118 protein-coding genes and 1 tRNA gene (1 of these 119 cut by a window edge) are annotated in these 109,189 nt (G+C 62.9%); 56 read left to right on the forward strand and 63 right to left on the reverse strand.

The window, feature by feature from the left end:
* Window positions 1–118: 118 nt before the first annotated feature.
* Window positions 119–718 carry a PEP-CTERM sorting domain-containing protein gene (locus DBR47_RS14075; protein ID WP_124451102.1) on the reverse strand — a complete coding sequence of 200 codons (600 nt, stop codon included), beginning with the start codon at window positions 716–718 and terminating at the stop codon, window positions 119–121.
* Between the two features lie 275 nt (window positions 719–993).
* Between DBR47_RS14075 and DBR47_RS14080 the strand changes: the two genes are divergently transcribed.
* The 6 genes from DBR47_RS14080 (at window position 994) to DBR47_RS14105 (ending at window position 8,238) form a co-directional block, all read left to right on the forward strand.
* Window positions 994–1,992: a CoA ester lyase gene (locus DBR47_RS14080; RefSeq protein ID WP_124451106.1), complete on the forward strand. Its 999-nt coding sequence runs from the start codon at window positions 994–996 to the stop codon at window positions 1,990–1,992.
* A 278-nt stretch (window positions 1,993–2,270) separates the two neighbouring features.
* A complete protein-coding gene (locus tag DBR47_RS14085; RefSeq protein ID WP_124451108.1) occupies window positions 2,271–2,927 on the forward strand; it encodes a hypothetical protein in 657 nt (218 codons plus the stop codon).
* 219 nt (window positions 2,928–3,146) lie between these two features.
* Window positions 3,147–3,392: an AbrB/MazE/SpoVT family DNA-binding domain-containing protein gene (locus DBR47_RS14090; protein WP_124451111.1), complete on the forward strand. Its 246-nt coding sequence runs from the start codon at window positions 3,147–3,149 to the stop codon at window positions 3,390–3,392.
* 19 nt (window positions 3,393–3,411) lie between these two features.
* Entirely contained in the window at window positions 3,412–3,816 is a 405-nt protein-coding gene (locus DBR47_RS14095; protein ID WP_124451113.1) for a type II toxin-antitoxin system VapC family toxin, read from the forward strand.
* 43 nt (window positions 3,817–3,859) lie between these two features.
* Window positions 3,860–6,451, forward strand: a complete 2,592-nt coding sequence (acnB, locus tag DBR47_RS14100) for a bifunctional aconitate hydratase 2/2-methylisocitrate dehydratase (RefSeq protein ID WP_124451115.1) — start codon at window positions 3,860–3,862, stop codon at window positions 6,449–6,451.
* Between the two features lie 212 nt (window positions 6,452–6,663).
* Window positions 6,664–8,238: an AbgT family transporter gene (locus DBR47_RS14105; RefSeq protein ID WP_124451117.1), complete on the forward strand. Its 1,575-nt coding sequence runs from the start codon at window positions 6,664–6,666 to the stop codon at window positions 8,236–8,238.
* A 68-nt stretch (window positions 8,239–8,306) separates the two neighbouring features.
* On the opposite strand, the gene DBR47_RS14110 is transcribed toward DBR47_RS14105, so the two are convergent.
* The gene (locus DBR47_RS14110) at window positions 8,307–8,906 is read right to left on the reverse strand and encodes a short chain dehydrogenase (protein WP_124451119.1); all 600 of its coding nucleotides are present in this window, start codon (window positions 8,904–8,906) and stop codon (window positions 8,307–8,309) included.
* A 122-nt stretch (window positions 8,907–9,028) separates the two neighbouring features.
* Here DBR47_RS14110 and DBR47_RS14115 point away from each other — a divergent pair, with 122 nt between their 5' ends.
* The 7 genes from DBR47_RS14115 (at window position 9,029) to DBR47_RS14145 (ending at window position 14,942) form a co-directional block, all read left to right on the forward strand.
* Window positions 9,029–9,916, forward strand: a complete 888-nt coding sequence (locus DBR47_RS14115; protein ID WP_124451121.1) for a LysR family transcriptional regulator — start codon at window positions 9,029–9,031, stop codon at window positions 9,914–9,916.
* Window positions 9,917–10,078: 162 nt separating this feature from the next.
* A complete protein-coding gene (locus tag DBR47_RS14120) occupies window positions 10,079–11,929 on the forward strand; it encodes a beta-galactosidase family protein (RefSeq protein ID WP_124451123.1) in 1,851 nt (616 codons plus the stop codon).
* Window positions 11,930–12,026: 97 nt separating this feature from the next.
* Window positions 12,027–12,563, forward strand: a complete 537-nt coding sequence (locus DBR47_RS14125) for a GbsR/MarR family transcriptional regulator (protein ID WP_124451125.1) — start codon at window positions 12,027–12,029, stop codon at window positions 12,561–12,563.
* Window positions 12,564–12,655: 92 nt separating this feature from the next.
* A complete protein-coding gene (locus tag DBR47_RS14130) occupies window positions 12,656–13,126 on the forward strand; it encodes a thiol-disulfide oxidoreductase DCC family protein (RefSeq protein ID WP_124451127.1) in 471 nt (156 codons plus the stop codon).
* Between the two features lie 27 nt (window positions 13,127–13,153).
* Window positions 13,154–14,047 carry an NAD-dependent epimerase/dehydratase family protein gene (locus tag DBR47_RS14135; RefSeq protein WP_124451129.1) on the forward strand — a complete coding sequence of 298 codons (894 nt, stop codon included), beginning with the start codon at window positions 13,154–13,156 and terminating at the stop codon, window positions 14,045–14,047.
* A gap of 17 nt (window positions 14,048–14,064) precedes the next feature.
* A complete protein-coding gene (locus tag DBR47_RS14140; protein WP_197047077.1) occupies window positions 14,065–14,442 on the forward strand; it encodes a DoxX-like family protein in 378 nt (125 codons plus the stop codon).
* The gene (locus DBR47_RS14145) at window positions 14,439–14,942 is read left to right on the forward strand and encodes a DUF2269 domain-containing protein (RefSeq protein WP_124451132.1); all 504 of its coding nucleotides are present in this window, start codon (window positions 14,439–14,441) and stop codon (window positions 14,940–14,942) included. The genes DBR47_RS14140 and DBR47_RS14145 overlap by 4 nt, the downstream gene beginning before the upstream one ends.
* Here the strand turns inward: DBR47_RS14145 and DBR47_RS14150 are convergent.
* Genes DBR47_RS14150 through DBR47_RS14160 form a run of 3 tightly spaced genes read right to left on the reverse strand, consistent with a single transcriptional unit; the run spans window position 14,932 to window position 18,557 of the window.
* A complete protein-coding gene (locus DBR47_RS14150) occupies window positions 14,932–16,206 on the reverse strand; it encodes a dihydrolipoamide acetyltransferase family protein (RefSeq protein WP_124451134.1) in 1,275 nt (424 codons plus the stop codon). The genes DBR47_RS14145 and DBR47_RS14150 overlap by 11 nt on opposite strands.
* A gap of 9 nt (window positions 16,207–16,215) precedes the next feature.
* Window positions 16,216–17,262: an alpha-ketoacid dehydrogenase subunit beta gene (locus DBR47_RS14155; RefSeq protein ID WP_124451380.1), complete on the reverse strand. Its 1,047-nt coding sequence runs from the start codon at window positions 17,260–17,262 to the stop codon at window positions 16,216–16,218.
* Window positions 17,263–17,276: 14 nt separating this feature from the next.
* Window positions 17,277–18,557, reverse strand: a complete 1,281-nt coding sequence (locus tag DBR47_RS14160) for a 3-methyl-2-oxobutanoate dehydrogenase (2-methylpropanoyl-transferring) subunit alpha (protein WP_124451135.1) — start codon at window positions 18,555–18,557, stop codon at window positions 17,277–17,279.
* A gap of 262 nt (window positions 18,558–18,819) precedes the next feature.
* Between DBR47_RS14160 and DBR47_RS14165 the strand changes: the two genes are divergently transcribed.
* The gene (locus DBR47_RS14165; protein ID WP_124451138.1) at window positions 18,820–20,844 is read left to right on the forward strand and encodes a bifunctional 2',3'-cyclic-nucleotide 2'-phosphodiesterase/3'-nucleotidase; all 2,025 of its coding nucleotides are present in this window, start codon (window positions 18,820–18,822) and stop codon (window positions 20,842–20,844) included.
* Window positions 20,845–20,856: 12 nt separating this feature from the next.
* On the opposite strand, the gene DBR47_RS14170 is transcribed toward DBR47_RS14165, so the two are convergent.
* From DBR47_RS14170 to sbcB, 5 genes are all read right to left on the reverse strand, one after another.
* A complete protein-coding gene (locus tag DBR47_RS14170; RefSeq protein ID WP_124451140.1) occupies window positions 20,857–21,177 on the reverse strand; it encodes a hypothetical protein in 321 nt (106 codons plus the stop codon).
* Between the two features lie 135 nt (window positions 21,178–21,312).
* Window positions 21,313–22,254 carry a sensor domain-containing diguanylate cyclase gene (locus DBR47_RS14175; protein WP_124451142.1) on the reverse strand — a complete coding sequence of 314 codons (942 nt, stop codon included), beginning with the start codon at window positions 22,252–22,254 and terminating at the stop codon, window positions 21,313–21,315.
* Between the two features lie 149 nt (window positions 22,255–22,403).
* A complete protein-coding gene (locus DBR47_RS14180) occupies window positions 22,404–23,180 on the reverse strand; it encodes a DNA ligase (RefSeq protein WP_231512312.1) in 777 nt (258 codons plus the stop codon).
* A 169-nt stretch (window positions 23,181–23,349) separates the two neighbouring features.
* Entirely contained in the window at window positions 23,350–24,402 is a 1,053-nt protein-coding gene (locus DBR47_RS14185) for a hypothetical protein (RefSeq protein ID WP_231512313.1), read from the reverse strand.
* 139 nt (window positions 24,403–24,541) lie between these two features.
* Window positions 24,542–25,996, reverse strand: coding sequence for an exodeoxyribonuclease I (gene sbcB / locus DBR47_RS14190; protein ID WP_124451146.1), 1,455 nt, complete (start codon window positions 25,994–25,996; stop codon window positions 24,542–24,544).
* A 97-nt stretch (window positions 25,997–26,093) separates the two neighbouring features.
* Between sbcB and DBR47_RS14195 the strand changes: the two genes are divergently transcribed.
* Window positions 26,094–28,484, forward strand: a complete 2,391-nt coding sequence (locus DBR47_RS14195) for a penicillin-binding protein 1A (RefSeq protein WP_231512314.1) — start codon at window positions 26,094–26,096, stop codon at window positions 28,482–28,484.
* A 1-nt stretch (window position 28,485) separates the two neighbouring features.
* Here the strand turns inward: DBR47_RS14195 and DBR47_RS14200 are convergent, their stop codons facing one another.
* A complete protein-coding gene (locus tag DBR47_RS14200) occupies window positions 28,486–29,505 on the reverse strand; it encodes an NAD-dependent epimerase/dehydratase family protein (RefSeq protein ID WP_124451147.1) in 1,020 nt (339 codons plus the stop codon).
* Between the two features lie 10 nt (window positions 29,506–29,515).
* The gene (locus tag DBR47_RS14205) at window positions 29,516–30,637 is read right to left on the reverse strand and encodes a beta-ketoacyl-ACP synthase III (RefSeq protein WP_124451149.1); all 1,122 of its coding nucleotides are present in this window, start codon (window positions 30,635–30,637) and stop codon (window positions 29,516–29,518) included.
* A 330-nt stretch (window positions 30,638–30,967) separates the two neighbouring features.
* Here DBR47_RS14205 and DBR47_RS14210 point away from each other — a divergent pair, with 330 nt between their 5' ends.
* The gene (locus tag DBR47_RS14210; protein WP_124451151.1) at window positions 30,968–31,945 is read left to right on the forward strand and encodes a GMP reductase; all 978 of its coding nucleotides are present in this window, start codon (window positions 30,968–30,970) and stop codon (window positions 31,943–31,945) included.
* Between the two features lie 85 nt (window positions 31,946–32,030).
* On the opposite strand, the gene DBR47_RS14215 is transcribed toward DBR47_RS14210, so the two are convergent.
* The 3 genes from DBR47_RS14215 to DBR47_RS14225 form a co-directional block, all read right to left on the reverse strand.
* Window positions 32,031–34,829 (reverse strand): serine/threonine-protein kinase, encoded by a 2,799-nt coding sequence (locus tag DBR47_RS14215; protein WP_197047079.1) that lies wholly within the window; start codon window positions 34,827–34,829, stop codon window positions 32,031–32,033.
* A gap of 178 nt (window positions 34,830–35,007) precedes the next feature.
* Complete coding sequence (locus DBR47_RS14220) at window positions 35,008–35,715, reverse strand: PEP-CTERM sorting domain-containing protein (protein ID WP_124451155.1); 708 nt, start codon at window positions 35,713–35,715, stop codon at window positions 35,008–35,010.
* Between the two features lie 21 nt (window positions 35,716–35,736).
* Window positions 35,737–38,097 (reverse strand): HAF repeat-containing PEP-CTERM protein, encoded by a 2,361-nt coding sequence (locus DBR47_RS14225; protein ID WP_124451157.1) that lies wholly within the window; start codon window positions 38,095–38,097, stop codon window positions 35,737–35,739.
* A 178-nt stretch (window positions 38,098–38,275) separates the two neighbouring features.
* On the opposite strand from DBR47_RS14225, the gene DBR47_RS14230 reads away from it, so the two are divergent.
* The 3 genes from DBR47_RS14230 (at window position 38,276) to DBR47_RS14240 (ending at window position 40,535) form a co-directional block, all read left to right on the forward strand.
* Entirely contained in the window at window positions 38,276–38,848 is a 573-nt protein-coding gene (locus tag DBR47_RS14230; RefSeq protein ID WP_124451160.1) for an ECF-type sigma factor, read from the forward strand.
* Window positions 38,849–38,937: 89 nt separating this feature from the next.
* Complete coding sequence (locus tag DBR47_RS14235) at window positions 38,938–39,663, forward strand: GNAT family N-acetyltransferase (protein WP_124451162.1); 726 nt, start codon at window positions 38,938–38,940, stop codon at window positions 39,661–39,663.
* Window positions 39,660–40,535 (forward strand): patatin-like phospholipase family protein, encoded by an 876-nt coding sequence (locus tag DBR47_RS14240; protein ID WP_197047080.1) that lies wholly within the window; start codon window positions 39,660–39,662, stop codon window positions 40,533–40,535. The genes DBR47_RS14235 and DBR47_RS14240 overlap by 4 nt, the downstream gene beginning before the upstream one ends.
* Here DBR47_RS14240 and DBR47_RS14245 read toward each other — a convergent pair.
* From DBR47_RS14245 to DBR47_RS14260, 4 genes are all read right to left on the reverse strand, one after another.
* Window positions 40,520–41,575, reverse strand: coding sequence for an alkene reductase (locus DBR47_RS14245; protein WP_124451166.1), 1,056 nt, complete (start codon window positions 41,573–41,575; stop codon window positions 40,520–40,522). The two genes, DBR47_RS14240 and DBR47_RS14245, sit on opposite strands and share 16 nt — an antisense overlap.
* Before the next feature lie 113 nt (window positions 41,576–41,688).
* Window positions 41,689–43,005, reverse strand: coding sequence for an ATP-binding protein (locus tag DBR47_RS14250; protein ID WP_124451167.1), 1,317 nt, complete (start codon window positions 43,003–43,005; stop codon window positions 41,689–41,691).
* Entirely contained in the window at window positions 43,002–43,712 is a 711-nt protein-coding gene (locus tag DBR47_RS14255; RefSeq protein ID WP_124451169.1) for a response regulator transcription factor, read from the reverse strand. The genes DBR47_RS14250 and DBR47_RS14255 overlap by 4 nt, the downstream gene beginning before the upstream one ends.
* A gap of 46 nt (window positions 43,713–43,758) precedes the next feature.
* Window positions 43,759–44,223, reverse strand: coding sequence for a Spy/CpxP family protein refolding chaperone (locus DBR47_RS14260; protein WP_124451171.1), 465 nt, complete (start codon window positions 44,221–44,223; stop codon window positions 43,759–43,761).
* Window positions 44,224–44,437: 214 nt separating this feature from the next.
* Here DBR47_RS14260 and DBR47_RS14265 point away from each other — a divergent pair, with 214 nt between their 5' ends.
* Window positions 44,438–47,290 carry a valine--tRNA ligase gene (locus tag DBR47_RS14265; protein ID WP_124451173.1) on the forward strand — a complete coding sequence of 951 codons (2,853 nt, stop codon included), beginning with the start codon at window positions 44,438–44,440 and terminating at the stop codon, window positions 47,288–47,290.
* Here DBR47_RS14265 and DBR47_RS14270 read toward each other — a convergent pair.
* Window positions 47,238–48,224 (reverse strand): D-isomer specific 2-hydroxyacid dehydrogenase family protein, encoded by a 987-nt coding sequence (locus DBR47_RS14270; RefSeq protein WP_124451175.1) that lies wholly within the window; start codon window positions 48,222–48,224, stop codon window positions 47,238–47,240. The genes DBR47_RS14265 and DBR47_RS14270 overlap by 53 nt on opposite strands.
* Window positions 48,225–48,315: 91 nt before the next feature.
* Between DBR47_RS14270 and galU the strand changes: the two genes are divergently transcribed.
* Window positions 48,316–49,206: a UTP--glucose-1-phosphate uridylyltransferase GalU gene (gene galU, locus DBR47_RS14275; RefSeq protein WP_124451177.1), complete on the forward strand. Its 891-nt coding sequence runs from the start codon at window positions 48,316–48,318 to the stop codon at window positions 49,204–49,206.
* A 60-nt stretch (window positions 49,207–49,266) separates the two neighbouring features.
* Here galU and DBR47_RS14280 read toward each other — a convergent pair whose 3' ends face one another.
* The 3 genes from DBR47_RS14280 to cysM are packed head-to-tail and all read right to left on the reverse strand — an operon-like array spanning window position 49,267 to window position 51,005.
* Window positions 49,267–49,494 carry a sulfurtransferase TusA family protein gene (locus DBR47_RS14280; protein WP_124451179.1) on the reverse strand — a complete coding sequence of 76 codons (228 nt, stop codon included), beginning with the start codon at window positions 49,492–49,494 and terminating at the stop codon, window positions 49,267–49,269.
* Between the two features lie 44 nt (window positions 49,495–49,538).
* Window positions 49,539–50,078, reverse strand: coding sequence for an NUDIX domain-containing protein (locus DBR47_RS14285; RefSeq protein WP_124451181.1), 540 nt, complete (start codon window positions 50,076–50,078; stop codon window positions 49,539–49,541).
* Between the two features lie 3 nt (window positions 50,079–50,081).
* Window positions 50,082–51,005, reverse strand: a complete 924-nt coding sequence (gene cysM, locus DBR47_RS14290) for a cysteine synthase CysM (RefSeq protein WP_124451183.1) — start codon at window positions 51,003–51,005, stop codon at window positions 50,082–50,084.
* A 98-nt stretch (window positions 51,006–51,103) separates the two neighbouring features.
* Here cysM and DBR47_RS14295 point away from each other — a divergent pair.
* Window positions 51,104–51,188 (forward strand) — tRNA-Leu (locus tag DBR47_RS14295).
* 110 nt (window positions 51,189–51,298) lie between these two features.
* On the opposite strand, the gene DBR47_RS14300 is transcribed toward DBR47_RS14295, so the two are convergent.
* The 33 genes from DBR47_RS14300 to DBR47_RS14455 all read right to left on the reverse strand — a co-directional run bounded on the left by DBR47_RS14300 (window position 51,299) and on the right by DBR47_RS14455 (window position 79,637).
* Window positions 51,299–51,487, reverse strand: coding sequence for a hypothetical protein (locus DBR47_RS14300; protein WP_124451185.1), 189 nt, complete (start codon window positions 51,485–51,487; stop codon window positions 51,299–51,301).
* A complete protein-coding gene (locus tag DBR47_RS14305) occupies window positions 51,484–51,999 on the reverse strand; it encodes a DUF2514 family protein (RefSeq protein WP_197047081.1) in 516 nt (171 codons plus the stop codon). Before DBR47_RS14305 ends, DBR47_RS14300 begins: the two co-directional genes overlap by 4 nt.
* The gene (locus tag DBR47_RS14310; RefSeq protein WP_124451189.1) at window positions 51,996–52,787 is read right to left on the reverse strand and encodes a lysozyme; all 792 of its coding nucleotides are present in this window, start codon (window positions 52,785–52,787) and stop codon (window positions 51,996–51,998) included. The genes DBR47_RS14305 and DBR47_RS14310 overlap by 4 nt, the downstream gene beginning before the upstream one ends.
* 12 nt (window positions 52,788–52,799) lie before the next feature.
* Window positions 52,800–53,006, reverse strand: a complete 207-nt coding sequence (locus DBR47_RS14315; RefSeq protein ID WP_124451190.1) for a hypothetical protein — start codon at window positions 53,004–53,006, stop codon at window positions 52,800–52,802.
* A gap of 72 nt (window positions 53,007–53,078) precedes the next feature.
* A complete protein-coding gene (locus tag DBR47_RS14320; protein WP_124451192.1) occupies window positions 53,079–53,573 on the reverse strand; it encodes a hypothetical protein in 495 nt (164 codons plus the stop codon).
* Window positions 53,570–58,171, reverse strand: coding sequence for a phage tail protein (locus DBR47_RS14325; RefSeq protein WP_124451194.1), 4,602 nt, complete (start codon window positions 58,169–58,171; stop codon window positions 53,570–53,572). The genes DBR47_RS14320 and DBR47_RS14325 overlap by 4 nt, the downstream gene beginning before the upstream one ends.
* Window positions 58,168–58,596, reverse strand: coding sequence for a C40 family peptidase (locus DBR47_RS14330; protein ID WP_124451196.1), 429 nt, complete (start codon window positions 58,594–58,596; stop codon window positions 58,168–58,170). The genes DBR47_RS14325 and DBR47_RS14330 overlap by 4 nt, the downstream gene beginning before the upstream one ends.
* Entirely contained in the window at window positions 58,593–59,477 is an 885-nt protein-coding gene (locus DBR47_RS14335; protein WP_124451198.1) for a DUF2163 domain-containing protein, read from the reverse strand. The genes DBR47_RS14330 and DBR47_RS14335 overlap by 4 nt, the downstream gene beginning before the upstream one ends.
* Window positions 59,474–60,073 (reverse strand): DUF2460 domain-containing protein, encoded by a 600-nt coding sequence (locus DBR47_RS14340; RefSeq protein ID WP_124451200.1) that lies wholly within the window; start codon window positions 60,071–60,073, stop codon window positions 59,474–59,476. The genes DBR47_RS14335 and DBR47_RS14340 overlap by 4 nt, the downstream gene beginning before the upstream one ends.
* On the reverse strand, window positions 60,070–62,499 hold the full coding sequence (locus DBR47_RS14345) for a hypothetical protein (RefSeq protein ID WP_124451202.1): 2,430 nt from the start codon (window positions 62,497–62,499) through the stop codon (window positions 60,070–60,072). Before DBR47_RS14345 ends, DBR47_RS14340 begins: the two co-directional genes overlap by 4 nt.
* On the reverse strand, window positions 62,496–62,780 hold the full coding sequence (locus DBR47_RS14350; protein WP_124451204.1) for a hypothetical protein: 285 nt from the start codon (window positions 62,778–62,780) through the stop codon (window positions 62,496–62,498). The genes DBR47_RS14345 and DBR47_RS14350 overlap by 4 nt, the downstream gene beginning before the upstream one ends.
* Before the next feature lie 23 nt (window positions 62,781–62,803).
* Complete coding sequence (locus DBR47_RS14355) at window positions 62,804–63,148, reverse strand: hypothetical protein (protein WP_124451206.1); 345 nt, start codon at window positions 63,146–63,148, stop codon at window positions 62,804–62,806.
* A gap of 5 nt (window positions 63,149–63,153) precedes the next feature.
* Window positions 63,154–63,921, reverse strand: a complete 768-nt coding sequence (locus DBR47_RS14360; protein WP_124451208.1) for a hypothetical protein — start codon at window positions 63,919–63,921, stop codon at window positions 63,154–63,156.
* A gap of 45 nt (window positions 63,922–63,966) precedes the next feature.
* Complete coding sequence (locus tag DBR47_RS14365) at window positions 63,967–64,389, reverse strand: hypothetical protein (protein ID WP_124451210.1); 423 nt, start codon at window positions 64,387–64,389, stop codon at window positions 63,967–63,969.
* Window positions 64,386–64,922: a hypothetical protein gene (locus DBR47_RS14370; RefSeq protein ID WP_197047082.1), complete on the reverse strand. Its 537-nt coding sequence runs from the start codon at window positions 64,920–64,922 to the stop codon at window positions 64,386–64,388. The genes DBR47_RS14365 and DBR47_RS14370 overlap by 4 nt, the downstream gene beginning before the upstream one ends.
* The gene (locus DBR47_RS14375; RefSeq protein ID WP_124451212.1) at window positions 64,919–65,467 is read right to left on the reverse strand and encodes a phage gp6-like head-tail connector protein; all 549 of its coding nucleotides are present in this window, start codon (window positions 65,465–65,467) and stop codon (window positions 64,919–64,921) included. Before DBR47_RS14375 ends, DBR47_RS14370 begins: the two co-directional genes overlap by 4 nt.
* A gap of 5 nt (window positions 65,468–65,472) precedes the next feature.
* On the reverse strand, window positions 65,473–65,724 hold the full coding sequence (locus DBR47_RS14380) for a hypothetical protein (protein ID WP_124451214.1): 252 nt from the start codon (window positions 65,722–65,724) through the stop codon (window positions 65,473–65,475).
* 80 nt (window positions 65,725–65,804) lie between these two features.
* Window positions 65,805–67,319: a hypothetical protein gene (locus DBR47_RS14385; RefSeq protein ID WP_124451216.1), complete on the reverse strand. Its 1,515-nt coding sequence runs from the start codon at window positions 67,317–67,319 to the stop codon at window positions 65,805–65,807.
* Window positions 67,320–67,385: 66 nt separating this feature from the next.
* Window positions 67,386–69,596 (reverse strand): phage minor head protein, encoded by a 2,211-nt coding sequence (locus DBR47_RS14390; protein ID WP_124451218.1) that lies wholly within the window; start codon window positions 69,594–69,596, stop codon window positions 67,386–67,388.
* A 3-nt stretch (window positions 69,597–69,599) separates the two neighbouring features.
* Window positions 69,600–71,045 carry a phage portal protein gene (locus tag DBR47_RS14395; protein WP_124451220.1) on the reverse strand — a complete coding sequence of 482 codons (1,446 nt, stop codon included), beginning with the start codon at window positions 71,043–71,045 and terminating at the stop codon, window positions 69,600–69,602.
* A gap of 296 nt (window positions 71,046–71,341) precedes the next feature.
* Window positions 71,342–72,970: a GDSL-type esterase/lipase family protein gene (locus tag DBR47_RS14400; protein ID WP_124451222.1), complete on the reverse strand. Its 1,629-nt coding sequence runs from the start codon at window positions 72,968–72,970 to the stop codon at window positions 71,342–71,344.
* Window positions 72,970–74,427: a phage terminase large subunit gene (terL, locus tag DBR47_RS14405; protein ID WP_231512315.1), complete on the reverse strand. Its 1,458-nt coding sequence runs from the start codon at window positions 74,425–74,427 to the stop codon at window positions 72,970–72,972. The genes DBR47_RS14400 and terL overlap by 1 nt, the downstream gene beginning before the upstream one ends.
* Window positions 74,408–74,950 carry a terminase small subunit gene (locus DBR47_RS14410; RefSeq protein ID WP_124451223.1) on the reverse strand — a complete coding sequence of 181 codons (543 nt, stop codon included), beginning with the start codon at window positions 74,948–74,950 and terminating at the stop codon, window positions 74,408–74,410. Before DBR47_RS14410 ends, terL begins: the two co-directional genes overlap by 20 nt.
* A 127-nt stretch (window positions 74,951–75,077) precedes the next feature.
* Complete coding sequence (locus DBR47_RS14415) at window positions 75,078–75,602, reverse strand: zinc finger-like domain-containing protein (protein WP_124451225.1); 525 nt, start codon at window positions 75,600–75,602, stop codon at window positions 75,078–75,080.
* On the reverse strand, window positions 75,599–75,808 hold the full coding sequence (locus DBR47_RS14420; protein ID WP_124451227.1) for a hypothetical protein: 210 nt from the start codon (window positions 75,806–75,808) through the stop codon (window positions 75,599–75,601). Before DBR47_RS14420 ends, DBR47_RS14415 begins: the two co-directional genes overlap by 4 nt.
* Window positions 75,796–76,014 (reverse strand): hypothetical protein, encoded by a 219-nt coding sequence (locus tag DBR47_RS14425; RefSeq protein ID WP_124451229.1) that lies wholly within the window; start codon window positions 76,012–76,014, stop codon window positions 75,796–75,798. The genes DBR47_RS14420 and DBR47_RS14425 overlap by 13 nt, the downstream gene beginning before the upstream one ends.
* Entirely contained in the window at window positions 76,011–76,175 is a 165-nt protein-coding gene (locus DBR47_RS24595; RefSeq protein WP_156089049.1) for a hypothetical protein, read from the reverse strand. Before DBR47_RS24595 ends, DBR47_RS14425 begins: the two co-directional genes overlap by 4 nt.
* Window positions 76,172–76,630 carry a RusA family crossover junction endodeoxyribonuclease gene (locus DBR47_RS14430; protein ID WP_124451231.1) on the reverse strand — a complete coding sequence of 153 codons (459 nt, stop codon included), beginning with the start codon at window positions 76,628–76,630 and terminating at the stop codon, window positions 76,172–76,174. Before DBR47_RS14430 ends, DBR47_RS24595 begins: the two co-directional genes overlap by 4 nt.
* A 117-nt stretch (window positions 76,631–76,747) precedes the next feature.
* Complete coding sequence (locus tag DBR47_RS14435; protein WP_124451233.1) at window positions 76,748–77,281, reverse strand: hypothetical protein; 534 nt, start codon at window positions 77,279–77,281, stop codon at window positions 76,748–76,750.
* 8 nt (window positions 77,282–77,289) lie between these two features.
* Entirely contained in the window at window positions 77,290–78,150 is an 861-nt protein-coding gene (locus DBR47_RS14440; protein ID WP_124451235.1) for a hypothetical protein, read from the reverse strand.
* Window positions 78,137–79,066: a hypothetical protein gene (locus DBR47_RS14445; protein WP_124451237.1), complete on the reverse strand. Its 930-nt coding sequence runs from the start codon at window positions 79,064–79,066 to the stop codon at window positions 78,137–78,139. Before DBR47_RS14445 ends, DBR47_RS14440 begins: the two co-directional genes overlap by 14 nt.
* Window positions 79,063–79,263 (reverse strand): hypothetical protein, encoded by a 201-nt coding sequence (locus DBR47_RS14450; protein ID WP_124451239.1) that lies wholly within the window; start codon window positions 79,261–79,263, stop codon window positions 79,063–79,065. The genes DBR47_RS14445 and DBR47_RS14450 overlap by 4 nt, the downstream gene beginning before the upstream one ends.
* On the reverse strand, window positions 79,260–79,637 hold the full coding sequence (locus DBR47_RS14455; protein ID WP_124451241.1) for a hypothetical protein: 378 nt from the start codon (window positions 79,635–79,637) through the stop codon (window positions 79,260–79,262). Before DBR47_RS14455 ends, DBR47_RS14450 begins: the two co-directional genes overlap by 4 nt.
* Window positions 79,638–79,708: 71 nt before the next feature.
* On the opposite strand from DBR47_RS14455, the gene DBR47_RS24600 reads away from it, so the two are divergent.
* Window positions 79,709–79,855: a hypothetical protein gene (locus DBR47_RS24600; protein ID WP_156089050.1), complete on the forward strand. Its 147-nt coding sequence runs from the start codon at window positions 79,709–79,711 to the stop codon at window positions 79,853–79,855.
* A gap of 11 nt (window positions 79,856–79,866) precedes the next feature.
* Here the strand turns inward: DBR47_RS24600 and DBR47_RS14460 are convergent, their stop codons facing one another.
* Together DBR47_RS14460 and DBR47_RS14465 are read right to left on the reverse strand one after the other, a co-directional pair.
* Window positions 79,867–80,718, reverse strand: coding sequence for a DNA adenine methylase (locus tag DBR47_RS14460; protein ID WP_124451243.1), 852 nt, complete (start codon window positions 80,716–80,718; stop codon window positions 79,867–79,869).
* A 3-nt stretch (window positions 80,719–80,721) separates the two neighbouring features.
* Window positions 80,722–80,982, reverse strand: a complete 261-nt coding sequence (locus DBR47_RS14465; RefSeq protein ID WP_124451246.1) for a YdaS family helix-turn-helix protein — start codon at window positions 80,980–80,982, stop codon at window positions 80,722–80,724.
* Between the two features lie 81 nt (window positions 80,983–81,063).
* Here DBR47_RS14465 and DBR47_RS14470 point away from each other — a divergent pair, with 81 nt between their 5' ends.
* The 24 genes from DBR47_RS14470 to DBR47_RS14580 all read left to right on the forward strand — a co-directional run bounded on the left by DBR47_RS14470 (window position 81,064) and on the right by DBR47_RS14580 (window position 97,244).
* Entirely contained in the window at window positions 81,064–81,642 is a 579-nt protein-coding gene (locus DBR47_RS14470) for a hypothetical protein (RefSeq protein WP_124451248.1), read from the forward strand.
* Window positions 81,602–82,450 carry a hypothetical protein gene (locus tag DBR47_RS14475; protein WP_124451250.1) on the forward strand — a complete coding sequence of 283 codons (849 nt, stop codon included), beginning with the start codon at window positions 81,602–81,604 and terminating at the stop codon, window positions 82,448–82,450. Before DBR47_RS14470 ends, DBR47_RS14475 begins: the two co-directional genes overlap by 41 nt.
* Before the next feature lie 37 nt (window positions 82,451–82,487).
* On the forward strand, window positions 82,488–83,297 hold the full coding sequence (locus DBR47_RS14480; protein ID WP_124451252.1) for a hypothetical protein: 810 nt from the start codon (window positions 82,488–82,490) through the stop codon (window positions 83,295–83,297).
* On the forward strand, window positions 83,294–83,938 hold the full coding sequence (locus DBR47_RS14485; protein ID WP_124451254.1) for a hypothetical protein: 645 nt from the start codon (window positions 83,294–83,296) through the stop codon (window positions 83,936–83,938). The genes DBR47_RS14480 and DBR47_RS14485 overlap by 4 nt, the downstream gene beginning before the upstream one ends.
* 25 nt (window positions 83,939–83,963) lie before the next feature.
* Window positions 83,964–84,437, forward strand: coding sequence for a hypothetical protein (locus tag DBR47_RS14490; RefSeq protein WP_124451256.1), 474 nt, complete (start codon window positions 83,964–83,966; stop codon window positions 84,435–84,437).
* A 133-nt stretch (window positions 84,438–84,570) separates the two neighbouring features.
* Window positions 84,571–84,765, forward strand: coding sequence for a hypothetical protein (locus DBR47_RS14495; protein WP_124451258.1), 195 nt, complete (start codon window positions 84,571–84,573; stop codon window positions 84,763–84,765).
* A 7-nt stretch (window positions 84,766–84,772) separates the two neighbouring features.
* The gene (locus tag DBR47_RS14500) at window positions 84,773–85,066 is read left to right on the forward strand and encodes a hypothetical protein (protein WP_124451260.1); all 294 of its coding nucleotides are present in this window, start codon (window positions 84,773–84,775) and stop codon (window positions 85,064–85,066) included.
* Between the two features lie 34 nt (window positions 85,067–85,100).
* Window positions 85,101–85,928 carry a PD-(D/E)XK nuclease family protein gene (locus tag DBR47_RS14505; protein ID WP_124451262.1) on the forward strand — a complete coding sequence of 276 codons (828 nt, stop codon included), beginning with the start codon at window positions 85,101–85,103 and terminating at the stop codon, window positions 85,926–85,928.
* Window positions 85,929–85,972: 44 nt separating this feature from the next.
* Window positions 85,973–87,049: a recombinase RecT gene (locus tag DBR47_RS14510; RefSeq protein ID WP_124451264.1), complete on the forward strand. Its 1,077-nt coding sequence runs from the start codon at window positions 85,973–85,975 to the stop codon at window positions 87,047–87,049.
* A 112-nt stretch (window positions 87,050–87,161) separates the two neighbouring features.
* Entirely contained in the window at window positions 87,162–88,934 is a 1,773-nt protein-coding gene (locus DBR47_RS14515) for an AAA family ATPase (RefSeq protein WP_124451267.1), read from the forward strand.
* On the forward strand, window positions 88,931–89,119 hold the full coding sequence (locus DBR47_RS14520; protein WP_124451268.1) for a hypothetical protein: 189 nt from the start codon (window positions 88,931–88,933) through the stop codon (window positions 89,117–89,119). The genes DBR47_RS14515 and DBR47_RS14520 overlap by 4 nt, the downstream gene beginning before the upstream one ends.
* The gene (locus tag DBR47_RS14525) at window positions 89,116–89,724 is read left to right on the forward strand and encodes a 3'-5' exonuclease (protein WP_124451270.1); all 609 of its coding nucleotides are present in this window, start codon (window positions 89,116–89,118) and stop codon (window positions 89,722–89,724) included. Before DBR47_RS14520 ends, DBR47_RS14525 begins: the two co-directional genes overlap by 4 nt.
* Window positions 89,725–89,846: 122 nt before the next feature.
* A complete protein-coding gene (locus DBR47_RS14530; RefSeq protein ID WP_124451272.1) occupies window positions 89,847–90,584 on the forward strand; it encodes a hypothetical protein in 738 nt (245 codons plus the stop codon).
* Window positions 90,581–90,775 (forward strand): hypothetical protein, encoded by a 195-nt coding sequence (locus DBR47_RS14535; protein ID WP_124451274.1) that lies wholly within the window; start codon window positions 90,581–90,583, stop codon window positions 90,773–90,775. The genes DBR47_RS14530 and DBR47_RS14535 overlap by 4 nt, the downstream gene beginning before the upstream one ends.
* Entirely contained in the window at window positions 90,772–90,927 is a 156-nt protein-coding gene (locus DBR47_RS24605; protein ID WP_156089051.1) for a hypothetical protein, read from the forward strand. The genes DBR47_RS14535 and DBR47_RS24605 overlap by 4 nt, the downstream gene beginning before the upstream one ends.
* Complete coding sequence (locus tag DBR47_RS14540; RefSeq protein ID WP_124451276.1) at window positions 90,924–91,514, forward strand: hypothetical protein; 591 nt, start codon at window positions 90,924–90,926, stop codon at window positions 91,512–91,514. The genes DBR47_RS24605 and DBR47_RS14540 overlap by 4 nt, the downstream gene beginning before the upstream one ends.
* Entirely contained in the window at window positions 91,511–92,425 is a 915-nt protein-coding gene (locus tag DBR47_RS14545) for a DNA cytosine methyltransferase (protein WP_124451278.1), read from the forward strand. Before DBR47_RS14540 ends, DBR47_RS14545 begins: the two co-directional genes overlap by 4 nt.
* Window positions 92,422–92,766, forward strand: a complete 345-nt coding sequence (locus tag DBR47_RS14550) for a hypothetical protein (protein ID WP_231512316.1) — start codon at window positions 92,422–92,424, stop codon at window positions 92,764–92,766. Before DBR47_RS14545 ends, DBR47_RS14550 begins: the two co-directional genes overlap by 4 nt.
* Window positions 92,763–93,491 (forward strand): hypothetical protein, encoded by a 729-nt coding sequence (locus tag DBR47_RS14555; RefSeq protein WP_124451280.1) that lies wholly within the window; start codon window positions 92,763–92,765, stop codon window positions 93,489–93,491. Before DBR47_RS14550 ends, DBR47_RS14555 begins: the two co-directional genes overlap by 4 nt.
* Complete coding sequence (locus DBR47_RS14560; RefSeq protein WP_124451282.1) at window positions 93,488–93,709, forward strand: hypothetical protein; 222 nt, start codon at window positions 93,488–93,490, stop codon at window positions 93,707–93,709. Before DBR47_RS14555 ends, DBR47_RS14560 begins: the two co-directional genes overlap by 4 nt.
* Window positions 93,706–93,921: a DUF4224 domain-containing protein gene (locus DBR47_RS14565; protein ID WP_124451284.1), complete on the forward strand. Its 216-nt coding sequence runs from the start codon at window positions 93,706–93,708 to the stop codon at window positions 93,919–93,921. Before DBR47_RS14560 ends, DBR47_RS14565 begins: the two co-directional genes overlap by 4 nt.
* Window positions 93,922–93,974: 53 nt before the next feature.
* Window positions 93,975–94,976 (forward strand): integrase, encoded by a 1,002-nt coding sequence (locus DBR47_RS14570; RefSeq protein ID WP_231512317.1) that lies wholly within the window; start codon window positions 93,975–93,977, stop codon window positions 94,974–94,976.
* Window positions 94,977–95,672: 696 nt separating this feature from the next.
* Complete coding sequence (locus DBR47_RS14575) at window positions 95,673–96,833, forward strand: tyrosine-type recombinase/integrase (RefSeq protein WP_197047083.1); 1,161 nt, start codon at window positions 95,673–95,675, stop codon at window positions 96,831–96,833.
* A 246-nt stretch (window positions 96,834–97,079) separates the two neighbouring features.
* Window positions 97,080–97,244 carry an AlpA family transcriptional regulator gene (locus tag DBR47_RS14580; protein ID WP_255420783.1) on the forward strand — a complete coding sequence of 55 codons (165 nt, stop codon included), beginning with the start codon at window positions 97,080–97,082 and terminating at the stop codon, window positions 97,242–97,244.
* 483 nt (window positions 97,245–97,727) lie between these two features.
* On the opposite strand, the gene DBR47_RS14585 is transcribed toward DBR47_RS14580, so the two are convergent.
* From DBR47_RS14585 to DBR47_RS14600, 4 genes are all read right to left on the reverse strand, one after another.
* Window positions 97,728–97,928: a hypothetical protein gene (locus DBR47_RS14585; protein ID WP_124451290.1), complete on the reverse strand. Its 201-nt coding sequence runs from the start codon at window positions 97,926–97,928 to the stop codon at window positions 97,728–97,730.
* A 90-nt stretch (window positions 97,929–98,018) separates the two neighbouring features.
* Window positions 98,019–98,348: a hypothetical protein gene (locus tag DBR47_RS14590; protein ID WP_124451292.1), complete on the reverse strand. Its 330-nt coding sequence runs from the start codon at window positions 98,346–98,348 to the stop codon at window positions 98,019–98,021.
* 124 nt (window positions 98,349–98,472) lie between these two features.
* The gene (locus tag DBR47_RS14595; protein WP_124451294.1) at window positions 98,473–99,111 is read right to left on the reverse strand and encodes a response regulator transcription factor; all 639 of its coding nucleotides are present in this window, start codon (window positions 99,109–99,111) and stop codon (window positions 98,473–98,475) included.
* Window positions 99,108–100,631: a PAS domain S-box protein gene (locus DBR47_RS14600; protein ID WP_124451296.1), complete on the reverse strand. Its 1,524-nt coding sequence runs from the start codon at window positions 100,629–100,631 to the stop codon at window positions 99,108–99,110. Before DBR47_RS14600 ends, DBR47_RS14595 begins: the two co-directional genes overlap by 4 nt.
* Before the next feature lie 669 nt (window positions 100,632–101,300).
* Here DBR47_RS14600 and DBR47_RS14605 point away from each other — a divergent pair.
* The 9 genes from DBR47_RS14605 (at window position 101,301) to DBR47_RS14645 (ending at window position 108,850) form a co-directional block, all read left to right on the forward strand.
* On the forward strand, window positions 101,301–101,975 hold the full coding sequence (locus tag DBR47_RS14605) for a cistern family PEP-CTERM protein (RefSeq protein ID WP_124451298.1): 675 nt from the start codon (window positions 101,301–101,303) through the stop codon (window positions 101,973–101,975).
* Between the two features lie 109 nt (window positions 101,976–102,084).
* Window positions 102,085–102,540: a bacteriohemerythrin gene (locus DBR47_RS14610; RefSeq protein WP_231512318.1), complete on the forward strand. Its 456-nt coding sequence runs from the start codon at window positions 102,085–102,087 to the stop codon at window positions 102,538–102,540.
* Window positions 102,541–102,593: 53 nt separating this feature from the next.
* Window positions 102,594–102,938, forward strand: a complete 345-nt coding sequence (locus DBR47_RS14615; RefSeq protein WP_231512319.1) for a DUF2249 domain-containing protein — start codon at window positions 102,594–102,596, stop codon at window positions 102,936–102,938.
* A gap of 24 nt (window positions 102,939–102,962) precedes the next feature.
* Window positions 102,963–104,183, forward strand: coding sequence for an NnrS family protein (locus DBR47_RS14620; RefSeq protein ID WP_124451300.1), 1,221 nt, complete (start codon window positions 102,963–102,965; stop codon window positions 104,181–104,183).
* 103 nt (window positions 104,184–104,286) lie between these two features.
* Window positions 104,287–104,784: an Rrf2 family transcriptional regulator gene (locus DBR47_RS14625; protein ID WP_124451302.1), complete on the forward strand. Its 498-nt coding sequence runs from the start codon at window positions 104,287–104,289 to the stop codon at window positions 104,782–104,784.
* Entirely contained in the window at window positions 104,771–106,195 is a 1,425-nt protein-coding gene (gene ccoG / locus DBR47_RS14630) for a cytochrome c oxidase accessory protein CcoG (protein WP_124451304.1), read from the forward strand. The genes DBR47_RS14625 and ccoG overlap by 14 nt, the downstream gene beginning before the upstream one ends.
* 14 nt (window positions 106,196–106,209) lie before the next feature.
* The gene (locus DBR47_RS14635; RefSeq protein WP_197047084.1) at window positions 106,210–107,403 is read left to right on the forward strand and encodes an NnrS family protein; all 1,194 of its coding nucleotides are present in this window, start codon (window positions 106,210–106,212) and stop codon (window positions 107,401–107,403) included.
* Window positions 107,400–107,732 carry a metal-sulfur cluster assembly factor gene (locus DBR47_RS14640; protein ID WP_124451308.1) on the forward strand — a complete coding sequence of 111 codons (333 nt, stop codon included), beginning with the start codon at window positions 107,400–107,402 and terminating at the stop codon, window positions 107,730–107,732. The genes DBR47_RS14635 and DBR47_RS14640 overlap by 4 nt, the downstream gene beginning before the upstream one ends.
* On the forward strand, window positions 107,729–108,850 hold the full coding sequence (locus DBR47_RS14645; RefSeq protein WP_197047085.1) for a hypothetical protein: 1,122 nt from the start codon (window positions 107,729–107,731) through the stop codon (window positions 108,848–108,850). Before DBR47_RS14640 ends, DBR47_RS14645 begins: the two co-directional genes overlap by 4 nt.
* On the opposite strand, the gene DBR47_RS14650 is transcribed toward DBR47_RS14645, so the two are convergent.
* Window positions 108,808–109,189 carry the 3' portion of a Crp/Fnr family transcriptional regulator gene (locus DBR47_RS14650; protein WP_124451310.1) on the reverse strand. Its footprint extends 377 nt past the window's final position, so the window shows 382 of its 759 coding nt (coding positions 378–759); the start codon falls outside the window, past its right edge; it ends in the stop codon at window positions 108,808–108,810. The two genes, DBR47_RS14645 and DBR47_RS14650, sit on opposite strands and share 43 nt — an antisense overlap.

A 109,189-nucleotide genomic window follows, 5' to 3' on the forward strand; every position in this document is an offset into this window, starting at 1 on the left:
GGATTTGCAGCCCCATAGCCCGGCTATAGGGCGAAAAGCCGGTGCGAAATGGGCTGCTGCGGCCACTTCGCAGCCGACGCCTCTTCTGCCGCGCAGACTCCTAGGGCAAGACCTGTGTTCAGCCCTGCTTGCGGCGAGCGCCCAAAAAGCCCAGAACGCCCAGGCCCGCCAGGAACAGCGCTGTGCTGGCTGGCTCCGGCACGCTGGCCGCGATCACATTGACATTGGCAGACCAGCCGTTGCCACCGTTGTCCAACCACACGGTGCCGCTGCCACCCACGGCATTGTCCACCGCCTGGAAGCGCACATTGACCGTGTGCAGACCGGCCGACAGGCTCTGACCGATGTTTGCCGAGCTGCTGCTGGCCAGCTGCTCCCACTGGTCATCCGAAGCATTCACATTGCGAGCAAATGGCAGATTCAGGCTTTGTGCCGCGCCACCGTCGATGGAATACACCAAGCTCACCGCGTCAAAGCCGTTCCACACCCCCTGGCCGGGCCAACTGGTGACCTGAGCGCCCAGCAAGAAGCTGCCGCCTTGGTTGATCGTCGCGACCAAACCCGTCCAGTCAGGGTTGGCCGTGCTGCTGGAGGCGTCATACCAGGTATTGCCCGAGCCCGTGCTGGTAAGCACAAAGCCATCAAACAAGCCACCGGCCATGGAAGCCGTGGACAAGGCGCTCGCCAGAACCAATGCTGCGATTTTCTTGATTTTCATGATCTGTCATTCCTGTTGAAGTTCGAGGCATTCGGAGCTGCCCCATCTCTCACCCACACTCCGGCATCAACCGGTCAACAGAATGTAGTTTCACTACTTTTATATCGCAAGAACCCAAACACGGTACAAATTGGCTCGGGCTTACTTCAAGTAGTTGTGCTACTCAACTACTTGAAAAATCGAGCCCCAAGCCGAAGCAGCACCACCGAGCTGGCCAGCAACTGATCCGGTCCGTGGCAATATCGCGTTCCAAACCAAGACGCAAGCAAATCACTGTGACCTCCCTCCTCCACCCCAAAAAAGCCTTGTTCGACGACAGCGAGCTGAGCCCTGCCCTGCCCATCGTGGACCATTACTGCGGCGTCGAAGTCCGCATGGATAAAAGCCTGGAGTTGCAGGCCCAGATGGGCCCAGTGTTCGACATCACCCTGGATCTGGAGGACGGCGCCCCGGTCGGCGGCGAGCAAGAGCATCGCGAGATGGTGGCAGAGAAGCTGCTGAGCCCCGCCAACCGCTTTGGCCGCGTCGGCGCCCGTGTGCACCCCTTCGATCACCCCGATTTCGAAGCCGATATCGACACGCTGATCGGCAGCGCTGGCGAATCCCTCGCCTTTTTGATGCTGCCCAAGCCCAATAGCTTGGCCGATGTGCAGGCGGCCTGCAGCCAGATCGATGCCTGCCTGCTGCGCAAGGGCATCAAGAAGCCTCTGCCCATTCACGCACTGATCGAAACCCATGGCGCACTGCGCGATGTGCAGGCCATCGCCGCCCATCCGCGCATCGAGTCTCTGTCCTTTGGCTTGATGGATTTCGTCTCGGCTCACCGCGGCGCCATCCCGCGCTACGCCCTCAGCGCCGAAGGCCAGTTCACCCACCCACTGATTGCCCGCGCCAAGTTGGAGATCTCCGCCGCGGCCCACAGCTACGCCAAAACGCCCTCGCATTGCGTCGTCACCGAGTTCAAGAACAGCTCGGCCCTGCACGCTGCCGCCACCCGCGCCGCGCGCGAGTTCGCCTACACCCGTATGTGGAGCATTCACCCTGGGCAGATCCAGGTGATCCTGGACGCCTTTGCCCCCAGCGTGGCCGAGTTGGATGAGGCCATCGAAATCATTCAGGCGGCGCAGGCCGCGCAATGGGCCCCCATCCAGTACCGCGACACCCTGCATGACCGCGCCAGCTATCGATTCTTCTGGCAGCTGTTGGAGCGCGCGCATCGCACAGGCCATCACCTGCCGATCGAGATTCGGCAAGCCTATTTCTCGGCCGACTGAGCCCACGCGGCTCGGATGTCGGCAGACTGTGCGTGTTTCAAGCGACAGCCACAACGACTTGACACAGTCTGCCGCTCATTCAAGCTCGCGGAGCGAGCGAGAATGCGGCACCCGACAAGGGCTACGCAGTGCAGCCATGAAAGCCAGCTTTCTTTAGGCATGCCGCCCTGCCCCAGCCCTCGTCAGCAAGCAAGGACCCAAAGCCGGCGCCGCCACTCCCTCGGAGCAGGCCCAGCGCCTCATCTTCATCCTCTGAACTTTTTATCTTTCATTTCGCCATGAGCACTTTGAAACCTTTCTTGCTGCGCCTCTCCCTCATCGGCCTGTGCAGCTCCGGCCTGCTAAGCCTGTCTGCGCCCGCACTGGCCGCTCCTGAGGCGGCTGCTGCGGCCAAGCCCGCCGCCAAGGCTGCCGCCCCCGCCAAGGTCGCCCCCAAAACAGCCAAACCCGTCAAGGCCGCCAAGGGCAAGGCGGCGGCCAAGCCCGCTCCGGTGGAAGTGGTGCTGCCCGAAGCCAATGAAGAACAGCTCTACGCCGCTTCGCGCGCCTATATGGGCCAGTACGACTGCGAGTTCAAGCAGACCATCAACATCACCAAGCACCCCAAGACCGAGGGCTATCTGGATGTGGCCTGGCAAAAACAGGTCTTCACCATGAAACCTGTCTTGTCCAGCACCGGCGCCCTGCGCCTGGAAGACGTGACCGGCCGCACCCTGATGATCCAGATCGCCAACAAGTCCATGCTGATGGACACCCATGTAGGCCAACGCCTGGTGGATGAGTGCATCAACCCCGAGCAGCGCACCTTGATCGACCTGGCCCGCGCCGCTGCGGCCGAAGCCGCCGCCTCGGGCATCGAAGCCAGCGGCGGCCTGGGCATCGCACCGGCACCCGCGGTCACCACCGCCCCGACAAGCACCCCCGCCAAGAAGTAAACGCAAGAGCGCACGCCGGGAGGCGTGACGCCAAGGGGGCAAAGCGGCTTCGCCAACCCCTGCGAGGTGCGAAAAGCACACGCAAGGCAGCGGTCGGCGGCCGCCAAGGACTGGCTTGAGCGCGGAAAGTATGTAAAATCAATGCATACTTTCCGCGTCATACCGCGTAGTCCTGAAGCTGCATCAGCCCTCAGCTGCGCGCCTTTTTTGGAGGCCAGCATGGAAGCAACCGTTGCCGAACGAGGTCAGATCACTCTGCCCAAGGCCGTGCGTGATGCTTTGGGTCTGAGCAAAGGCACCATCCTCAAGGTGGAACTCGACGGCGGACGCATCATCCTGCGCAAAAACGTCGACGACGCCATCTCCCGCGCCCGCGGCAAGTTCAAGCTCGACGGCTTTGGCTCGGTGGACGATGCGATGCGCGCTGTTCGTGGTCGCGCCCCCGGCGATCCGGTGGAACAATGAGCGGCGCTAGGCCCTGCCCATGATCGCCATCGACTCCTCCGTTCTCATCGACCTGCTCAGCGGCAGCGAACGCGCCGACCTGGCCGAAGCCGCCCTGCGCGAGGCCCTGAGCCACGGCCCGGTGGTCGTCTGCGATGTGGTGGTGGCCGAGGTTTGCTCCGCCCTGCAAGGGGGTGACCAAGCCATGCAAGCCCTGGAGGATATGGGCCTAGCCTTCAGCGCCGTCGAACAAAAAGCCGCCATCCGTGCCGGCGAGATGCAACGCCGCTACCGCAGCCGCGGTGGCGCGCGCCAAAGAACCGTGCCCGACTTCATCGTCGGTGCCCATGCTTTGCTGCAATGCAATGGCCTGATCACCAGCGACGAGACATTTTTCCGTGATTACTTCAAAGGGCTGAAGCTCATCAAGCCGCAAGAGGCCTGAACAAGCCCCCCAGCCCCTCCCTACAGCAACCCAGGAGAACGCAATGCTGCAAGCCTATCGCCAACATGTCGCAGAACGCGCCGCCCTCGGCATCCCGCCGCTGGCACTCGACGCCAAGCAGACCGCCGAGGTCATCGAACTGATCAAGAACCCGCCGGCTGGCGAAGATGCCTTCCTGCTCGACCTGCTGACCCACCGCGTTCCCCCGGGCGTGGACGATGCCGCCAAGGTCAAGGCCAGCTTCCTGGCCGCCGTGGCTCACGGTGATCTGAGCGTCGCCCTGATCTCCAAGACCAAGGCGACCGAGTTGCTGGGCACCATGGTCGGTGGCTATAACGTCAAGCCCCTGATCGACCTGCTGGACGACGCCGAAGTCGCCGGCACCGCCGCCGCCGCGCTGAAGAAGACGCTCTTGATGTTCGACTTCTTCCACGACGTGGCAGAAAAGGCCAAGGCCGGCAATGCCCAGGCCAAGGACGTGATCCAGAGCTGGGCCGAGGCCGAGTGGTTCACCAGCCGCCCCGAAGTCGAGAAGAAGATCACCGTCACCGTCTTCAAGGTGCCCGGCGAAACCAATACCGACGACCTGTCGCCCGCGCCCGACGCCTGGAGCCGCCCCGACATCCCCCTGCACTACCTGGCCATGCTGAAGAACACGCGCGAAGGCGCGGCCTTCAAGCCCGAAGAAGACGGCAAGCGCGGCCCGATGCAGTTCATCGAAGACCTGAAGAAAAAGGGCCATCTGGTCGCCTACGTGGGCGATGTGGTCGGCACCGGTTCTTCGCGCAAGTCTGCCACCAATAGCGTGATTTGGGCCACCGGGCAAGACATCCCCTTCGTGCCGAACAAGCGCTTCGGCGGCGTGACCCTGGGCGGCAAGATCGCCCCCATCTTCTTCAACACACAAGAAGACTCGGGCTCCCTGCCCATCGAAGTGGACGTGTCCAAGCTGGAGATGGGCGATGTGATCGACATCCTCCCGTATGAAGGCAAGATCGTGAAGGACGGCGCCACCGTCACCGAGTTCAAGCTCAAGAGCGATGTGCTGTTCGACGAAGTGCGCGCCGGCGGCCGTATCAACCTGATCATCGGCCGCTCGCTGACCGCCAAGGCGCGTGAGTTCCTGGGCCTGGCTGCCTCCACCCTGTTCCGTCTGCCCGCTGCGCCGGCCGCCACCAAGGCCGGTTTCACCCTGGCACAGAAGATGGTCGGCCGCGCCGTCGGTCTGCCGGAAGGCCAGGGCGTGCGCCCCGGCACTTACTGCGAGCCCAAGATGACGACCGTCGGCTCGCAAGACACCACCGGCCCCATGACCCGCGACGAGCTGAAGGACCTGGCCTGCCTGGGCTTCAGCGCCGACCTGGTGATGCAATCCTTCTGCCACACCGCGGCCTACCCCAAGCCGGTGGACGTGAAGACCCATCGCGAGCTGCCCGCCTTCATCTCCAACCGCGGCGGCGTAGCCCTGCGTCCGGGCGATGGCGTGATCCACAGCTGGCTGAACCGTCTGCTGCTGCCCGACACCGTGGGCACCGGCGGCGACTCGCACACCCGCTTCCCGATCGGTATTTCCTTCCCGGCCGGCTCGGGCCTGGTGGCCTTCGGCGCCGCCACCGGCGTGATGCCGCTGGACATGCCCGAGTCGGTGCTGGTGCGCTTCAAGGGCCAGATGCAGCCCGGCATCACCCTGCGTGACCTGGTCCACGCCATCCCGCTGTACGCCATCAAGGCCGGCCTGCTGACGGTGGCCAAGGCCGGCAAGATCAACGCCTTCTCGGGCCGCATCCTGGAAATCGAAGGTCTGCCTGACCTCAAGGTTGAGCAGGCTTTTGAGCTGAGCGACGCCTCGGCGGAGCGCAGCGCCGCCGGTTGCACCGTCAAGCTCAACCCCGAGCCGATCAAGGAATACCTCACCAGCAATATCGTGCTGATGAAGAACATGATCGCCGATGGCTATGCCGACGCTCGCACCCTGCAGCGCCGCATCGAGAAGGTCGAAGCCTGGTTGGCCAACCCCAACCTGCTGGAAGCCGACAAGGACGCCGAGTACGCCCACGTCATCGAGATCGATCTGGCCGACATCAAGGAACCCATCCTCTGCTGCCCCAACGATCCGGACGATGCCAAGACCCTGTCCGAAGTGGCCGGCACCAAGATCGATGAAGCCTTCATCGGTTCTTGCATGACCAATATCGGTCACTTCCGCGCCGCCGCCAAGCTGCTGGGCGGCCAGCGCGACATCCCCGTCAAGCTGTGGGTGGCACCGCCCACCAAGATGGACCAGAGCGAGCTGATCAAGGAAGGCCATTACGCGGCATTCGGCACCGCCGGTGCCCGCACCGAAATGCCGGGCTGCTCGCTGTGCATGGGCAACCAGGCGCAGGTGCGCGAGGGTGCAACCGTGGTCTCGACCTCGACCCGCAACTTCCCCAACCGCCTGGGCAAGAACACCAATGTGTTCCTGGCTTCGGCCGAGTTGGCCGCGATTGCCTCCAAGCTGGGCAAGATCCCCACCGTGGCCGAGTATCACGAAGCCATGGGCGTGGTGAACAAGGACGGCGCTGCCATTTACAAGTACATGAACTTCAATCAGATTGAAGAGTACGCAGAAGCAGCCAAGGGCGTGACGGCCTGAGGCGTTTCAGCCTGAACACAAAAGCGGCCCACGGGCCGCTTTTTTTGTATCCGGGCAGGATTGCGCCACTGTTCGCACAATAGCGCGACTAGCGCCCCAACAATCCCGTCTGGCGTGCGCAAAACGCTCTTTGCAAGCGCCGTGCTGGCTCAAAAACAGCGCACTCATGGTTAACTTCGGCCTCTCAAGAATTGACCGCACAGCGAACGTCCATGACCACTCAAGCAACTTCAAACGCCCCGCCAGGCGCCCTGGCGCGCGTGCTCAACGCCATCGAGCGTGTGGGCAATAAACTGCCCGATCCGGCGATTTTGTTCGCCCTGCTGCTGGCCGTCGTGGCCCTGGCCTCCTGGGCCATGTCCAGCATGCAGTTCAGCGAGATCGACCCGCGCACCAGCAAAGCCCTGGAGATCAAAAACCTCTTGTCGGGTGCGGCCTTGACCGCCTTTGCGGCCAATCTGGTGGGCACCTTCGTCAACTTCCCGCCCCTGGGCGTGGTGCTGGTGGCCATGTTAGGCCTGGGCGTGGCCGAGTACACCGGTTTCATCAACGCCGGCCTGCGCTCCATCCTGGCCGTCACCCCGGCGCGCCTGCTCACCCCGGTGCTGATCGCCGTGGGCATCTTGAGTCATGTGGCGGTGGATGCGGGCTATGTGCTGGTCATCCCCCTGGGCGCGGTGATCTTCTACGCCGCCGGCCGCCACCCACTGGCCGGCATCGCAGCCGCGTTTGCGGGTGTGTCGGGCGGCTTTTCGGCCACCTTCTTTATCCCCTCCAGCCTGGACCCCTTGCTGGCCGGCCTGACCCAGGCCTCGGCCCGGCTCTCGGCCGACCCGGCGGCTGCTCAAATCGTCATCAACCCGCTCAACAACTTCTACTTCACCTCCGCTTCGGCAATCTTGATCGTGCTGGTGGGTTGGGCCATTACGGACCTGCTGATCGAGCCGCGCTTGAAGCAAACGCAGATCGACGGCGACCCGGCCGAGCTGCCCAAGATGGAGGCGCTCAGCGCGGTGGAGAAGAAAGGCCTGCTGCTGGCCGCTGTGTCTATTCTGGTGGCGGGCGCCTTGTTCGCGCTGACGCTCTTGCCAGGCGACTCGCCCTGGCGCGCCGCCAGCGGTGAATTGGCCGCGTCCTCCGCGCCGCTGATGAAATCCATCGTGGCCCTGATCTTTGTGTTCTTCCTGATTCCCGGCGTGGTCTACGGTTATGCCGCCGGCTCGGTGAAGAACTCGGGCGATGTCATCAAGGGCATGAGCAAGGCCATGAGCGGCATGGGCTATTACATCGTGATGGCCTTCTTCTGCGCCCAGTTCATCTACGCCTTTGGTCAGTCCAATCTGGGCGCGCTGCTGGCCATCAAGGGCGCCAGCTGGTTGAAGGAAATGCACTTCCCCATGGGCGCGACCTTGATCGGCATGATTATGCTGACCGGTCTCGTCAATCTGCTGATCGGCTCGGCCTCGGCCAAATGGGCTTTGATCGGCGCCATCATGGTGCCCATGCTGATGGAATTGGGCCTCTCGCCCGACTTCATCCAGGCCGCCTACCGGGTAGGCGATTCCTCCACCAACATCATCACGCCCCTGATGCCTTACTTCCCGCTGATCGTGGTGTTCTGCCAGAAGTATGTGAAGTCCTCCGGCATCGGCACCTTGCTGGCCCTGATGCTGCCCTACTCCATCCTGCTGATGTTCAGCTGGACCCTGTTCTTGCTGGGCTTCTGGGCCCTGGACATTCCGCTCGGCATCGGCGCCAGCTACACCTTCCCGGCCCTGGCAAAGTAAGCCGCGAGCCCCATGCACAAAAGCCCGCCAGGCCTAAAACCTGCGGGCTTTTTTCATGCCAGGGCGGATCAGTCCACCCGCAACACACGTCCCGTCTGCGCCCCCTCCACGCTGCGCTGGTAGGCCAGGGCAGCGCGGGCGGCGGGCACCGATTCAAACCCAGCGAAGAGGCTGCCATAGGCCGGCACCGACTCGGTCAAGATCGTGGGGCTGACGGCATTGATGCGGATCCCGCGCGGCAACTCAATCGCGGCCGCCGTCACAAAGCCTTCCAGCGCGGCGTTGACCGCCGTCGCATTGGCGCCCAGGCGAATCGGCTCGATGGCCACGATGCCGCTGGTCAGGGTGATGGAGCCGCCCTCGCTGAGGTGGTGCTGGCCCAGCAGGGCCAGATTGACCTGGCCCAAGAGCTTGTCTTGCAAGCCAATATTGAACTGGGCTGCCGTCATCTCGCTCAAGGGGCCGAAGTGCAAACGCCCCGCCGTCGACACGATGGCATCCACCCGACCCAGGCGCTGGAACAAGGCCTGCACGCTGTCGTGCTGGGTCAGATCGACCCGTTCTTCGCCGCTGTTACGGCCGGCGCGAACAATGTCGTGGCGCGCACCCAGATTGGCTGCGACGGCTTGACCGAGGGTGCCCGAGGCGCCGATGAGCAAGATTTTCATGAGCTGTTTCACGCCTGAGCGTGCCTGTGTTGAAGAAGAAGTGCCTCCATTCTTTTGCAAATCATCAAAGCAATAAACTAGCCATATCTTCATTCACCATAAACTTTGAGTTTTGAATCCAGATGGACAAGCTGCGCGCAATGGAAGTGATGGTGGCGGTGGTGGAGGCGGGCAGCTTTGCCGCCGCGGCGCGGCAGCTGGACCTGTCACCGGTGATGGTGGGCAAGCATGTGCAGCAGCTGGAGGCTCATCTGGGTGCCCGCCTGTTTCAGCGCAGCACCCGGCGCATGAGCCTGACCGAGCTGGGCCAGGGCTTTGTGGAAGACTGCCGACGGGTGTTGGAACAGGTGCGCTGGGCCGAGACCGCGGTGGAGCGCAGCCGCCAGGCGCCGCAAGGCTTGTTGCGCATCAGTGCGCCGGTCACCTTGGGCAATCAGCGGGTGGCGCCGCTGCTGGCCAGTTTTCTCCAGCAATACCCCGAGGTACGCGCTGAGCTGCAGCTCAGCGACAACCTGGTGGATCTGGCCAGCGAAGGCTTTGACGCCGCCATCCGCATCGGCAGCGTGGGCAACGAAGGCCTGGTGGCCCGCCCTCTGCAGCCCTACCGCATGGTGATCGCCGCCTCGCCCAGCTATCTGCGCGAATATGGCCGGCCCGAGCGCGCGGCCGACTTGAGCCAGCATCGCTGCCTGAGCCACGCCATCTGGCAGCGCCGCTCCGAATGGGTCTTGCAGGACGGGCCCAACACCGCCTTGTGGCCCGAGCAAGCCCGCTTCAGCAGCAACCAGGGCGAGAGCCTGCGTGCCGCGGCCGTGCAAGGCCTGGGCCTGGTGATGCAGCCCGAAGTCTTGTTGGCGGAGGACCTCGCCGCGGGCCGCCTCGTGCCCGTGTTGCAAGACTGCACGCCTGCAGCGCGGCCGGTGCATCTGGTCTATGGCCCGGACCGCCAGCAACTGCCCAAGCTGCGGCGATTTGTCGAGCATGTGTTGGCGGCGATTGGCCGGGCTTGAAACGAAAGAAATGCTGAAGCAAGCCGGATCTTTGTTTCGATCAAAGTCTCTTTCTGCGAAGAAATTGCCAGGCCATGAGCAAAACAGGTGGAATCGCCAATAGATCGAAAGTTTTGACTGGCGACACTGCCTTCTCGCCAACGGCCCGTGAAAGTTTTCGCCATGCCTGCTCTGCTTCGCTTCGCCCGCTTGTTCCTCGGCTGCACCGTTGCCCTGAGCTTGCTGTCGCCGCCCGCTGCACAGGCGGCCCCGGCCAGTTTCAAACTCGCCGGCCAGCAGTTCTTGCTGAACGAGCAGCCCTTTCAGCTGCTGGGCTGCGAGCTGCACCCCAGCCGCATCCCGTCGGCCTATTGGGAGCATCGCCTGCGCATGGTCAAGGCCATGGGCTGCAATACCGTGCCCATCTATGTCTTTTGGAATCAGCATGAGCCCATCGAGGGGCAGTTCGATTTCAAAAGCGAGGGGCGCGACCTCAAACGCTTTATCCGTCTGGCCCAAGCCCAAGGCCTGTGGGTGCTGCTGCGACCTGGCCCTTACGTCTGCGGCGAATGGGATCTGGGCGGCCTGCCGCCCTATCTGCTCAGCACGCCCGACATCCGCCTGCGCGGCATGGACCCGCGCTATCTCAAGGCCGTCCGGCGCTACGTCCGTGCGCTGGCCCGCGAAGTTGCCCCCTTGCAGATTCAGCGCGGTGGCCCGCTGCTGATGCTGCAGATCGAGAACGAGTACGGCAGCTATGCCAATGACCGGCGCTACCCCGCCTGGCTGGCCCAGCAGTGGCGAGAGGCCGGTATCCAGATCCCCTTCTACACGGCCGATGGTCCGACCCCTGCCATGCTGGAGTCCGGCACCCTGCCCGGTGTCGCCGTGGGCCTGGACTCCGGCAGCGAGGAAGCGCATTGGGCGCTGGCCCGGCGCATCAACCCCGGCGTGCCGGTGTTCAGCAGCGAGACCTATCCCGGCTGGCTGAGCCATTGGGGCGAGCCCTGGGCCAAGCCGGACAGCAAAGCACTGCTGGAGGAGGTGGAGTTCCTGCTCAAGACCGGCAAGTCCTTCAGCTTTTACGTTGCTCACGGCGGCACGAACTTCGGCTTCACGGCCGGCGCCAATAGCGGCGGCAAGGGCTATGAGCCCGATGTCACCAGCTATGACTACGACGCCCCCATCGACGAGCAAGGCCGACCCACGGCCAAGTTTCAGGCCTTGCGCGAGCTCTTGAGCCGCTACCGCGCGCCTGGCCTGCCACCCTTGCCCGATCTGCCGCCGCCGATTCCGGCCATGAGCCTGCCCGAGTTCAGCCTCAAGCCCATCGCCTCGATCTGGCAGCTGCTGCCCAAGCCGTTGGCCAGCCCCAGCCCGCAGAGCTTTGAGGCCTTGCGCCATTACCAGGGCCTGATGCTGTATCGCAGCCAGCTGCGTGGGCCCAAGTCCGGCAAGCTGGTTCTGACGGAACTGCACGACTACGCCACCGTGTTTCTGGACGGGCGCTACATCGGCAGCATCGACCGGCGCCTGGGCCAAAACAGTATCGAGCTCCCCGCCAGCGATGCCGCCCTGCCCCAGCTGGACATCCTGGTCGAAGCCATGGGCCGCATCAATTTCGGCCAGCATCTGATCGACCGCAAAGGCATTACCGAACGCGCCACCCTGGGCGGCGTGACCTTGATGGACTGGCAGCAATTCCCGCTGCCGCTGCAAGAGTCCTGGGTGCGTCGCCTGCCCAAACTCGCCCCGCAAGAAGCGCGGCCAGACGCAAGGCCGGGGCAGTTTTTCGCCGCCAGCTTCGAGCTGCAAACAGTGGCCGACACCTTTATCGATATGAGCCGCTTCAAAAAAGGCCTGGTCTGGGTCAATGGCCACAATCTAGGCCGCTTCTGGGCGATCGGCCCCCAGCAACGCCTCTACTGCCCCGCCAGCTGGCTACGCCCGGGTCGCAACGAGATCGTGGTGCTGGACCTCTTGCAAACCGAAGCCGCCAGCGTCAGTGGGCACAGCAGCCAGGAAGGCGATTGAGGCCCTGGTGGCGAGTGAATTTAGCCTCGTCGCGCGACTGTAAATTGAAGCAAATTTCAGTATTGACAGAAATTACAGACACACTAGACTTACAGCCATGGAACTTAGCGATGTCGCACGAAAATTTGTCGTCCACTGGGGCGAGATGGGCAATGCCTGGGGCGTCAACCGGACGGTGGCGCAGATTCACGCCCTGCTCTTCTTTCATGGCCGCCCCCTGCATGCCGAGGAAATCGCGGAGACCTTGGCCGTCGCGCGCTCCAACGTCAGCACCAGTCTGAAGGAGTTGCAGAACTGGAATTTGATTCGCGTCGCCCATGTGCTGGGCGACCGGCGCGACTATTTTGAAACCTCGGTTGACGTTTGGGAGCTCTTCCGCACCATTGTGCGCGAGCGCAAGGAACGCGAGTTTGACCCGACCGTGCGGGTGCTGGGTGAGTTGGTGGCCGATCCAGGCTTTGCCAGGGAAAGCGCCGATGCCCAGGACCGCGTGCGCGAAGCCTTGCGCTTTATGGACACCTTGGGCGCCTGGTCGGAAGAGATGCTGCGACTCTCGCCCACGACGCTGGAGAAGGTGTTGAAACTGGGCGCCAGCGTGCAGAAGTTCGTTCGCGGCGCCGACGGCAAGGAATGAACTGAGGGCGGCCAAGACCCATCGCCCATCGCCCATCGCCGCCCTTTTTTTTGGCTACAAATTTCTGTTTCTACTGAAATATCAGGCACAACATGCAAACCAAGCTTTTTCACCCCGACCCGGCAGCCTTTCCTCTGACCCTGTTCTACGAATCGGCCTGCCCGCTCTGCGACGGCGAGATGCGCAATCTGATGCTGCGTAACACCCAGGGCTTGCTGCGTTTTGTCGATGTTTCGGCCCCTGACTTTGCCGGCCCGCCCACCGGCTGCAGCCGAGAAGACCTGCTCACGCTGATGCATGGGCTGCGTGCAGACGGTCAAGTGATTCGCGGCGTGGAGGTGTTTCGCCTGGCCTATGCGGCGGTCGGCCTGCCCGCCGTCAGCCGCGCCCTGTCCATGCCCCTGTTGCGCCCCCTGAGCGAGGCCCTCTACCCCTGGATCGCCCGGCACCGCCATCAGTTCCCTCTTTGGATCAGCCGTGTGATCTTCGGCCGCGCCTTGCGCCGCGCGGCCGAGCATGCTGCGCGGCAGGCCCATTGCAGCTCGGAAACCTGCACTCGCTGAGTGCCCAAAGCCTGAGGGAGGCTGCACATGAAGGTTTTACTCTGCGGAGCTCAAGGCTTTATCGGGCGACATCTGCTGACCCGGCTGCTCGCCCAAGGCCATCAGGTCCGGGCGACAAGCAGTTGCGCGCTGCTCCCCCCAGCCTCCGAAGGCTTGGCCTGGATCCAGGCTAACTTCGTGCGAGATCTGGACCCCAGAGACTGGTTGCCCAGGCTGGATGGCGTCGAGGCGGTCATCAACGCGGTGGGCGTGCTGCGCGACAGCCGCAAGCGGCCCATGGAGGCCGTCCACCACCTCGGGCCGGCTGCCCTGTTCGAGGCCTCAGCGCAGGCCGGCGTACGCAGGCTTGTGCAGATTTCCGCACTCGGCATCGCCCACAGCGAGATCCAATACGCTCGCAGCAAGCGCGCCGCGGAGGCCAGGCTGCTGGCCCTGCAGGACGCCGGGCGTTTGGCGGCCAGCGTGGTCCAGCCCAGCATCGTCTTCGGCCCGGGAGGCGCCAGCAGCGAGTTATTCCTGCGCATGGCGCGCCTGCCCGGCCTGCTTCTGCCCGCCGAAGCCCTGCATTGCCAGGTGCAGCCGGTGGCGGTGGCCGACCTGGCCGAGGCTTGCGAGCGCCTGCTGAGCCTCAGCGGCCCGGAGCGCTTGGCCGCCGTGGGCCCGCAAGCGCTCAGCCTGGCCGACTTCATCGCCAGCCTGCGCCAGCAACTCGGCAAGGCGCCGGCATGGACGGGCCTGCTGCCGGGCCCGATCAGCCGGCTCAGCGCCCGGCTGGGCGATTGCCTGCCCTTTCAACCCTGGGGCAGAGAAACCCTGGCCCTGCTGCAACAAGACAACTGCGCGGACCCGGCGCCCATGCAAACCCTGTTGGGCCGCCAAGCCAGGCAGCCCAGCAGCTTTGTGAATAGGGAGGCCTCGTGAGCCCAAGTCTTTCAATGATGCGCACCCGGAGCCGTCGCTGGGCACGGCTGAGCTTGGTCCTGCTCTGGCTTTGGACCGGCGTGGTCAGCCTCTGGGAACTGCAGGGCATGTCGGCGGAACTGCTGCGCTCGGCAGGTGTGAGCCAACCCCTGGCCCAGGCGCTGATCCTGGCGGGCGCCGCCCTGGACCTCCTGCTGGGCGCCGCCTTGTGGCGCTGGCATGCCGCTCGCCTCTACCTCGCCGCGGGCCTGGCCATGCTCCTGATGACGCTGCTGGGCAGCCTGCTCCTGCCCGAGCTATGGCTGCACCCCTTGGGGCCTTTGAGCAAGAACCTGCCCATCGCCGCCCTGCTCCTGCTGCTGTTTGAAGACGCCCAAAACCCTGCGCGACCATGAACACCTATCTCTTGATCAAGACCCTGCACATCGTCTCCAGCGTACTGCTGGCCGGCACCGGCTTTGGCTCGGCTTTCTATCTCTTCTTCGCCAATCGCAGCGGCAGCCTGGCGGCCCAGGTGGTGGTCTGCCGTCTGGTCAAGCGGGCCGATCTGTGGTTCACCACCCCGGCCGTCATCATCCAGCCGCTCAGCGGCCTGTGGTTGGCAAACCAAGCCGGCTGGCCGCTGCTGAGCACGCCCTGGCTTGCCTTGGGCTTAGCGCTCTACTTGTTTGCAGGTGCTTGTTGGTTGCCGGTCGTCTGGCTGCAGCTGCGCATGTCGGATATGGCCGAGCACGCCCTCGCAAGCGAGCAAGCCCTGCCCGCCCGCTACTGGCGTTATGCGCGCTGGTGGGAGGGCCTGGGCTATGCCGCCTTTATTGCCATGCCCATCATCTTCTACCTGATGGTGGCCAAGCCCGAGCTGCCCCCGAGCTTGACCCTGTGGCTCAGTCGATGAAGAGCTGGGCCGGCGACTCCAGCAGGCCCCGTACCGCCTGAATAAACTTGGCCGCGTCCTGCCCGTCCACCACCCGGTGGTCAAACGAGGAGGACAGATTCATCATCTGCCGCGCCAGCACCTGCCCGTCCCGAATCATGGGCCGCAAGACCATGCGGTTGACGCCCACAATCGCCACCTCGGGGTGGTTGATGACGGGCGTGCTGACGATGCCGCCCAAAGCGCCCAGGCTGCTCAGCGTCAAGGTGGAGCCGCTCAGCTCGTCCCGGGTGGCCCGGCCCTGGCGGGCCACCTCGGCCAGGCGGCTGATCTCGGCCGCACAGGCCCACAGATCCAGCTCACCCGCATCGCGCAACACCGGCACCATCAGACCCGCGTCCGTCTGCGTCGCGATGCCCAGATGTACGCGGCGATAGCGGGTCAGCACACCGGCCTCGTCGTCCAGGCGAGCATTGATCTGCGGGAAGTCCAGCACGGCGCGGCTGATGGCGCGCACCAGAAAAGGCAGCACGGTCAGCTTGCCGCGTGTGGCCCCATGCTGGGTGTTGAGACGCTGGCGCAGGGCCTCCAGCTCCGTCATGTCCACCTCTTCCACATAGCTGAAGTGGGGAATGCGACGCTTGGCCTCCTGCATCTTTTTGGCGATGACGCGGCGCAGGCCGGTGATGCGCAGCGTGGTCTCGTCGTCTGCGCTGACGGTTCGCGCAACAGGAGCCACCGCCGGTTTGGGTACGGCGGCCCTGGCTCCGCCCTGGGCCAGAAACGCATCTAAATCGGCCTGCATGATGCGCCCGCCGGGCCCGCTGGGCCGTAGGGCTTGCAGATCAACGCCCGCCTCCCAGGCCCGGCGGCGCAAGGAGGGCGAGGCGATGGGCCGCTCACCCAGTTGCTGCGCCGAGGGGCTTTGCTCGGGCCTATGGGGGCGCACAGCAGGTGGCGGAGCGGTGACTTCAGCTTTGGGTGCAAGCAGCGCTGAAACGGGTGCGGCTGCGGATATGGGTGATTTCAGTTGGACTCCCTCCCCCACCGCGATGCGGATCAGCTCCGCGCCCACCCGCATCAACTCACCCGCCTCGCCGCCCAGATGCAAAACCTGGCCCGCCACCGGCGAGGGGATCTCGACGGTGGCCTTGTCCGTCATCACATCGGCCACGATCTGGTCCTCTTTGATGTGGTCGCCCACGGCGACACGCCAAGCCACCACTTCCACCTCGACGATGCCCTCGCCGATGTCCGGCATCTTGATCACATGTTCTTGATTCATGGCGCGTCCTCAGGCTTCCATCGCTTGTTGCAAGGCGGCGGCCACACGGGCCGGGCCGGGGAAGTAATCCCATTCCTGGGCATGGGGGTAAGGCGTGTCCCAGCCGGTCACGCGGGCGATGGGCACCTCCAGGTGGTAGAAGCAATGCTCTTGAATCAAGGCCACCAACTCGGCGCCAAATCCGCTGGTGCGGGTGGCCTCATGCAGCACCACACAGCGGCCGGTCTTCTTGACCGATTGGGTGATTGCCGCCAGGTCCAGCGGCCAGATGCTGCGTAGATCGATGATCTCGGCATCCACTCCCAACTCACGGGCCGCCGCCTCGGCCACGAAAACCATGGTGCCGTAGGTCACCACCGTCACATCGCGGCCGGGTTTGAGCACCGCCGCCTGCTCCAGCGGCAGGCTGTAATAGCCTTCGGGCACCAGGCCCTTGGGGTGATCGGTCCAGGGCGTGGAGGGCCGGTCATGGTGGCCATCGAAGGGGCCGTTGTAGAGGCGCTTGGGCTCCAGAAAGATGACCGGGTCATCGCATTCGATGGCGGCAATCAAGAGGCCTTTGGCATCAAAAGGGTTGGAGGGCATCACCGTGCGCAGGCCGCAGACATGGGTGAACAAGGCCTCGGGGCTTTGGCTATGGGTCTGCCCACCGTAGATGCCGCCACCGCAAGGCATGCGCAGGGTGATGGGGGAGGTAAAGTCGCCCGCCGAGCGATAGCGCAGACGCGCGGCCTCGGAAACGATTTGATCCGAGGCCGGGTAGAAGTAGTCGGCGAACTGGATCTCCGCCACCGGCCGCAGGCCATAGGCCGCCATACCCACGGCCACGCCGACGATGCCGCCCTCGGAGATGGGGGCATCGAAGACACGCTGGTTGCCATACTTTTTCTGCAAGCCATCGGTGCAGCGGAACACACCGCCGAAATAGCCCACGTCCTGACCAAACACCACCACATCGGGGTTGCGGGCCAGCATCACATCCATGGCCGAACGCAGGGCCTGGATCATGGTCATGGGCACGCGGGTGGATGCGGCCTCGCGATCCTGCAGAGGCATCTGTTCTTGCTTCATCATTCGCGCCCTCCGAAGTGCCTAGCCTGGGCCATCTGCTCGCGCAGATGGGCCGGCATCTCTTTGTAAACATCCTCGAACATGGAGGCGATGCTGGGGATATGGCCGTTGGCCAAGGTGCCGAATTGCTCGGCCTCTTTTTGCGCGGCGATCACCTCGGCCTCCAGGCTTTGCTGGGCCGCCTCATGCTGAGCCTCGCTCCATTCGCCCAGGCCCAGCAGATGCTGCTTGAGTCGCTCGATCGGGTCGCCCAGGGGGAAGCGCTGCCACTCGTCCGCCGGCCGGTATTTGCTCGGGTCGTCCGAGGTGCTGTGCGGGCCAGCGCGGTAAGTCACCCATTCGATCAGGGTCGGCCCCAGATTGCGACGCGCCCGCTCCGCCGCCCAGCGCGAGACAGCATAGACCGCCAGGAAGTCATTGCCATCCACCCGCAAGGAGGCGATACCGCAACCCACGCCGCGCGCGGCAAAGGTCGTGCCCTCGCCGCCCGCGATGGCCTGAAAGGTGGAGATGGCCCATTGGTTGTTCACCACATTCAGAATCACCGGCGCGCGGTAAACATGGGCAAAGGTCAGTGCGGTGTGAAAGTCAGATTCGGCCGTGGCGCCGTCGCCAATCCAGCCCGAGGCGATGCGGGTATCCCCCTTGATGGCGCTGGCCATGGCCCAGCCCACGGCTTGGATGAACTGGGTCGCCAAATTGCCGCTGATGCTGAAGAAGCCTGCGCGCTTGATGGAATACATCACCGGCAGCTGGCGGCCTCGCATGGGGTCGTGCTCATTGGACAGCAGCTGGCAGATCAGCTCCACCAGGGACACATCGTCGCGCGAGAGCAGCAGGCTTTGCTGTCGATAGGTGGGGAAGCACATATCGCCCTGCTCACCCTGTCTCAAGGCCATCGCATGGGCCGAGCCTATCGCCTCCTCGCCCAGGCTTTGCATATAAAACGAGAGCTTCTTCTGGCGCTGAGCGATCAGCATGCGAGCGTCGAAGATGCGCGTTTTCATCATGGCCAAGAGGCCGCGCCGCAGTTGCTCGGGGCTCAGATCGGGCGCCCAGGGGCCGCAGGCGCGGCCGTCTTCGTCCAGCACCCGAATCAGGCGATAAGCCAGCTCGCCGGTGTCCACCGCGGCCACATCGACGGGCGGCATAGGCACGGCACCGGCGGGGGAGAGATGGAGGTAAGAGAAATCGGTGTGGCAGCCTGGGCGGCCGCTAGGTTCCGGCACATGCAGACGCAGACGCTCGGCCGATGGATCGGGGACGGGATTCAGACTCATGCAACAAACTCCCGCGCGGGTCTCGCGCCAAGATTGTTCGATCCTTGAGCGTCGTTTGCGGGCTCGGGTGGAGGGCTCGCAGCAGGCACTCGCTCGCCGCGCAAGGGTGGGGCACGGCACAGCCTAGCGTAGCCGATTCACAGGGCTTGGGCGACCCGCCCAGGCAAGACCTGGCCCCGAACTTTCCCCAATCCTCTCAAGGCCGGCCTTGGCAACGCAGATTAGGATGGGTGCTTTGAACATTGCCCCGATATTTCCTACCATGCCTAACGCCCTGCCTTTATGCGCACTTTCTCCACTCTGGCTGCGCCAACTTGGTCTGGGTCTGGGTCTGACTTGTCTGCTTCTGGCGAATGCCCAGGCACAAGCCTCGAAGCTGCAGCTACGCCTGATGCAGACCAGCGATCTGCACATGAATCTGCTGAACTACGACTACTACCAGGACAAGCCGACCGAGGAATACGGCCTGGCCAAGACCATCAGCTTGATCCAGCAGGCGCGCGGCCAGGTCAGCAACAGCCTCTTGTTCGACAACGGTGACCTGCTGCAAGGCAACCCCCTCGGCGATCTGGTGGCCCGCATCAAGCCGCTGGCGCCGGGCCAAACTCATCCGGCCTACAAGGTGCTCAATCTGCTGCAGGTGGATGCCGCCAATATCGGCAATCACGAATTCAACTACGGCCTGCCCTTTCTGCGCCAAGCCCTCAGCGGGGCCGGTTTTCCCTATGTGAACGCCAATGTGATCTTGGCCGATGCGGGCGGCAACAACACCGACCTCCATGCCTTCACGCCCTACGTCATGCTGGAGCGCCAGTTCAAAGACCAAGCCGGCAAAACCCAGCGCCTGAAAATCGGCGTGATCGGTTTTGTGCCACCACAAATCATGCAATGGGACCGCCCGCTGCTGGAAGGCAAGGTGCGGGCCCTGGACATGGTTGAAACCGCCCAGCGCCTGGTGCCCCGTATGCGCCGCGAAGGGGCGGACCTGGTCATCGCCATCGCCCACTCAGGCTTCGAAAAAACCGCCCAAGGCCGCCTGGCCGAGAACACCGTGGCCGAGCTGGCCCGGGTGCCGGGCATAGACGCCCTGCTCTTCGGCCATGCCCATGCCGAGTTCCCCGGCCCGCAATTTGCCGACTACCCCGGCGTGGACGCCCAGCGCGGTCGCATCTACGGCGTGCCCGCCGTCATGCCAGGCCGCTGGGGCGACCATCTGGGCATCATCGATCTGCAACTGCAGAGGGCCGAGAAGAGCCGACGCTGGACAGTCAGCCACAGCCAGGCCCAGCTGCGCCCGATTTTTGATCGCCAAGCCAGGCGCGCCCTGGTCGAGGCCGACCCATTGGTTGCCCATGTGATTGCCCACGAGCATGCCGACACGCTGGCCCATGTGCGATCCCAGATAGGCCTGACACCCACGCCGATTCACAGCTACTTTGCCCAGGTGCTGGATGAGCCTTCGGTGCGCATCGTGGCCCGCGCCCAGCTGGCCTATCTGGAGCGCGCGGTGCAAGGCACGGCCTTCGAAGGCCTGCCTCTGCTGGCCGCGGCCGCGCCCTTCAAAGCCGGTGGCCGCCAGGGTTGGACCAATTACACCGATATCCCGGCAGGCCCACTGGCCATCAAACATGTGGCCGATCTCTACGTCTACCCCAACACCATCAAGGTGCTCAAACTCAAGGGCAGCCAGATCAAGGAGTGGTTGGAGATGTCGGCCGGGCAGTTCCGCCACATCGACAGCCAAGGCCCCAAGGCCCAGGACTTGTTGGCGCCTGAGTTTCGTTCCTACAACTTCGACAGCTTGCGCGGCCGCGACAGCTACCGCCTGAACGGGCAAGAGGTGCAAGCACCCGAGCTGAGTTATGAGATTGATGTCAGCGTGCCGGCGCGCTACGACGCCGATGGCCGGCGCAGCGAGAGCATGGCCTCGCGCATCAAGAACCTGCGTTTCCGTGGCAAGCCGATCGATGCGCATGCGGAGTTTCTGGTCGCCACCAACAATTACCGCGCCACCGGCGGCGGCAATTTCCCCGGTCTGTCCGCCAGCCAGATCGTCATCGACTCGCCCGACGAGAACCGCCAGGCCTTGGCCAGCTACCTCGCGCAGATGTCAGGCCAGGCCGAGCCCGCGCCTCAAGCACCCTGGCGCGTCTTGCCCGTGCCGGGCGTGTCCCTGCGTTTCGAGTCTGGCGCCGGGGCGCAAAAATACCTGCCGGACTGGCCGCATATCCGCCTGCTGGAGGCGCGCGGCGATGGTTCTGTGATGCTGGAGTTGCAGCCCCGGTAAAGCCTAGGCCGTTCAGGCCTTGATGTTCAGCAAGGCCCCGCTGGTATCCAGCTGCGACTGCAAGACGCGCAGGTTCGCAACAAAAGCATAGGTGTCTTGCTCGCGGGTGCTGAGATCGGCCTCGGCCGATTGGCCGGCTGCGGGCACTTGTTGCAGGACGCGGGCTCTTGCCGCATCGGCCTGAGCGTTATCGGCCTGGGCCTGGGCTTGCAATTGCTTGGCATCGCTGGAACTGGCCTTGGCCGCCGCCGTGGTGGCGCTGGAAGCGCTGGCGCGCAGGCGTTCATTGGCCGCGGAAATACCCGACAAAGTGGTGGAAAGGCCGATAGTCATGATGGCAGCGCTCCGAACAGCAGGCGAGAAACCGGGATGGCACCCGGTCTATCGGCCGCTTTTTTCGGAACTTTAGAAATAAAAGGCAAAAACCTTCTATTTCTTTTTTTCCCGCTGGCGCGGGGCCTCAGCCCATCAGATGGCCAACTCCTCAAAGCCGCCGGCCGAGACAAACACCCGCACGCTGTCGCCGCCGGCCGCCTTGGCCTCGGTACAGGCCAGGGCTGCGGCGCCCAGCACCGCGTCCACCGTTTCCAGGCTGGTTTGAACCTGGACAACGCCCAGGCAGGCCTTGACCCGGGTGCGGTGCAGACCCCAGCGCAGGCGGTAGGAGGCCACCCCGGCGCGGATCTTCTCGGCCACGATTTGGGCGTAATGCTGGTCGCAATTGGGCAATAAGACGGCGAAATGATCGTCTTCCAGCCGCGCCACCAGGTCGGAGGCGCGCACCTTGCTGAGCAGCAATTGGCCCAGGCCGTAAAGGAAATGGTCGCCCACCTCGGCGCCCATGCTGCCGATCACCTCGGTGAATTTATCGACATCAATCCACAGCACCGAGACCGGCAGCTTGCGGGCGCTGCCCACATGCTCGGCCAGGCGGCGTTCGAACTCACGGCGATTGGCCAGCTCGGTCAGCTGGTCGTGCTTGGCCGTCCAGGTGGGCTGCAAACGGGCCTGTCTTGCAGCGGTAACGTCTTGCACGATCCACAGCGACTCCGAGCCCTTTTGATCCCAGTGCAACGGCGTCGCCTGCAAGCGGCCCCAGAAGCGGCTGCCATCATGGCGCACATACTCAATCTCTTCGTCAAAGGGGCGGCCACCGCCGAAGGCCGTGCCCATGCGCTCCAGAATCGCTTGATGGGCCGCGTCAGACACATGAACCCGGCGTACCGGCTGACCGCTCAGCTCGGTGTCATCGCCATGGCCGAAGAGGTGGTTGAACTGCTCGCTCACCATCTCGAAATGGCCCTCACGGACAAAGCCCAAGGCCATGGGCGCGCGTTGCATCAGGGCGCTCATGCGGGCCGCCAACTCGGGCTCGCCACCAGCAGAGGCCACAACAGGTTTCGTTGACATCAACAGCACTCCTTGTCCGCTAACCCATTCATTGATGGGTGACTTCCGTAGGTGTAACCGTTTTTCCTTCGGAAGAAAACCGGGAACTGCCTAGGCAATGACCTTCAAATTCCACGGCGCTTTGCCAAACGCATGAAAGCTGCGCTGGATCAAAGCGGCTGCACCCGCACAAAGCTGGCAAAACGCGGCAAGCCCTTGGCGCTCAGGCCGCGATAACGGTAAGTCACCACGCTGCCCAGCGCCGGGGGCCGGCGTCGCTCGGCATCGCTAAAGCCCGTGCCCAGCGAGAACTCCTGTCCCTGGCTATTGCGCACCCGCAGCGCACCCATCAAGCCTTGCAGCCGCCCCGTACCCGGCAAATGCGCCAGCACCACCGCTTCATCGTCATCTTGGGGCTTGAGCTTGAGCAGGACTTCGTTGCGACCACTCAGATAAGGGGCGGCGGCAAGATGCAGCATCAAGCCCTCGCCACCGTCTTGCAGAACCCGGGCCAGTTGCCCCTGCAAGCCGGTCGCATCGCTGCCACGGGTCTGCGGCACGGCCTGCAAGGCCTCCCAGGCCAAATCCTGGGTCAAATCGCGCAACAAAGCAGCCCGCTGCTCGAAACTGCCCGCGGCTTCCGGCAGCTCAAACAACATATAGCGCATGCGGGCCCACTCGCCTGCTTCCGCCGTGCTGCGCCGCAAGGCCGCCGCGGTGGCGTCAAACTGGCCGCGGCCCAGCCACAGCTCGCCATCCAAGGGGCGCGCAGGCAGGCGCCGGGCAAAGTCGGGCGGCACATTCAAGGCCAGACCTTGGCGGGAGATCATGGCCTGACCATTCCAGTAGGCACGCACACCGTCCAGCTTTTCGCTGACCAGATAGTCGCTGAGCCGCAAGCGGCCAAGATCGTGCGGCGCATTCTTGGCCAAAAGCAGGGCTGGCACAGCGCCCTCCCTAGACTTGCCCTCGAGCCTGCCCGATGCCAACAACGAGCAAGCCCCAGCAGACCAGGCCGCCAGGGCTTGCAAAACCTCTCGCTTTTTCATGCCGACCTCCGCTGACGATTGCCAAGCAAACGCCATCATCGGCATATCGCGCACGCGCTTCAAGCCATCAAGGCTGCAGGGTTTTATCAAAGAAGCCGACCACGTCCTGCGCCAGGCGGCGTTGAAAGGCCTCGCGATCAAAGCCCTGGGGGTTGCTGGCCGGATCCCCCGCATCCGCCTTGAAGGACCTATTGGGCTGGGACATATAGGCGAAATGCCCGGCCTCGGCCGTCTCTTCATAGCTGAGGCCGGGGACTTGCTGGCTCAGCCAACGGCCATGAAACTGCGGCACTAAGACCGTGTCCTGGCTAGGCACCAAGAGCCGAACCGGCAGCTGAATCGTGGCCAGGGAAGCGGGAGTCAACACCACCCCGACCGGCGCCATGGCCACCACGCTGCGAATGCGAGCGTCGCGTGAGCTCGCGGCTGGCGGGTTTTCGCTGCTGGACGCGGCGGCCGATGCCGGGGCCGCCGGCATGGTCGGCCAAGCGCCCAGCTGGCAGAAAACCGGGTCTTGATCACCCTCGTTACGGCAATGCTCACGGGCGCGCTGCCTGTCGGCCTGAGCGCCGGCCAGGGCCAGCACGGTGAACCCACCTGCAGAATGGCCCAGGGCGCCGATGCGCTGCGCCGGGATGCGGTCCTTCCAGACCGGGTCACTGAGCAAGGCGTCCAAGACCCGGCTGACCTGGCGGGGTCGCTCCTCGAAGTATTCACCCCGGCGTACCAGGGATCGATCCATCCAGTTGTCATGCGGGTGCCGCAGGGCCGCCACCAGATAGCCGGCCTGGGCCAAGGCAGCAGCCAATTGGTGATGGCTCAACTCGCTGCCGCCCGTGCCATGCGACAGCAGAATCAAGCCCTTGACCCGCTCCGGCAATGGCCCGTCCATGGCCAGGACCGGCGCAAATGGCCCCATGGGAATGGTTTGCGCTTGGGCTTGCGTCGGGTAAAACAAGGCCACATCGACGGCTTCGGCCCCTGCGGCACTGGCACTGAAGCTGCGAAGACCTGCCTGGGTGGCCTGCACCGAGGCGGCGCTGAACAGCAGAGCGGCCGCCGTCAAGGCGAGCTGAAACAAAGGGCGTTTGGCGCCAGTCCAGGGAGAGGACAGTTGCATGATGAAACTCCAAGAATGGGGAGGGGGTGAAGCCATTCTTGGGTCCCGCCAGCCGCCAGGCCAGGCGCATGCGACCAATCGCCAAGGCTAGGCGTGAATCAACCGGAGCGGGCGTGAGCAGGCACCGGCCTACACAAATTCAAGCCGCCGGTGCGATCTGCTCGGCCCAGTCGTACAGAGCGCTCAGAATTTCCTGCCCCCTCTCGTCGGCAGCCTCGCTCAGGCTGTCGATCTGATCGAAAAAGGCCGCCAGGGTCAGCGCCCCACCGGCGCCCTGGTGCAGGCGGGCGGCGCAATGCGCCGTCCAGCGCTCTTGCTCGGCTGCGCTCAGGCTGTCGGCAAAATTGCGGGCGCGCCAGCGGAACACCAATTCCTCCAGGCGCTCGTCCTTGAACACCAGCTTGCCTTCGGCGGCCCGCTCGGCCAAGGCCTCGGGGCTGAGGCCGAGCAGGCGGCTCAGGGCCTTGCGATCCTCCGGGCCGATAAAGCCGCCGTACAGGTCTTCGTCCACATCGGCGCTGCCCTCCACACCCGCGCGCTGGTAGACCTCGCCCCAGAGGCTGCTGAGCAGATGGGCTCGCTCGGCCAGGGCTTGAGCGTTTTGCAAGCCCTGAGCCAGATCCAGACCCCAGCGCTGGGCCATCTCGGGCGACAGAATTTTCAGCGCGCTGATGACGATGGGCGATTTGTTGACGTGAATACTTTTGATGGGCAGGCGCGTCACGCCCTCGGGCAGATCGGCCTGCTTGACGAAGAGCCGCTCGCGGATGGCGGCAGCGTTCAGGGTCAGCAGCTCGCTGGGGTCTTCGCTGCAGTCCCAAACGATCAGCTCGTTCTTATTCGTCGGATGCGGCGCCAGGGGCCAGACCAGGGCGATGCAGCCACGCTCGGGCGCATACATGCCGGAGATGTGCAAGAACGGCCGGCCCTGGTTTTGCGCGGCATTGATCTCGGCCCAGACCGCGTCCTTTTTGTGCAGCTTGAAGCAAAAGTCCCAGAGCTTGGGCTGGGCCGTCTTGATCAAACGGGCCAGGGCGATGGTGGCGCGCACATCGGACAAGGCGTCGTGCGCCGCCTCATGCGCCAGGCCATTGGCCTGGGTCAGATGCTCCAGCTTGAAGCTGGGTCGGCCATCCTCGTGCTTGGGCCAGCTCAGGCCCTCGGGCCGCAAGGCGTAGGCGCAGCGCACCACGTCGAGCAAGTCCCAGCGGCCGCAGCCGTTCTGCCATTCACGGGCATAGGGCTCGCGCAGATTGCGCCAGAGCAGAAAGCGGGTGACCTCGTCGTCGAAGCGGATGGTGTTGTAGCCCAGGCCCACCGTGCCCGGCGTGGCCAACTCGGCCTCAATGGCGGCGGCAAACTCATGCTCGGGCAGGCCTTGCTCGGCGCAGGTTTGCGGCAGGATGCCGGTCAGCAAGCAGGCCTCGGGGTCGGGCAGGCTGTCCAGCGGCGGCTGGCAATACAGCATCAAGGGCTCACCGATTTCGTTCAGATCGGCATCGGTGCGGATGCCGGCGAACTGGGAGGGGCGGTCGCGCCGAGGCACGCGGCCAAAGGTTTCGTAGTCGTGCCAGTAAAAAGTCATGTCATGCATGGGCGGCACGATACCGCATCCCTTAAGCATGGCCCTCTAAGCCGTGCACGCAGAGATCGGGATAATCGGCCACCGATTCAGAAGCAAAGCCCCTTCGATGACTGCTGAAAAGAATTCCTCCACGCCCTTGGCCCGCGTCCTCGCTTGGGCCCAGGACGGCCGAGTCTGGCGCCGCCTGCTGGTCTGGGCCGGCGGCGGCTTGGCGCTGATCGTGCTGCTGCTTGCCATTGCCGCAGCCTTTATCTACCCCACCCTGCCCGATCTAGACAATCTGACCGACTACAAACCCAAGCAGCCGCTGCGCGTCTACACGGCGGATGGGCAGCTGATGGGTGAGTTTGGGGCCGAGCGGCGCCACTATCTGCCGCTGGAACAGATACCCAAGCGTATGCAGGATGCCTTGCTGGCCATTGAAGACAACCATTTCTACGAACACAGCGGCGTCTATCTGCCAGGCATTGCCCGGGCGCTGATGGCCAATCTGCTGGCCTCGCGCAGCCAGGGTGCGTCCACCATCACCCAGCAGCTGGCGCGTGACCTCTATCTGACCAAGAAAAAGCTCTACAGCCGCAAATTCATCGAGATGCTGCTGGCGTTCAAGATCGAAAGCCAGTTGAGCAAGGAGAAGATTCTGGAGGTCTACATGAACCAGATCTATCTGGGTCAGCGGGCCTATGGTTTTGAGGCCGCCGCGGAAGCTTATTACGGCAAGTCGCTCAAGGAATTGAGTGTTGCCGAAGCAGCCATGCTGGCCGGCCTGCCTCAGAACCCAGCGTACGCCAATCCCATCAGCAATTTTCAGCGTGCCAAGCGCCGGCAATTGCTGGTGTTGAACCGCATGGCCGAGGTCGGCGCCATCACGCCGGAGGAACTGGAGCAAGCCAAGCTCGAAGAGCTGCGCATTCGCAGCGCTCAAGACCCTCGCCTGCATGCCGAGTTCGCCGCTGAAATGGCGCGTCAGGCGGTTTACGCCCAGTACGGCGATGAGGCCTACACCTTGGGTCTGCAGGTTCACACCGGCCTGATTGCAGACCAGCAGACCGCCGCCTACAAAGGCCTGCGCCGCACCTTGCTGGAGCTGGAGCGCCGCAAGCCCTACCGTGGCCCCGAGGGCTTTGTGGAGCTGCCCAAGGACGAGGCCGAGCAGGACGATGTCATCGACCAGGCCCTCAACGAACACCCCGACAACGACGATCTGCGCGCGGCCGTGGTGCTGAGCTCAGGGCCAGCCAAGATCCTGGCCGTGCTGCAAAACGGCGACGAGGTGGAGGTGCAAGGCGAAGGCCTGCGCTCGGTACAGGCCGCCCTTTCGCCCAAGGCCAAGCCCGAGCTGCGCATACGCCCCGGTGCCATCATCCGCCTGCTGCGGGGCAACCCCACAAAGGCCGAGCCCCTGGGCGCCTGGATGGTGACGCAAAGCCCCGAGGCGGAAGGCGCCATCGTTGCCGTCGAGCCGGGAAGCGGCCTGGTGCGCGCCCTGGTCGGCGGCTTCGACTTCCATCGCAACAAGTTCAACCATGTGACGCAGGCCTATCGCCAGCCCGGCTCCAGCTTCAAGCCCATCGTCTACTCAGCGGCGCTGGAGCAAGGCATAGGCCCCAACACCCTGGTCGAGGATGCGCCTCTGGTCTTCGGCAGCTGGGAGCCCAAGAACTCCGACGGCCAGTTCGACGGCCCCATGACCATACGCACCGCCCTGGCCCGCTCCAAGAATATGGTGACGCTGCGGGTGATGGAACAGGTGGGGCCGCAGCGCGCCCGCCTCTGGGCCGGCCGCTTTGGCCTGGAAGTAGACAAGCAGCCCGATGACCTCACCCTGGCCCTGGGCTCGGGCGCAGCCACCCCTTTGCAGATGGCCAGCGCCTATGCCGTGTTTGCCAACGGCGGCTATGCGCTCAAGCCCCTGTTGATCACCCGCATCCTGGACGCGAAAGGCGCGGTGCTCTTCGAGGCCAAGCCACAAGCCCCGAGCGAAGAGCTGCGCGCCATCTCCGAGCGCAATGCCTTTGTGATGAGCAGCCTCTTGCAGGAAGTGACCCGCAGCGGTACGGCCGCGCGTGCCTCCGGCGCCCTGCGCCGTGGCGATATCTATGGCAAGACCGGCACCACCAATGACTCGGTGGACGCTTGGTTTGCGGGTTATCAAAAGAACCTGGCCGCCGTCGTCTGGGTGGGTTATGACAACCCACGCTCCCTAGGCGACCGCGAATTTGGCGGCGGCCTGGCCATGCCGGCCTGGATCGACTTGATGGCAGTGGCGCTGAAGAATGTGCCCGTCAGCGAGATCGCTCCGCCGGCCGAAGGCCTGGTGCATGCCGATGGCGATTGGTCGTTCGAGGAATTCGTGGGTGAGGCCGGCGTGCGCTATCTGGGCAGCCAGACCGAGGGCGCATCGGCGCCAGCCTCGGCAGCCTCGGGAGCGGTGGCGCAGACAACACCCGCTGCTGCCGCCAGCGCAGGCATCGCCACCACCTTCCCGGTTCGCTAGGTCAGGAAACCGACAGGGCCTGCGAGACCGCGGCTTCGCGCTCGGGGCTCAGCCCGGCCTTGCTGAACACTTGCTCGGCCGCTGGCAGGCGGCGCCACCAGGCCCAAGTGTCGGCCACCGTGTCCAGCAAGGGGCGCAGGCGCAGGCCCGCCTCCAGCGCGGCCTGGTTTTCGCAGCGCATAAAGGCGGCGTACTCGGGCTCGGCCGGCAGGCACAGGGGCAAATCGACCCAGGGCCGCAGGCCTTGGGCCATCAGCGGAGCCAAATCGGCGCGCCGCCAGCTGGGCTCGAAGCCGAGGCCCGTGGCTTGCACGCAGGCTTGCAGCAGGTCACGGCCAAGAATGCTGCCCGGCGTGCTGGCCGCGTTGAAAACTCCGCTGCGATCGCTGGCCAGCAAATGCAAGATGAACTCGGCCAAATCGCGCGCGTCGATGAACTGCAGCGGCGCTTCATCTGTAATCGGCATCAGCAGTTGCTCGCCCGGCCGCGCCCGGCCTATGCGGGCGGGCCAGTAAGTGAAGCGCTGAGTTGGGTCGTAAGGCCCCACCACCAAGCTGGGCCTGACGATGGTGAATGCCTGCGCAAAGTGCTGGCGCAACTGGGCCTCGCAAGCCGCCTTCAAGGGGCCGTAATTGGCACCAGCGACTTCTTCCGTCAAGGGATCAATCAAGACCCCGAGGGGGCTGTCTTCCCGATTCGGCGCTGCGAACGAGGCATAGGCCGAAACACTGGACACCAGCAAATAGCGCCCCACCCTGCCCTGCAGCAAGCGGGCCATGGCCTCGACCTCGCGGGGCAGGTAGGCGCAGCAGTCCAGCACCGCGTCCCACTCGCCCTGGGCCAGACCGGAGAGATCCCCGCGCCGGTCTCCTTGCACACGGCGCAGCTGCGCCGATGCGGGGAATAAGGCGGCGCCGGTTTGACCCCGATTGAACAGGGTCAGCTCATGGCCCTGGGCCAACGCGGCCTCCACCAGATGGCGACCGACGAACTGGGTGCCGCCCAGGACCAGCAGACGCATGGGAGCGGGCTCAGCGCTTCTTGACGATGACGCTGCCGACCGAATAGCCGGCGCCAAAGGAGCAGATCACCCCCAAATCGCCCTCAGCCAGATCGGCGCGATGGCGGTGGAAGGCGATGATGGAACCGGCCGAGGCGGTGTTGGCGAACTCGTCCAGGATCAGCGGGGCAACGTCGGAGCCGGCCTCGCCTGCGACCAGCTTCTTGATGATCAGCTGGTTCATGCCCAGATTGGCCTGGTGCAGCCAGTAACGGCGCACGCCAGCGGGCTGCACATCCAGCGTGGCCAGATGGTTCTCGATGTGGGCGGCGGCAATCGGCACCACTTCCTTGAAGACCTTGCGGCCCTCCTGGCGGAAGGTCTTGTCGCGGGCCAGGGGGTCGCTGTCCTCGGCGCGGTTCATGAAGCCGAAGTTGTTGCGGATATTGTTGGAGAACTGGGTCGCCAGCTTGGTGCCCAGAATCTCCCACTGGTCCTTGCCGACGGCCAAATCGGCGCGCTCGACGATCAGGGCGGTGCAGACGTCACCGAAGATGAAATGGCAGTCGCGGTCGCGCCATTCCAGATGGGCCGAGGTGATCTCGGGGTTGATCACCAGCACGCATTTCGATGCGCCCGAGCGCACGGCGTTATAGGCCTGCTCCAGGGCGAAGGTGGCCGAGGAACAAGCCACATTCATATCAAAGCCATAACCGCCCGCACCCAGGGCTTGCTGGATCTCCACCGCCATGGCCGGGTAGGCGCGCTGCATATTGGCACTGGCGCAGAAGACGGCGTCGATATCGCTGGCCTGTTTGCCGGCGGCGGCCAGGGCATCGCGGGCTGCGTCCACCGCGATCTCGGCCATCAGCGAGATCTGATCGTCCGGCCGCTCCTTGAAGCGCGGGTACATGCGGGTGGGATCCAGCACGCCGTCCTTTTCCAGCACATAACGCTGCTTGATGCCGGAAGCCTTCTCGATGAACTCGACGCTGGAGTGCACCAGGGGCGCGCGTTCGCCGGCCGCAATCGCCTCGGCATGCTCGGCGTTTTGCAAATCGACGTAGGTATTGAAGGCCTGCACCAACTCGGCATTGCTGATGGTGTGCGGAGGCTGGTAGAGACCGGTGCCGCTGATGACGACTGAGTGCATGGAGGGAAGTTCCTAGCAGATAAGCCCCTTATGGGGGATAGAGGGGCAAAGATAGAGGGAAAGTTGCAGGAGTTTAGTGCGTGTCAGAGTGCTCGGCATTGCTGCAAACCTGGGCTGCGCACAGGTCGCCAAAGCGCTTGGTGCAAGATCCGCGTAGAATCAGACACCGGGCCCAAATTTTGGCGCCCGGTTTTTTGTGGCCGCAGCATTCATTCCTCCACGAATGGCTTCGCGGGCCCACAAAGCAATCGGGACTCCAAGTCAAGCGCTCGCAGCCCAGGTGGTGCACTGCTTGCAACGCACCCCAATATGCGAACTTGGACTCTTGCTATGGAAATCTTCGACTACGACAACATCCTCTTGCTGCCGCGCAAATGCCGCGTCGAGAGCCGTGCTGAATGCGACACCTCGGTGGCCTTTGGCCCACGTCGTTTCAAGCTGCCTGTCGTGCCCGCCAATATGAAGACGGTGGTGGACGTGCCCATCACCGAATACCTCGCCGCCAACGGCTATTTCTACGTCATGCACCGTTTCGACCTGGACACAGTGGCCTATGCCAAGTCCATGCGGGACAAGGGCTTGTTTGTCTCCATCAGCTCCGGCGTCAAGCCGGCCGACTACGCCATCATCGACCGCCTGGCCGCGGAAGGCGTGGGCGCCGACTACATCACCATCGACATCGCCCACGGCCATGCCGACAGCGTGCAGCGCATGATTGCCCACATCAAGCAAAAGCTGCCCCAGGCCTTTGTGATCGCCGGCAATGTGGGCACACCCGAAGGCGTGATCGACTTAGAAAACTGGGGTGCCGACGCGACCAAGGTCGGCATCGGCCCCGGCAAGGTCTGCATCACCCGCTTGAAGACGGGCTTTGGCACCGGCGGCTGGCAGCTCTCGGCCCTGAAGTGGTGTGCCCGCGTGGCCACCAAACCCATCATTGCCGACGGCGGCATCCGCCACCACGGCGACATCGCCAAGAGCGTGCGCTTTGGCGCCGCCATGATCATGGTGGGCTCGCTCTTCGCCGGCCATGAGGAGTCGCCCGGCAACACCGTCGAGGTAGACGGTAAGCTCTACAAAGAGTACTACGGCTCGGCCAGCGACTTCAACAAGGGCGAGTACAAGCATGTGGAAGGCAAGCGCATCCTGGAGCCGGTCAAAGGCAAATTGGCCGACACCTTGCGCGAGATGGAAGAAGACGTGCAAAGCTCCATCTCCTATGCCGGCGGCAAAACCTTGGCGGATCTGCGCAAGGTGAACTATGTGGTGCTGGGGGGAGAGAACGCGGGGGAACATTTGTTCATGTGATCGCAGATCACCGAGCGCGCAGCGCGAGCCCCGCGTTCCGGCGCAGCCAGAACGCGGCAGCACCACGAACTGGGTTGCCCCTTCCTCAGTTCAGTGGCCCAACCAACGCTAGGGCGCGCGATAGCATGGGCGACTCTGAGGCTACGCTGGCGCGCAGATGTTGAAGGGACTGAGCCGCAAGCTCGGCCGCTGCCACCCCTTGCCCGGCTTGAGCCAGCAATTCGGCCTGCAACAGCAGCGCCGAACCGATGTGGTCACTGGTTTCAAATCCTGCAGAGAAGTGGCGCGCTTGTATCAAAGCTTGCCTCGCCATTTCGACGGCATCCGCTTTCTGCCCCAAATCCTGATACAGGCGAGCCAACTCAAGCCGCACGCGCAAGCGACCTGGGTGGTCGCCGCTCGCAGCGTCAAACACAGTGAGTGCGTTCGTCATCAAGCTTAACGCCCGCTCTGGTCGCTTGAGGGCCAAGTTCAATTTACCCTCCGCCAGATCCAGGGCCGCCAAAGAAGGGTGCCCCGCCTTGCGTGACTTGACCAAGAGCGGGCGAGCCTTGGCCAGTGCGGCCGCAGCCTCATCCAACTTCCCTGCGTCAAGATAGGCCCCGCCCAAGCGAAGCTCTACCTCGGCAGTGACGCCAGAACTTTGCTGTTTCTCTGCCGCCTTGCGCGCAAGCAGCAAATGCTCAAGTGCTGCCTCCCAATTTTCTTCGCGGGCATAAGCGCTGCCCAGATTGGCCAAGCTAACAGCGCTGGCGTCATCTGAGCCACTGTTGAGCCGCTTCAACTCAAGACTGCGCTGCAAGGCTTTCACGGCTTCGCGCACTTGCCCTCCTGCAAGCAGGGCACCGCCCAAGTTATTCCAAACTGCCGATGCTCTGACCGTATCGTTTCGACCCATCTGCGCCAACGAAGCAATCACCTCACGAAACTGTTGCACCGCAGCGGCAATTTTTCCTTGCTGGCGAAGCCCGTTCGCCAAGGAAGATTGGGCCTGGATGGCGCTCATGCGCTGATCCTGGCGTGGTGTACCGAGCAAGCTCAAGACTGCCCTGGCGTCCGCAATGGCTGCCTCGGGTTGGGCAGTATCGAGTAGCAACAATGCGCGAAGATTCAGGCAATTGACCTGAGCACCTACATCAGCATCACTTTCGCTTTGCAAAGTCTTCAGCGCTGAATTCATGAGGCGCAAGGCCGCCTCATGTTCGCCCTTTAGCGTATGGGTGTGCGCCAGCTTGCAATCGACGCTTGCGATGAGTTGAGGCTTGCCCGCCTCCAGCGCGGCGGTACGAGCGCGCAGGAGAATCGATTGCCCTTGCTTTGGCTGCATCAATTCGCCCCTTTCGATGGAAAGCAGCGCGAACATTCGGGCCCGCATTTCCGCGTCGGAGGCAAAAGACTTGTCCACCATGGCTTCAGCACGATCCAACAGTTCTGAACGAGTCAGTGCCTGATCTGATCCGCCACTGAGCAAGTAAGACACCAACTCCGATGCAGCCTGCGCGTGACTCAATTCCGCCAGTGCACTATCGCGCTGTTTTTCCGCCAGCTTTGCCTGTGTATCTGCCCTTTGGCGTTGTGCCGCTTCCGACAATGCGGCCGCCTGCGCTTGCTCAGCTAGGCGTACTGATCTTTTAGATTCGAAGCTTGCTAGTTCCCGCTGCTTTTCAGCCATTGCTCGCTGGAGATTCGCCTCGATGGCTGCTTGCAAAGCCAAACCACGTTGCACATCGGCCAAGGCCACAGACTGTTGTGCTCTTTGATACTGCTGTTGCGTCTGCACGGACTGTTGATCGGCACGCTGCGCATTTTCCTCGGCCTGCCAAGCCATCCATGTCGTGCCAATCACTCCTGCCACCAAGGCAAGCACGGCCAAGCTGCCGACGACAACTTCTGCGCGGTTCCGACGAGCGAACTTCAAGCAACGCTCCTGCCAAGGAAGAGGTCGCGCCCCAACGGGCCTGTCGTCCAAAAAAGCTTGCAAATCGCTACAAAACGCTTGCACCGTGACGTACCGCCTTTGCGGCTCTGCTTGAGTGGCCTGCGCCAAAATATTGTCCAGATCGCCGCGCAAGAACTTAGCCAAACTCGGTGCAACTTGACTGGCCGATTTGAAGGGTCCGGCTTGAATGCTGTGCAGGTGATCCAGCACAGAACTCCCAGAAGCCAGCCCATGTGGCCGCTTTCCGGTCAGCAACTCGAACAGCACCACACCCAGCGCGAATACATCCGTCGCCAAACTCAAGGGGCCGCCGCTGAACTGCTCGGGCGCAGCGTACTCGGGCGTGAGTGCCCAACCCCGGGTCAAGTCTTGCCGTTCTGAATCCTCTTGCAGCTTCGCCAATCCAAAGTCCAGCAGCCGCACCCGCCCGTCTTCGTCCACCAAAATGTTGGAGGGCTTCAGATCACGATGAATGATCAGCTGCGCATGGGCCGCAGCCACCGCGTCCAGCACCTGCAAAAACAACTCGACTCTTTGCCTAACTCCTAATTCCGCCGCATCGCAATAGCGGTCGATGCGCTGCCCCTGCACATACTCCAGCACCAGAAATGGCTGACCTCGCTCGCTCACGCCCGCGTCCAGCAGCGCTGCGATGCCGGGGTGATGCAGGCGGGCCAAGATGCCGCCCTCGCGTTTGAAGCGCTCCTGGGCGCTGCGGTCGAACAAGCCGGTGCGCAAGAGCTTGATGGCCGCCTGGCCTTCAAAACGGCCGTCCACACGGCGGGCCAGCCAGACCGTGCCCATGCCGCCCTCGCCCAGCAAGCGCTCCAGCGCCCAGGCGCCCAGCACATCACCGGCCTGAGCCAGGACAGCGGGCATCACCTCGGCTGCGGCCACTCCCCCCAAAAAACCAGCCTGGCTGGCCTCGTTACGAGCGCCGAGCAAGTCGCGCAGCTGGCTGGCATTGGCGGCATCGCGCTGGGCCAAGTCCTCCAACCAGCGCTGCTGCTCGGGTACAGCCAAGCTCAACAGCTGATCCAGCTGCGGGCCCAGCACACTCCAGTCCTTGTTGGCTTTGGCACTCATGGTGTGCCAGAGCCTAGGCTCAATGCTGGCAACAAGTCTACCCCCTACTGCGGATGAAACTTCGCCGCGCCGCCAACAGGCCCAAGCCCAGCAAGATCAAGCCCCAGGTTTGGGGCTCGGGCACGGCGGCCACATCGCCGCTGTGAACGGCCCAGGCGGCCAGGGTGAAGGTTTGGCGGGTCTGCATTTGCAAGCCAGCCCCAGTATTGAAGAACCAGGCAAAGTCCTCAAAGGCTGGCGCATAGGCGCTGCCGGTCCAATAGTCGCCTTCCAGCATGCCGCTGAAGGGGCCGGTATTCGTCAAGCCGCCGCCCGACTGTGGGCCACCACCGGGCGCGACGGTGGAGCGGTTGCCCAGGGTCACGTAGAACAAATGGGCCAATTCGGAGTTGGCCACATTGACGTTGTAGCCACAGTCCGAGCTGCTGGTGGAGAAATGACACGCCCCATCGCCGCCGACGCTCAGGCCAGGCAGGCGCCAGCCGCTCACCCCACCCACCGTGAGGCCTGCGGCCCATGACTTGGCCGCTGCCCAGCTGAGATTACCGGCCGGCGCCTGCGCCATCGCCAGCCAACTGATGTTCAGGCTGCTGTCGTAGTAGGCCTCAAAGCCATTGGCCAGATTGCCATCCAGATCGCGGCCGAGCAGGCTGGTCTCCCAGTCGCCTTGACCGGGCACGCCGGATGCGTGCGCGAGATTGGCCGCCAAAAAGCAGGCCGCAAGAATCGAAGGTTTGACTTTCATGATCGAGAACTCCTCAATGGATCAGTTGAACTGGCGCCCTGGGCGCAGACGAAACAGGCAGGCCAAGCCCAGGCCCATCAGGGTCCAGGTCTGCGGCTCGGGCACCCCGCTCACCCACAACACACCTGTGCTGTGAAGTTGCGAAACATCCCAGCTCAGGCCCGCGGTCAAACTGGGTAGATAGAAGTCCTCAAAGCTGCCCACCGGCGCCTGGGCATAGCTGAACAGGGCAAAGTGATCGCCTGCATGAGGCGTGAAGCCATTGACCAGATTGATCTGCAGAAAGCTTGTTTCTTCAAACAGCACGCTGCTGCTGAAGACGATGCGGTCATGCTGGCTACCAGGGCTCAGCCCACCTAACTCCATGGTCACCAGGCTGGCAAACTGCACATTGCCCATCTGCACCTCGGCGGGCGAAGCGCCTGGCGAGTAGCCGCCCTCAAAGCGATGCATGCCCTCCAGGCCGGTGAAACTGCCCTTGCCCGAGACGGCACCGGCGTAGACGATGCGTGCGCCGCCGCTGACCCGCACTTCGCCGTCGTTGACGAGGCCGTCCCAAATCGTCAAATCGGCGCCGTCCTGGGCATGGATCAGCCCGCGCGCGTTGTTGTAGACATTGCCCAGAATCTCCGCCCTGCCACTGCCCACCAGAATGTGGCCGCCGTTTTGCATGGCATTGGCACCGTAGTCCACCTGCAGCACACCGCGCTGAATCTCCACGGTGGCACCGCCCTGATTGATCAGCCGCCCCTCAAAGGCCAGGGTGCCACCGTCTTGAATTCGGACGTGCGAGGCGTCCGCCATTGAATGCGCTGTGCCCGCCAGGGTCAGGTGTTGCCCCGCCCCGACCTGGATGCCGGTGGCACCGCCGCCGCGATTGATCACATTGGCCTCGATGCGGCCATTGCCGGTGATCAGGCCACGATTGTCCAGGCCGCCGTCGAGCGCCAAGACGCCGTCAAATCTGGCCATCACGGCGCCGTGGTTGAGCACGCCCGCTTGGCCCAACACCCGGCCATCGCCGCTCAGCGTGCCGCTGCGCCCGATCACCAGGCCACTGCCGGCGTCGATCACGTGGCCGACATTCAAACGCAGGCTGATGGCAGCATTGCCGCCGGGCAAGTCGCCGCCAAGCTGCAAGCTCTTGGCCGAAAAACTGCGATCAACAAACACCGTTTGCGCACTGCTGGAGACAATCTCCACGTCCAGCAAGCGATTGGGGGTGAAACCCAGACCACTGTCCCAATTACCCGCTTCGCTGATGCTGCCGCCGGCTGATTGGGCCCAGCTCAAGCTGCCCTCGGGGCTGAGCAACAAGGCCCGCCCGCTGCTGCTCTGGGCCACTATCTGCCCCAAAGCATTGATGCCGACGGCCCCAGCAGGCCGCTCTCCCGCCTGCAGGCCGACTGTGTAGGCACCCAAGTCCACCGCGCCGCCCGAATCGGAGTGAAGAAAGGCTTGGTTACCACGATGGTTGCCTTGGGTGAACCAGCCCACAGTTTGCCCACCCTCATTGATGCCGCTAGCGCCACTGGCAAAGCCCTGATCCAGCACGCCAGCGATGCGAGTCATCGCCCCGTCGCGCCACTTGAATGCGTGCCAGAGGTTTTGTCCATCAGCAATCAAGGACTGGCCCACCGCCGTACCCTGCCCATTCAAGGCAGCCGCATAGGCTGAATTGCCGCCCAGTGAACCCAGGTCACGAAACTGCCCGCCGTCCCAGAGCGCGGCACGGTAGCTCGAATCACTGCTTCGGTAGTAATAGCCTGCAATTTGCCCAGCGTCATTGATGGCGGTCGCCGCCACATGGCGACTCACCGGGCTGGGCAGCATCGCCAACTGGCCGTCGGCCCCGCGCAGAAATGCCTGGGGCTGAGTTCCGGCCGAGTCAGCCACGCTGCCCACCAGCTGCCCGCTCTGATTGACGCCCGAGACCTGCAAATCCGTGCCGTTAGGGATGGCAAATTGCTGCGCCGTGCCGAGCTGGCCGGTATTGCCTCTGAAGCTTTGGGTAAAACCTAGAGCACCGAGATTGTTGCTGCCCGTCACCGTGCCCACCACATTGACCCTGCCAAGAGGCCCTTGGGGATTGGAAATCCCGGTCGCAATGGAGCCATAGCCTGCGGCCACCGGCCCGCCAACGCTGAGCATCTGGCCGCCGCTGTAGAGGAAGGCGTGGTAGAGGCCGTCTGCGGTTTTCGCGCCGCCCACCACCTGGCCGGCATCATTGATCGCCGTCACTGTGAGGGCCTGGCTGTCGCCCAAACTCGGCAGATTGGGAATCGCCTGCGCTTGCCAGCGGATTTCTCCCGCCTGGGCCGCGACGGGCAAGAATTGCAGGATCGCGGCGAACAAAACGGTCTTGCGTAGGGCATGAGGCATGGGACTTCTCCGGTTGGCTTGAGGAGGGAATCGAAATCGCTCACTCAAAAACGTCAAACCCAGCACCTCAAACGTGGGGGGCAACCCTTGGCGCCGATGAATGCGGTGCAATCCCGCTGGTCTGCCGTCGCGGCCTCACCAATACTGAGCACTCCACCGCGATGCACGCGTCAAGCCCATGTCCGATAGCCGTCCCCCCCCCCTCAAGCCCTGCGCCCTGGCCGAACAAGCCCCTATGCCGCCCGCAGGCAATGAACGCGAATGGTTCGAGCAGCTTTACCACGAGCTGCGTCGGCGCGCCCGCGGCGAGCTGTTCCGCCACGAGGCGCTGAGCCTGGGGCCCTCCACGCTCTTGCACGAAGCCTGGATGCGCATGGACGCCCGCGCGCTCAACTTCAGCAGCCAGGCGGAGCTGTGCAGCTATGCGGCAAGAGTGATGCGCGGCATCGTCATCGATCACATCCGCCAGCGCCGTAGCCAACGCCATGGCGGGGAGTTCCATTTCGTGCCGCTGGACAGCTTGGTCGAACTCAAGGCCATGGCCGAGGACGACACCCTCAAGCTGGACGAGGCCATCGAAGCGCTGGCCGCCGTCAAGCCGGACTGGGCCGCCATCGTGGAGCTGAAATTCTTCGGCGGCCTGAACTTTGCCGAGATTGCCGCGCTGCGCGGCGTGTCGGAGCGCACCGTGCAGCGCGACTGGGAGAAGGCGCGCATCTTTTTGTTCGATTCGATGCGCAGCCCGAGGTGAATTTCACCTGACTGTCGTCTTTGCCCCCGGCTTCTCGATCCTCTCTTGCAGCAGGGCTTGGCCTTGCTGCAAGCACAGGAGAGCAAGCCATGAACCCCGCCAGCCCCACCCACTACCAGATCCACCACTACCCCACCGAATGGATAGACGTCTGGCACTGTGCTCACAAACACCGAGGCGCGCGCCTGACCCTGCGTCCCATCCTGCCGCAAGACCAGGCCGGCCTGGCGCAGATGGTGGACGGCCTGAGCGCCAAATCCCGCCACGAACGCTTCCACGGCGGCATCAAACACTTGTCCGCCCAATGGCTGAGCCGCATGACGGAGTTGGACTACCAGCAACACCTGGCCTTCGTGGTCACCCACCGCTGTGGCAGGCTGGACGAAGAGATCGTCGCCGAGGCGCGCTACGCCATCGACGGCGCGGCCAGCCCGGACGGCCAAGCCGCGGCCGAGTTCGCCCTGAGCGTGCGAGACGACTGGCAGGGCTGCGGTATCGGCTTGCGCGCGATGTGCGCCTTGCTGGTGGCCGCACGCGAGCATTCGCTGAACTGGCTACATGGCGAGGTGATCGCCGACAACACAGCCATGCTGGGCCTGATGCGGCGCTGCCAGTTCATCTGCACGCCATGTACCGAGGACGCGCAGCTCGTCCATGTGGAGCGCTCGCTCAGCCTCAGCCCCCCACTGCCCTGGCCCCAAGACACGATCAACAAAACGGGTTCGAAAGCCGGGGCGCTATCGACGGGCGCACCCTCAAGCTGGTTGACCCGCTGGCAGCCCAGCAGCCTGATGTCGATCTGGGGCACGCGATGAACCGGCGCTTGCAGCAAGCCCTGCCTTGCGCCAAGCCGGCGCTGGCCCTGGTGCTGGGCAGTGGCGGTGTCAAAAGCATCGCCGGCCTGGGCGTGGCCGAGGTGCTGCACGAGCAAGGCTTGTGGCCGGACCTGATCGTGGGCTGCAGCGCCGGCGCCATCTTTGGCGCCCTGTTGGCCCTGGAGATGAAGACCCAGGAGGCGATGCAGCTGGCCACCCAGATGTGGTCTCGCGAGGTCACCAGCAAGAAACGCTGGCGAGCACCGCTGGAGCTTTTGCTGCCCCGCCTGATGGGCTTCAACAGCCAGCGCTTTGCCATGCGCCAGGACGATTTGATCTGCGACCGCTTGGACCAAGTCTTCGGCGGCCTGCGCATCGAGGAGCTGCCCCTGCGCCTGCGCATCAACGCCACCGATGCGCACACGGGCGAGCGAGTGGTGCTGGAGCGCGGGCCGCTGGCTCAGGCCTTACGGGCCAGCATCGCCCTGCCCTTCTTGTTCTCGCCCAAGCGCATCGCCGAGCAATGGCTGATCGACGGCAGCATCTCCGACCCTCTGCCCGTGGCCCTGGCCCAAGAGGCCAAGCAGGTCGTCGCCATGGGTTTTCAGGTGCCGGCGCCGCGCATCGTGGACCGCGCCTCGCGCCTTGCCACGCGCACGACGGCGGCCCTTAGCAATAATCTGATGCAGGCCCGGCTGGACGCCTTTGGGCCTGGGGAAATGCTGGCGCTCTTCCCCCAGCTGCCGCGCCGCATCGGCCTGTTTGAGACCAGTGCCATGCCGGAGCTGATCGCCCTGGGCCGGCAGGCGGCCGAGGCCGCGCTACCCGGTTTCTTGCAGCAGCAAGCACCCGCGATTTACAGCGTCGGGTAGTCCGTATAGCCCTTGGCGCCCGGCGTGTAGAAGGTGCTGGGGTCCGGCGCATTGAGCGCCGCGCCGGACTTGAAGCGGGCCGGCAGATCGGGGTTGGCCAGGAAGCCGGTGCCGAAGGCGACGGCGTCCAGCTTGCCCGCCGCCAGAGCCTGTTGCGACTCTTCAAATCCATAGCCCATATTGCCAATCAGCAAACCCTTGTAGTGGGCACGGGCCGGCGTCATCACATCACCGCTCTGGGCCTGGAAGAAGTCGGCGCGCATCACATGCAGATAGGCGAGCTTGAAGCGGTTCAGCTGCTCGGCCAGGTAACTGATCAAGCCCACCGGGTCGCTGTCCACCATGCTGTTGTAGCTATTCAAGGGCGAGAGGCGCAGGCCCACACGGTCGCTGCCGATGGCGGCGGTCACGGCCTCCAAGACCTCAAAGAGGAAGCGAGCGCGGTTCTCCAGCGAGCCGCCGTAGGCGTCGGTGCGCTTGTTGGCGCCATCGCGCAGGAACTGGTCGATCAGATAGCCGTTGGCGCCATGCACTTCCACGCCATCAAAACCGGCAGCGATGGCGTTGCGGGCGGCTTGGGCATAGGCGGCCACCAGGGCGGGGATCTCGTCCAAGCGCAGGGCGCGCGGCAAGGCGTTTGGCAGCTTGCCCTGGGGGGTGTGGACCTCACCCTCGATGGCGATGGCGCTGGCGGAAACGTTCTCTGCACCCTCGTTCATGGCGGGGTGGGCCGCGCGGCCGGCGTGCCAGATCTGCATGAAGATGCGGCCGCCCTTGGCGTGCACCGCGGCCGTGACCTGCTTCCAGGCCTCGATCTGGGCGGCGGAATAGATGCCGGGTTCGGAGTTGAAGGCCGAGGTGCCGGGCGCAATCATGGTGCACTCGGTGATGATGAGGCCGGCGCTGGCGCGCTGGGCGTAGTACTCGGCCATCAAGGCATTGGGCATATGGCCGGCATCGGCCCGGGTGCGGGTCAGCGGCGCCATCAAGAGGCGGTTGGGCAGATTCAGGGCACCGGCTTGCAAGGAGCTGAACAACATAGACAAGACCTTTCGCTAGGACTAAACAGAGGCGACGCAAGGTAACACCCGCAGAAATGGCCTTGGGCCGGGCGGGGCTTCTCAGAAACAGCGTATAGCACGGCGACTCAGGCCTACTGAATCGGCGTGAAGCTCGTAGGCAAAACCAGGCTCACTGCCAAGCCAGGCTCCGCATTGGCAAAACTCAGCTGCCCGCCATGGGCCAGGGCGATCAAGCGGCACAGGCTCAGGCCCAGGCCGGCTCCGCCCTCGCTGCGGCTGCGGGCCGCGTCGGTGCGGTAAAAAGGCTGGCCCAGCTGAGACAAAAGCTCGGGCGCTACGCCCGGCCCCTGGTCACGCAGCCGCAACTCAATGCCTTGCGCACTGATTCGAGTGCTGAGCTGCACAGGCCCCAGCTCGGGCCGGTGATGACGGGCGGCGTTGTCCAGCAAATTGCGCAGCAGCAACTGAATGCGCATAGGGTCCAGCTGAAGCAGCGGCAATTCCTTGGCCAAATCCAGCTCCACCGCGGTGGATTGGCGCCCCACCGCCTCGCGCGCCAGGGCGTTCAGATTCACCGCCTGCAGTTGCAAGGCCTTGTGTCCGGCACCCAGGCGCTCGCTTTCCAGCAAATCATTGATCAGCTCGGCCATCAGGCCCAGGTCGTGCAGCATGGCCTGCTGGGCCTGGCCGGGCTCCACCAGCTCGGCGTTCAAGCGCGCCCGAGTCAGGGGGCTGCGCAACTCGTGGCTGATGGCCAAGAGCAAGGCGCGCTTGCCGTCCAGCATCTGCTGGATATCGGCCGCCATCTGATTGAAGCGCAGGGCCAGATCGCCCAATTCGTCGAGATGGCGCGGGCCCTTCAGGCCCTGTCGTATCGGTATGCGATGGTCAAACTCGCCGCGTCCAAAGGCCTCCGCGCCCTGGGCCATGGCTTGCAAGGGGCGCAGCATCCAGCGCACGCTGGCGTAAGCCAGGGCCGTCACCAGCAAAAGCCCCGCCAACATCCACCAGGCCTTGCGGCTGGGATGCTGGTTCCAGGCCAGGCGGGAAAGGCCGATGCGCACCTCATGCCCGTCGGCGCTGCGACGACTGAGCTGCTCGGCCCAGGCGTTATGCCGGCTCTGCCAAGGGTCGAACTTGGGCGCTTGCGGTGCCCCTTCGGCGCGCTCTTGCTGCGAACTCCAGTTCACCACCGGCCCGCGAATCGACACCTCCAGCGGCAGGCGCTGCGTCAGCGCGCGGGCACGCTCGATCTGGGGCGGCGAGCCCAGGTCCTGCACCACCCGGTCCACATAGTCGCTCATCAAGGGCTGGACCCAGCTGCGCCAGCCCTGATCGAGCAGCTGACGCACGCCGCCAACCAAGATCAGGCTGCTCAGCGCGGCCAGCAATACAAAGACCAGCACCATGCGGGCGCCGAGCCGGTGGCGCAGACGCTTGGTCTTCATGTCGGCATGGCCGCCAGGGCAAAGCTGTAACCCACATTGCGCAGAGTCTTGATGGCGTCCAGCGGCTCCAGCTTGCGGCGCAGGCGGCTGACCAGAATGTCGACGGCACGGGTGTAGAGATCGGCGTCCTGGCCGCGCAGCTGGTTGAGGATCTCGTCCCGGTGCAAGACCCGGCCAGGCTCGCGCGCCAGCAAAAGCAGCAGCTCAAACTCGGTGCCGGTCAGCTCCAGCACCGTGCCGCCACGCCGCACCTCGCGGCGCAGACTGTCGATTTCCAGGCCTTCAAAGCGCTGCACATGGGCAGGAGCTTGCGTGGCTTGTGGCAGAGGGGCCGGCGCAGCCCGGCGCAAAATGGTTTGCAAGCGTGCCGCCAGTTCGCGGGGCTCAAAAGGCTTGGCCAGATAGTCGTCCGCCCCCAGTTCCAGCCCCACCACCTTGTCGGTCAGATCACCACGGGCCGTCAGCATCAGGATGGGGATGTTGCGAAACACCCCGTCGCTTGCACGTATGCGCTTGCACAGCTCAAAGCCGTCCATCTCGGGCAGCATGCCATCCAAGATCAGCGCGTCAAAACCCTGGGTCTGCAAGCGTTGCAGGCCCAGGCTGGGTTTGAGCGCCTGCTCCAGGCTGAAGTCAAAGCGCGCCAGATACTGGGCCAGGGGCGGGCCCAGGGCTTGGTCGTCGTCGATCAGGAGCAGATGGGGCATGACGGTTCAGTGGCGAGGAACTTGATTCATTGTGCCCCGCCCGCGCTCAAGCATGACCATGGTGACGGTTCATGAAGCCGCGCAGCTTCTCCTGCTGCTCGGGCCGCAGCGAGTCATAAAAGCCCGCCATCGCGGCGATCAGGGCCGGCCCCTTCTCGTGCACGGCCGCCGTCTTGCTGTCCAACAGGGCTTGAGCCGCCGCCTGGTCAAACTTGGGGCCGGCCACCAAAGCCTGCAGCGCCTGACGAGATTCACCCTTGGCGCCCATCATGGTCTCGCGCTGGGATTGCAGGGTCTGGGCCAGTTTGTCCAGCTGCTGTTTTTGATTTGCGTCCAGATCCAGTTTGGCGCCCACCTTGGCGACGATCTGGGCTCGGCATTCGGTGGCGTCGCCGCCGTGTCGGCAGGAGCCCATGCGATGCGCGAAGGCCGATGCGCCAAAAGCAATCAGGCCCACACCGGTCAAAGCCAGCAAGCCGCGCTTGAAGAAACGTTTTTGGTAGAACTTCATGAGGAGAGACTCCGTCTTGCGTTGATGAGGATTGCAGTCTCCGGCGCATGGCCTGGCATGTGTTTTCACCGCGGTATCGCTGCGTTTCGTTTTGTATCGAGCCTGCTCAAGCAGCCTGCAGCCGCTGTGGCGGCTGCGGGCTGGCGCCCACCTACAATCTCGGGATCTATAGCCCTAAGCTTCACCCACGCGGCCCAGGCCGCTTCAAGCCCTTATGACTGAACTCGCCAAATCGTTTGAGCCCGCCGCCCTGGAAGCCCATTGGGGCCCTTTGTGGGAAGCCAAGGGCCTGTACAAGCCCACGCTGGACCCGGCGCGCGAGTCCTTCTCCATCCAGCTGCCGCCGCCCAATGTGACCGGCACCCTGCATATGGGCCATGCCTTCAACCAGACCATCATGGACTCGTTGACGCGCTACCACCGCATGCTGGGCCACAACACGCTATGGGTGCCCGGCACCGACCACGCCGGCATCGCCACCCAGATCGTGGTGGAGCGCCAATTGGCCGACAAGGGGGCCGAAGGCGCCAAGACCCGGCATGATCTGGGCCGCAAGAACTTCGTCGCCCGCATCTGGGAGTGGAAGGAAGAGTCGGGCAACACCATCACCGGCCAGATGCGACGCCTGGGCGACTCGGTGAGCTGGGATCATGAGTACTTCACCATGGACGAGAAATTGTCCAAGGTGGTGACCGAGACCTTCGTCCAGCTCTTTGACGAGGGCCTGATCTACCGCGGCAACCGCCTGGTCAATTGGGACCCGGTGCTCAAGTCCGCCGTCTCCGATCTGGAGGTGAATAGCGAAGAGGAAGACGGCTTCCTCTGGCATATCCGCTACCCCCTGGCCGACGGTTCGGGCGAGTTGGTGGTGGCCACCACCCGCCCCGAGACCATGCTGGGCGACGTGGCCGTGATGGTGCACCCGGAAGACGAGCGCTATATCGCACTGATCGGCAAACAAGTCACCCTGCCCTTGTGCGACCGGACCATTCCCGTCATCGCCGACGACTATGTGGACCGCGCCTTCGGTACCGGCGTGGTCAAGGTCACGCCCGCGCATGACACCAATGACTATGCCGTTGGTCAGCGCCATAACTTGCCAATGATCGGCGTGCTGACCCTGGACGCCAAGATCAATGACAAGGCGCCCGAGGCTTATCGCGGCCTGGACCGCTTTGTGGCCCGCAAAAAGATCGTGGCCGATCTGGAAACCCAAGGCTTCTTGGTCGAGGTCAAAAAGCACAAGCTGATGGTGCCGCGCTGCGAGCGCACCGGCCAAATCATCGAGCCCATGCTGACCGACCAGTGGTTTATGGCCATGAACAAGCCGGGCAGAGGAGGCAGCAGCATCGCCCAAGGCGCCATCGATGCCGTGGCCAGCGGCGAGGTCAAGTTCTACCCCGATCAGTGGATCAACACCTACAACCACTGGATGGGCAATATCCAGGACTGGTGTATCTCGCGCCAGCTCTGGTGGGGCCATCAAATCCCCGCCTGGTACGGCGTGGACGGCCAGCTCTTCGTCGCCCGCGACGAGGCCGAGGCCCGCGCCAAGGCCACGGCCGCCGGCTATAGCGGTGACTTGACCCGCGACGAGGACGTGCTGGACACCTGGTATTCCTCCGCCCTCGTGCCCTTCTCCACCCTGGGCTGGCCCGAGAAGACGCTGGAGCAGGACCTCTTCCTGCCCTCCTCCGTGCTGGTGACGGGTTACGACATCATCTTCTTCTGGGTCGCCCGGATGATCATGATGAGCAAGCACTTTGTCGGCAAAGTGCCCTTCAAGCATGTGTACATCCATGGCCTGGTGCGCGACTCGCAAGGCCAGAAGATGAGCAAGAGCGAGGGCAATGTATTGGACCCGGTGGACCTGATCGAGGGCGTGAACCTGGACACCTTGGTGGCTAAGTCCACCGCCGGCCTGCGCCGTCCCGAGACGGCGCCCAAGGTGGCCGCACGAGTGAAGAAGGAGTTCCCCGAAGGCATGCCCGCCTACGGTGCGGACGCCCTGCGTTTCACCATGGCCAGCTATGCCACGCTGGGCCGCAACATCAATTTCGACACCAAGCGCTGCGAGGGCTATCGCAACTTCTGCAACAAGCTGTGGAACGCCACCCGCTTTGTGCTGATGAATACCGAGGGCCAGGACTGCGGGCTGATGGAGCACACGAAGGAGCAATGCGCGCCCGGCGGCTCGGCCCACGGCTACCTGAACTTCAGCCAAGCCGACCGCTGGATCACGAGCGAGTTGCAGCGTGTGGAAGCGGCCGTCGCCCAAGGTTTTGCCGAGTACCGCCTCGACAATGTCGCCAATGCGGCCTACTCCTTCGTCTGGGACGAGTACTGCGACTGGTACTTAGAAATCGCCAAGGTACAGATCGCTCAGGGCGACGAAACCCAGCAGCGCGCCACCCGCCGTACCCTGATCCGCGTGCTGGAGACCGTGCTGCGCCTGCTGCACCCCATCGCCCCCTTCATCACCGAAGAGCTGTGGCAGACCGTGGCCCCGGTGGCCGGCCGCAAGGCCGCGGATGTGGAGGGCTTCATTGTCACCGCCGCCTACCCGCAAGCTCAGCCGGAACGCATTGACCCGGTGGCCGATGCCTGGGTGGCCTCGCTCAAGACCGTGGTGGGCACCTGCCGCAGCCTGCGCAGCGAGATGAACCTTTCCGCCTCCGAGCGCGTGCCCTTGCTGGTGGGTGGCGACACCCGCTTCCTGAGCGAAGCCGCGCCGTTTTTGAAGGTGCTGGCCAAGCTCAGCGAGGTCAAGATCATCAATGACGAGGCTGCCTTCAACGCCGCCAGCCAGACCTCGCCGGTGCTGGTGCACGGCGATGCCCGCCTGGCCCTGCATGTGGAGATCGATGTCGCGGCCGAAACGGCGCGCTTGGCCAAGGAGATCGCCCGCCTGGAAGGTGAGATCGTCAAGGCCGAGGCCAAGCTGAGCAACGAAGGTTTTGTGGCGCGTGCGCCGGCGGCCGTGGTGGCGCAGGAACGTCAGCGCATTACCGAATTCACCGCCACCGTCGCAAGGCTGAAGGACCAGTCGGCCCGTCTGGCGGGCTGAGCACGCCCGCCCTGGGCTCGTTCGCGGGCTCAGGCGATTCAGCCAGCAACTCGTCGATACGCTTGGCCACGCCCCAGGCCGCGCGTGCCCGCGACTCGCGGGTGGTCCCGGCCAGGCGGGGCGTGACCTGCAAGGCGGCCAGGCCGTGCAGGGGGCGGCCAGGGTCCTGCATGCCGGGCTCCAGGCTGTCCAACCAGGCGGCCAGCAGCCGCCCCGAATGCAGGGCTTCGGCCAGGGCGACATCGTCCAACAAAGCCGCATGGGCGATGCTCACCAGCACTTGACCCGGCTTCGAGAAACCCAGCACCCGCTCGCCGATCAGGCCTCGGTAACGAGGGAAGTAAGCCAGCTGCACGCTCACGCCATCGCTTTGCTCCATCAGTTCACGCAGGGCCAAGGGCTCGATACCCCATTGCGCCCACAAGGGGTCGCTCTGATGCAGGCTGGGGTCATAGCCCACCACCCGGGTACCGAAGATGGGCAGCAGCTGAGCCAAGACGCGCGCCGCCGGTGTCATGCCGATCAGACCCACGGTGGAGCACCCGAGTTCACGCCCGACCCACATGCCGTCACTGGATTGCACCGGCACCCGGCGCAACAAGGACAGCAAGGCGCCAACCACAAACTCGGCCTCGGCATTGCCGGTGGCCGCTGCACTGCGTATCACCTCCACCTGGGCGGCTTGGCAAGCTTCCAGATCAATGTTCTCGCCGCCTGCGCTCATGCGACCGAGCACCCGCAGGCGCGGCGCGGCGCGCAACAAGCCCACATCCACCGCCACGCTGGGCGGCAGGATCAAGGCGCGGGTTTGCTGCAAGGCCTCGCGAAACAGCGCAGGCTGAGCCGCCAACTCGGGGGCGAAACGCAGGTTCTGCCGCTCCGACAGCCACTGCATCACATCGGCTTCCAGCGGCTCAAGAATCAGCAAACTCATGTCCGGTCCACAGTGTTGTAATCCGCCTGGCGCCTAATACTCGCGTGCAACAATGGCATCTGTCTTGAATTCAAAGGGAGAGTGTACGGTTATGTCCATCAAAGCAGCAGCCACATCGGGCGTCACAAAAGCCATCTTCCCCGTGGCCGGCCTGGGCACACGCTTTCTGCCAGCCACCAAGGCCCAGCCCAAAGAAATGCTTCCCGTGGTGGACAAGCCCCTGATCCAGTACGCCGTGGAAGAGGCCTATGCCGCCGGCGTGCGGGAGATGATTTTCGTGACCGGCCGCCACAAGCGCCCGATCGAAGATCACTTTGACATGACTTTCGAGCTCGAAGTCGCACTGGAACAGGCCGGCAAGGAAGAATTGCTCGAAGTCGTGCGCAGCGTGAAGCCCGATGATATGGAATGCGTCTACGTCCGCCAGGCTCAGGCTCTAGGTCTGGGCCATGCCGTGCTCTGCGCTCAACGCCTGGTGGGCAATGAGCCTTTTGCTGTGCTCCTGGCCGATGACTTGATGGTGGGTCAGCCGCCGGTACTTGCACAGATGGTGGAGCAATTCGCCGAATGGCGTGCCTCCATCCTGGCCGTGCAAGAAGTGCCGGTCGAACAGACCCGGCGCTACGGCATCGTGGCCGGCACCCAGGTCAACGACAAACTGATGGATGTCAGCCGCATCGTCGAGAAACCCTCGCCCGAGTCTGCGCCCTCGCGCCTGGCCGTGGCCGGCCGCTACATCCTGACGCCTGGCGTCTTCCACGAAATCGCCAGCCAACCGCGCGGCGTCGGTGGTGAAATCCAGCTGACCGATGGCATCGCCGGCCTGCTGCGCCGCGAAAAGGTGTTCGCCTATCGCTATGACGGCAAGCGCTATGACTGCGGCAGCAAGGAAGGCTTTTTGCAAGCCAATGTGGAATTGGCCCTGGCGCATCCGCAACTCGGCGCGGGCTTCCGGGAGTTCTTGCGCGGCCTGGAAATATAATTCAAGCCCAAGCGAAAAAGGCCGTCATCTGACGGCCTTTTTTTCGACAGTGACGTGGACTCAACGGCGCTTGAGCACATGGATGAATTCATCCGCCTGGCTGCTTTGCTCCATCAACTCATTGCCCGTCTGGCGAGCAAAAGCCTTGAAGTCGCGCAGGGAACCGGGGTCGGTAGAAACCACCTTCAAGAGCTGACCACTTTCCATTTCGGCCAAGGCCTTCTTGGCCTTCAGAATGGGCAAGGGGCAGTTCAGACCGCGGGTATCGAGTTCTTTATGGACGTTCATGGGATTCCTTTGAGCGTCGATTTTAGGGCTGACACATCACTGAATTAAACGGGATCCAGCCATTGCGGCTCAATCCCACGCGAACGCAGCCAAGTGGCCAGTGCTTGGCCCGTGCCCTGCGGCCAGCAGCGCACTTGCTCAGGCGGGATCAGCTTGTACTCGGCCAACTCCGGCGACAGGACAATCTCGCCGCGCGCCCGCGCATGGTAGGCAATGATGAGCTGATTCTTGCGCTGAAAATCCCATACACCCAAGAGTTGCAAGGCCTCGACCTGCAGCGAAGTCTCCTCGGCGATCTCGCGTCGAATGCCGTCTTCCGGCGTCTCGCCTGCCTCCATAAAGCCGGTGATAAGGCCGAAGAATCGTCCCGGCCAGGCAGCGTTGCGGGCCAGCAAGACCTGACCCTCGCGGTCCACGCATTCAATCACCGCCGCCAGCACCGGGGTGGGGTTGTTCCAGTGGGTGAAGTCACAACGAGGACAGCGCAGGCGCGACTTGGGGCCACCATCCTCCTCTTGCGTCAGCCAAGCCAAGTCGGCCGCGCATTGCGGGCAAAAGCGATAGACCGGCTGATCCGCACTCATGGCTCAGGCGGGAAAGACGCCGGTGGAGAGATAACGGTCCCCACGGTCGCAAACCACGAACACAATCGTCGCGTTCTCCACCGTGCGGGCCAGCTGCAAAGCCACCCAGCAAGCGCCGGCCGCCGAGATACCGGCAAACAAACCCTCGTCACGGGCCAGCTGGCGCGCCATGTCTTCGGCGTCGGCCTGGCTGACCAGGACCAGCTCATCCACCGCCTGAGGGCTGTAAATCTTGGGCAGATATGCTTCCGGCCATTTGCGAATGCCGGGGATGCGCGAACCCTCCGAAGGCTGGGCGCCGATGATGCGCACGGCCGGGTTTTGTTCCTTCAGAAAACGCGAGGTGCCGGTGATGGTGCCGGTCGTGCCCATGGCGCTGACGAAGTGGGTGATCTGGCCGCCGGTGTCGCGCCACAGCTCGGGGCCGGTAGTCTCGTAATGAATGCGTGGATTGTCGGCATTAGCAAACTGATCCAGCACCCGGCCCTTGCCATCTCGCTGCATCTGCTCGGCCAAGTCGCGGGCGTACTCCATACCGCCCGAGCGTGGCGTCAAGATCAGCTCGGCCCCGAAGGCCTTCATGGTTTGGGCGCGCTCGATGGAGAGGTCCTCGGGCATGATCAAAACCATGCGATAGCCGCGAATGGCCGCAGCCATGGCCAGGGCGATGCCGGTATTGCCCGAGGTGGCTTCGATCAAGGTGTCACCGGGCTTGATCTCACCGCGCTCCTCGGCCCGTCGGATCATGCTGATGGCGGGGCGGTCCTTCACCGAACCGGCCGGATTATTGCCTTCCAGTTTGGCCAAGACCACATTGCCACGCGCGGCAATCTCGGCGCTGACCAGGCGTTGTAGACGGACCAGCGGCGTATTGCCGATCACATCTTCCAGAGTGAGGTACTGGGGGGTGCTGTTGTTCTTGCTCATAGCGAACATTGTGGCAGTCAAAAACACAAACTTCTTTGCCAGAGCAAAAAAGCATGGCATAATCGTGGGCTTCAGCAGCGATGCTTCTTATCGAGATGGCCCGGGTGGCGGAATCGGTAGACGCAGGGGACTCAAAATCCCCCGCCGCAAGGTGTGCCGGTTCGAGTCCGGCCTCGGGCACCAAGTTAAATCAATAACTTAGCGCTTGATAAGATGCCAGCCGCTGAAAATGTTCCGCAAATTTTCCGCGTGACGTTCCGCAAATAGCCACCCTTGAGGTGGCTTTTTTGCGTCTATTCGACGGCCCCGCTCACCTCCAAATGCACGTTTGTTCGCCAAGGCGGGATCATGCTGATGTGCCGGATCGAGCGCACGACCCGGTAATACACCCCGTCAATGCAGACCTCAGAGCCCACAGACGGCGCGGATTCCTCCACCACCTGGGTCAAGCTGGCGCCCGCCAGGTAGTAGTGGTTGATCATGGCGGGGTCAGCGAGTCATAGGAGCGCTGGCAGGATTGGCCGGCGGCTCCACGGTCATCAGCAATCTGCCCCAGCTTTCCCGCTCTTTCGTCAGCGCGCTCAAACAGCTCGGCGAACACTCGGGCCCGGGCTTCGGCTGGCGCGCAATTGAGAGCAGAGGCGGGATTGCTGGCGGCGGCGCGGGCTTGGATAGCGGCGACACGGGCGCGCAGGCTGCGAGCAGCAGCGGCAGCAGCGAGAGCATCAGCCTGGGCTTGGCTGGCGGCTTGATCGGCGGCATGGGTGATCTCCTTTTGCGCGTCCAAGCGGCGCGCGGTTTCGGTGATGGACGCTTGCAAGGCCGTCTCGCGCTCAGCCGCGGCTTGGGCCTGGGCCTTGGCATAGACGGCCTGGGCGTGCTTGGCCTCGTGACGTTGCCAGCCGCCCCAGGCCAGGGCCGCCAGCAGCAGCCAAGCCCAGGGCGGCAGAGCGCCGGCCAGGCGCCGGGCGATGGCCAGGGCGGCGGCGATCACGCTTGCCCCTGGGCCCGTTGGCGGAACCTGCGCCACAAGATGACGCCGCCGGCCAAGACCATCACGACAGGCAACGCGGCCGAGGGCGGCACGCCGAAGGTTTCGACGGTGATTTCCTTGACCGTGGTCAGCGTTGTTTTGACGCTCTGCACCTGATCGCCCGCTTGGCTCACTGCGCCCATTGCTCCGGTCAGCGTCAAAGCGGCGGCGGCCTGAGTCGTCGGGCTTGATGCCAGAGCAGGCGCCGGGGCGACTTCCTGGGGCGTCGTGACTGCCGACGCGGGCGCGTCTCGCAGGTAGAGCGCAGCCTCTTGCAGCCTGCGCGCCTTGAGCCCATTCAACACCACAAGCGCGCCGTTTACCGTAGCCTTGTCGTAGAGCGTGAAGGCCTGGGCCGCCGCGTTTGCATCGCCGCGGTTGTGGGCCTTGAGGATCGAGCTATAGAACAGGCCCGATTTCTTTTTGTCGTCGCGCAAGCCGATGTTGTAGGCCAGGCTGACCATGGCAGCGAGCTCAGAAGGCGCAGGCTCGATTGTGCACATGGCTTTGACTTTTTCGGCGCGCTCGGTCAGATCTTCGCGCAGCCACTGCCAGGCCTGCTCAACAGTGCAGGTATCACCCGGGTGGACGTTCTCCGTCTCGCCGAAGCCAATGGTCCAGACGCCGGCCGGGCAGCGGTAGGCAGTCAGCGCTGGGCCGCCATTGGGTCCCTGTTCGTCGTTTGCGATCAACAGGACGCCATCTTGGTCGATTGGCCAATCCAGACCGGGGGGGAGTGTCAATTTCATGGGATTCCTCGGTTAGTTGAACTTGATGTGGCTGATCACGTAATTGGCGAACGCACCCAAGCCGGATGCGATCGCCATCCCGGCCCACAGGCCGCCCTTGCTCTTGTTGGCCAACTCAAGAAGGGTTTTCACATCGTTTTGAAGCGATGTAACTTGGTCTTCAAGGTTCTCTACTTGAGCGATAAGCGCTCCGAACTTGACGGGGTCGATGTCGCTCATGGGCTACCTTTCTGGAAGTAAAAAAGCCCGCACAAGGCGGGCAGCTGGAATTGGTGGTTGAGTTGGCTTTGATCAGGGCGTCAGTGCAGCTAACTGCTCGCGCAACGCGGCCTTTTCTGCATTGATTTCCTGCAGCTTGGTGACAGCTGCCGCTGGGGGAGCCTGGCCTAGGGCCAGGGCCTGTGTGACTTCGCCCGCCGGCCGCACCAGCTTGGCATCAAGCTCGGCCAGCTGGGCCAAGATCGGCTCGGCCGCCTTGCGGTTGAGCGCTGCCTGCGTCGGCACAGAGACCCAGCGCCGAATCGTCGCGGCCCAAGCCCAGGTCTGATCTGCATCGTCAGCGGGCGCCGGGGGCTGATAGTCGACCAGCACCGGCACCGCGTTGCCAAAGTCATCCGGCACCAGCTGCACGCGCTGGCTCATATGGTCGATTTGCATTTGCACCGCACCGCAATCGGGCGGCGTGTTGGCGGCCACCGTCTCAGCATCCGGCAAGTGCATGCTGTGGGACAGCACCTCGCCGGTGTCGATGCGGTAGAACCGCCAGGCTTGATTGCTGTAGTTCATCGTTTGATCACCTCCACTCGAATGCTGGACTGATAAAGCGGCATGCTCGGGTTGCCGGTTGGGCGGGTGGTTAGCAGCTTGAACGAGAGAGACACGCCGGCCGCAGCCGTGAACGACGAAAGCCCTACAAAGGTCTGCCTTGTGCTTGAGTTTGTGTTGCAGGCTGCCAGGATCACATCCGACCCGCCGCCCACGCTGACCGCCCAATACAGCTGGTTGCCGGAGTCTGGCAACACCCCAGCGGCGCTGATCGTGGCGGAGAAGTTGATAGTGCAATTGACGCCGGGCGTGTAGTTGACCGTTCGCTGGGCGTAGGCGTCCATGGCGGGCGCACCGGCCCCGCCGAAATCGTTGTTGTCTTGAATGATCGCCGTGGCAGCGCCCAGGGCAAGCTGTCCCGTGTCAACTGAACCGCTGCCCACATAGGGCTGCCACGTGCCACCGATGCGCTGCCAGGCCTTGGTGCTGCTGATCCAGATTGAGCCGTCGCTAACTGAGCCGGGATCGGTGTCTTGGTAATAGGTGGTGTTCTTGGTAGCAGCGAGGTCGCCGGTGTAGCTGTTGCGGTCAAGGTCGATGACCCAAGTCGTCCAGGTTGCCGAACTGGAGTGATCCGTCGCCTGCCTGCGGTATGTCTGAGTGCCGCTGTAGGCGTACTGAACAGCCACGCCGCCGCCGCCATCGGTGAAGAACTGCTTGTTCGTTTCAAGCGTGCACCAGTAGTCACCTCCTGGAAGCCCGAGCGAGCTTGACTGTTTGAACTGAAGGTACTTGCCTGGCGTTGCATAGAAAGATGGAGGATCATCTTTCTGGCGTTGGCCTGGACCGGTTCCGTTGGAAAGGTCAACAACAAGGCCTGCATTATCCAAAGGCTTTCCAGCGCCAGTGAGACCAGACCAAATTGCAGTAAGCCCAAGATGCGCGTCATCCGTGATCTGAGCCGTGCCATTGACATATGTACCCGCAGCAATCCAGCTGCTGCCCAGGTACATGCGAATAGCCTGGGGCGTGACGCTAGTGTCAATCCAGACCGTTTTTTGCGCAGGGGAGCTTGGCGCGGTGCCGGAATAGACAAGGTCGTTACGGGTTGCGTCCAGCGCGCCGGTATAGCTATTGCGATCTAGGTCCTGTGTCCAGGCGCCCCATGCACTCGCAGAATACAAGGCGAAGCGCCGCCAAGTTTTTTGCCCCTGATATGCATACTGGACATTTGGGCCGCCAGAGTCATCAACAAATTGAATCAGAGTCTCAAGGGTGCAGTAGATACCATCCGAACCGCTAAGCCCGATGCTCGATGACTGTTTGAATTGCAGGCTGCGACCCCAGGGGTATTGACTTGGAAGGTCATCACTTGTTCTCGCCCCGAAAACGCCCGTCGCGGACCAGAGGTCGACGGTCTTTCCTGCGTTATCCAATGGCTTTCCTGCACCACTTGTCCCCGCCCAAGTTGCCAAGGTTGAAGCCTTGGCTGCGATGGCGTTCAAAACCGTCTGCCGAGCGTTGTAGTAGTTATTCCACGTTGTCCGATCAGTCGCCGGAATGATTGTCGTGTCTTGCGATGTGTCGCTGTACGCAGGGGAAAGCCCGCTTAAGTACGAATTGAGGTTCGTAATCGCCGTGCTGTAGGCGCTGCGCTCAGTCGTAACCCCAAGGGCGGCAGCTTGCGCGTCGATGCCGCTGTACTCGCCTGAAGCCGCATTCCATGCCTTGATGATCTCGGGCTTCTCGCCGCGACTCAACACGCCATCCGAGTCAATGGCGGCGAGGCGCGTCAGCGCATTGACTGCATTGGTTCCAGCCGTGGTTGCGGCTGTGGATGCAGCATCTGCCGTAGCCTGCGCGGCTCGAGCGTCTGTGACATCCATGAGCCTGATGTCTTCGGCGGCTTGCTGCACCGAACTTGACCCACCGCCGCTATATTGGAACCAAACACCAATCCGGAAGTAAGCTGCACTGGCTGGAATTGGTCTTGGCGTGTTCGCACCGAAGTCTGCTTGATCACCGTAGCGGGTGAACACATTAGGCGCAGGTTGCCCAGCAAATGTATACCCTGCGAACTCACCGCCCCAACCGGTATCGCTCCCAACTAGGCGCGCGCCATCGGCCTTATACATATCGACGACCAGATACATATTCCGGTTGTTGCCACCAGCAGCAAATAGCAGCGCAGACAGGTTGTAAGTGCGGCTGGAACTGATTGGGTATGTTTGCTTGCTCCACGCACGACAATCCCCACCCGAGTATGAGTCACAAGAAAAATACTTGACTCCAATTGCGCCCACTGCGGTACTCGGCCCCTGCACAACAATAGGCGCACCCCACTCCCAAGACTTCGCCGGGTCAAGCAAGCCGGGGTCGCTATTCATGGTGCCGCTTGGGATTGCGATATCGCCCGGTGCCAGCGCATTCGCCGCGCTCACCGTGAACTCATCACTCACGGGGATACTACTTCGCCCAGCCGCGTCAACATTGACCGCCCAAACTTTATAGTTACCGGCACTCAACCAAGAGATGTCGAAGTAACTGCCTGTCACCGCGCCTTGATATACAGCATCTTCAAACGTGTAATAGCTGAATCCAAGATAAATCTTGGTCTGCAAGTAGGACTGCCCAAAACCAACGGCCGACCACGTGACATGCGCCACACCGGACGAGACCTGAACGGCAAGGTTCTCAACAACCAATGCGTTAGGCAATGGCGCCACAACATGTGTAAACGCCGAAACGTCCGCCAAGCTTTGTTCAGCAGCGCCGTAAATATTGAAGCTGGTGCATTTGAAATAAATCGTCTTGCCGATCAGGCTTGTGTCAAGCGCGCCACTCTTTGCAATTGAGTTATCGACGCGAACAAATTGCGCCCCCAGGTCATGGGGCGTGACCGCCGTGTTGTACGCCCCCCGCTGCAAGCCGGTCATGCTGTAGGCCCCAGCTGAAGTTAGCGTGGCAGTTTGATAAGCCAAGTACTCAGCCGATGCACCTTCGATGTAGCACAAAGTTTCAAGGGCCTGGGCATCCGCCAGACTGCCGCTGATCAACTGACCGGACATCTGCTCGACGGCAAGCACGCCACCGCTGATAGGGCCGGACAAAACCCCGATGCGCGCTCCACCCTCCACACGCATCAATTGCCGGTAGGTGCTGCCATCCAAACTCACCCACACCGTGCAACCGCCCCAGTTGCCCCCTGGGTTGCGCACGGCGCACCAAACCTCTAGGCCCGCATTGCCCGCTGCCAGAGACGTGGGCGCCGGGAAAGTCCAAGCAGTGCTCACGCTGGGCGCGGCCGTCAGCGCGTCAGTTGCAAAGCCGACAGGCACCTGGGCCGGGTAGCGCGGCGCGCTGGCCATGCCGGGCGGGTAGTCCTCACAAACCAGCGTCAGCTCATCATCGCTTTCTTCTGCGATCTCGATCACACGCACCGGGACGTCCAGCATTTGCAACACGCTGTCGGTCAGCGTGAGCAGATCCATGCACTCGATTAACGCGTAGTGCCAGGGCAGGCTCAGCGTGTACCTGCCCACGACACCCAGGCTTCGCTGCTTCTTCAGCTCTGCGACCAGGCGGGCGACCTCGGCATCACAGATCCAGTGGGCGGTGATGGTGTCCATCGCCCGCACGCCATTGACGGCGATATCGGTGCGGTCTTTGGCGGTGACCGTGGCGACGTTGTAGCCGTTGCTGCGGTCTTTGTATTCGACGGTGACAAAGTTGAAGCAATCGTCGCTGGTCTTGAGCGCGATCTTGATGGGCACTTTGTTGCCGGTGGCGTCATAGCAGCTGTCATCCAACTGGTAGACGGGCGTGGTGTCGGGCGTGAAGGTGCGCCCGTTTCCAGTCACGACGGCATCGCCATAAGGCTTGACCTTGAGCTTGCCTTCGCTCCAGTAGATGGCGGAATTGGTCAGGTCTGCCACCGTCTGCAGGGCCTCATGCGCAGCGACTTGAGTTAGCAGCAGCGGGCTCATGAGCAGGCCCGAGGCGACACAGTAGTCGCTCCAAGCAGTCCAATCGCCCAGATAGGCCTCGGGCATGGCTGCGCCGCGCAGCGGGTCGATCAGCAGCTCGCGGGCGGCTTGCACGGGGTCCACATCCGGTGTTTCGCTGCTCACGCCGTAGGCGCTGGCGTGCCGCACCTCAAACGAGTGGTTCTCGACGCTGGCGTTATCGCCCAGGTCGTAAGCCGACACGGCAACGCCGGCCAGGCCGCTATAGCCGATGGCCTCAACGCCCTTACCGGTGAGCCCTGACCACACAGATTGACCAACAGCGCCACTCAACAGCGTCAGGCCGAGCGTGGCGCGGGTGGTCTGACTCTTGCCCTTCCACACCGAGGGAATGTCTTGGATGGGCCCATGCGCGGCGATCATCACCAAGCTGCAGGTATAGGTGTAGGTGGTGGACGTGCCGCCACCGCCGCCGCCCTTGCCCCCCTGCTGCTGGGTGTGGGCGTGGGCGACAAGATCGCCGTACCACACCAGATTGCCAGGCACACGGTGCATGCCACGCATCCAGGGGATGACGGCCCCGGCCACTGAGCTTTGGAACGTCAGGGCCTCAGCGCGCGTGGCGCTGGTGTTCATGCCGCCATTGCCGCTCATTTCAGGATGCTCCAGTACTGCACTTCACGGCCTTCCAGCGGGGCCTCGGTGATGCGGGTACGCACCACGCCCAGGCTCACATACGCATGCACAAACTCACCCTCACCCACGCAGATCCCGCTATGGCTGAAGGTTCGGCCAAAGCGCCACATGGCCATATCGCCGGGCTGCGGCTGCTCGACCTGAACCGCGCCGGCCTCAGCCAGCCAGGCCAAATACACCTCTTCGCTTCGGTGCAAATGCCACTGAGTGCTGTAGTTGCCCACGTCCAGCGCTGGGGCGATCTGCAGCGCATCTGCATAGACGGCCAGCAAGATTTGGGCGCAGTCCACACCGGCGCCCTTAACACGGCCGTGGTGGTGGTATGGGGTGCCGAGCCAGGACATGGCCTCGGCAACGATTTGTTCGCGCATGGCGGTGCTCATGTGACGGTCTCCGCCTGGGGGATGTAGGGCTGACCCTTGAAGTGGGGCAGATTGGCAAACTTGTTGGAACAGGTGGACTGCAGGCCATCGCAGCCGGGCAGGATGCTGAACGTGTCACCCGACGCGACTGGGCTTGGAAGCGGCGAGAGAACCGTGATGGTGCCGTCGCCCAGATGTGTTTTGACGGTGCGACTGATGCCCGCATTCGCCCCGCTCGCAAAGGTGATGGTGCCGAGGTCGAAGTAGCCCACTGCCTGCGCCAGGTTAGTGCTGAATTGCGTACGGCCCAGAGAGCTGGCCGAGGTGGTCGCCCCTCCAGCGATGCGCGAGGCAGTGGTGATGCCGCACTCAGCGTCATAGACGGTGCGCGCACACTGTGCGCTGAACTGCTCACGAGGCACTTGCACGTTGAGGCGGCTTAGCTCGCTCTTGACAGCGATCTGACAGCCGTAGCGGTCGATATCGGGCATATCGGCAACGCGTCCGGTGAACCAGTTCAAGGCACCTACGGGGCCCGTATCGCCTGCGCCCCAGAACGCCCGATCCAGCTGCACCGTCGCGTTGACGAACCCACGGGCGCGGATGTAGGCCAACAATGGAGTGCCAGCGATTGCGCAGGGGCGCGAGGCGTCGGTGGTCAGCGTGAGCGTGAGGGTGTCAACGGTCACGCCGACCGTCCATTTGCACCGGCTGCGCTCGATGCCTGGGCCCAATGCCCACACCTGGCCATTGCCTTGCACCGGCATCTCAAAGCTCGTCCAGCGCAACACCGTGCCGCTTTGCAGGGTGATGGTGTAGAGGTCGCACTTGTTTAGTGGCCCGCCGCTGTTGAGCAGCGCGGCCAGGGCGCCCGTAGATGTTTCCCAGAGAGCGGTTCTCATAGCGGCTTCACCGTGATGAATTCAACCTTCTTGGTTTCGTAGAAGACCCCCGAACTCTTTGTGAAGTCCAACGACTCACTGGAGAAGCGGCAGCGCCAGAAGAACTTCCCCGACCACCGGATTTGCGAGCCCGCAGACGGCGCGACGGCCAGCGTGACAACCCCTGTGGGGCCAATGCTGGTCGGTGTCCAAACAGAGCCTGCGACTTTGATCTCCGCAGCGCCATTGACTCCGCCATACAGCGGCTCAATGAAGCCGCCCAAAGTGCGGCCGATCTGGAACTGGGTCGTGACTCCATCGCCAACGCCGATCAGCTGATCAACGCACGTGTTGTCGTCCTCGTCATCGAACAGCCAGTCGTCAAATGTTCCACCTACCCTGTTGTAGAAGCCCATGAGGGTCTGCCAATCCGGAGCAGCTGCAGTCTTTCGCAGGAACTCAAAAGGCAGGCTGTATCGATAGAGGGGCAACGTGCTGTCACGCGCGCGGAATTCCCGGCGCGAGGGCGTTACTTTGATCTTGACTGGCGGTGCCAGGACGGTGCGGCCGACGGGCCAACTTTGGCCGGGTAGCTTGGGGAAGATGAGCTGGCTCATAGGACAAAGTCGCGCTTGAGGGACTTGAAAGCGGCGGCGAGATCGTCACGGTGGACCATGAAGAAGTTGCCTTTGAGGGGGGTTGCTTTGAGCACCACGGGGCCACCGCCACCGACTGCGCCACCGCTGCCACCGTCCGCCAAGTCGCGGATCACATCCGCTTGCTTGGCGGGCAGAACCATTTCCTTCTCGTGCAGCTGCGTCATGGGGTTGACGCCGGCCGGGATGTCATACCCTCCCTCAGCTGATGCAACCTTGCCCGCGATGGCCGAGACGCCTGCAAACGCTGCACCGGCGGCAGCCACGGCCAGCACCGGGCCGACATAAGGGATGCCCACCACCGCTTTCCACGCAGCTGCCATCGCTTCCCAGGCGCTGGTCATGATGTTCTTGACGGCGGTAGCGGCCCACAGCGCCACAGACTTGGCAGCGGCCCAGCTCTCCATCAGCCAACGCTGAGCAGTGCCCGCAGCAGTGGCGCCGGTTTTGGCTTGCTCACCAAGCGCCCACGCCACCACCTTCTTTTTCACGACTCCGGCGAACCATCCCACCATCTCAGCACCGATTGCACGCATCGCATTGCGCCAGGTCAGCGTCCCGTTCATCATTGCATTCACGCCGCTGTCCCAAAGGCTGCTCATTCGGCCACTGAGATCCGTCCAGATGGCGTTCATCTCGGCTGCCGATTCGACGGCGATCTGCCCGCGAATTTGGGCGAGGCGCATCTGGTGGGCCTGCTCCAGCGCCTCGATCTGCGTGTTCAGCTGAGCGACCTGCACGGGATCGCGCATAGGGTCGAGCGCCGCCAGGTTGGCCTGGGCGGCGGCCATCTTGATCTCGTAGCGCCGGTTCTCAAACTCCTGCTCTTGGGCCAGAAGATCGGCCTGGGTGCCGAAGCCGAGCACCACCCTATTCCGGGCCGTCTCTTCGTCTTGGTCAACCACGGCCAGATTGCGCTGCTCCCATGCGGATAACTGGGCCTGGCCGATTTGATCGGCTTGTTGGGCCTCTTCTTGCAGGACCGCCACGCGCGCGGCCGAGGCCTTCTTGCTGACATGCAGACGGTCCTTTTCGTTCAAGGTCGTCAGGTTCAGGATGCCGGCCCAGAACGCTGCCTCGGCTTGCTTGCTCATGCCGTGCAAGGCGTCACGCTCAGACGCCACCACCTTCTCAGCTTCAAGCTGAGCCTCAAAGGCGGCCATCTGGGAGGGGTCTTTCTCGGCCTTGTCCTTATCCGGCTTGGTTTCGTAGTTCTTGCCCTTGCCTGTTTTTGCAGCCGTCGCCGTAGGCTTGCCCCAAAGCGCCGTGATGTCGGTCCAGGTCTGCTTGGCGTCCTCCTTCATGCGGTCGCCCAATTTGGAAAACGCATCGCCCCAGTTGCTGAAGATGTTGGTCATCTCTTCTTGAGCGCCCTTCACATCCCCTTGAATCAGCATGCGAATGGCCCGTCCCAGCGTGGCGATGGGATCGGCAATGGTCGAGACGACAATCCAGAGCTGGCGCAGCGCACCAATGACCACATGCACGGCCGTGGCCACAGCATCCAGGGCGACCTTGAAGGCGAACACGGCCGGCGGGGCGACCTCTGCGAACCACTCGCCCAGGCGTGTCAGGATGGGCATCACCGCATCGCCGATGGCTTTCTTGAGCGCGAGCATCACATCGCCCACGTCATTCATGGCGGCCTTGTAGCGCTTGCTGGCCTCCACGTTCTCTTGGCCAACCGTCAGGCCGAGCTCTTCTTGCTTCTTCTTGGCTGCCTCCAGCACGTCGTTATTCAGCTTGAGCAGGCCGGTAGCCTCTGAAGCGCCGCGCCCCCACAGCGTCATGGCAGCCAGGTTTCGGTCGGTGCCTTCCTTGTAGCCATTGATGACCTTGATGCTGTCCATCATCAGGTCGTTCAAATTGCGCAAGTTGCCGTGCGAGTCGCGCGTGGCCAGGCCCATGCGCTGCAACTCGCCTTCGTTTTGCTTGAGCTGGCGGCCCAGCATGGAGGCTGCACCCGTGAAGGTCTCGGCATCGGTGTAGATGTCGCCCAGTGCCACATTGAGCGTGCTGGCCTCGGAGGTGGTAATGCTCAGCGTCCGCGCCAACTTGTTGGCTTCGCCTGTGAACTGCTGGGTAGCCTTGATGCCGCTGGCAAACATGGCCCCGCCGCCGAGAATCGCCGCCACCGCTGCGAATGCGATGTTCACCTTACTGAAGGCCCCAGATAGGCCGCTGATGGCGCCGCCCATACTGCTGGTGCTTGAAGACACGGCTTCTGCGGCCTTGCCCATGTGCTCCGCCGTATCGGCCCGCAGCTTGGTGAAGTGCCCGCGCATTTGCTCCGCGGCACGCTGCACCAAGCTCGGGGCCTGCTGCATACCGCTTTGGAGCTCAGCGGTGTTGGCCGTGACATTGACGTTGACGGTGTTGTCGCTCATGGTGCGGCCGCAGTTGGAGAGGTGGTTGAAGTGGGCAAGCCCATGCTGACCAGCAAGGCGTTGAAGTCGCCTTCGGATAGCTTGGTGGTCGGGATTACGTCCTGGTCTTCCAGGTGCTCGGCTTGCTCGTCTTGCTTCTTGGGCTTGGCCGCGCCGAGGTAGTGCGCCACCATCACAGGCAGCGGGGGAAACTGCGCCCATTGCTCGCGCAGCGCGGCGAGCGTGGGCAGATCAAGCTCGTCGCGGATGTGGGGGATCGTCCAGCCGGTGCAATACGCCACTTCGGCGTAAAGCGCCGGCCAGTTCAGGCCTCCCCCGCTGGGTTTCCCTCCTGGCCCTCCAAGGCCTGGGCCTCGGCAGCTTTGCGCCGCGCGCCAGACACATCCATCACCGCCTGGAACACGTCGACCATGTTGCTCACGTCGATGAGTTCGGCCACAGCCTCCCGCGTCATCTCGGGATAGTTGCGGCGCAAGGCGGCGTGCGCGGCATCGATGGCGGTGGCGACCTGCTTGCGGTCGCTGATGTCACCGGTGAAGCTGGCCAGGGAGTCTTGCAGCTGCTCCATAGCCCCCAGCGAAAGCGGGGGAACCACCAGCACCTGGCCAGCCAGATCGAGCGCGATGCCCTTGATCTTGACGACAGGCATGCTCATTACTCCTGGGTGTAGATGTCACCCAGCGAGTAGCCAGCGGCATCAGCCTGGGCGCTGAAGTCGATTTCGGGCACGCTGAAATCGTCGTTCTTGGATCCGAACAGCATCAGCTTGTTCGAGACCACCGATTCCAGCACCGCGAGTGTCTTCTTACCCTGGAACTGGCCCATGTAGTGGATCTTGAGCATGGGGGTGTAGCCCATGGGCAGGTTCAGCAACTGGATGCGCTTGGCGCCGGCCAGCGTGTAGGTGTAGCTGAAGCTGATGTACATCTTGATGCCGACATCGGCGGCAGCGAAGGTGTAAACGCCAGCGGACACACTGTACTGGCCGGTGGTCGGGGCGCTGGCCACTCGAGTCATCACACGTCCGGTCGCATCCACGACGCCAAGGTCATCCACCCAAGTGCCGGAATTGGGCACGGTCGGCGTGATCGTGAATGGGGTGGAAGGAACAACGGTGCCAGTGGTGTCAGCGTACAGCGCCTTCATCGTGCCGCTGCTCAGGCCGGAGCCGAAGAACAGGGTGTTCAGGGCCTGGCCGTTGATCAGAGCGCCTTTGAACTTGCCGGTGGTCTTGACCTTGCCTTGGGCCGCGGCCAGCGCAAAGCGATTGGTGCCGAAATACTCCTTGAGGTCGCCCGCGAAGTCGAGCGACATTTCCTGCAGGCCCGCAACGCGGATCGGCGTGGGGTTGGTGATGGGGTTGCCGTAGGCGTCTTGCAGCAAGGTGGCGAACAGGTCGCCCGCGCCGAAGGTGAGTTGCATGATGGTCGTCCTTTCGTGACGGATGGAATGCGCAGGGCGCGGGGTTTAGGTGGCAAGGATCTGAATGGGGACGATGGCCACGGCCTGCTCGCCCAAGGTGCCTTCGTCGGTTTCGATGGCGCCTTCGATGCGGGCCCACTCCACGCCCGCGATGGGCAAGGTGTGGACGCCGGTAATGGGGTGCAGCACAAAGGCCGCCTCAATGGCATCAAGGATTGGGTTCAGCACCGTGCCGGGCACCTGGCCGCCGCTGGTGCGGACATAGACGTAAAGGTCAACCGACAGCAGCCACTTGGTGGGCTCGCCGGTCTTCTGAATGGCTTGTTCGCGCTTTTGTGCCTGGAACAGCGCGGGTTGCTGCTCGGCGGGCACATCGTTCCAGTGCTTCAAGATGCGCGAGCTGATGCGCAGGCCTGGCACGGCGGCCAGCAATGCGAACAGGCCTGCATAGATGGGTTCACGGTTCATTTCATGGCCTTTGTGCCTGCGGCAATGGCGGCGTTCAGTTCAGCCTCAATCACGCCGGCATCGTTCAGATCTTTGAGAGCTGATCGCAGGAACGACCGCTCGAGCAGGTTGACGTTGGCGGTGTGCGCCTTGACCGTGGCGTAAACCGGATACTTCAGCGGTTTGCCGAACGCCTTCTTCACAAGGCGCAAATGCTCTTTCACGGTCACAGGGCCGGTGAAGCCGTACTCGTGCATCCGCCCGTACTTGACCGGGGCCCGGCCGTCCTTGCCTGTGATGTCGTCCACGCCCACCGTGCCGATGATGTTTGTGCCAGCCTCATAGGTGCGAGGCGACTGGGTCACCGCCCTGGCCAGCGTGCCAGTAACGCGCTTGAGCACTTGGCCGCTGAGCTTGTTCTGCACGCTCTCACGCATCAGCTTGAGCGTGATCCGGCCCATGCCTTTGATTAGTTCGGCCCGCACCTCGGCCGACACACGGCCTAGGTTGCGGCTGACTTCCTTGTCGCCGCTGACGCTGCCGTTGATGCTCATAGCGGAGCAACGCGGCGATAGCTGTTCAGGACGGCCTTGGAGCTCGGCGTCAAATCAGCCGTGATGAAGTTGATGGTTTCGCCTGCCAGCGCCTTGCTGCTGATGTCGATGTGACCGCGCCTATTGAGGGCCAGCAACACTGTTTCAATCACAGCTTGCTCAATGTCGCCGGGCACCGAGGCATAGCCAGCGGTGTAGGTGACTTGCACGTTGTTGCGCCCGCGCGTGAAGCTGTAGCCCACCAGCAGGATGGTTCGATCAGCCAGCCACCAGCCTGTTTGGCCGAAGGCCGCGGCCTTGGGGATCACCTGGCCATTGACCGTGACGGCCGAGGCTGCAGTGACCGGGTACTCGGCCAGCAGCATGGCCTGGCCGCCGGTGCCGTTGCGGGTCTCGGTGTAGCTGGCGGACAAGACGCTACCCTGCAGGAAGTTCTCAACAGCCGCGCTGGCCCGCGAGATGAGCGCAGTCAGCAAGGCGTCCAGTTCCGTGCCCGCGATGGACCCGTAAGCCTTCACGGCCGCCAGGGTGGTCAAGTCCGCCATGACGATCAGGCCTGGGCGGCGGGCTCGTCGGCGGGGGCTTCAGCTGCAGCCTCTGCAGCCTTGGCCTTTTTGCCGCCCTTCGGCGCTTCCTGGGCGGCGGGCTCGTCGGCGGGGGCGTTGCCAAAGCCGAAACCATAGAGCTGCAGCGCGTGCTGCGAGGCAACTTCGAACTTGCCATCCGCGCCGATGTCGTATTGCACGCCATCGACCGATGCAGAGTTGGCGCCCTCGGGGCCAACCAGTTTGATCTTGTCCATCTGATTTTCTCCTGTAGAAACGAAAGAGCCCCGCACGGGGCGGGGCTCAGGGTCGCTGGGATCGGTGATCTAGTTGGTGATCAGCCGACGTTGGTGATGATGCCGAGCGAAGGCGGGAAGTAGTGCTGAAGCACCTCGTCTGCGTAGACGCCGTACTCGTACTTGCGAGTGCGCAGCGGCCACTCGATTTGGTAGTACTCGCGGCGGGTGCGCACGCGGCACAGATCGCTCACGCCGTCCAGGTAGGCCGGCACGCGGGTGGTGCGGAACAAGATCGTGCCGGGCGGCAGGTTGGGGTGAACGATCAGATCGATCACCTCGCCCGTGATCGGCGACAGGTACTTGCCTACGTTGCGGCCAGCGACCATCTCTTGCGTGGCGCTGTTGTGGTCGATGGTGAACATCACGTTCGGGTTCGTCTGGCCCAACACCACGTTGGTGATCTTCTGAAACTGGCGGAAGTTCAGATAGATCTGGTTGGGTTGCAGGCGATAGCGGTCGTAGAACTGAGCCAAGGCCACATCGATCTCAACCACCCGGCCACCAGCACCGGTCAACGTGTTGCCAACGCCCGGCGTGCCCGTGGGCAATGCGTTGTAGTACGCGCCCAGGTTCGACTTGCTGGCGATGGTCAACAGACCGTCAAAGTCCAGCGCGCTGGTGCTGTTGTCAGCCGACGGCAGAGACGAGGCCAACTGGTTGCCGCCACCGGTTGCCGCGGTGATAGACACGCTGTTGATCGTGGTCACCGCACCCAGGCGCTCAGAACCCGCTGCACCCCAGTACCAGGCATAAGCCACAGCGCCGCGCACTGCTGCCACAGAGCCGGTGGCCGAGCCGGTGGGGCCCGTCACCGAGACAGTGGCAGCCGCCGACTTCTGGGCAGTGCCAGCGCCGAAGGTGTCGGTGGTGCCATCCGCATTAGTGCGGGTGATGGAAGCGCGGACCTGGGCGGTGGTGGCATCGAAGAAGCCGCCGGCCTGGCCGTTGTTGATGCCGGCCACATCCCAATAGGATTGCAGCGTCAGCGCCACGCAGATCACCGAAAGGGTTTGCGTGGCCAGCGTGCCGCCAGAGCCAGAGGCCGCCAAGGTTGGCGTGGGCGTGGTGCCCAAGGCCGCCGAAGTGTTGCCACCCAGCAGGATCATTTCCTCTTCGATCATCAGGGATTCCAGCGTCTGGCCAACAGCCAGCGCCTTCACATCCTCGAAGCCCTTAGCGGCATAGTCAGCCTCGAAGGTCACCGCCTTTTCCAAGCCGATGCCACGATAAGCCGCCAGATATTCAGCACTGGTGTGCTGGACTTGGCCGCCGCGCTGGCCCTCACTCACGCCCGCACGCACGCGGGTGGTGTTGATGCCGGTGATGGCCTTCCAGTTGGCCTGGATCGAGAAGCCGCCACCCACGCGCGGGATGCTGTTGCGCAGGGGGGCGAGCACGGGATAGAGCTTCTTGCTGGGCGCTTCCAGGTCGTAACCTTGGATGCCCGCAGTCGCGCTGCCCGGCTGGGTGAAGTTCTTGGTCAGCTCGTCGACTGCCTTGGCCTGGGAGGTCTTCACCAACTCCAGGAGTTCGGCCATGTTGTTGGCGCCCATATCATTTCCTTTCAGGAGATAAAAAAGGCCGCACGAGGCGGCCGGAAAAACACCCGGAGCGGGTGATCAGAATGCGCGGATCGGGCGGGCTTGTGCCGCCTTGATCAGCGTTGCAACATCGTCCACAGCACCGTCGGCTTTCACCACGGGCGCGGGGTCTTCGTTCTCTTTGCCGTCGTTGCGGTCGGCTTGCTTGCCGATCACCAGGGCCTTGGTCACGCCCTTGGGGGCGGCAGGCTGGGCCAACAGATCGGCGTGCGCCTTTCGCAGGGTCACCAGTTCGGTGAGCGCTGCTTTGGTCAGTGCGGCGGCGGTGGGCTCGGCCAATTCCAGGCCGGCGGCCTTGGCGATCTCGGTGACTTGCTCGGCTTCTTCGGTGGCTCGCTTCTGGAAATCGGCCTCGGTGTCCGCCTTCTGCTTATCGCCCTCGCCTTCGCCTTCTTCGTCCTCGTCCTTGTCATAGCCAAGGTCTGCCAGCGCCTTGTCAGCGGCCTTGCAGGCTTCGTGCGCGGACTTGAGGGCGGCTTTGGTCGAGGTGCTGAAGCGCTTGCCAGCCTTGGCCAGGTCGCCTCCAGCGTCAGCCGCGGCGATCACATCGACCACCACGGGCACAGGGACAGCAGCCTGCAGGTTTGCCAACAGCTCAGCGCACTCTTCGGCGGCCATGGCCTGGAACACACCAACACCAGTCTTGAGCCAGTCCAGCAGCGCGGCGGGCAACGGGCTGTTGTCACCTTCGTTCTGAGCCTCCCAACCGGCGGAACTGACCAAGTAGCCAATGCCGCGCAAGATGCTGGCGAAGTCGGAGAGCTCATACAGGCCCTTCTTGAGATCGTCAGCCTGCGCCGCCCACACAAGGTCTTCCCCTTCAGCCTTGACGATGCAGATACCGCTCTCCGGGTTGCAGCCAGCGTCCACCACCGAGGTCTCGCTGATCCGCTTGACGAGGACTCGGGTCGCCTTCACTGAGGTGCCGTCAGCCTTCGTGACCGTCTCAGCCAAACGCTTGGCGACAGAGCCGCCGATGCTGAACGCAGCCAGCGTGCCGTCAAGCACTTTGGCCTGGGTGTCTTGCGCCCCGGAGCTGATGAAGGCCTTGACGATGATCTGCTTGGCGTCGTCGTCACAAACGACTTCCATCGCCTTACCCACAGCCTTCTTCGCATCGTGCTGCTCACGGATATTGCCCGCCCAGCCAGCGAATGCGGCCTTGGCCGACTCGTAGTCGACGATCTCATCGGCATGGTCGAGGGCTTCACTTGTTGCGATGCCCTGCACCACCAGTCGGCCATCGTCGAGCTTCTCGGTCTTCATGATCGGGAAGTTCAAGTGGAAGTTTTCGCGCGCTGCGCCGCTCCAGATCAGTTTCATGGTCGTGTCCTTCATGGTCTTGCCCGTGTCGGGCATTTCGTCGGTCAGCACCGGCAGCACGGTGCACCGGCAATTGGGATGGTTTGGCGGAAAGCTCTCGCCGCTCGGAAAGTCTTCGTTCATGCCAATGACACCGGCTGCTTCGCAGGCCTGGCATTCCTCGCTCACAAGGTCGTCTTGGGCTGTGCTCCAGGTCTTGCCTGCCACCAGGCCGGAGGCTTGGTAGCCCTCCATCGTTCCGGCCATGTCAGCCTTGGCGATCTCGGTTCGGGCGATGGATTCGGCGCGTTCAGGGCTGAAGGCGGTGCCTTCGAGGATCGAGGCCTTGAGTTCGTCTGCGCTCAGGCCCTCGGTCAGCGCCTCTTCGACCTTGCCGCGCAGCATTTCGCGGGTGCTGTCATCGATGCGCCACTTCGCGTTGGGGTTCGGCACCAGATCGCCATCAGCGTTGCGCTTCATGCCCACCATCTCGGCCGCGCGTGCACGGCCCCAGGCAGCGGCCTTGTCACCGGTCAGCGTGACCACTTCTTCAGCTTTCACACTGAGCTGCTTGAGCGCGGCCGCGCCGCCGTCCATGGCCATGGCCGCCAGCGGGTCTTCAGCCACACTGACGATGGCATGCCATTCTTCGCCGAACTCCAAAGCATCCAAGGCCTTGCGCGCCCGCACTGCCGCGGCTGCAAGGGCCTCGGGATCTGCGCCCGGCTTGCGGGCCTTCTTCTGCAGGCCCAGCTGATCCACCAGCTGGTCAGCAATGCCGGGGGCTCGGGCCGCCAGGAACTCCGATAGACCTTTGGCCAGGGCCTTGCGTTGTTCGGCAACAGCTTTGCGGTCACGGTTGATCGGTTTCAGGGCGAGCTTAGCCAGCGCCTCTTCTGCGGTGAGGCGTTTGCACAGGATCTGCATGGTTCAGGCCTTGGGATCTTCTGCTGCGGGCTTGTTCGGCGGCGGCTCTTGGCCCTTGGCGGGGGGCTCCTGGCCCTCACCGCCCTGCCCTGCCTCGGGATCACCACCAGGCCCGGCCAGCATTGGCGGGGGCGGAGGCGTCAAATCTGCCTTCTGCTCAGGAGTCATCGGCGCGCGGCCCAGGTCGGCCCGGACCTCGTCAGGGTGCAGCACCTTGGCCGCAACGTAGATCTGCGCCACCTCGGCACGGATCTTGGCGTCGATGATGGGGCCCTCTTCCCAGCTGAACTCAAGGTCAGCAGCATCCAGGCACTTGGCCAGGATGACGTCAATCAAGCCCTTCACCCACTGCTGAATGGGGGCCAAGCCTTCAGACAGCGATTGTTCGCGGGCAGTCTCTGCGGTGGCCCGGTTGGACTGCTTGACGAAGGGCGTGGGCTCAATGCTGAAGCTGAAGCAGATAACCCGGGCCAGCCACTCGTCGAACTCGTCTTTGAGTGGGGGCTGCTTGACCTCTTTGAAGTTCTTCGCGATATCGCCTGGCACAAACTTCAGCTTGCGGCGGCTAGCTTGGTCGTCGGTCAGCAGCATGTCCCAGTAGTCTTGGAACTCTTTGATCTGCGTGATCGTCCAATCTGTCGGCACGCCGGCCAACGCATCCGGCACCGTGCCTTCGGTGAAGTAGTTCAGTGTGAATAGCTGGCGGCGCAGCGCGATGTTCACCGTGTTCACCACCTGCTCCACCTGGCTGGTGCCGTAGACCTTGTGCGTGCGCGGATTGCGTGGCTTGTAGATCAGCTCTTCGCGGGTGTAGTCCACCGCGGGCACGCCCTTCAGGATCTGCTGATAGGCCGGGCCATCGGTAGGCGTGCGGCCTGTCGAGTCGATCACGCGCTTGATGGTGGCGCCGTCGATGGGCTCCAGCGCGAACAGCTCGCCACCGACCGTGCGCCGGATGTACACCGTTGGCGCGTCGATCACAAAGAGGTCTTCCAGCAGCATGCGGAGCCAGTCTTCCCATGCATGCTCGCCGTCTGGGCAGCGTAGAAAGGCCTCGGCCTTTTCGCAGCGGGCATCGCGCTTGGCGTCTTTCTTGCGCGGCTGGATGGCCCAGGGCAAGCAGCAGACCTGATCCTTGCGCGTCTCGATCACGAGACGGAGCAAATCGCAGTTCTCGGCCAGAGCGCGCAGTTCGGGGAAGCCGATGGCCTCACCGCTGCGGGGGCGCAGGTCGATGTTGAAGCCGGTGCGGTAGTCGAGTTGGCGACCTGTGACGCCGGCTTGCTCAGCCTGCTCGCCCTGCAGGGCAGGCTCGATGGGTTGCTGCGGGCCAAACCAGTCAGCGCCGCCCGGCGTTGCGCCGGTCAGGGCATAGCGCAGCCCAGCCGCCACGCGCGAGACGATGCCCGGCTCGATCTGGCTGCCTTGTGATGGGTTGCGAGTTGCCATTGATGGATTGGGTTAGGTGGGGAGGCGGTACTTACCGGCAGGGTATTGGATTTAGGCGGCAGGCTGGAATTCGTGGTCGAAGGGCGGATCACCGGGCCGCTCGCCCAAGATGTGCCTGTGGACTGCAGAGTGCATAGGATGCCCGCAGACCCCGCAGCGACTCCTACACCCGCAAACCATCGCGATGCCTCGGCCTTGGGAGCGCTTCGGGTTTGGGCATGGGCCAAGGCCAGCACCCGATGGTCGGGGCTTTCTGGGTTGATTGGTCGTCATGATGGTCGGCAAGGTATGGGAAATCAGGCAGTAGGCGGGCGGATGGACATGCGGCCCGTCTTCTGCGTCACGGCGGAGCCAGCGGCGCTGAACATCAGCGTGCTGTAGATACCTGCCGAGGTGATCACGCCATTGATGGTGAACGGCGGGTAGTCAAAGACGCCCGACCAATCCTCATCAATCGGGGTTGCTTCGCTCGGGTACAAGGGGCACGAGATGTAATTGATAGTCGTGCCGTCCACGGTGCCGTTCAAATACTGATAGGAGTAGACAAGCGATGAGCCCGCCACCCCTGATGTGGAAACGGTTGCATCCGGGGCGTAGGTCTGGCCCGCCACAATTCGAGGGTGGATTGCCCCCCCAGCTGTGCGGATGTTGCCGCCGTCGTTTGCCGCCGTGGGTGTCACCACAAGGACGGCGTCATAGCCGCAGCCGTCAGCTCGCGCCGCAGTGGAGGCGACTGCCGTAGCTGAGCCAAGGCGCTCTGCCACCAAGCCTGCGGCCATCGTGCAAGTTACTGGCGCAGACACAGTGCCACCCGAAGCCGCCCATGGGCCGGCATCAAGAATGTTGCTGCTGGTGGTGTCGAAGCCGTAGGTGTCTGCGCCCGTCACCACGCGGCGGTCGCTGCCTACAACAGCAGCGCTAACGTCAGCGGCCATGCGCTTGCCAGCGTAGTAAGCGCCCTTCTGCGTCCAGTGAACATCGTTGGAAATGATGTAGCCGGTCTTCGCAGTGCCTGGGCTGGCGTTGTTCGTGCCGTCGATGATTGCGGCGGCAATGTCAGCCAGTATGGCCTTGCTATTGAGGCGGCAGAAGTTGCGAATCCATGCATTCACCTGGGCCGCCGACTGAGCACGCGCAGTTGTCCAGGCCGTGCCGATTGGCGGCGGGATAGTTACACAGATGGGGCGCACGCCGCCCGCAAGCAGATCTGTGTAGATCTTTTGCAGGTTGGGGGTGATCTGCGCGGCAGTCAGAGAATCAAGGTGAATGTCATTTGTGCCGCCGAGCACGGCACAGAAACCCGCGCCAGATGCAATGACGGCGGGTACGAACTGGGCCATGTCAGCAGTGCGACGACCCGGCGTGGCGAAGATCTCACCGAGGTCAAACAGCTTTTTGCTGAGGATCAGGAACCAAGTCAGGAAACCGTCATTGGCGCGCCGCTGGAGATTGGCGAAACGGGGCGTAGTGCCAAGGGGCAAAGATGCGCTGTCGGGGCCTACGTTGGGGACCGTCAGCGTGGTGGTGGTCGGAACCGACAGGACGGTGTAACGACCCCGCATCGAAGAATCAAAAGCGTCCAAGCCATCAAAACGACCGCGAGCGCCTGCGTACATGCCGTGAGCGCCGGAGGTGGTCAGCGTCAGGATATTGCCGCTCCGGCTTGCCGCAGTAACGGTCAAGAGCTGGTGCGTCATGGCTTCAAGGGAATCACCGATAGCCGCCATCAGCGCACGATTCCCAGCCCCTGACACCGAGTCTGGGAAAAGCGGCTGCGCATCCACCCGCACTGCACCGCCCGCGATCAGCACGGCCTCGGCGCGTGAGCCAGACGCCACGGTGAAGGCGCCGTCCGAATCAGCCAGCAGGGCGACCCGATCCACGTTGATCTGGGCGTCGTTGTTCAGAGTTCTGTAGCGTGGCATCACTGCCCCTTTCCTTGATCTTTGGTGGCCTGGATGGCTGCGGTCTGTTGCCGCGCCCAATCCAGCATTCCTGTGCTTCCACCCATCAGCGCCTCAAAGGCACGGCTCAGGGCGTCCACTTGGTCGTCGTGTGACCCGTTGGGGAACATCCGCATTTCGTTGATCAGTTCGTCGTTCCAGGCCCCGCGCAGCATCAGCACATTGCCGACGTTGATCTGAGAGGCCAAGGGCAACGCCCTCGTGTACTTGTCGCCGCTTTCTGGGCTGGTGTGCACCGAGGCGCCCGCCATCTCGCGTGTGAGGTAAAGCGCCTGGGTCTTCCCGGCCTGGCCAGGGTCTTGCGGCAGGCTCTGCCTAACCTTGGGGCCATCTCGGTTGGCCGTGTTCTTCAATGCCTGGTCGCGTTTGTCTGGCCCTTCCCGCAGCCGCACCATGTCGGCGATGACGAAGCGTCCATCAGCCAGCCTTCCGAGCTTGCCGCCAGCCGTCCAGTCTGGGTCGGGGCTGACTGCCTTCTTCTCCGTCGCCGCAAAGTCCCAGCCTCGCACCCACTCAATCGGCACGGCCGGGAGCGCATCGATGATCTGCATCTGGTCCGGCTGGATCGTGCCGCCAGCTGGTGGTGATGGCTTCTGCCGGTACTGGCCCGCGAAGACATATGGCGCTGCGCGCTCCATGCGCTCCAGATCCGCCGCGCTGTGCTTCTCAGGCCAAAGCGGTGTGTTGTCGTCGTTCCAGGCCGACAAACACAGGTGATCCCACTTTTCCCCGTTGCCGCCACCCAGCAACCAGCCCGCTAGATCCTTCTCATGCAAGCGCTGCATGATCAAGATGATCGGCGTGTCCTGGTTGTTCTTCCGGCTCTCCAGCGTGTTCTGGAACCAGTCAATCACACCCTGCCGGATTACATCCGACCGGGCTTCGTCTGCCTTGTGCGGGTCATCGATGATGATCGCCCCGCTGAATCCTTCCCTGTGCTTGCCTGCGCCAAAGCCTGTGATCGAGCCCCCGGCGCCGGTGGCGTACATCACGCCGCCTTCGGTGGTCTGCCAATGGTGCTGCGCATCGCTGGACAGGACCAGCGCCGGGAAGATCTCCCGGAAGGCCTCATGCTGGACCAGCCCACGCACGTTCGAACTGTTGTTGCCCGCGAGCGTGCCGCTGTAGCTCGCATGGATGAATTCAGCGTCTGGCACCTGGCCCATGGCCCAGGCAATGAAGTTCACCACCGCTAATTCGGTCTTCGAATACCTGGGTGGCACGTTGATGATGAGTCGCTTCGTCTCCCCGCTGAACACCCGCATCAATGCGTCACAGATCAGCGCATGGTGCCGAGCTTGCTGCCAAAGGTAATTCTTGCGCTGCAAGAACATCCAGCGGCTGAAGGAGTAAAGGTCCTCCCTGGCCCAGCCTATGGCCGCCAGCCGCTCAGCTTGGCTAAAACTTGGCTTGGACACTGCGCACCGCCTCGGCCAGCTGCTCAGGCGTTACCGTCACCTGGGCTTGCTGAACCGGGCCGCCGTCCTTGCCGGTGACTTCCACCTTCTGCTTGAACAAACCCAGGTGCTCGCCCAACAGCTTCAGCGCAGCCACCTTGTCATGCGTCTTGATCTTCAGTGACCCGCCATTGGCTGTGATGGTCTCGGTCACTTCGGCCACCACAGCGGCTTCGTCGTCGGTCAGGGCGTTGGACGGCCGCAGCTTGATGCCGTCCGGTCCCCAAGACATCACCCGGCGCTGATCTCCGAATGCGATCTTTGCGAGCTCAAGAATCACGCTTTCCTGGGTGATCTCCGTGCGCTGCTGCAGCGCCTTCTGGCGCTCTTCAATCGCCTGCTGAATGTCAGCATTCATCAACAGGCGCGACCCTTGCTGCACCGCAGTTTTGGCGCTGTAGCCTGCCCGAATGGCGGCCTGGGTCGCGTTCAGGTCAATCAGGTATTCGCCAACGAATCGTGATTGGTTGGCGTTGAGTGTCATGGTCAGAAACGAAAAAACCCGCCGGGCTTGCGCGCAGGCGGGTTAGACGGGGTTTACAGCGATTTGGACACGGCTCCGCAATCAATTGAGACGTTGGTCCACATCGCTGCGGATGGCGGAAGTGTAATCACAAGTCCAGTCGGGGCGCAAGGCGAGCCATGGCCAGGGGCCCAGCGATGGCCGTCTCGCGCTCCATTTCGACCAACAGCCAGCGCGCCAGCTCCAGGCGCTCAATCGAAAACATGTTGTTGAACGAGCGCTTGCCGGATCCCTTGCAGGCTGGGCAGCGCTGGGCCGAAAGCACGGGGACATTCGGCATCATTTGGAGCCCGTGTCCACCGCATGACTTGCAGGTGCTATTGCGGTGGTAGGCCAGCACTTGCCATGCCAGCGTGAGCGCATCGGGCTTGCCAATCTCAGCGCCGCCCATCCGGTAGGCCTTGCCGACAGCCATCGCCGCCAGATGCTCCACCACTTGAGCCCCGTTGGAGTCGCCGCCGACGAACAGCCGCAGCAACGCGATGGCCAGAGGCGAATGCTTAGAGGCCAGGCCTGCCGCGCCCAGCACATCGGCATCGCTCTGGTTCGTTTCGGGGTTGCTCCGCAAGTTGCTGGAGCGGATTGCCGAGGAATAGCGGTCTTCGATCTTCATTGCTTCTTTGCCTTCCACAGCGCTGTCATCGTTGCTCGGAGTCGGTCGGCCTCGGCTTTGCCGCGGCGGTGTTCAAGGGATTGCATCCATTCGCGGCGCTGGGCCAGGGAGGGCAAAGCGGCGATGGCGCGGGCTTCGCATTCGTGGCGCCAGGCTTCGGAGTCGCTGGGCACCTGGGTGCCGTCAATGAGAGTCACGGTTTGCATTTGCTTGCCTCCTGCTGTTCGCGCCATTGCTCCCAGGCCGCCCAAAAGGTGCTTCGGGATCCGGGCTGACGGGCTGCGGGTTCGCCATCGGCGCGCAAGATGAGCGGGCCGAACATGCGGTGTTGCTCGAAGCGCCACGTGCGGCCGCGCGCGTCGGTGATGGTGTGCTCCAGCGCCGGCGAGCAGCAGGAGCAAATCGGCTTCATGGGATCACCACCGAAACGCGGTAAGCCACACCCGCCACTTCGATGCGGTCGCCGACTTTGGCCGCCAGCAAAATCGGCAGCTGGCCTTGGCGGTGGTGGTCGTAGCTGATCAGCAGCGGGGACCAGTTCCCGCGACCGATGCGGCGCAGCAAAAGAGTCATGCCGCCTCGGCCTCAAAAATGGCCGCCTGAGCCTGTTGAGGCCTGATCGCCTCGATGGTCACCACCACGCGGGCGCCTTTGTCATCGGGCTCCATGCGCTCGGCAACGATGCGGCGCACCCACTTGTCATCCTCGATGGCCACATCCTTCAGCGCATCCAGCAAGACCTTGTTCGCGTTGTCCAGGTCAATGCAGCGCACATCGTTGTCCCAGCCGTCCGGGTCTTTGCGCGCGCGCTTTGCCCAGTCAAGGGGGCGCTGCGGGAACAGCTGGACCGTGATCGCGACGCGGCCCTGGATGGGCTCGCGGATGCCGGCCTGCCAGCACAGCAGATTGACCTGGCTGCGGTATTGCTCGGCTTCCTTGCTCACGGTGACGATGGCCCGGCCACCGCGGGCGTAGCTGCGCCAGTACACGTTGGCCGAGATCGGATAAGGGAGCGTCAGCTTGATCATGGTGCGACCCCGCTGACCGCCAGCAAGATCAGCATGCCTGCGCCGCTCAGGGCGATGCAGACGACGGAACCGACAAAGCACAACCCGAAGGCGGCATCGGAGAAAAGGAATTTCATGTCAGGGCCTCCAGTTGAAAACGCTTGAGCCGTTGGCCGCCTCGGGCCATAGGGCGCCACGGCGGACGGCAGTGATGGTCCCGGACGAAACGCCATAGACCGGCGCCAGGTCGCGCGACGATTCAGGCCGCTGCCGGATCTCGCGGGCCAGGTCTACGCTGAGCTTGGTGGGCATGGCGCGGGCCCGGTTGATTGCCGCTGCGTTGCGTTTGGCGGTGCTGAACTCGCCGCGGGCCGACTGTTCTTTCGGGGCTTCAGCCCGGGTGAAAACCACCATGTGGTCCAAGCTGATGCAAGCGAAGTTCTTGCACTTGGCCCGAAGCACGGTGCCCGCCTGGTTGCGCTCGCCCTTGTCCAGAAACCACATCACGCCGCGGGCGCTATGGCTGCCCTGGCACAAGCCGGGGATCATTCCGGCGGGGACATAGATCACGGGCGTTTTGCCGCCGAGCTGGAAGCGGCCTTGCCACTCCAGGCATTCGCCGACGGGCTCGCACTTGGCTTCGATGCCGGCCAGCCACTGCTCGCGGTTCATTGTGGGGTTCATGGGTGGGCCTCCGTAGCCTTGCGCATACCAGGCGGCAGGCAGTTGGCGGGGATTGGGGTGAAGGAGCCGACGGCCTCTTCTCGCTTCGCATCCAGCGCTCTGCGCCATGCGTTCTGCTGTACAACGCTGAGCTCTTCGCCGCGCTTCTCTCGGTCGCGCAAGGTCTTGGCCCACTCGAGCCGATCGACGTTTTCCAAGTCCGCGGCCTTGGCTGCCGCTAGCTCATTGATTTTTTGGCGGAAGAAGTCGAGCCGTGTCGCATCAGGGCCGGACAGCAGGGCCAGCTGGGACTCGGGCATGGGCAACGCCGGGCAAGCGCTGAACGCGGCTTCGTCTGTCAACCGGCCTGCAGCCACGGCGGCGGTCAGCGCGCGCTTTCGCTTGTCCATGTCAGAGCCCATTGAGGCCTTCCAGACCGCAGGTTTTCCGGTTCTCTTGGCCAGGGCCAGCAGCCGCTCGTAGACCTCTTTGAACGTCATCCGTGCCGCGATGCTGTCGCCGGCCTGGAGCAGCGAAGTGCATGCGCCGTAGGCTTCGGCCATCTCGTCGGTCCAGACGACTGTCTCGTCTTCGCCGATCTGCACCATGGCCCAGGCTTCCTCGGCGCCTGGCCGACCATTGGTCGCGATGGCGTCGATCTGGGCCAGGACATCGGCCGGCGTGGGCATGAAACGGCCGCGCGTCGTGTCCCGAACGTGGGCATCAAACCCGGCGCGGACTAGGTCGATGTCGTGCTGCCGCAAGGCCCGGAAGTACAGCGCCGTGTTGGTGGCGTTGGGGGTGTAGGTGCCCCGGCTCATGAGGCCAGCAATGCTGTCCAGCATCTCCGAAAATTCGTCGTAGTCATGGCCTTGCATCGAGGGCCTCCGCTGCGTTTGTGGGGTTCTCGATGCCCAGCAGGCGCTTTGCTTCGGCATCGCGGGCCGCCGTGGTCACGAGCGCCGCGGCTCGGCCAGGCTTCGGGTCATCGCGGTGGGCGATATCGCTGCGGCACCAGTTGCGCCAGGTGGCCTGCCAGTCCAGCTTGGTCGCGTCCTTGCCGGTCTTGGAGGTCCAGTGGTCCCGGAACTTCGCGGCCTCGAGGCGCACCTTGTCGGCGGACCATTGCGGGAACTCGGCCAGCACCTCTTCGCCCCAGGTCTTCGGCAGCGCCCAATCCTTCGGGAGCCGTGATCCGCGTTCTGGGGTCGGGGTGGGAGCCGCGACAGCGGCGGGTGGAGGCGAAGGGGCTTGCTCGGGCCTCCACGCTAGTGGATCCTGCTCTTGCTCCTGTTCTTGCTCCTGCTCCTGTTCCTGGCTTCGAAGGGGCTTACCAAGGGGCTTCCTGAAATCTGCTGCTGGAGCCTGGGCTGCGCGCCGATTGTTGAGGTGGAAAGCCTCGCAATACCGGTCAAACCAAAGGGCCAGGAAAGGGTTTTCCGGCAGGCTTTCAAAGTCCTTCAGAATGCCCTTGCAGCGCTTATCCCCAGAGGAAAGGGCGTCAGCAATCTGCCATGCGGCCATCTCGTAGACCCAAACCATTTCAGTGGCCTGGTCGTAGGCGCAGAAGCCGCATTCGATACAAGCCTGAAGCCCCTCCGAAGCCCCTTCGATGCCTAGGCCGGCTTCATGCGCCATGTACAGCACGGGCTGGTAGTACAGACCCAGCATGTTGGAATGCGGCGAAGAGATCAGGTAGGAGGCCGCCAGAAGGGCCTTCGGACCCTTGCGCCGAAGTGCCTTGCCGGTTTCCCCGGTCCAGAACGTGGGGCTAAATTTGGCGTAGTCCCTCATTTGGCACCCCGCTTCGCTTTGGCCGCAGCCTTCTGCGCCTGTGTGGCCAGGCGCTGGCACTCCACGCAGTACCCGCTGAGCGTGTAGCGCGCCGCGATATGTCCTGCCGGGCAGGGTTCGCCGTTGAAATAGCGCACTGCGCCTGCCTCGGTGGCCTGGGCCCGTGATGTCGGCAGATTTGTTTCGTCGATGCTCATGCCGCCGCCCTGGCCTTCTGCATCCGCTCCAGCGCACTCAGCGCTGCAGCAAGGGTCTTGCTGGTCTGTTCAACCACGGTGGTCAGCCGGTCCTCTTCCTCGGCCTTGGTGATGGGCTTGGCGTCATAGCCGATCTCGGCGGCCATCCAAAAGAACGGCGCGTGCATGCCGGCATCTTTGGCGCGCTTGAGAATGAACATGGCCTCGCTCATGTCCAGGCGCTCAGCGCGCGAAGGGTTCAGGCAGTCCAGCAGCCGCGTGCGGGCGCTGTCGGGCCACAGGGCAGCGCCCACCATCTTGGCGCCGCCCAGGTGTTGGACTGCGGCCGTCAGGGCTTGCTCGGGGCTCTCGTAAAAGGGCATTTCAGACTGCATTCCGAGGCCTCACGAAATTTTCGGAAGCCTTCGGATGGGCTTCGCGAGACAAAAAAAAGAGACTGGCTGCCATGGATGCAACAGATCTCAACGAATGGGCCCGGGCCAAAGTGGCCACGTGGATCCGGCATTGCGCCGGCGAGGCGGCCGCAGAGATGCAGGCCCGGGCGGATGAACTGGCGCGGCTGGCGCGCGAGCTACGGAAGGTGGCGAGGTGAGCGCGCATGGGTCAGGCCTCGGCAAAGAGGCCGCCTTGGCTGCGCTCCAGCGCGGCGCTGCAGGCGTGGTTGAGCCAAACCACTTCGGTACGCAGGCTTGTGCCGCGTCCTCCGGAAATGCGCGCTTGTGTCTCGTGGCGACTCCAACCTTGCAGCTCGAGGTCGTAGAGCTCGGTTGCATAGCCGCAAAGCACGACCATGCCGTCGACGGCCTTCAGCGCATCAAGCAGGCAACGGTGGCCGACATCATCAAGCTCATGCCGATAGCCGCCCTTGTTCCGCATGGCCCGAGTGGCGTGCACATAGGGAGGGTCCACAAAGAACAAGGTGTCATGGCCATCGTGAGCCTGAATGACCTCGATCGCGTCTCGGTTCTCGATCAGTACGCCAGAAAAGCGTTCGCCGATCGGGGTGATCGCCGCTGGATAGTCGGCCCAGTTGTGCTGGGCCGTCCCGTACTTGCGCCTGGTGTCGGTCCGAAAGCCTGTAGTGGCTTTGGTCGCGCCAGCGCTTCCAAATCCCATCGCCGCCCGCACACAGGTGCGACGAGCTCGCTCGAGCGAGTCGTCTGTAGGTTCGTAAGCCTGGTTGAATTCTTCGCGCGCATAAGGTGTGAGCCGGCACGCCTCAATCAGATCGGCTCTCAGCGCCGGATCACGAATGACGCGAAAGAAGTTGACGATGTCGCCGTCCAAGTCGTTATAGACCTCGGCATAGACGCGCGGCTTTTGGAGCAAGACGCCGGCCGCACCGCCAAACGGCTCTACATAACAGCCATGGGGCGGGAAAAACTTGAGGATCCAGGACGCCAGCCGGAACTTGCCACCGTGGTAACGCAGCGCCGGGCGTGTGACTTCAGCCATGGCTCAAGCCCCCTGCCCTTCGGCCGCGGGTTGCTCTTGCGGCACGGCCGGCGCGCCTTCGGCGTTGATGAGCTCGGGCCAGTGCAGCCACCAGTCGGATTTCCGCAGGTGCCAGCGGCGCACTTTTCCACCCGTCAATCGTTCGACTCGAACGGCCTCGCGGGTCTTCATGTCTTTCCGTCCGGTCAGACATTGATAGAGGTATTGCTCATTGACGCCTGTCAATGCGGCAATTTCGTTTCGGTCGGCTACGGTGATATCCATCGGCCAATACTAGCGTTTCGCTAGCCGAAGTCAAGCGTTTCGCACTTTGTGATTCTCTAGCGTTTTGTTTGAATGCGGCCCATGACACCAAAAGAGCACTTAATAGAGGCGCTGCGGCGCCTGTGCGAACAACATGGCGGGCACGTTGCCGTTGCAGAAGAAATAGGCGTCAACGATCAAACCCTTTGGCAGGTTCTTGCTGGGACAAAGCTGCCGTCAGGTGAGCCGCGAGGCATTGGCCCTCAGGTCCAAAAGAAGCTTGAGGCAAGATTCCCAGGCTGGTCGACTTCGACTGCCGCTCCGGCGTCTGAATCTGCACCGCGGATGGGGCCCGCCCTAACAATTGGCGATCTTGCCTACCAGATTGGCCAAGCCCTGGCCGGACTATCCGATAGCCGCCGCACCACCATTGCCCACCTATTGGCAGCCCAGGTTCGTGATGAGCCAAACCTAGACGAAGCGCGGGCCATCGACATGCTCACTGGTGGGGTGGTGCTGTCCTTGAATGCCCCTAACGAAGCGCCGTCCAACGCTACGCCCCCCGCCCCACTTGGCGCACCGATTGCCGAAGAGCATCGCGCCGAGTTGGACGCACTATCCAAAGCAGCAGAGGAACTGCATGAAAACAAAAAGCAAAGTCGTCGCCTTTCCAGCGGCTGAACTCCCAGGCCTTGGCATCGCAGCCACGGCCGGCCTCGGCAATCGCATCTTGGGTTCGAGGAACGAGATCTGGATTTGCAGCGCCTACAACCATCACCATGAGCCCGTCATGCTCTACGTGAAGCTTGGTTTGCCGGTGCGGGCGATGCTGGTCGAGGCGCTGGCCGCCCAGTTGGCCATCGCACTGCGGCTGGACTGCCCAACACCCTACTTGGTCACCGTGAAGCCAAAGCACGTCGGGCGCAAAGATGGGCCCAACATCTTGGCATTCGCCAGCCTGGATGTGTCAGAGCGGTCCATGGCGAAGCCGGTCCGGTCGCTCGAAATCTTGTTCGACCTGATGGAGCGGCTGAAGGTCTCCGACCTGGCCTGTGCATTTGACGAGTGGATTGCCAACGATGTGCGCAGCCCATCTGACATCTTGATCTCGCCTGAGTCGCGCCTGTTCATGATTGATCACGAAGCAGCCATGCGCGAAGGCCTGCGCCCTGATGAATCGACGACCAACTGGCTGGCCGCACGCCTGCTGGAACGCATCCAAGATGACGACCGACCCTTGCTGCTCAAGCGCATTCGGGGCCGTTTGGCTGCGCTGATGCGGGTGGATCTCGGTGCGGCGCCATTGGCTGCGCAATATTCCCAGGATGGGGTCGCTGTCTACACCACGCTGGTACATTTCCTTCGGGAGCGGTTACAGCATCTTGACCAGTTGCTGAGTGAACGCATCGTCCCAGAGCAGCAGTACCTAGCACTCAATCCGCAAGACCCATCCACCTCCACAATGTTGGCTGAAGATGCTGCCCGTTGACCTCCCCACTTTCTCAGCGACTTGGTGGCCGCTGCAGATGGAAACCATCCCCGGCAGTGGGGAGCTGATTACAGTCGCTGTGCTCGCCCAAGCAGCAAGCGGGCAAGCAAAGGTTCGCCAGACAATCGCGCCAGCTATCTTGTCGACCCTGTTTGGCCAGGCCAGCGGCAAAGGCATGCAGATGATGGTCGGAACCACGGTGCTGAGCATCCAAAAGCAGCTGGACGATGGTGCCCAATTCAAGGACTTGGAACTCCCTTTTGGCGGCTTTGCGTTTGCCCACGGCCGCGATGGCGTTGCCCGGGATTTTTCAGAGATCTTTGATATTGCGATTCGCCTGTCCGCAGCCTTCGGCGTTTCAGCCTTTGGCACGCGGCAGGAAGTGCCCGATGCCTCCAAGCGAGCATTTGAAGACTGGGCCGACAAGGTCAGGATGGATCTGCTCGCTCGAGAACTGCCGCGGCCCATCATCCCCGACGAGTTCAACGTTCGAATCAAGCTTGCCCGCAAGCATGTGAAGTTTGGTTTTCTTCGAAGTGGGTACGCCGTCAATTTTGGCGTTCTGCGACCTGGCCAAACATCGGGTGACTCACGCTCCCTCAAGGTCAAGGTGTTTGACCTTGAGGCCTTGCGCCGCGATCAGATCTTGCCAATCGACAACGCCGAGGTGATGCTTGGGTGCCCGCCAGAGGCTGCGTTGACTGCATTCTCCAATCGGGAGTTGGAGACCTTCCATGCATCGCTGGCCTTCATCGATGACGAGGCCAAAGCCCGCAAGGTGCGTCTCGTCAGATGCAGCAGCCCGGGCGAAGCAGCACAGCACATCAGGGAACGGCTCGCAGCATGAGCACCGCCCTGCCCTCCAAGGCCGACGCCAGCACACTTGTCGCATGGTCTTCGATGGGCAGTTTGGCCGTGATGTTCCCCAAGACCCGATCGGCCGCCTATGACGCCGCAGTGGGTGCTGCCCAAAAGGCCGAGCTTTACACCGAGCAGCTGATGGGTAAGACCCTTTTTCACCTGGCCGGGTTCGGTCGCGCGCGTGAGCAAGTGTCCTTGGCTCTCATGGTGATTCGGCACATGCGCGGCATCAAAGGGTTCCAGGCCTTCGGGCGCGGCGCGGAGGTGATGGACCGGTTCCAGATCGAGAAGGTGCTGACCTGCTTCGTCCAGGCAGCCGGTTGCGCGGATACCCAGGCACATTGCAGCGTGGTCGTGGATGAGCGCTCGCTGTTTGCCGTGGGTGGCGGCGTGCGCGAGTCTCTGGACTCCACCATCCACGTCAGCATCGGCCGCCCGCCGCCCATGCCTGGCCTGGAATGGGTAGCCAGCATAGGCCGGCGCACCTTCCCTTGCCGCTACCTGCTGCAGCGCAATTTCAGGTTTCAGCCCGACCACCCCGCCAGCGAGGCCGACCAGTTGCAGGCCGGGGCGGTGCGTGAGGGCTGTGATTGGTGCCCGAATTTCAGCCGAGAGAACGTACCTTGACCCCCACCATTCAACTGGAGCCCCAATGACCCAACGTTCAGCAATTGCCAGTCTGGGTGTGCTGCTGCTTGCCGCCTGCGCAAGCACCTATGAGCCCCCAAGATCGACACAATCGCCCCCCGCAACGGCAACCTTTAACGCGCCGCGCGCTGACCTCCTAAAAGCCACCCGGCGGTTGCTTGTGGCGGAAGGCATCCAGGTAATGAGTGCAGATGACGCATCCGGCACCATTACGACGATGCCGCAAGACTTTCGTTTGACACCAGAGTTGGCTGACTGCGGCACAACCATGGGCATCGACTATCTCAAAGACAACCGAACCAGCTCAAAGGTCGGCTACGGCCTGATGATCGATGACGGGAAAGTCACGGTTCGATCGGTGCTGCAGTCTGAATACAAGCCCGGCGATGTTGCGCAGAACATCACCCTGTCTTGTGTCTCGCACGGGGTGCTGGAGCGCCGTCTCTTACAAAAGTTGCAAGCGGCGATCGGCTCGTAGCCCCTTCTCTATAGACAACCCAGCCCGCCCCGAGCGGGCTTTTTTACGTCCGCGCATTCTTTTCTAGCGAAAAGCTTGACACAAACTAGCGAAACGCTACATTACTTCCATCGCACCAAAAAAGGAGCTCGCGATGGGAGCCAACGGAACACCAGCCACCAGCCAGCGCATGAAGAGCGCGGCCCGGGGCGCACTTTTTGCCATCACCGTGGCGCTGAGCTTGTCGGCCGCGCTGGTCGTGACGGCATGCGGCGGCGGCGATAACGAAGAGCCACATCAGCCCACACCCAAGGTGGACTGCAAGGCCAATCCCAACGCTTGCAAGTGAGGCGGCCATGAACGCCCTCTATCTGCACGCCGCCATGGATGACATGGCCGACTTCGGCGAACACCACGTGACGGCCATCGACCTTGAGCGCCGCATCGCCGAGAAGTGCGCGCCCTTCCCTGTCATTGAAGCTGCCAGCGCCTGCACCGAGATCGGCGCCGAGCCGAGCGACCCGCGCGACGTCGACCTGTCGCACCTGTTTCCGCTGGAGCGCTGCTTCCGCGACTACCCCGCCACGACCTGGGCCTGCGTCTTTCTGACGCTGGGCGTGCTGGCCTACGCCAGTTCGTTCCTCGGCTGACTTTTCACCCCCTTAAACACCACTGGAGCGATCCATGAATGCACCTGACCGCGCCGCTTTTGCGCGCACCATCATTTCGATTCGGGCCAGTTCGCTGGCCGAGCTCTTCGATTGCCCGGCCCGCTGGGAAGCCAAGTACATCCTTGGTATGCGCGGCCCGCGCAGCGCCGCCGCCCAGCTGGGCACGGCCGTGCACGCTGGCACCGCCTTGTTTGATGAATCCCGCTTGGCCGGCGGCGCCCCGGTGTCTGCGGATGAAGCGGCCAGCGCCGTGGTCGATGCGATCCACAAGCCTGAAGAAGAGGTGGATTGGGAAGACACCGCGCCGAATGACGCCGAGCGCATCGCCCTGGCCCTGCACAGCAAGTATTGCTTCGACATCGCCCCCAAGCAGCACTACGTGGGCGTCGAGGTGAAGTGCGAGCGCCTGGAGTTGCCAGACCTGGGCATCGCCCTCACCGGCACCACCGACCGCGTGCGCAAAATTGATGGCCACCTGGGCATTGCCGATTTGAAGACCGGCGGCCGCGCCGTGGGTACCGATGGCCGCGCCGTCACCCAAGGCCATGCCGTGCAGCTGGGCGTCTATGAACTGCTGGCCGAGCATGCCATGGGCCTGCACATCAGCGCCCCGGCCCAGATCGTGGGCATGAACACCGGCAAGACGGCCGCCGCGCAGCGCGTGGGCACCGGCGAAGTGCCCAACGCCCGAGCCGCCTTGATCGGCACCGAAGAGCAGCCCGGCCTGCTGGAACTCGGGGCCCGCTTGATCCACAGCGGCGCTTTCTACGGCAACCCCAAGAGCTTCTTGTGCTCTGAAAAGTACTGCCCTTCCCACGCCACTTGCCGCTTCAAGGGCTGAGCCCTGCCCACCTCCAAACCCCACAACTACAGGACACACACATCATGGCAACTGCTCAACTCTCTGAACTGCGCGCCACGCAACCCGCCACCCGCCCCCTGGCCGACATGAAGCCGAAGGAGCAAATCGCCTACTTGCTCCAGCAGAAGAAGGGCGAACTGGCCAAGATGCTTCCCAAGACACTCAGCATCGAGCGCCTGCTGAAGGTGGCGCAGATCGCCGCCACCACCACCCCGGCCCTGGCCAAGTGCGATGTTCCGTCGCTGGTGGGTGCCATCGGCCAATGCGCCCAGATGGGCCTGGAGCCGAACACGGTGTTGGGCCACGCCTATCTGGCGCCGTTCAACACCAAGCGCAAGGACGCCAACGGCAATGAGCGCTGGGTCAACAGCGTGCAAGTGATCATTGGCTACAATGGCCTGATCGACTTGGCCCGCCGCAGCGGCCAGATCGTCAGCATCGCAGCGCATGAGGTCTGCGAGCACGACCACTTTGAACTGGTCTATGGCCTGGACGAGAAGCTGAACCACACCCCCGCCATGGGCGAGCGCGGCGATCTGGTGGGCTTCTATGCCGTGGCCAAGCTGAAGGATGGCGGCCACAGCTTCGAGTTCATGAGCGTGCACCAGGTGGAAGACATCATGGTCAACACGCAGAGCAAGGGAAAGTACGGCCCCTGGAAGGACCATTTCATCGAGATGGGCCGAAAGACCGTGATCCGCCGCTTGGCCAAGTACCTGCCGCTGTCCGTGGAGTTCCAGACGGCCGTGGCCTTGGACAACCAGGCTGAGAGTGGCAAGGACCAGAAGCTGGACACCATCGACGGCGAATTCATGCTGGCGCAGGACGAAGACGCACCGGCCCATGGTGCTGTGGTGGACCAAGAAACTGGCGAGATCCGCGGCACGCTCAGCGCCGAAGCGAAGGTGAACGTCCCCGAGTCGGCGGCTAAGCACGCTGAAGCGGATGCCGGCCGCAAGTCCGACGAATGGGCCCCCACCCCCGAAGAAGAAGCCGAGATCCTGGCCCGCGAGCAAGCCGAAGCCGCCGCCCTGCAGGCAGCTGCTGCGCCTGCGCCGGCCGCCCGCCGCGCCCGCGCTTCGACCGTCGCGCCCGAGTAAGTCAAAGGGGCGGCCGGAAGCCCGGTGAGGCAAACCTCCCTGAAAACCAACCGCCAATGAGCCCCGTGTTGCGCCGGGGCCGCCCCACCCTCACCCCACAAGGACAAGAGAAATGGAACTGATCAGCATCGATGTGCAAAACGTGCTCGGCGTCCGCGCCGCGGCTCTTGCAATCTCCACCCCGGTCACGCTCATTGCTGGCCCGAACGGCAACGGCAAAAGCAGCCTGGCCGAAGCTGTACGCATGGCCCTGGGCGGCGATGTCGCGGCGCGCGGCGTGGCCCTGAAGAAGGACCTGCAGGCCCTGGTGAATGAAGGCGCCAAGAGCGGCAGCGTTGAAGTGCAGCTGGCCGACGGCTTGACGGCCTACGCCATGCTGCCCAGCGGCAAGACAACGCCCGCCGATGTCTACGTCCCGCACCGCGCCCTGGCCTACGTGCTGGAGCCCAGCCGCTTCGCATCCCTGACGGCCAACGACCGCCGCAGCATGCTGTTTGACCTGATGGGCCTGCGCGTTACCCCTGAACTGGTGATCCAGCGCTTGGAAGCCAAGGGCGTGGACAAGACAAAGGCCGTGCGCGTGGGCCCGCTGCTGCGTGCAGGCTTCGATGCTGCCCACGATGAAGCCAAGCGCAAAGCCACGGAAGCCAAGGGCGCCTGGCGCGCGCTGACAGGCGAAACCTATGGGGCCGTGAAGGCTGAGACCTGGGCCGCCAGCGTGCCCGCCCATGACGAGGCGACGGCCAAGACCCTGGCCACCGAGTTGCAGCATTGCGAGGTGGCGCTGGAGCAATGGCAGCGCCAGATCGGCCAACTGCAGGGCGCCGAGCAGCGCCTGGCCCAAGCCCGGGCCAAGCTGCCCGCGCTGCAAGACCAGGCCGGCAAGCTGCAGCGGATCCAAGACAAGCTGGTGGCCGACGAATCCGGCCTGGCCGAGTGGGAACAGCGCCTGCAGGCCACGACAGCCGAGGCGGGCCAGGGCAAGCGGGTGGGCTTGGTGCATGACTTGGCCCGTGCGGTTGAATTCTTGAGTTCCAACTATGGGGGCGAACTGTATGAACACGCCGAAGCCCTACCAGCCTACGAGCGCGAACACGGCAAACTCGGCGCGGCCGGAAACCCCGAAGCCCAGGCCAAACTGCCCGAGGTGCGCAAGAGCCGCGACTTGATGGTCAGCGCCGTGGCCAATGGCAAGCGAGACGTAGAAGCGGCCAAGCGCGCCCAGGCCGAAGCTGAAGCCATCCAGGCCGAGCTCGATGAAACCTTTGACGCTGCCGGCCTTGCTGACGCTCGCGCCAAAGCCGACGAACTGAAGGCCGAGCGCGCCACGCTGGTCAAGAAGCTGGACGGCTTCAAGGCCCTGAAGGCCCAAGCCGAGGCTGCACAGAAGAAGACAACCGATGCGGCGGCCCACCATGTCGACGTCGCCGCGTGGGATCAGATTGCCGCCGCGCTGGCGCCCGATGGCATCCCCGGCGAGATGCTGGCCGAAGCCCTGGGCCCGTTCAACGCCCGCTTGGATCAGTCGGCCGCTGATACCTCGTGGCCAGGCGTCCACATCGGTGCTGACATGACGGTGACCTGGCTGGACGGCCGCCCCTACAAGCTGCTGAGCGAGTCCGAGAAGTGGCGTGCTGACGCGATGCTGGCCGAGGCCATCAGCCACCTGGCGGGCCTGAAGCTGCTGCTGCTGGATCGCTTCGATGTGCTGGACCTGAAGGGCCGCGGCGATCTGCTGTGCTGGCTGGATGTGCTAGCCGAGCAGCACGAAATCGACACCGCCCTGGTGCTCGGCACGCTGAAAGCCCTGCCCGCGTCTTCGGAGTTCTTGACCGCACATTGGATCGAGAACGGCGTGCTGGGCCAGCTGAAAGCGGCAGCGTGAACCCCTTTCTTGTCGCCACCCTGGCGCGCATTGCTGCCGTGCAAGCGCGCGTGGCCGGCATGCAGGCCACCAACCAGCACTGGGCGGCGCAAGGACAGGTCCCGGCCTACGACGAAGGCCATTTCATCAACGCGGCGCACGAGCTCGAAAACCTTGCCGACGCCGCAGCACAGGAAAAACCATGAACATCGCACTCTTCTACGACACCGAAACCAACGGCCTGCCAGACTTCAAAGCCCCCTCTGAAGCGCCGCACCAGCCGCATATCGTGCAACTCGGCGCGCGTCTGGTCGACCTGACCACCCGCCAAATCATCAGCACGCTGGATGTTGTGATTCGCCCTGTCGGCTGGACCATCCCTGATGAAGTGAGCGCCATCCATGGCATCACTACCGAGCGCGCCCACTTGTTTGGCGTGAGCGAGAGCCAGGCCCTTGGCCTCTTTCTGGACATGTGGAATCGCTCCACCGTGCGCATCGGCCACAACGAACCTTTTGATGCTCGGATTATCCGCATCGCCCAGCACCGCTTTGACGAAGCCAGCATCAACGCCTGGAAAGGCGCGCCGTCCGAGTGCACGCAGATCTTGGCCACGCCCATCCTGAAGCTGCCGCCCACCGAAAAGATGCTGAAGGCTGGCTTCAATCGGAACAAGTCCGCAAATCTCAGCGAGGCCTACCAGTTCTTCACCGGCAAGAAGCTGGAGAACGCGCACAGCGCCTTGGCCGATGTGGACGCCTGCATGGCGGTCTATTTCGCCGTTCAAGACGGCCAGCGCCAAGCCGCCTAACCCCCAAGTTTTCCGGGCGAGTCTGGCTGGACCCCTTCCGTCTCCCTCCCTGTTAATTCCCGGCCAGCCCGCGCAAGCGGCGCCCTTTCTTCTTTCTTGACCCAAAACCGAGGACTATTCCAATGAAGATCTTCGCTCTGCCCGCCGACGCCCGCCTGCTGCTCACAAAGGCAACCCCGCGCAAGGAACACCATGGCGATGACCTGGTGCAAGCCATCAGCCTGCGCTTGGCCTGGGACACCACGAACGACAACTTGGCGCTGCTGCACCCGAACCTGAAGCCGCTTCTGTTCTGGAAGACGCCCGCAGTTGAGGCCCAGGCCGACCTGGAGGGCCTGCCCGAGATCACCCCGAATCTGCGCGTGCCCGAGCTGGCCCTGCCGCTCAAGTTCGATGCGGAGTTCACCGGCTACACGCTGAACATCGAATACGGCATTGACGAGAGCAGCGCACTGGAGCTCTACGTCTGCGCGCTGAGCAAGTTCACCGTGGACGCCCGCGAAGGTGGCAGCGTCACCATCGCTTGGTCGCTGTCCAGCAACAAAGAGATTACGCCCGAGGTGGTCGGAATTCTGTGCGGCATGGAAGGCGAGGAAATCATCGCCACACTGACGCCGCCGGCCATTGCTACGGGCGATGCGATCGACGGCAGCGTCGAGGCCTTCCACCGCGATCACCCCGAACTGGGCGATGAGGGCCAGGACGCTGGCGGCCTGTTTGCAGCGGCCCACGGTGGCGATGACCTCGGCCAGGATCTGGACGAAGACGAAGACGAAGCCGCCGACGCTGGCCCGGCCCTGGCCGAAGAGCGCCCCGCCGCTCGCCGCACCCGCAAGACTTCCGCTGAGGCCGTCGAATGATCACGCCCATCGACAAGGCGCAGCATGCCTGCTACGGGATCATGTGCGACCGCCATTCAACGTGCTTGCGCTACGCCATGGTCGAGCAGACCAGCACGGATCACACCATCGCCACTTGCGACAACGGCCTGGGCGACAAGCCGCTGTTTTTGGCGATGGAGACGGAGAAGAAAGAGGGAGAGACGGCATGAACCAGCTAGAACTCTTCCCCGAAGTGGACGATGTTGAGCAAGAGGTTCAGGCGATCCTCGCTCGCCGCCGCGCTATGAACGTCAGCGGTCAGGCTGGCGAGGACATTGACTTGATTCGCTCCGCACTCAAGAGCGCAAGGGGGTTGGCATGAAAGAACGCCCAATCCTTTTCAATGGCGCCATGGTGCGCGCCGTGCTGGCTGGCACGAAGACGCAGACACGGCGGATTTTCAAGGCAAAGAACGGCGGTGTCTGGCCCAACGAGCGGGACTTGCCAGGGATGCGCCAGATTCTGAGGAACTGCTCCTACGGCCAGCCCGGCGACCGGCTCTGGGTGCGCGAGACGTTCGCCGAAGGCATCCACCAAATGGCCGATGTCAATCATTGGGCCTATGCTGCCGATCGCTTTGGTGAGCAGCAGCGCCTGGGTGATCTATGGAAGCCGAGCATCCACATGCCCCGTGCAGCCAGCCGCCTAACTCTGGAGGTGACCGGCGTGCGCGTGGAGCGGCTGCAGGACATCAGCGAGGCGGATGCGCAGGCCGAGGGCGCAATGCCGCTCGATCCTTGCGACCACGCTAGACGCTCCTGCGCAGAAATTGGATGCAGCGGCCCACAGGACTATCGCGGCGGGTTCAAGGCCCTTTGGGAATCCATCAACGGCCCCGGCAGCTGGGAGGCGAATCCCTGGCTTTGGGTCGTGGAGTTCAAGAAGACAGCACAGGGAGCCAGCGCATGAAGGCAATCGACCTCTTTGCCGGTGCCGGCGGCCTATCCACCGGCGCCGCCATGGCCGGTGCGCAAGTCCTGTGGGCGGCCAACCATTGGCCCACCGCCGTGCAGTGGCACACCGCCAACCACCCCGGCACTGTGCACGCATGCCAGGATCTGCACCAAGCGGACTTTCGGGATGCTCCGGCACATGACTTGCTGCTGGCCAGCCCAGCATGCCAAGGCCACAGCCGCGCGCGCGGTAAGGAGCAGCCGCACCACGACGCCCAGCGCGCGACCGCCTGGGCTGTGGTGACATGCGCCGAAGTCCACCGCCCGCAGGCCGTGATCGTGGAGAACGTCCGCGAGTTCGCCGACTGGACGCTGTACCCGGCATGGTGCGCGGCCATGAACGCTCTGGGCTATGCGCTGGCGCCCATGGTGCTGGACGCCGCCGACCACGGCGTAGCTCAAAACCGCTTGCGCCTGATCGTGGTGGCCACGCGCAGCAAGCACCCGGTAGAGCTCAAGCTTCCGCGCCGGGAACACCGGACCGCCGCCAGCTGCATCGACTTCTCCACAGGCCGGTGGAGCGCGATCAACAAGCCAGGGCGAAGCCTAAACACTCTGGCGCGAATTGCAGCAGGCCGCCGCGCCCACGGCGACCGCTTCCTGGCGCCCTACTACGGCAGCGGCTCAGGCGAATCCGGCCGCAGCCTGGGCCGCCCCATCGGCACGCTGACCACCAAAGCCCGCTGGGCACTGATCGATGGCGAGCAGATGCGCATGGTTTCAGCGGCAGAGGGCGCGAAGCTGATGGGCTTCCCGAACGGCTACCGATTCCCAGCTAACGAGGCAACCGCGTGGCACCTGATTGGAAATGCCGTGCCGCCACCGATGGCCGCTGATGTGATTGACGCTTTGAGGACCGCTGTATGAATACCCTATCCATCCTCGGCCTCGCCTCCATGGCCTTCGTGGCCGCCTTCACCTGGCGGGCCTACCGCGCCGCACCGGGCGCTGGCCAGTCGCCGCGCGGCGCAATCATTGAGGCTTGGCTGAACATCGCCGTCGGCTTCGCGGTGAACTTCACGGCCAACTGGCTGATTCTCCCCATGGTCGGCGCCGCTTTCACCCCGGGCGAGAACTTCCTGATGGGCTGGATCTACACCGCAATTTCCATGGTGCGCCAGTACGCGATTCGGCGCTGGTTTAACGCAAAGCTGCACGCCGCGGCTCAGCGCATGGCTGGGCTCGGCGGCGTTGGGGGTCAATCATGAGCACACAACCCAAACCCAGCCCCACCGCCGGCATGAACATCGCTCAGCGCATACTGCACGTGGGCGGCCGGAACAATGCCGCTGGCTATGTCGAGTTCGGCAGCACTCAGGCCGTCGAGGCCCTGGTGCGCCAGGTGCTTCGGGATTTGCCGTCAGAGTCAAACCGCAACACTCCGACCCACGACCATCTAAGCACGATGATCGGCCTTGTATTGAGCGCGCGGCAGCGGGGCGGGGCGTATGAAGACGGCAGCGTGATCGACAAGGCGGTGCAGGCGGCTGTCGATCACCTAAAGGACTGGCCTTACCCTGAAGACGCAGCCCCTTCACCACAGCAGTCCGACGAGCGGCGCATCGACGACTACGCGACCGAAATCAACCGGCTGCGCAACGTCATCCAGGCGGCGTGCTCCGGCGGCCTCGATCACATGATTGAGCGGTGGAAAGTGCTGTTCCCGGATGCTCCTGTGCCGACGGTCAAGGCCCAACCCTTCAAAGTCACGGAAGAGCAGCATGTCGCGGCATGCAAGGTCTTGCTTCGTGCCCACGGCATGGCCGGCCTTCCGCAGCGGATGGTGGACGCCATGCTTTCGGTTTCGGAACATCCCTCGCCCGCCCCCGAAATCTGCGGCAACTGCGACTTGAATGCGCCTGGCTGCGACGGCCTATTTGCCAGCGACGGCAAGGCGTGCAAGTTCCATGGGCAAGGAAGCACGACATCATGAGCACCGAAATGAAACGCTCTGGCTGGTCCGTGAGCATCAAGCGCCGGGATGGCACCGAGTTCCTGTGCTGCGGAGAGCAAGGAATTCTTCCTCCCGTCTGGCCGCTTTCGCAGCGTAGATTCGCCGTCGCCCACAAACGCAACCTGCTGGCAGAAGGCTTTCGGGCCAGAGTTGTTCGTGTCGAGTTCACCGTTCCAGTGGAGGCCTCGCAGCCATGATCGAATCAGCTGAATTCCTGACCCCCGATGAAGTCAAGACGCTGACCGATAGCCGTAATGTCGAGCAGCAAGAGCGCGTCCTCTCCCAGGACGGCATCCCGTACAAGCGCCGCGGCCGGCGTATCCTTGTCAGCCGCCATCACACCCGCGAATGGTTGGCTGGCCGAGTGGTCACGCCGTCGCGCGCAATCAATTTGGCCCTGGTGAAATGACTGGAAAGTATCCGCGCCTCCGCTCTCACTCTCGCAAGCGCAAGAGTGGGAAGGTGGTCACGTACTATTTTTATGACATGCGGCCCGATGGCGAGCCGGATGTAGCCCTGGGCACGGATTTCGATGAAGCCGTGCGGCGCTGGGATGACATCCACAACAAGACGCCCAGGGCCGTGGGCACGTTGGAAGAAGCGTTCAAGGGTTGGGAAAAGGATGTCTTGCCGACCTATACCAACAAGAACACCCTCGAGGGCTACAAAAAGAACCTGCGCACGATCCGGCCCATATTTGGCCCGGGCACTTGGGATCAGGTCGATTTGCCAACGATCAAGGGCTATCTAAAGAAGCGCACGGCAAAGACCCAGGCGAACCGGGAAATGGCCTTGCTGTCGATCATTTGGAACTGGGCGCGCGGCGAAGGCATGACGACGCTGCCCTGGCCAGCTGCCGGCATGGAGAAGTCCAAATGGCGGAACAAGGAAAAGCCGCGCCGCGTGAAAGTCGATTACGACATATTCACACCGATCTATGCCGAGGGCGATCAGATCCTGCGCGACTGCATGGACCTTGGGTCAGCCACCGCCATGCGCCTCACCGATTGCATCAACATCCTGTTGCCGCGCGGCGATGTGCTGCGGCTTGAGGCGAGCAAGACCGGGAAGGAAGCGGACTACGACCTGTCCCTTTCAAAGGTGCTGCCGGGCCTCTTGGCCAGGCGCCGCAAGGTCGATACCAACCACCTCATGCTGCTATCAACGGCTGACGGCAAGCCGGTGACGTTGACGATGCTTCGCTACCGCTGGGACAGCGCCCGATTTACTGCGGCCTGCAAGATCTACGCTCAGGCCGGCCTGATGGTGAACTACACCGAAGACCAGGCCGAGGCCTACGACATGGCCAGGCGGATCCGGGCGCTGTACTTGCGAGATATGCGGAAAATGGCGGCCCAGCTATCCCCCAACCTCAAAGAGGCTTCAGCACTCTTGCAGCACCCGAATGAGGCCTTCACCCAAAAGCACTATGGCGGCGTCACCAAACTGGTGACAGTCAGGTAAACATGAAACCGTTGAAAACTTTTGCGATCTTTGCGCTTGCAATACCTGTGGTCCTATTGCATGGGCTTCTGGGAATTCTGACTCTCCCATTCCTAAAGTCGTTTCGGGAGATGGATCGGCAGGATCAATGGGAGAAGATTTGGAAGGCCTTAGTTGCGCTCGTGACATTGTTCGGCATGGCCTGGATGTTTTACCAGTTTGCCGCTTTGGTATTCAATGCTGTTTTGCATTAAAAACGTGTTCCGCTTTGCTGTTTTTACCTGGGAGGGAAATCCCGGCAAAAGCGGAACGTTTCAGGCCTCTAGCCCGCATAAAACCTCACTTTTGATCAGGACTCAAAATCCCCCGCCGCAAGGTGTGCCGGTTCGAGTCCGGCCTCGGGCACCATCAAAATAGATAGCCGCCGCTGAATGAATCCTCGTAAGTCATTGATTTACGAGGATTTTTTTCGTCCGTACACCACGGAATGGCTAGAAATCTTGGTTAACGCTGAAACCAACTTTTCCGAAGTTTTCCCTGGGGAGCCAGATAGGGCTTTAACCAGACTTTAACCAAGACTTTAACCAAGCCCTCCTTTGCTTGACGTCCCTTTGGTAGGATCCCTTCAGCGGAGAGCGGCCTCAGGAACGAGCAACCGGGCCAATGGCACAGTTGACCTCCACCAGCGCTTCGCCCCGAGGTTCGAGGGAGAGTCACATGGCGAACATCACTCAACGAGGCAACTCGTTTCGTGTCCTGGTTAGCATCCCCAAGGGAAAACCAATTACCCAGACCTTCAGCACTCGCGCAGAAGCAGTGGCCTGGGGCGGACGACAAGACCAAAAGAAGAGCCGTGGCGAGTTGACCGCTACAAGTGGAAAGACAGTGGGCGAGTTGCTCGAAATCTACCTGGATATGGTCGCGGCCAAGTCCGACTCTGGTCGCTGGAACCGAATGCGAATTGAAAAGTGGCTGCAAGACCCGATCAGCGCCCTTCCCGTCGCGAAGATCACTGCCCACGATATGAATGTCTGGATTGACCGGCGTTCCAAGGACAAAACCAGTTACCGAGCCGCGGGCAAGACAGCGCGCCAGATTAGCGGTAGCACAGTGAACCGTGAAGTAAACCTTTGGTCTGCCGCGTTCACCTACGCAGTCAAATCTCTGAAGTGGATTCCTAACAATCCATGCCACGGAGTCAACCGCCCGCCAGAGGCCCCATCCCGGAATCGCGCACTGCTCACGAAGGACGAGATCCAAAAGATCTGCGCCGCTGGTAGGATTCACCTGGATCCAAAGTTAACGACAAAGACTGCGCGGGTAACCGCGACCTTCCTGCTCGCTTTAGAAACAGGGATGCGCTCAGGTGAACTGCTACGCCTGCGCCCCATCGACTATCGAAAATCTGAGCGGCGAGTTCACGTGGCGGCGCTGGAGATAGGTGGGCGCAAAGGCTCAAAGTCAGGCAGAGTGCAGGCGAGCAGGTACGTTCCGCTCACCGGCCGCGCCATGCAACTGCTCGATCAACTACTCGTCACGATGCCGCCAGACCAAGAGGCCAGGAAAGGCCTTACGCAACCCCCTTACATCATCGGGCTCGACGATGCTGCACGTGACGTCCTTTGGAGAAAAGTCCGAGACGCCGCCACGGTCACGGACCTGACCTTTCACGACACCAAACATGAGGCCTGCACCCGTCTTTCAAAGGTGCCAGGCGTAGACGTCATTGCACTCAGCCATGCCGTAGGCACCAAAGACATCCGCTTGCTGCGCGACACCTACTACATCAATGACGCGACAGCAACGGCAAATCTGCTGCCCGACCAACTGGCCTTGAACGCGAAGGCTTGGCATGAATTGGGGTCAGACCCTACATAGAAAGCCAAGTGACGTCACAGATGGTTCAGAGGGCTTATACAAATAGCTTTGCCCCGTTCCCATTCAAGTTGAATCCATGAATCACTCAAGTCAACGGCTGACAGAAATCCAAGAAAAGTCATCGACTAGCGGTGCAGCCCTCCAACCTAAAGTCGAATTGACCACTGCTCTTGGAAGCGTGCAATGGAAGCAACCCACTCAAACATCCCAGCAACCAGCGCCGACGGGCCGAGCACACTTGTCCGAATGCCCATGGTGATCAAAATCACGGGCCTGGGTCGATCGACCATTTACCGACTCATGGCGGAGAACCTATTTCCCTGCCAAGTCAAAATTGCCAAGCGAGCCGTTGCTTGGCGCCAAGCTGATCTCGAGCTCTGGAGCAAGATGCGGCAGCCTGTCCCACATTGAGCTCAACCGTTGAAGTTTGGAAGGAGCTTTCTTACCTCGAACTGAGCTAAGGGCGTAGCACTCAGCGGCAGTCTTGTGACCATGACTTAACCGTACTGAACGGCTTCCCGGGCTGCTGCTGTTTGGGGCCTGGTTTTCACTCGACTGTGTTGGCCGGTCAGGCCTGCGGCTAGGCAACTATTGCGCAGCGCCATTACGGAACTCGCTCAGCTGGGCGGAGTGTTCGTACTGCAGCAGCCCAAAGCAGAGTGCATTTCTGTTGGTACCGGCAGGGCTCGGAAGCCAGCGAGGCCGAACAGCAGTTCCAATGCGATGACGGAGACTGGTTGATCCGGCTTTGTAGCGGCATCGGCTAGATACTCAATTGCTCGCAATACCTGCCCCAGGACTTCCGTCCGCTGGTGAACAAGCTTCAGCTGACCCCTAGCCGTATGCGTTCGCTTTAGAACGAGTTAGCGTGCTGCGGGGCCAGATGGGTGAGACCTACGAAGGTTTTCTCGCGTCTAGCGATTCATCCATTTGATAGGCGATCGCACAGGTATCTGACCACTCCAAGCGCGGCTGAGCCCATTCAAATTCATCCTGTTGTCGAAGCGATGGCAACTGCTTTTCGTAGTGCAGCTTGGCAAACAGGTTCTTAGCTTTCTGGACGATGGGACTGCTCAACCAATCCAGGTTTTGCATGACAGCCTCCTAGTAGACAGCAGCAACTTCAAGCAAACTTGGCAGCGAAGCTTCGAATCCCTGACGACCTAGATCGATCTCGGCAGACCTTCAGAGATCATCGGGCCGCAGCACCACAGGATTGCGCGAGCCAGCCTCCAAGCAACGCACTACCGCAGCATCAATCATTCGTCGGTTCAGCAAATACAGTTCAAGCAAGCTTGAATCACTATTGCCCAATCCAAATCGAGCCATCCATGTCGAATGGGAGAGGTATGCCGTGATTTGCCGTTGCTCGTAATGAACCGTAAAGAGCAAAGTACCAGTGCTGGCGTTGAAGCTTTGGGGGGGCGCGAGCTCATCCACATGCACCAATGGTGGTGCAGCAGAACTTGCTGACTCCAGGCAAGGAGCAAGTTCAAATTCGGTCTGGGGACTCATGGCAGAACCCTCTTGCGAGTCATTGACCTCGCAAGCTTATCGTTCGGCGAGACTCGAAGAAATTCCCTTTTCCAGCAAACTCGACTACCTGAAAACGGGTACGGGTAACCGCCTGCGCTTAGGCTCAGTCCGAGATGATTCCCTCACGTATCGCGTAACGAGTAAGCTCTGCAACGGTGTGCAAGCCCAGCTTGCGTTTGATGTTGCGGCGGTGCACCTCCACAGTGCCCACCTCGATGTTCAACTTGTCCGCAATGGCGAGCGAACGTTGGCCCTCTGCGACGAGTCGCAAAACTTCGCGCTCGCGACGTCCAAGGCGCTGCGTACTGCCGAGCTTTGTGTCCCCTCGCACCTCCGACACCAGCGCGCCCGCGACTTCGGGACAGAGGTAGTTCTGCCCAGCGGCAACAGCAAGTATCGCGCGAACCAATTCTGTGCCGGCCGCTGACTTGGAGATGTAGGCGGTAGCACCCGCACGCATCATCTCCACCACGAATCGTTTGTCGGAGTGCGCCGACAGCGCAACAATTTTGGCCGCGTTCCCTGCTTGCATCAGACGCGCCGCGATCTCTATTCCGCTTAGGTCAGGCAGGCAGATATCGAGCACGACAACATCTGGTCGTAGCGACTTCGCCAGTTCAAGTGCCGTGTGGGCGTCACCAGCTTCGCCAGCTACCTCAATCTCTGGGGTCCTCGCTAGAGCGTCACGCAGCGCCTCGCGCACTAGACGATGGTCCTCGACAAGTAGTACGCGGATCTTCACGTCCCTCGCTCCAACAGGCCTGACTCGTCAGTCGAAATCGGTGCCTCCAAGAGAGCCACAGTGCCAACTCCAAGGAGGCTGCGAATCTCTGCCCTGCCCCCAATGAAAGATAGTCGCTCGCGCACGCTGTCCAGACCCAGGCCATGGTTCGTTGTCGCTGAGATTTCGATCGGATCAAAGCCCACGCCAACATCTGACACAGAGATGGATACACGGTCGCCATTGCGCCAAATTTTCACCTGGGCTGAAGGTGCGCGAGCGTGCTTGGCAACGTTGATCAGCAACTCCCTGGTTGCACGGTAAAGAATCGAACGCGCCACCTGAGACAAGGGCCGGGCCTGGTTGTCGCCTTGCACACTTACTTCCAACGAGAAACCACGTTTGATTTCTTCTGCCAACCATTCAAGTCCAGGTTGCAAGCCGAGCTCATACAAGATCGGCGGTGCCAATTGCTCGGCCAGTGAACGGGTCGCGTGAGAGGCCAAGGCCATTAAGCCATCAACATCATTCGCTATTTTGCGCACCGCGCCCGACCTGTGGTCGCATAGAGCCGCCAAACGGATGCGGGCTGCGGCCAGAGTTGGGCATAGATCGTCATGTAGATCCCGGGCAATTTGCCGCCGCTCATGGTCCTCTGCCGCTTCCAGATCGGCACTCAGGCGGTGCAACTGTTCGGTCCGCAGGACGACGCGCCGTTCCAGTTCTTCGTTCAACGCCCGTTCAGCTTCGAGTGCATGCTTATGCGCCGCAATGTTGCGTACAAAGGCAGTCCATCGATCATCGGACATGAACTTGATGCTGACTTCTACAGGGATGAGACTTTGGTCCTTGCGTTGCAGCGTCCACTCGGCCACAAGCACCCCACCCTCCTTCATCTGTCTCAACGCTCCGTGCACAGGTTCAGCTTCGGTCAATGGAATCAAGTCAGAAATGGATTTGCACAGAATCTCTTCGCGGCTGTACCCAATCAGGACACAGGCCGCGTCGTTCACATCAGTAAAGCGCCCATCACGCCCGGCAATGAAGATGCCGTCAAACGCCTCCATGAATAGTGGGCGCAACTGTTCTTCCGAGCGCCGTAGCGCCTGAGCCTCTGCCTGCGAAGTCAGCAACGCTGCGATCTTGCCCTGCAGTTCCACCTCTATCTGTTTGAGATGGGTGACGTCGGTAACCTGAACCATGAGGCCAACCACCACACCGTCGACGAAGTCTGGCAGGTAGCTTGCTAGGCCAAGGCGAACGGTTCCATCAGGACCGCGTACGGCACGCTCAAAGATCTGCACTTCGCCTTGCAGCGCCTCAAGAATATGGGACTCGTTCAAAGCGAAAAGTTCTGCGCCCAACAAGTCGCGCAGCGAGGTGCCCACCAATTTGACTGAGTCGACCCCGAACCATCGTTCGTAGGCTCGATTGGCATATCGGCACCGCAGATCAACGTCCCAGTACGCCAACATTGAGGGCGCTTGCTCCAGCAAGCGTTGCTGGTAGTAGCTCTCGACTGGGTCAAATCCGCTCTTCATCACGTGTTTCACTCGGTGAATGTGACTCAGTTTTCGGGTCAACCGACAATGCTCTAAGGGGGATCAACGAACACCTCCTACTCGCGCTGTGACGAATCTGCTCTGCGCACTAAGAAGCAATCGCAGGCCAACTCAACTGACGTGACTGTAGATGCGCGGACTCGCGACGACCAGTACTGCCAATGGCCCTCTTTCAAGTCACAAGGAGCACAAGAAGGTCGAATCAGCCTCTGACGATCGGGCCGCAAGAGAGAACGGTATCAGCTTCCAAAATTACGAAGGGCCATTCCTTGAGGCCGCTACCTTGTCAATGGCCGCGCTGCGCAAATCACCAGCTGCTGATAGACGACTTCCCCTTGAAAAACAATGAGGCGGTTGCAACGAGTACCAACGAGCACCAGTCCGAACTGGATTCCTCGAACTTGAGAAAGGTCGGTCGTTGCGCCGCAAGCAAAGCGGAAACCTCATGAATGCAGCGAACGATCAAGTCCAGACTTTCGTGCTTGTCGGTTCCCTTTACAAGTCTTCGAGACCGCCAAGCTTGCGCCTCAAAAATCCTTAAAGAATCATGGGCTTGGCCTGAGTGGCACGAGATATGCGTGGCTTGAGTACCCTCTTGCAGGACCTTTGCTGCAACTGGCGACCCTGTTCGTTTGAGGAGCGACCATCATGTATGCACTCAAGTCACTTGCCGCGGCAACTCTGGCCGTGCTCACGTCCTGTGGACTCGTACAGGCCTCGACGGTGAGTTTGGCCCAGGCCAACGATAGCTTTTCATTGCTCTTCACTTCTGGCGTCCCAGGTGCGACCTTGTCAGCCACGGCCAAATTTACTTTGACCAGCATCAGCGCTAACTCTGCCACCCTGGCCATGCACATCAGCAATGACTCTTTTGGGGCCGGCCTGAATGAACTGACAAGTCTTGGTGTCGACGTGGTGACACCTGGGTTGACAGGGGCTACCGCCAACAATGGTTGGGCGGCAAACACCTACACAACCTTGCCGGGCTTTCAGCAGGTGGATTTGTGTATTTGGGGTGGACAAGGTTGCCAAGGCGGCGGTCAAGGCATGTTAGCAATGGGCAGCTTCGCAGATTTCACTCTTTCCCTGACAACATCGGGCGACTTCACTGCAAATGGAATCTCCTTCACTAGTCCCTATGGGGCCAAGTTCCAAGCCGCAGGGACAACCGGCAATTCCTATGAGTTCACCGGCTGCATTGTGGGCACTTCAAACTGTGGGGACGCTGGCGTCCCGCCAAGCCAGATTCCCGAGCCGAACATACTCGTTTTGGTGGGCTTGGCCCTGCTCAGCGGTGGACTGAGGCAGCGAAACCGGACTTAAATATTGCCCCCCGGTCCGCCGCGCCTTGGGCTGACTGTCGGTCCGCTACAGGCTTTGAACACCTCATCAAGCCACTTGGCCGCCCGACGGGATAACACTGCCTCCACGAGTGAGGCATTCGAGTTGCATCCTGTTCCTTTCCTACTTTGCGGTTTCGCTGAGCTATTTCAAATGGGCCAGCGATATGGTGATCGACGATGGCCCCACCGATCAGGATCACCTGCACCTGGTGCAGTTGGTTAACGATTTGCACAGCGCCACCAGTGAGGGGCAAGGCAAAGAAGTAGTCGGCCAAATCCTCGATCAGTTGCTGGCCTACACCGCCGATCATCTGTCCCGTGAAGAGCAGCTGATGCGGGCTGCAGGCTTCCCGAACCTGGAACGCCACCAGCAAGGCCACGCCAAATTCATCGCCCAATTGCATGCACTCAAACAGCGCTACGACGCCGGCAGCCTGGCAGTCGCTGCCCAGTTGTCTGCGGTGCTGCGTGATTGGTTATCCCTGCACATTCGGCGTTCGGACAAAGAGCTGTTGGCCTATCTCGAGCAAAAGTCCCAGCGCTGAAGCTCAGGCGGATCTTGCGCGCCTCTCCATAAGTTTCATTTTAGATATTGCTTTTGACGGGAATTCCCGAGACAATAGTTGCATTCAAAATGCAACTTATAGGGATCGACATGAATTCCGTCTCCACCGCCGCTGCCATCATCGATGTACGCCAGATCCCGCCATCTCAGCGCCACGGCCTGATCTTTCAGCACTTTGAAAGCCTGCCCATTGGCGCCTGGTTTGACTTGCATAGCGACCACGAGCCGCTGCCGCTGAAGCAGCAATTCCAATCTCTCTGGCCGGACCAGTTTGATTGGGAAGTGCTGGAAGGCGGGCCGCAGCAATGGCGCCTTCGTATTGGCCGGCGCCCCGCCGGCAAGAGCTGCTGCGGATGCTGCAGCGGCGCCGCGAACTGATCCCGGCTGAGCACAGAGGTCGCCATGAGTAAGGTATTCCTGCAATTGCAAGAGCCGCCCCTGCGGCTCCGGCCAGGCGAAGGGCTGGCCCTTTGGGGCTTGGGCTTTCGCCCTTTCTATTTGCTGGCGGCCACGCTCGCCCTGCTGTCCGTGCCTTTGTGGGCGCTGCAATTCAGTGGCCTGCTGGGTCATGGCGGCCTGCGCGGCTCGTTCTGGCATGCCCATGAGATGGTGTTCGGCTACGCGCTGGCCATCATCATCGGCTTTCTGTTTACGGCCGGTCGCAATTGGTCGGGCCAGCCTACACCGACTGGCCGGCCGCTGATGGCCTTGGCTGCCCTTTGGGTGCTGGCCCGCGTGCTGGTGCTCTCGCCTTGGCTCTGGGCTTCGCTGCTGGTCAATGTGGCCGTGCCGTGGCTGGCTGCCTGGGGTCTGTGGCGGGCTTTGCACGCCGGTGGCAACAAGCGCAACTACTTCTTTGTCGGCTTGCTGCTGGCCATCGGCCTGGCCACCGCTGCCCTGCATCTGAGTGAATTGGGCCTCTTGGCGCAGTTGCCCCTGCCGGCAGCGCTGGCCCGCGGTTTGGGTCTGCCCTTGGCATTGGATCTTCTGCTCTTCATCATCGCGGTGATGGCCGGGCGCGTATTGCCCATGTTCTCCAACAACGGCGTGCCCGGCATGAATGCCCGGCGCGATGACCGGGTGGAGCGTGTCGCCTTAGGCAGCGTCTTGCTGCTTGCGGCTGGCGATGCCGTGGGCCTGACTGGGCCGGCCATGCTCTTGCCCCTGCTTGCGGCCCTCGTAGCCCATGGCTGGCGCTTTGCGCTGTGGCAGCCCTGGAAGACCCTGAGCAACCCTCTGGTCTGGGTGCTGCACGCGGCCTACGCATGGCTGCTGCTGCATTTGGCCCTGCGCGCGGCGGCGGCGCTGCAATGGCTGCCGGCCCCGCTGGCCACCCATGCCCTCACGGTCGGCCTGATTGGCCTGATCACCCTGGGCATGATCACCCGCACCGCACTGGGCCACACCGGCCGGCCCCTGAAGGCCGGCCCCATTGAGACCGCCGCCTACCTGGCCATGTTGGCCGCGGCCCTGTTGCGCGTCTTTCTGCCGCTGCTGATGCCGGCCGCCCTGCTGCAAGCGGTCTGGCTTTCCGCCACACTCTGGGCCACGGCATTCGCACTGTATTTGTGGCGTTATGGGCCCATGCTGCTGCGCCCGCGCATCGACGGCCTGCCCGGCTGAGAGCAGATGTAAGCCCAAGATGTAAGTCACGCCCGCAGGCTTTGAAGCCAAGGCGGCGACGCTCCCACTTTTCCACCAATCAGACCCAGCAGGAGAACACCCGATGCGCCTGACCACCATGACCGATTACGCCCTGCGCATGCTCATCTATCTGGGCCAACACCCAGAGCGACTTTGCACCACCGCAGAAATCGCGCAAGCCTATGACATCTCCGAGGCGCACCTGACCAAGATCACCCACCAGCTCGGCCTGGGCGGCTGGATCAGCACGGTGCGCGGCAAGGGTGGCGGCATGCGCCTGGCCCTGGCGCCGGGCGACATCATGTTGGGTGAGCTGGTGCGGGCCATCGAGACGGATTTCTATCTGGTCGAATGCCTTGGCACGGGCAATGCCTGCAACCTCACCGGTCGCTGCCGGCTGACAGGCATCTTCAACGAGGCCCTGGCCGCCTTTCTGGAGCAGCTCGACCGACACAGCTTGGCCGATCTCCTGAACCCGACGCCGCCGGGTGACGCTGCAGGCATCCGAGAGATCAAGCTCGGCATGCCCCTTCCCGCCCCAGCCAGCCGCCGCAAGAAGGGCAACCATGACCCAGCCTGACAGCCCGGCTTTGCCGCGGCGGGTGATTCCACTCTACGCGGCTGAAACCAAGGTGTACCCCCGCTCGGTCACCGGCCGCTTTGCCAATTGGCGTTGGCTCATGGTGGCGCTGACCCAGCTCTTCTTCTACGGCATGCCCTGGCTGCAATGGAACGGCCGCCAAGCCCTGCTCTTCGATCTGGAAGCCGGCCGCTTTTATGTGCTGGGCCTGCTGCTCTACCCGCAGGACTTCATCTACCTGGCGGCCTTGCTGGTGCTCAGCGCCCTGGCCCTGTTCTTCTTCACGGCTGTGGCCGGACGCCTATGGTGTGGCTACAGCTGCCCGCAAACGGTCTATACCGAGATGTTCCTCTGGATCGAGCGACACACCGAAGGCGACCGGCAAGCCCGCATGCGCCTGGACCGCGAACCCTGGTCCTGGCCCAAGATGGGGCGCAAATGCGCCAAGCACGGTGGCTGGCTCGCTCTGTCGCTGCTGACCGGATTCAGCTTTGTGGCTTATTTCATTCCGGTGCGCGAACTGGCCGGTCAAGTGATGAGCCTGAGCCTGCAGGCTTGGCCCTTGTTCTGGGTGCTGTTCTATGCCGGAGCCACCTATGGCAACGCCGGATTTCTACGCGAGCAGATGTGTAAATACATCTGCCCCTATGCCCGCTTCCAAAGCGCCCTGATCGACGCCGACTCCTTGATCATCAGCTACGACGCTCGGCGCGGCGAGCCGCGCGGCGCTCGCTCACGCAAGCAAGAACTAGCGCCCCAGACAAGCGGCGCCGCTGATTGCGTGGATTGCACCCTGTGCGTGCAGGTTTGCCCCACCGGCATTGACATCCGCAATGGCTTGCAAAACGAGTGCATAGGCTGCGCCGCCTGCATTGATGTTTGCGACCAGGTGATGGACAAGGTTGGCGCGCCACGAGGCTTGATTCGCTATGCCACCGAGAACGGCATCACCGGTCAATGGAGCCGCAAGCAAATGCTGGCGCGCGTGCTGCGGCCGCGGGTGCTGCTCTACGGCGCGGCCTTGATGGCGCTCAGTCTGGCCTTCGTTTTCAGCGTGTATCAGCGTGATGCGCTTTTGATCAATGTGATCAAAGACCGCCAAGTCATGGCGCGCCAAGTTGGCGAGGGCGAAATCGAAAACATCTACCGCCTGCAATTGATCAACCGCACCGAGCGGCCCTTACAACTGCGCTTGCGGGCCGATGGCCTGCCGGGGCTGCAACTGCTGACCCAGGGCGCGGAAAGCATCAGCGTGGCGCCTTCCAGCATTGGCACCCTGCCGGTGCAGTTGCGTCTGCCGCCCAACGCTGGGTTGGCGTCCGGCGCACACCCCGTTCAGATTGAGGCGCAGGAGTTGGGTGGCGGCGCCAAAACTTTCACGGCCAAAGCCGTGTTCTTTGTCCCTCGCTAGCGCTGGCGCAGATCTTGGCCTCAGCGCACCGCCCCTTCTTCAGCGCCGCAGCCGCGGTTTGGTTGGGTGCTGCTGGTTTCTGGGCCTGGCAATTGCTGGGTTCAGCGCCCCATGCAGCCTTGCTGCTGCCCGCCGGCCTGCTGCATGGCTGGAGCATGAGCTTGGGCTTCATGCCCCTCTTCATCGCCGGCTTTGCGCTGACCACGTTGCCGCGCTGGTTGGGCCTTCCAATGCTGCCGGCCGGGGCGGTCTTTTGGCTCAGCGCATGGCTTGCCGCCCTGGGCTGGGCCTTGCTGCTGGTCGGCGCGGCAATGGGCTGGCGGGGCACTGCCGCCCTGGGCGCGGCGATGCCCGCCCTGATGTTGGGTGATGTCAGCCGGCGCCTTTGGGCTGAATGCCGCCGCCATGACGCCAGGGATTCGGGCCATGCGCGGGGGCTTGCCCTGGGGCTGCTCGTGCTGGCCCTGTGTCAAGCCCTGGCAGCCCTCGCGCTGCTCGGCGAGCAAGTCTTGCTGCTGCGCCTAGCCATCCATGCCGGGCTGAACCTCGGCGTGGCCGGCGTGTTTGCCCTGGCCTTGCAGCGGCTTACGCCCTTCTTGCATCAAGACGGGCGGCGCCAACCTCTGCTCTTGATTGCCCTGCTGAGCGGCCTGGCCTTACGCGCCGCACTGGATTTCGCCACTTTGCTGGCCTACCCGCCGTCTGCTCTTGTGGCCTGGACCAGCGCCACGGCATTGCTTGGCCTGGGGATCTGGCTCTGGCGCGATGCCTGGGCGCCGGAGCTGGCTGCGGCACGGCGCACGCCCCTGGTCGCACAACTGCATTTGGGCTATCTCTGGCTGGGCCTGAGCTTTCTCTTGGGCGCCGCGGCTTTGGCCGCCGCCGCCATCGACCGCCCGGGCTGGCTCGGCCTGGCCCCGCAACACGCCATGAGCCTGGGCTTTATGGGCAGCACCTTGCTGGCCATGGTCAGCCGGGTCAGCGCTGTGCAGCAAGGCCGCAGCGTGGCGGTGGATCGCCCGCTTTGGGCCATGCAAGCGCTTCTGCAAGCGACGACCTTGATCCGCCTCGTGGCCGAATTCAGTAACCATCGCGGCCTGCTGCTGGCCTTGGCTGGCGGCGGCTTCGCGCTCTTAGCGCTGAGCTGGAACTGCCGCTATCTACCCTGGTTCCTGAGCCCCAATCAAACAAAGAGAAGCAATCGATGAATGATTCAGACATGGACGCCTTGCGTCTTCGCATCTTGGCCGCCCTGGACAAGGTCTTGGACCCCGAGATTGGTGAAAGCATCGTGGCGCTTGGACTGCTGGAGTCGCTAACTCTGAGCCCCGGCTTGGCGGAACTGCTGCTCATTCCCACCAGTGCCACCTGCCCGATGGCGGACCAACTCATGGATGAAGCCGGCTGCGTCATCGAAGCAGAATGCCCGCCGGATTGGCGTATCGAAGTCGATATGGACTGGGGCCTGATATGGTCGCCCAAGCGCATGACGCCGGCCTTGCGCCAACGCCTCGGCTGGCCAGAGCCGCAGGCATGAGCACGCGCCGCAAGCCCGGGCCCAGCCACTGGGCACGCATCGTGACTCGCCTGTGCCTAGCCCTGGCGGCCTTGAACTTGTTGGGCGCGCTAGCCGGCGGCCTGGCCCGCTTCGGCTGGCAGGTCTTGCCCGCGCCATTGGCCGCACAGGTGTTGCAAGAGCACGGCGCCTTGCTGATGGCCGGATTTTTCGCCAGCTTGATCAGCCTGGAGCGCGCCCTTGCCTTGCACCGTGGCACCTGGCTGCCCCTGCTGTCGGGTCTGGCCGGGCTGTTGGCAATGGCTGGTCTTGCGGCTTGGGCTGCCTGGGCATGGCTCTTGTCCAGCATCGGCCTGTGTGGCCTGTATCTGTGGGCGGCGCGCACACGCGCCATGTCTTTGCCCCTGGCCGTCGAAGCCAGCGGCGCCGCAGCCCTGGTGTGGGCGGCACTGGCCTATGCCTTGGGCAACCTGGAGCAAGCACGCTGGGCCTGGAGTTTGTTCTTGCTGCTGACCATTGTTGGCGAACGGCGTGAGTTGATGCGCTTGCGCCCCCTGCCCACCTGGGCGAGCCGGCTCTTTCTTTTGGCCTGGGCGCTGCTTAGCCTAGCGGCCGTGCTTTTGATGGGACCCCGATCGCATTGGGGCGCGCAACTGGGCTGGCTGCTCTTTGGCCTACTGGCCCTATGGCTGCTGGCTTTCGATCTGGCCCGCCTGCAGTGGCGCCAAAGTGGCTGGGCCGGCCATACGGCGCGCTGCTTGATGGTGGGCTATGGCTGGCTCTTGGCGGCCAGCGCGGTGGGGCTCAGCGGCCAAGGCGGCGTGGGCGGTGTGGCCTGGCACCTGATGTGGCTGGGCTTTGTCTTCGCCATGGTCTTCGCCCATGTGCCCATCATGTTGCCCGTGCTGCTGGGCCAGCGCCCGCTCTACAGTGCTTGGGCCTTGCTGCCACTTGGCCTGATGGCTTTGAGCTTGTTGCTGCGGACTCTTGCGGTGCTCACGCAGCGGTCCGACTGGCTCGTTTGGGCCGGTGCGGGGCATGGCCTGGCGCTTGTGAGCTTTGTGCTGATCGTGGCCCTGCTGTGCAAGGCCGAAGCTCAGCGGCTGACGCTGGCTTTGCAAAAACCGCGCAGCCGTTGAACATCGGGGATCCAGACTTCGCTGTGCTGCATCTCGATCAAGCCGCTCTCCTGAAACTGCCGCAGCGTGCGTGACAAGGTTTCAGGCGTGGCGCCAAGCTGTGCGGCTAGGTCACGTTTGAGCTCGCTGATGATCAGATGGTCGGCGCTATCTGACTGCTGCAACTGCACCAGCAGCCATTCGGCCAAGCGCACCGGGAAGTCCTTGATGGTCAGCGCCTGGCGGGCCGCAATGGCTTCGCAGCTGAACCTGGACAGGCTGGCCAACAAGGCGCCCAGCAGCACCGGCTCCTCTCGACTCAGCCGCAGCACCTCGGTGGCCGGGAACTCATGCGCCAGC

Source organism: Paucibacter sp. KBW04 (assembly GCF_003852425.1).
Taxonomy (GTDB): Bacteria; Pseudomonadota; Gammaproteobacteria; order Burkholderiales; family Burkholderiaceae_C; genus Paucibacter_A.

What these genes read in the sequence shown, in the direction of transcription:
- DBR47_RS14075 (WP_124451102.1), bottom strand. Translation starts at nt 718, where the DNA reads ATGAAAATCAAGAAAATCGCAGCATTGGTTCTGGCGAGCGCCTTGTCC.
- DBR47_RS14085 (WP_124451108.1), top strand. Translation starts at nt 2,271, where the DNA reads ATGAGCACTTTGAAACCTTTCTTGCTGCGCCTCTCCCTCATCGGCCTG.
- DBR47_RS14090 (WP_124451111.1), top strand. Translation starts at nt 3,147, where the DNA reads ATGGAAGCAACCGTTGCCGAACGAGGTCAGATCACTCTGCCCAAGGCC.
- DBR47_RS14095 (WP_124451113.1), top strand. Translation starts at nt 3,412, where the DNA reads ATGATCGCCATCGACTCCTCCGTTCTCATCGACCTGCTCAGCGGCAGC.
- acnB (WP_124451115.1), top strand. Translation starts at nt 3,860, where the DNA reads ATGCTGCAAGCCTATCGCCAACATGTCGCAGAACGCGCCGCCCTCGGC.
- DBR47_RS14105 (WP_124451117.1), top strand. Translation starts at nt 6,664, where the DNA reads ATGACCACTCAAGCAACTTCAAACGCCCCGCCAGGCGCCCTGGCGCGC.
- DBR47_RS14110 (WP_124451119.1), bottom strand. Translation starts at nt 8,906, where the DNA reads ATGAAAATCTTGCTCATCGGCGCCTCGGGCACCCTCGGTCAAGCCGTC.
- DBR47_RS14115 (WP_124451121.1), top strand. Translation starts at nt 9,029, where the DNA reads ATGGACAAGCTGCGCGCAATGGAAGTGATGGTGGCGGTGGTGGAGGCG.
- DBR47_RS14120 (WP_124451123.1), top strand. Translation starts at nt 10,079, where the DNA reads ATGCCTGCTCTGCTTCGCTTCGCCCGCTTGTTCCTCGGCTGCACCGTT.
- DBR47_RS14125 (WP_124451125.1), top strand. Translation starts at nt 12,027, where the DNA reads ATGGAACTTAGCGATGTCGCACGAAAATTTGTCGTCCACTGGGGCGAG.
- DBR47_RS14130 (WP_124451127.1), top strand. Translation starts at nt 12,656, where the DNA reads ATGCAAACCAAGCTTTTTCACCCCGACCCGGCAGCCTTTCCTCTGACC.
- DBR47_RS14135 (WP_124451129.1), top strand. Translation starts at nt 13,154, where the DNA reads ATGAAGGTTTTACTCTGCGGAGCTCAAGGCTTTATCGGGCGACATCTG.
- DBR47_RS14140 (WP_197047077.1), top strand. Translation starts at nt 14,065, where the DNA reads ATGCGCACCCGGAGCCGTCGCTGGGCACGGCTGAGCTTGGTCCTGCTC.
- DBR47_RS14145 (WP_124451132.1), top strand. Translation starts at nt 14,439, where the DNA reads ATGAACACCTATCTCTTGATCAAGACCCTGCACATCGTCTCCAGCGTA.
- DBR47_RS14150 (WP_124451134.1), bottom strand. Translation starts at nt 16,206, where the DNA reads ATGAATCAAGAACATGTGATCAAGATGCCGGACATCGGCGAGGGCATC.
- DBR47_RS14155 (WP_124451380.1), bottom strand. Translation starts at nt 17,262, where the DNA reads ATGCCTCTGCAGGATCGCGAGGCCGCATCCACCCGCGTGCCCATGACC.
- DBR47_RS14160 (WP_124451135.1), bottom strand. Translation starts at nt 18,557, where the DNA reads ATGAGTCTGAATCCCGTCCCCGATCCATCGGCCGAGCGTCTGCGTCTG.
- DBR47_RS14165 (WP_124451138.1), top strand. Translation starts at nt 18,820, where the DNA reads ATGCCTAACGCCCTGCCTTTATGCGCACTTTCTCCACTCTGGCTGCGC.
- DBR47_RS14170 (WP_124451140.1), bottom strand. Translation starts at nt 21,177, where the DNA reads ATGACTATCGGCCTTTCCACCACTTTGTCGGGTATTTCCGCGGCCAAT.
- DBR47_RS14175 (WP_124451142.1), bottom strand. Translation starts at nt 22,254, where the DNA reads ATGTCAACGAAACCTGTTGTGGCCTCTGCTGGTGGCGAGCCCGAGTTG.
- DBR47_RS14185 (WP_231512313.1), bottom strand. Translation starts at nt 24,402, where the DNA reads ATGCAACTGTCCTCTCCCTGGACTGGCGCCAAACGCCCTTTGTTTCAG.
- sbcB (WP_124451146.1), bottom strand. Translation starts at nt 25,996, where the DNA reads ATGCATGACATGACTTTTTACTGGCACGACTACGAAACCTTTGGCCGC.
- DBR47_RS14195 (WP_231512314.1), top strand. Translation starts at nt 26,094, where the DNA reads ATGACTGCTGAAAAGAATTCCTCCACGCCCTTGGCCCGCGTCCTCGCT.
- DBR47_RS14200 (WP_124451147.1), bottom strand. Translation starts at nt 29,505, where the DNA reads ATGCGTCTGCTGGTCCTGGGCGGCACCCAGTTCGTCGGTCGCCATCTG.
- DBR47_RS14205 (WP_124451149.1), bottom strand. Translation starts at nt 30,637, where the DNA reads ATGCACTCAGTCGTCATCAGCGGCACCGGTCTCTACCAGCCTCCGCAC.
- DBR47_RS14210 (WP_124451151.1), top strand. Translation starts at nt 30,968, where the DNA reads ATGGAAATCTTCGACTACGACAACATCCTCTTGCTGCCGCGCAAATGC.
- DBR47_RS14220 (WP_124451155.1), bottom strand. Translation starts at nt 35,715, where the DNA reads ATGAAAGTCAAACCTTCGATTCTTGCGGCCTGCTTTTTGGCGGCCAAT.
- DBR47_RS14225 (WP_124451157.1), bottom strand. Translation starts at nt 38,097, where the DNA reads ATGCCTCATGCCCTACGCAAGACCGTTTTGTTCGCCGCGATCCTGCAA.
- DBR47_RS14230 (WP_124451160.1), top strand. Translation starts at nt 38,276, where the DNA reads ATGTCCGATAGCCGTCCCCCCCCCCTCAAGCCCTGCGCCCTGGCCGAA.
- DBR47_RS14235 (WP_124451162.1), top strand. Translation starts at nt 38,938, where the DNA reads ATGAACCCCGCCAGCCCCACCCACTACCAGATCCACCACTACCCCACC.
- DBR47_RS14240 (WP_197047080.1), top strand. Translation starts at nt 39,660, where the DNA reads ATGAACCGGCGCTTGCAGCAAGCCCTGCCTTGCGCCAAGCCGGCGCTG.
- DBR47_RS14245 (WP_124451166.1), bottom strand. Translation starts at nt 41,575, where the DNA reads ATGTTGTTCAGCTCCTTGCAAGCCGGTGCCCTGAATCTGCCCAACCGC.
- DBR47_RS14250 (WP_124451167.1), bottom strand. Translation starts at nt 43,005, where the DNA reads ATGAAGACCAAGCGTCTGCGCCACCGGCTCGGCGCCCGCATGGTGCTG.
- DBR47_RS14255 (WP_124451169.1), bottom strand. Translation starts at nt 43,712, where the DNA reads ATGCCCCATCTGCTCCTGATCGACGACGACCAAGCCCTGGGCCCGCCC.
- DBR47_RS14260 (WP_124451171.1), bottom strand. Translation starts at nt 44,223, where the DNA reads ATGAAGTTCTACCAAAAACGTTTCTTCAAGCGCGGCTTGCTGGCTTTG.
- DBR47_RS14265 (WP_124451173.1), top strand. Translation starts at nt 44,438, where the DNA reads ATGACTGAACTCGCCAAATCGTTTGAGCCCGCCGCCCTGGAAGCCCAT.
- DBR47_RS14270 (WP_124451175.1), bottom strand. Translation starts at nt 48,224, where the DNA reads ATGAGTTTGCTGATTCTTGAGCCGCTGGAAGCCGATGTGATGCAGTGG.
- galU (WP_124451177.1), top strand. Translation starts at nt 48,316, where the DNA reads ATGTCCATCAAAGCAGCAGCCACATCGGGCGTCACAAAAGCCATCTTC.
- DBR47_RS14280 (WP_124451179.1), bottom strand. Translation starts at nt 49,494, where the DNA reads ATGAACGTCCATAAAGAACTCGATACCCGCGGTCTGAACTGCCCCTTG.
- DBR47_RS14285 (WP_124451181.1), bottom strand. Translation starts at nt 50,078, where the DNA reads ATGAGTGCGGATCAGCCGGTCTATCGCTTTTGCCCGCAATGCGCGGCC.
- cysM (WP_124451183.1), bottom strand. Translation starts at nt 51,005, where the DNA reads ATGAGCAAGAACAACAGCACCCCCCAGTACCTCACTCTGGAAGATGTG.
- DBR47_RS14300 (WP_124451185.1), bottom strand. Translation starts at nt 51,487, where the DNA reads ATGATCAACCACTACTACCTGGCGGGCGCCAGCTTGACCCAGGTGGTG.
- DBR47_RS14310 (WP_124451189.1), bottom strand. Translation starts at nt 52,787, where the DNA reads ATGAAATTGACACTCCCCCCCGGTCTGGATTGGCCAATCGACCAAGAT.
- DBR47_RS14315 (WP_124451190.1), bottom strand. Translation starts at nt 53,006, where the DNA reads ATGAGCGACATCGACCCCGTCAAGTTCGGAGCGCTTATCGCTCAAGTA.
- DBR47_RS14320 (WP_124451192.1), bottom strand. Translation starts at nt 53,573, where the DNA reads ATGAACTACAGCAATCAAGCCTGGCGGTTCTACCGCATCGACACCGGC.
- DBR47_RS14325 (WP_124451194.1), bottom strand. Translation starts at nt 58,171, where the DNA reads ATGAGCGGCAATGGCGGCATGAACACCAGCGCCACGCGCGCTGAGGCC.
- DBR47_RS14330 (WP_124451196.1), bottom strand. Translation starts at nt 58,596, where the DNA reads ATGAGCACCGCCATGCGCGAACAAATCGTTGCCGAGGCCATGTCCTGG.
- DBR47_RS14335 (WP_124451198.1), bottom strand. Translation starts at nt 59,477, where the DNA reads ATGAGAACCGCTCTCTGGGAAACATCTACGGGCGCCCTGGCCGCGCTG.
- DBR47_RS14340 (WP_124451200.1), bottom strand. Translation starts at nt 60,073, where the DNA reads ATGAGCCAGCTCATCTTCCCCAAGCTACCCGGCCAAAGTTGGCCCGTC.
- DBR47_RS14345 (WP_124451202.1), bottom strand. Translation starts at nt 62,499, where the DNA reads ATGAGCGACAACACCGTCAACGTCAATGTCACGGCCAACACCGCTGAG.
- DBR47_RS14355 (WP_124451206.1), bottom strand. Translation starts at nt 63,148, where the DNA reads ATGCCTGTCGTCAAGATCAAGGGCATCGCGCTCGATCTGGCTGGCCAG.
- DBR47_RS14360 (WP_124451208.1), bottom strand. Translation starts at nt 63,921, where the DNA reads ATGCAACTCACCTTCGGCGCGGGCGACCTGTTCGCCACCTTGCTGCAA.
- DBR47_RS14365 (WP_124451210.1), bottom strand. Translation starts at nt 64,389, where the DNA reads ATGAACCGTGAACCCATCTATGCAGGCCTGTTCGCATTGCTGGCCGCC.
- DBR47_RS14370 (WP_197047082.1), bottom strand. Translation starts at nt 64,922, where the DNA reads ATGAGCATCAACGGCAGCGTCAGCGGCGACAAGGAAGTCAGCCGCAAC.
- DBR47_RS14375 (WP_124451212.1), bottom strand. Translation starts at nt 65,467, where the DNA reads ATGGCGGACTTGACCACCCTGGCGGCCGTGAAGGCTTACGGGTCCATC.
- DBR47_RS14380 (WP_124451214.1), bottom strand. Translation starts at nt 65,724, where the DNA reads ATGGACAAGATCAAACTGGTTGGCCCCGAGGGCGCCAACTCTGCATCG.
- DBR47_RS14385 (WP_124451216.1), bottom strand. Translation starts at nt 67,319, where the DNA reads ATGGGCGCCAACAACATGGCCGAACTCCTGGAGTTGGTGAAGACCTCC.
- DBR47_RS14390 (WP_124451218.1), bottom strand. Translation starts at nt 69,596, where the DNA reads ATGCAGATCCTGTGCAAACGCCTCACCGCAGAAGAGGCGCTGGCTAAG.
- DBR47_RS14395 (WP_124451220.1), bottom strand. Translation starts at nt 71,045, where the DNA reads ATGGCAACTCGCAACCCATCACAAGGCAGCCAGATCGAGCCGGGCATC.
- DBR47_RS14400 (WP_124451222.1), bottom strand. Translation starts at nt 72,970, where the DNA reads ATGCCACGCTACAGAACTCTGAACAACGACGCCCAGATCAACGTGGAT.
- DBR47_RS14410 (WP_124451223.1), bottom strand. Translation starts at nt 74,950, where the DNA reads ATGACACTCAACGCCAACCAATCACGATTCGTTGGCGAATACCTGATT.
- DBR47_RS14415 (WP_124451225.1), bottom strand. Translation starts at nt 75,602, where the DNA reads ATGAAGATCGAAGACCGCTATTCCTCGGCAATCCGCTCCAGCAACTTG.
- DBR47_RS14420 (WP_124451227.1), bottom strand. Translation starts at nt 75,808, where the DNA reads ATGCAAACCGTGACTCTCATTGACGGCACCCAGGTGCCCAGCGACTCC.
- DBR47_RS14425 (WP_124451229.1), bottom strand. Translation starts at nt 76,014, where the DNA reads ATGAAGCCGATTTGCTCCTGCTGCTCGCCGGCGCTGGAGCACACCATC.
- DBR47_RS24595 (WP_156089049.1), bottom strand. Translation starts at nt 76,175, where the DNA reads ATGACTCTTTTGCTGCGCCGCATCGGTCGCGGGAACTGGTCCCCGCTG.
- DBR47_RS14430 (WP_124451231.1), bottom strand. Translation starts at nt 76,630, where the DNA reads ATGATCAAGCTGACGCTCCCTTATCCGATCTCGGCCAACGTGTACTGG.
- DBR47_RS14435 (WP_124451233.1), bottom strand. Translation starts at nt 77,281, where the DNA reads ATGAACCGCGAGCAGTGGCTGGCCGGCATCGAAGCCAAGTGCGAGCCC.
- DBR47_RS14440 (WP_124451235.1), bottom strand. Translation starts at nt 78,150, where the DNA reads ATGCAAGGCCATGACTACGACGAATTTTCGGAGATGCTGGACAGCATT.
- DBR47_RS14445 (WP_124451237.1), bottom strand. Translation starts at nt 79,066, where the DNA reads ATGAGGGACTACGCCAAATTTAGCCCCACGTTCTGGACCGGGGAAACC.
- DBR47_RS14450 (WP_124451239.1), bottom strand. Translation starts at nt 79,263, where the DNA reads ATGAGCATCGACGAAACAAATCTGCCGACATCACGGGCCCAGGCCACC.
- DBR47_RS14455 (WP_124451241.1), bottom strand. Translation starts at nt 79,637, where the DNA reads ATGCAGTCTGAAATGCCCTTTTACGAGAGCCCCGAGCAAGCCCTGACG.
- DBR47_RS24600 (WP_156089050.1), top strand. Translation starts at nt 79,709, where the DNA reads ATGGATGCAACAGATCTCAACGAATGGGCCCGGGCCAAAGTGGCCACG.
- DBR47_RS14460 (WP_124451243.1), bottom strand. Translation starts at nt 80,718, where the DNA reads ATGGCTGAAGTCACACGCCCGGCGCTGCGTTACCACGGTGGCAAGTTC.
- DBR47_RS14465 (WP_124451246.1), bottom strand. Translation starts at nt 80,982, where the DNA reads ATGGATATCACCGTAGCCGACCGAAACGAAATTGCCGCATTGACAGGC.
- DBR47_RS14470 (WP_124451248.1), top strand. Translation starts at nt 81,064, where the DNA reads ATGACACCAAAAGAGCACTTAATAGAGGCGCTGCGGCGCCTGTGCGAA.
- DBR47_RS14475 (WP_124451250.1), top strand. Translation starts at nt 81,602, where the DNA reads ATGAAAACAAAAAGCAAAGTCGTCGCCTTTCCAGCGGCTGAACTCCCA.
- DBR47_RS14480 (WP_124451252.1), top strand. Translation starts at nt 82,488, where the DNA reads ATGGAAACCATCCCCGGCAGTGGGGAGCTGATTACAGTCGCTGTGCTC.
- DBR47_RS14485 (WP_124451254.1), top strand. Translation starts at nt 83,294, where the DNA reads ATGAGCACCGCCCTGCCCTCCAAGGCCGACGCCAGCACACTTGTCGCA.
- DBR47_RS14490 (WP_124451256.1), top strand. Translation starts at nt 83,964, where the DNA reads ATGACCCAACGTTCAGCAATTGCCAGTCTGGGTGTGCTGCTGCTTGCC.
- DBR47_RS14495 (WP_124451258.1), top strand. Translation starts at nt 84,571, where the DNA reads ATGGGAGCCAACGGAACACCAGCCACCAGCCAGCGCATGAAGAGCGCG.
- DBR47_RS14500 (WP_124451260.1), top strand. Translation starts at nt 84,773, where the DNA reads ATGAACGCCCTCTATCTGCACGCCGCCATGGATGACATGGCCGACTTC.
- DBR47_RS14505 (WP_124451262.1), top strand. Translation starts at nt 85,101, where the DNA reads ATGAATGCACCTGACCGCGCCGCTTTTGCGCGCACCATCATTTCGATT.
- DBR47_RS14510 (WP_124451264.1), top strand. Translation starts at nt 85,973, where the DNA reads ATGGCAACTGCTCAACTCTCTGAACTGCGCGCCACGCAACCCGCCACC.
- DBR47_RS14515 (WP_124451267.1), top strand. Translation starts at nt 87,162, where the DNA reads ATGGAACTGATCAGCATCGATGTGCAAAACGTGCTCGGCGTCCGCGCC.
- DBR47_RS14525 (WP_124451270.1), top strand. Translation starts at nt 89,116, where the DNA reads ATGAACATCGCACTCTTCTACGACACCGAAACCAACGGCCTGCCAGAC.
- DBR47_RS14530 (WP_124451272.1), top strand. Translation starts at nt 89,847, where the DNA reads ATGAAGATCTTCGCTCTGCCCGCCGACGCCCGCCTGCTGCTCACAAAG.
- DBR47_RS14535 (WP_124451274.1), top strand. Translation starts at nt 90,581, where the DNA reads ATGATCACGCCCATCGACAAGGCGCAGCATGCCTGCTACGGGATCATG.
- DBR47_RS24605 (WP_156089051.1), top strand. Translation starts at nt 90,772, where the DNA reads ATGAACCAGCTAGAACTCTTCCCCGAAGTGGACGATGTTGAGCAAGAG.
- DBR47_RS14540 (WP_124451276.1), top strand. Translation starts at nt 90,924, where the DNA reads ATGAAAGAACGCCCAATCCTTTTCAATGGCGCCATGGTGCGCGCCGTG.
- DBR47_RS14545 (WP_124451278.1), top strand. Translation starts at nt 91,511, where the DNA reads ATGAAGGCAATCGACCTCTTTGCCGGTGCCGGCGGCCTATCCACCGGC.
- DBR47_RS14550 (WP_231512316.1), top strand. Translation starts at nt 92,422, where the DNA reads ATGAATACCCTATCCATCCTCGGCCTCGCCTCCATGGCCTTCGTGGCC.
- DBR47_RS14555 (WP_124451280.1), top strand. Translation starts at nt 92,763, where the DNA reads ATGAGCACACAACCCAAACCCAGCCCCACCGCCGGCATGAACATCGCT.
- DBR47_RS14560 (WP_124451282.1), top strand. Translation starts at nt 93,488, where the DNA reads ATGAGCACCGAAATGAAACGCTCTGGCTGGTCCGTGAGCATCAAGCGC.
- DBR47_RS14565 (WP_124451284.1), top strand. Translation starts at nt 93,706, where the DNA reads ATGATCGAATCAGCTGAATTCCTGACCCCCGATGAAGTCAAGACGCTG.
- DBR47_RS14575 (WP_197047083.1), top strand. Translation starts at nt 95,673, where the DNA reads ATGGCGAACATCACTCAACGAGGCAACTCGTTTCGTGTCCTGGTTAGC.
- DBR47_RS14580 (WP_255420783.1), top strand. Translation starts at nt 97,080, where the DNA reads ATGCCCATGGTGATCAAAATCACGGGCCTGGGTCGATCGACCATTTAC.
- DBR47_RS14585 (WP_124451290.1), bottom strand. Translation starts at nt 97,928, where the DNA reads ATGCAAAACCTGGATTGGTTGAGCAGTCCCATCGTCCAGAAAGCTAAG.
- DBR47_RS14590 (WP_124451292.1), bottom strand. Translation starts at nt 98,348, where the DNA reads ATGAGTCCCCAGACCGAATTTGAACTTGCTCCTTGCCTGGAGTCAGCA.
- DBR47_RS14600 (WP_124451296.1), bottom strand. Translation starts at nt 100,631, where the DNA reads ATGAAGAGCGGATTTGACCCAGTCGAGAGCTACTACCAGCAACGCTTG.
- DBR47_RS14605 (WP_124451298.1), top strand. Translation starts at nt 101,301, where the DNA reads ATGTATGCACTCAAGTCACTTGCCGCGGCAACTCTGGCCGTGCTCACG.
- DBR47_RS14620 (WP_124451300.1), top strand. Translation starts at nt 102,963, where the DNA reads ATGAGTAAGGTATTCCTGCAATTGCAAGAGCCGCCCCTGCGGCTCCGG.
- DBR47_RS14625 (WP_124451302.1), top strand. Translation starts at nt 104,287, where the DNA reads ATGCGCCTGACCACCATGACCGATTACGCCCTGCGCATGCTCATCTAT.
- ccoG (WP_124451304.1), top strand. Translation starts at nt 104,771, where the DNA reads ATGACCCAGCCTGACAGCCCGGCTTTGCCGCGGCGGGTGATTCCACTC.
- DBR47_RS14640 (WP_124451308.1), top strand. Translation starts at nt 107,400, where the DNA reads ATGAATGATTCAGACATGGACGCCTTGCGTCTTCGCATCTTGGCCGCC.
- DBR47_RS14645 (WP_197047085.1), top strand. Translation starts at nt 107,729, where the DNA reads ATGAGCACGCGCCGCAAGCCCGGGCCCAGCCACTGGGCACGCATCGTG.